88 protein-coding genes and 4 pseudogenes (1 of these 92 running past the window's edge) are annotated in these 102,767 nt (G+C 53.8%); 45 read left to right on the top strand and 47 right to left on the bottom strand.

The genetic code is table 11. The features are described from left to right. A partial coding sequence (locus FN082_RS03545) for a transposase (RefSeq protein WP_106376355.1) occupies positions 1-102 on the bottom strand: 102 nt, incomplete at its 3' end. A gap of 81 nt (positions 103-183) precedes the next feature. Between FN082_RS03545 and FN082_RS03540 the strand changes: the two are divergent. Together FN082_RS03540 and FN082_RS29930 are read left to right on the top strand one after the other, a co-directional pair. Then, a pseudogene (locus FN082_RS03540) lies at positions 184-390 on the top strand (DDE-type integrase/transposase/recombinase); the annotation flags it as partial. Beyond that, positions 364-507, top strand: a complete 144-nt coding sequence (locus FN082_RS29930) for a hypothetical protein (protein WP_180349576.1) — start codon at positions 364-366, stop codon at positions 505-507. The pseudogene FN082_RS03540 and the gene FN082_RS29930, both read left to right, overlap by 27 nt. A gap of 940 nt (positions 508-1,447) precedes the next feature. Here FN082_RS29930 and FN082_RS03535 read toward each other — a convergent pair. The 9 genes and pseudogenes from FN082_RS03535 to FN082_RS30105 all read right to left on the bottom strand — a co-directional run. After that, the gene (locus tag FN082_RS03535) at positions 1,448-2,215 is read right to left on the bottom strand and encodes a heme ABC transporter ATP-binding protein (RefSeq protein WP_142981151.1); all 768 of its coding nucleotides are present in this window, start codon (positions 2,213-2,215) and stop codon (positions 1,448-1,450) included. Then, entirely contained in the window at positions 2,212-3,204 is a 993-nt protein-coding gene (locus FN082_RS03530; RefSeq protein WP_208431198.1) for a FecCD family ABC transporter permease, read from the bottom strand. The genes FN082_RS03535 and FN082_RS03530 overlap by 4 nt, the downstream gene beginning before the upstream one ends. Positions 3,205-3,255: 51 nt before the next feature. Beyond that, positions 3,256-3,879, bottom strand: a complete 624-nt coding sequence (locus FN082_RS03525) for an SDR family oxidoreductase (protein WP_139538895.1) — start codon at positions 3,877-3,879, stop codon at positions 3,256-3,258. Then, positions 3,879-4,373 (bottom strand): heme utilization cystosolic carrier protein HutX, encoded by a 495-nt coding sequence (gene hutX / locus FN082_RS03520; protein WP_139538924.1) that lies wholly within the window; start codon positions 4,371-4,373, stop codon positions 3,879-3,881. Before hutX ends, FN082_RS03525 begins: the two co-directional genes overlap by 1 nt. A gap of 12 nt (positions 4,374-4,385) precedes the next feature. Then, positions 4,386-5,717, bottom strand: a complete 1,332-nt coding sequence (gene hutW / locus FN082_RS03515; protein ID WP_407929220.1) for a heme anaerobic degradation radical SAM methyltransferase ChuW/HutW — start codon at positions 5,715-5,717, stop codon at positions 4,386-4,388. 29 nt (positions 5,718-5,746) lie between these two features. Next, complete coding sequence (locus tag FN082_RS03510; protein WP_180349579.1) at positions 5,747-6,574, bottom strand: heme/hemin ABC transporter substrate-binding protein; 828 nt, start codon at positions 6,572-6,574, stop codon at positions 5,747-5,749. Further along, entirely contained in the window at positions 6,574-8,724 is a 2,151-nt protein-coding gene (locus FN082_RS03505; RefSeq protein WP_139538896.1) for a TonB-dependent receptor plug domain-containing protein, read from the bottom strand. Before FN082_RS03505 ends, FN082_RS03510 begins: the two co-directional genes overlap by 1 nt. 742 nt (positions 8,725-9,466) lie before the next feature. Further along, positions 9,467-9,994: pseudogene (locus FN082_RS03500) on the bottom strand (porin); the annotation flags it as partial. Then, positions 9,992-10,232, bottom strand: a pseudogene (locus tag FN082_RS30105) (transposase); the annotation flags it as partial. The pseudogenes FN082_RS30105 and FN082_RS03500, both read right to left, overlap by 3 nt. A gap of 328 nt (positions 10,233-10,560) precedes the next feature. Between FN082_RS30105 and FN082_RS03495 the strand changes: the two are divergent. The 3 genes and pseudogenes from FN082_RS03495 (at position 10,561) to FN082_RS03485 (ending at position 12,817) form a co-directional block, all read left to right on the top strand. After that, entirely contained in the window at positions 10,561-11,187 is a 627-nt protein-coding gene (locus tag FN082_RS03495; protein ID WP_142981150.1) for a YagU family protein, read from the top strand. A 915-nt stretch (positions 11,188-12,102) separates the two neighbouring features. Then, positions 12,103-12,464, top strand: a pseudogene (locus tag FN082_RS03490) (phage holin, lambda family). A gap of 41 nt (positions 12,465-12,505) precedes the next feature. Next, entirely contained in the window at positions 12,506-12,817 is a 312-nt protein-coding gene (locus tag FN082_RS03485) for an MFS transporter (protein WP_208436566.1), read from the top strand. Positions 12,818-12,940: 123 nt separating this feature from the next. On the opposite strand, the gene FN082_RS03480 is transcribed toward FN082_RS03485, so the two are convergent. Further along, positions 12,941-15,115, bottom strand: coding sequence for an extracellular solute-binding protein (locus FN082_RS03480; protein WP_180349580.1), 2,175 nt, complete (start codon positions 15,113-15,115; stop codon positions 12,941-12,943). A 333-nt stretch (positions 15,116-15,448) separates the two neighbouring features. Here FN082_RS03480 and FN082_RS03475 point away from each other — a divergent pair, with 333 nt between their 5' ends. From FN082_RS03475 to FN082_RS03465, 3 genes are read left to right on the top strand one after another with little or no spacing between them, the layout of a single operon-like run. Continuing rightward, a complete protein-coding gene (locus tag FN082_RS03475; RefSeq protein ID WP_139538899.1) occupies positions 15,449-16,273 on the top strand; it encodes an MBL fold metallo-hydrolase in 825 nt (274 codons plus the stop codon). 12 nt (positions 16,274-16,285) lie between these two features. After that, positions 16,286-17,521, top strand: a complete 1,236-nt coding sequence (locus tag FN082_RS03470; protein WP_139538900.1) for an MFS transporter — start codon at positions 16,286-16,288, stop codon at positions 17,519-17,521. 31 nt (positions 17,522-17,552) lie between these two features. Further along, positions 17,553-18,266 (top strand): MgtC/SapB family protein, encoded by a 714-nt coding sequence (locus FN082_RS03465; RefSeq protein WP_139538901.1) that lies wholly within the window; start codon positions 17,553-17,555, stop codon positions 18,264-18,266. Positions 18,267-18,605: 339 nt separating this feature from the next. Here the strand turns inward: FN082_RS03465 and FN082_RS03460 are convergent, their stop codons facing one another. Then, positions 18,606-18,926, bottom strand: coding sequence for a hypothetical protein (locus FN082_RS03460; RefSeq protein ID WP_139538902.1), 321 nt, complete (start codon positions 18,924-18,926; stop codon positions 18,606-18,608). Positions 18,927-19,457: 531 nt separating this feature from the next. Here FN082_RS03460 and FN082_RS03455 point away from each other — a divergent pair. Both FN082_RS03455 and FN082_RS03450 read left to right on the top strand, forming a co-directional pair. Next, complete coding sequence (locus tag FN082_RS03455) at positions 19,458-20,216, top strand: winged helix-turn-helix domain-containing protein (RefSeq protein ID WP_142981148.1); 759 nt, start codon at positions 19,458-19,460, stop codon at positions 20,214-20,216. After that, on the top strand, positions 20,209-20,700 hold the full coding sequence (locus tag FN082_RS03450) for a hypothetical protein (RefSeq protein WP_235891733.1): 492 nt from the start codon (positions 20,209-20,211) through the stop codon (positions 20,698-20,700). Before FN082_RS03455 ends, FN082_RS03450 begins: the two co-directional genes overlap by 8 nt. A gap of 67 nt (positions 20,701-20,767) precedes the next feature. On the opposite strand, the gene FN082_RS03445 is transcribed toward FN082_RS03450, so the two are convergent. After that, complete coding sequence (locus FN082_RS03445; RefSeq protein ID WP_142981147.1) at positions 20,768-22,744, bottom strand: glycosyl hydrolase family 28 protein; 1,977 nt, start codon at positions 22,742-22,744, stop codon at positions 20,768-20,770. Positions 22,745-22,919: 175 nt separating this feature from the next. Then, entirely contained in the window at positions 22,920-23,765 is an 846-nt protein-coding gene (locus FN082_RS03440) for an MBL fold metallo-hydrolase (protein ID WP_139538927.1), read from the bottom strand. 138 nt (positions 23,766-23,903) lie between these two features. On the opposite strand from FN082_RS03440, the gene FN082_RS03435 reads away from it, so the two are divergent. Further along, positions 23,904-24,779, top strand: coding sequence for a LysR substrate-binding domain-containing protein (locus FN082_RS03435; protein ID WP_139538906.1), 876 nt, complete (start codon positions 23,904-23,906; stop codon positions 24,777-24,779). 33 nt (positions 24,780-24,812) lie between these two features. Here FN082_RS03435 and FN082_RS03430 read toward each other — a convergent pair whose 3' ends face one another. The 3 genes from FN082_RS03430 to FN082_RS03420 all read right to left on the bottom strand — a co-directional run bounded on the left by FN082_RS03430 (position 24,813) and on the right by FN082_RS03420 (position 29,291). Beyond that, a complete protein-coding gene (locus FN082_RS03430; RefSeq protein ID WP_142981146.1) occupies positions 24,813-26,021 on the bottom strand; it encodes a YncE family protein in 1,209 nt (402 codons plus the stop codon). A 26-nt stretch (positions 26,022-26,047) separates the two neighbouring features. Beyond that, positions 26,048-28,159 carry a TonB-dependent receptor gene (locus FN082_RS03425; RefSeq protein WP_142981145.1) on the bottom strand — a complete coding sequence of 704 codons (2,112 nt, stop codon included), beginning with the start codon at positions 28,157-28,159 and terminating at the stop codon, positions 26,048-26,050. 265 nt (positions 28,160-28,424) lie between these two features. Further along, on the bottom strand, positions 28,425-29,291 hold the full coding sequence (locus FN082_RS03420; RefSeq protein WP_142981144.1) for a GNAT family N-acetyltransferase: 867 nt from the start codon (positions 29,289-29,291) through the stop codon (positions 28,425-28,427). Between the two features lie 366 nt (positions 29,292-29,657). Here FN082_RS03420 and cadC point away from each other — a divergent pair, with 366 nt between their 5' ends. From cadC to lysS, 5 genes are all read left to right on the top strand, one after another. After that, entirely contained in the window at positions 29,658-31,190 is a 1,533-nt protein-coding gene (gene cadC, locus FN082_RS03415) for a lysine decarboxylation/transport transcriptional activator CadC (protein WP_139538910.1), read from the top strand. A 365-nt stretch (positions 31,191-31,555) separates the two neighbouring features. Continuing rightward, positions 31,556-32,893 carry a cadaverine/lysine antiporter gene (gene cadB / locus FN082_RS03405; RefSeq protein ID WP_112215380.1) on the top strand — a complete coding sequence of 446 codons (1,338 nt, stop codon included), beginning with the start codon at positions 31,556-31,558 and terminating at the stop codon, positions 32,891-32,893. 81 nt (positions 32,894-32,974) lie between these two features. Beyond that, positions 32,975-35,122, top strand: coding sequence for a lysine decarboxylase CadA (cadA, locus tag FN082_RS03400; RefSeq protein ID WP_139538911.1), 2,148 nt, complete (start codon positions 32,975-32,977; stop codon positions 35,120-35,122). 60 nt (positions 35,123-35,182) lie between these two features. Beyond that, positions 35,183-36,658, top strand: coding sequence for a dipeptide permease DtpD (dtpD, locus tag FN082_RS03395; protein WP_142981143.1), 1,476 nt, complete (start codon positions 35,183-35,185; stop codon positions 36,656-36,658). A gap of 321 nt (positions 36,659-36,979) precedes the next feature. Next, on the top strand, positions 36,980-38,497 hold the full coding sequence (gene lysS, locus FN082_RS03390) for a lysine--tRNA ligase (RefSeq protein ID WP_142464022.1): 1,518 nt from the start codon (positions 36,980-36,982) through the stop codon (positions 38,495-38,497). Positions 38,498-38,608: 111 nt separating this feature from the next. On the opposite strand, the gene FN082_RS03385 is transcribed toward lysS, so the two are convergent. From FN082_RS03385 to FN082_RS03360, 6 genes are all read right to left on the bottom strand, one after another. Continuing rightward, a complete protein-coding gene (locus FN082_RS03385; protein ID WP_142981142.1) occupies positions 38,609-39,994 on the bottom strand; it encodes an amidohydrolase family protein in 1,386 nt (461 codons plus the stop codon). Between the two features lie 28 nt (positions 39,995-40,022). Beyond that, positions 40,023-40,973 (bottom strand): carbamate kinase family protein, encoded by a 951-nt coding sequence (locus FN082_RS03380; protein ID WP_142981141.1) that lies wholly within the window; start codon positions 40,971-40,973, stop codon positions 40,023-40,025. Positions 40,974-41,168: 195 nt separating this feature from the next. Further along, complete coding sequence (locus FN082_RS03375) at positions 41,169-42,584, bottom strand: YlbE family protein (RefSeq protein ID WP_142981140.1); 1,416 nt, start codon at positions 42,582-42,584, stop codon at positions 41,169-41,171. Beyond that, positions 42,584-44,131, bottom strand: coding sequence for an acyl-CoA synthetase FdrA (gene fdrA / locus FN082_RS03370; RefSeq protein ID WP_142981139.1), 1,548 nt, complete (start codon positions 44,129-44,131; stop codon positions 42,584-42,586). Before fdrA ends, FN082_RS03375 begins: the two co-directional genes overlap by 1 nt. Continuing rightward, positions 44,109-44,984: a DUF2877 domain-containing protein gene (locus FN082_RS03365; protein ID WP_142981138.1), complete on the bottom strand. Its 876-nt coding sequence runs from the start codon at positions 44,982-44,984 to the stop codon at positions 44,109-44,111. The genes fdrA and FN082_RS03365 overlap by 23 nt, the downstream gene beginning before the upstream one ends. Before the next feature lie 38 nt (positions 44,985-45,022). Continuing rightward, positions 45,023-45,628, bottom strand: coding sequence for an ankyrin repeat domain-containing protein (locus FN082_RS03360; protein ID WP_139538919.1), 606 nt, complete (start codon positions 45,626-45,628; stop codon positions 45,023-45,025). A gap of 257 nt (positions 45,629-45,885) precedes the next feature. Between FN082_RS03360 and FN082_RS03355 the strand changes: the two genes are divergently transcribed. The 4 genes from FN082_RS03355 to FN082_RS03340 all read left to right on the top strand — a co-directional run bounded on the left by FN082_RS03355 (position 45,886) and on the right by FN082_RS03340 (position 48,405). Continuing rightward, positions 45,886-46,380 carry a DUF1097 domain-containing protein gene (locus FN082_RS03355; protein ID WP_142981137.1) on the top strand — a complete coding sequence of 165 codons (495 nt, stop codon included), beginning with the start codon at positions 45,886-45,888 and terminating at the stop codon, positions 46,378-46,380. Between the two features lie 101 nt (positions 46,381-46,481). Next, positions 46,482-47,423, top strand: a complete 942-nt coding sequence (locus tag FN082_RS03350) for a LysR substrate-binding domain-containing protein (protein ID WP_110273165.1) — start codon at positions 46,482-46,484, stop codon at positions 47,421-47,423. A gap of 49 nt (positions 47,424-47,472) precedes the next feature. Beyond that, positions 47,473-47,904, top strand: coding sequence for a cell envelope integrity TolA C-terminal domain-containing protein (locus FN082_RS03345; protein ID WP_142981136.1), 432 nt, complete (start codon positions 47,473-47,475; stop codon positions 47,902-47,904). A gap of 87 nt (positions 47,905-47,991) precedes the next feature. Continuing rightward, positions 47,992-48,405, top strand: coding sequence for a DNA breaking-rejoining protein (locus tag FN082_RS03340; protein WP_139538922.1), 414 nt, complete (start codon positions 47,992-47,994; stop codon positions 48,403-48,405). A gap of 407 nt (positions 48,406-48,812) precedes the next feature. Here FN082_RS03340 and FN082_RS03335 read toward each other — a convergent pair whose 3' ends face one another. Then, positions 48,813-49,679: an extended-spectrum class A beta-lactamase OXY-3-3 gene (locus tag FN082_RS03335; RefSeq protein WP_142981135.1), complete on the bottom strand. Its 867-nt coding sequence runs from the start codon at positions 49,677-49,679 to the stop codon at positions 48,813-48,815. A 162-nt stretch (positions 49,680-49,841) separates the two neighbouring features. Between FN082_RS03335 and FN082_RS03330 the strand changes: the two genes are divergently transcribed. After that, positions 49,842-50,873, top strand: coding sequence for a Gfo/Idh/MocA family protein (locus tag FN082_RS03330; RefSeq protein WP_142981134.1), 1,032 nt, complete (start codon positions 49,842-49,844; stop codon positions 50,871-50,873). Positions 50,874-50,918: 45 nt separating this feature from the next. Here the strand turns inward: FN082_RS03330 and FN082_RS03325 are convergent, their stop codons facing one another. Further along, the gene (locus FN082_RS03325; protein WP_139538529.1) at positions 50,919-51,923 is read right to left on the bottom strand and encodes a Gfo/Idh/MocA family oxidoreductase; all 1,005 of its coding nucleotides are present in this window, start codon (positions 51,921-51,923) and stop codon (positions 50,919-50,921) included. A 101-nt stretch (positions 51,924-52,024) separates the two neighbouring features. On the opposite strand from FN082_RS03325, the gene FN082_RS03320 reads away from it, so the two are divergent. The 4 genes from FN082_RS03320 to FN082_RS03305 all read left to right on the top strand — a co-directional run bounded on the left by FN082_RS03320 (position 52,025) and on the right by FN082_RS03305 (position 56,804). Then, positions 52,025-53,044 (top strand): LacI family DNA-binding transcriptional regulator, encoded by a 1,020-nt coding sequence (locus FN082_RS03320; RefSeq protein WP_142981133.1) that lies wholly within the window; start codon positions 52,025-52,027, stop codon positions 53,042-53,044. A 283-nt stretch (positions 53,045-53,327) separates the two neighbouring features. After that, a complete protein-coding gene (locus tag FN082_RS03315; RefSeq protein WP_110273172.1) occupies positions 53,328-54,251 on the top strand; it encodes a sugar ABC transporter substrate-binding protein in 924 nt (307 codons plus the stop codon). A 26-nt stretch (positions 54,252-54,277) separates the two neighbouring features. After that, positions 54,278-55,762, top strand: a complete 1,485-nt coding sequence (locus tag FN082_RS03310; RefSeq protein WP_139538531.1) for a sugar ABC transporter ATP-binding protein — start codon at positions 54,278-54,280, stop codon at positions 55,760-55,762. A 19-nt stretch (positions 55,763-55,781) separates the two neighbouring features. Next, entirely contained in the window at positions 55,782-56,804 is a 1,023-nt protein-coding gene (locus tag FN082_RS03305; protein ID WP_180349565.1) for an ABC transporter permease, read from the top strand. A 46-nt stretch (positions 56,805-56,850) separates the two neighbouring features. Here the strand turns inward: FN082_RS03305 and FN082_RS03300 are convergent, their stop codons facing one another. From FN082_RS03300 to FN082_RS03270, 7 genes are read right to left on the bottom strand one after another with little or no spacing between them, the layout of a single operon-like run. After that, positions 56,851-58,092, bottom strand: coding sequence for a Zn-dependent hydrolase (locus FN082_RS03300; RefSeq protein ID WP_142981132.1), 1,242 nt, complete (start codon positions 58,090-58,092; stop codon positions 56,851-56,853). Then, entirely contained in the window at positions 58,089-58,571 is a 483-nt protein-coding gene (locus FN082_RS03295) for an L-2-amino-thiazoline-4-carboxylic acid hydrolase (RefSeq protein ID WP_139538534.1), read from the bottom strand. Before FN082_RS03295 ends, FN082_RS03300 begins: the two co-directional genes overlap by 4 nt. 17 nt (positions 58,572-58,588) lie before the next feature. Continuing rightward, positions 58,589-59,746: a branched-chain amino acid ABC transporter substrate-binding protein gene (locus FN082_RS03290; RefSeq protein ID WP_142981131.1), complete on the bottom strand. Its 1,158-nt coding sequence runs from the start codon at positions 59,744-59,746 to the stop codon at positions 58,589-58,591. A 27-nt stretch (positions 59,747-59,773) separates the two neighbouring features. Continuing rightward, positions 59,774-60,493 (bottom strand): ABC transporter ATP-binding protein, encoded by a 720-nt coding sequence (locus FN082_RS03285; protein ID WP_139538535.1) that lies wholly within the window; start codon positions 60,491-60,493, stop codon positions 59,774-59,776. Next, on the bottom strand, positions 60,486-61,253 hold the full coding sequence (locus FN082_RS03280; RefSeq protein WP_139538536.1) for an ABC transporter ATP-binding protein: 768 nt from the start codon (positions 61,251-61,253) through the stop codon (positions 60,486-60,488). Before FN082_RS03280 ends, FN082_RS03285 begins: the two co-directional genes overlap by 8 nt. Then, positions 61,250-62,356, bottom strand: coding sequence for a branched-chain amino acid ABC transporter permease (locus FN082_RS03275; protein WP_142981130.1), 1,107 nt, complete (start codon positions 62,354-62,356; stop codon positions 61,250-61,252). The genes FN082_RS03280 and FN082_RS03275 overlap by 4 nt, the downstream gene beginning before the upstream one ends. A 9-nt stretch (positions 62,357-62,365) precedes the next feature. Continuing rightward, positions 62,366-63,316, bottom strand: coding sequence for a branched-chain amino acid ABC transporter permease (locus FN082_RS03270; protein ID WP_139538538.1), 951 nt, complete (start codon positions 63,314-63,316; stop codon positions 62,366-62,368). Between the two features lie 171 nt (positions 63,317-63,487). On the opposite strand from FN082_RS03270, the gene FN082_RS03265 reads away from it, so the two are divergent. The 4 genes from FN082_RS03265 to licT all read left to right on the top strand — a co-directional run bounded on the left by FN082_RS03265 (position 63,488) and on the right by licT (position 68,766). Continuing rightward, positions 63,488-64,417, top strand: coding sequence for a LysR substrate-binding domain-containing protein (locus FN082_RS03265; RefSeq protein WP_112215354.1), 930 nt, complete (start codon positions 63,488-63,490; stop codon positions 64,415-64,417). 211 nt (positions 64,418-64,628) lie between these two features. Beyond that, positions 64,629-66,509, top strand: a complete 1,881-nt coding sequence (locus FN082_RS03260; RefSeq protein WP_142981129.1) for a beta-glucoside-specific PTS transporter subunit IIABC — start codon at positions 64,629-64,631, stop codon at positions 66,507-66,509. After that, positions 66,506-67,927, top strand: coding sequence for a glycoside hydrolase family 1 protein (locus FN082_RS03255; RefSeq protein ID WP_142981128.1), 1,422 nt, complete (start codon positions 66,506-66,508; stop codon positions 67,925-67,927). The genes FN082_RS03260 and FN082_RS03255 overlap by 4 nt, the downstream gene beginning before the upstream one ends. Then, entirely contained in the window at positions 67,927-68,766 is an 840-nt protein-coding gene (gene licT / locus FN082_RS03250; protein WP_139538541.1) for a BglG family transcription antiterminator LicT, read from the top strand. Before FN082_RS03255 ends, licT begins: the two co-directional genes overlap by 1 nt. A gap of 1 nt (position 68,767) precedes the next feature. Here licT and FN082_RS03245 read toward each other — a convergent pair whose 3' ends face one another. From FN082_RS03245 to FN082_RS03220, 6 genes are all read right to left on the bottom strand, one after another. Beyond that, positions 68,768-69,772 carry a LacI family DNA-binding transcriptional regulator gene (locus FN082_RS03245; RefSeq protein WP_142465587.1) on the bottom strand — a complete coding sequence of 335 codons (1,005 nt, stop codon included), beginning with the start codon at positions 69,770-69,772 and terminating at the stop codon, positions 68,768-68,770. A 29-nt stretch (positions 69,773-69,801) separates the two neighbouring features. Further along, on the bottom strand, positions 69,802-71,202 hold the full coding sequence (locus FN082_RS03240; protein WP_142981127.1) for a sucrose-6-phosphate hydrolase: 1,401 nt from the start codon (positions 71,200-71,202) through the stop codon (positions 69,802-69,804). Beyond that, positions 71,202-72,572 (bottom strand): sucrose-specific PTS transporter subunit IIBC, encoded by a 1,371-nt coding sequence (locus tag FN082_RS03235; protein WP_139538544.1) that lies wholly within the window; start codon positions 72,570-72,572, stop codon positions 71,202-71,204. The genes FN082_RS03240 and FN082_RS03235 overlap by 1 nt, the downstream gene beginning before the upstream one ends. A gap of 136 nt (positions 72,573-72,708) precedes the next feature. Next, complete coding sequence (locus tag FN082_RS03230) at positions 72,709-74,226, bottom strand: carbohydrate porin (protein ID WP_139538545.1); 1,518 nt, start codon at positions 74,224-74,226, stop codon at positions 72,709-72,711. Positions 74,227-74,391: 165 nt separating this feature from the next. Next, the gene (locus tag FN082_RS03225; RefSeq protein ID WP_142981126.1) at positions 74,392-75,315 is read right to left on the bottom strand and encodes an aminoimidazole riboside kinase; all 924 of its coding nucleotides are present in this window, start codon (positions 75,313-75,315) and stop codon (positions 74,392-74,394) included. A gap of 262 nt (positions 75,316-75,577) precedes the next feature. Further along, positions 75,578-75,919 (bottom strand): hypothetical protein, encoded by a 342-nt coding sequence (locus FN082_RS03220; protein WP_185931931.1) that lies wholly within the window; start codon positions 75,917-75,919, stop codon positions 75,578-75,580. Positions 75,920-76,142: 223 nt separating this feature from the next. Between FN082_RS03220 and FN082_RS03215 the strand changes: the two genes are divergently transcribed. The 3 genes from FN082_RS03215 (at position 76,143) to FN082_RS29925 (ending at position 78,237) form a co-directional block, all read left to right on the top strand. Further along, entirely contained in the window at positions 76,143-76,484 is a 342-nt protein-coding gene (locus tag FN082_RS03215) for a helix-turn-helix domain-containing protein (RefSeq protein WP_142464039.1), read from the top strand. Then, a complete protein-coding gene (locus tag FN082_RS03210) occupies positions 76,474-77,814 on the top strand; it encodes a type II toxin-antitoxin system HipA family toxin (protein WP_185932095.1) in 1,341 nt (446 codons plus the stop codon). Before FN082_RS03215 ends, FN082_RS03210 begins: the two co-directional genes overlap by 11 nt. 255 nt (positions 77,815-78,069) lie before the next feature. After that, positions 78,070-78,237 carry a hypothetical protein gene (locus tag FN082_RS29925; protein ID WP_185931933.1) on the top strand — a complete coding sequence of 56 codons (168 nt, stop codon included), beginning with the start codon at positions 78,070-78,072 and terminating at the stop codon, positions 78,235-78,237. Here the strand turns inward: FN082_RS29925 and FN082_RS03205 are convergent. Genes FN082_RS03205 through FN082_RS03195 form a run of 3 tightly spaced genes read right to left on the bottom strand, consistent with a single transcriptional unit; the run spans position 78,234 to position 81,229 of the window. Then, positions 78,234-79,025 carry an ABC transporter ATP-binding protein gene (locus tag FN082_RS03205; protein WP_139538549.1) on the bottom strand — a complete coding sequence of 264 codons (792 nt, stop codon included), beginning with the start codon at positions 79,023-79,025 and terminating at the stop codon, positions 78,234-78,236. The two genes, FN082_RS29925 and FN082_RS03205, sit on opposite strands and share 4 nt — an antisense overlap. After that, positions 79,022-80,050, bottom strand: a complete 1,029-nt coding sequence (locus tag FN082_RS03200) for a FecCD family ABC transporter permease (protein WP_180349566.1) — start codon at positions 80,048-80,050, stop codon at positions 79,022-79,024. The genes FN082_RS03205 and FN082_RS03200 overlap by 4 nt, the downstream gene beginning before the upstream one ends. 60 nt (positions 80,051-80,110) lie before the next feature. Then, a complete protein-coding gene (locus FN082_RS03195) occupies positions 80,111-81,229 on the bottom strand; it encodes an ABC transporter substrate-binding protein (RefSeq protein ID WP_139538551.1) in 1,119 nt (372 codons plus the stop codon). 272 nt (positions 81,230-81,501) lie between these two features. Here FN082_RS03195 and FN082_RS03190 point away from each other — a divergent pair, with 272 nt between their 5' ends. Both FN082_RS03190 and FN082_RS03185 read left to right on the top strand, forming a co-directional pair. Continuing rightward, positions 81,502-81,924 carry a hypothetical protein gene (locus FN082_RS03190; protein ID WP_142981124.1) on the top strand — a complete coding sequence of 141 codons (423 nt, stop codon included), beginning with the start codon at positions 81,502-81,504 and terminating at the stop codon, positions 81,922-81,924. A 145-nt stretch (positions 81,925-82,069) separates the two neighbouring features. Beyond that, positions 82,070-82,576 (top strand): RcnB family protein, encoded by a 507-nt coding sequence (locus tag FN082_RS03185; RefSeq protein WP_139538553.1) that lies wholly within the window; start codon positions 82,070-82,072, stop codon positions 82,574-82,576. A gap of 109 nt (positions 82,577-82,685) precedes the next feature. On the opposite strand, the gene FN082_RS03180 is transcribed toward FN082_RS03185, so the two are convergent. Then, positions 82,686-83,702, bottom strand: a complete 1,017-nt coding sequence (locus FN082_RS03180) for an ROK family protein (protein ID WP_139538554.1) — start codon at positions 83,700-83,702, stop codon at positions 82,686-82,688. A gap of 97 nt (positions 83,703-83,799) precedes the next feature. After that, positions 83,800-85,341, bottom strand: a complete 1,542-nt coding sequence (locus tag FN082_RS03175; RefSeq protein WP_139538555.1) for a DUF1593 domain-containing protein — start codon at positions 85,339-85,341, stop codon at positions 83,800-83,802. 408 nt (positions 85,342-85,749) lie between these two features. Between FN082_RS03175 and FN082_RS03170 the strand changes: the two genes are divergently transcribed. The 9 genes from FN082_RS03170 (at position 85,750) to FN082_RS03130 (ending at position 97,760) form a co-directional block, all read left to right on the top strand. Then, positions 85,750-86,928 (top strand): M20 aminoacylase family protein, encoded by a 1,179-nt coding sequence (locus tag FN082_RS03170; RefSeq protein ID WP_139538556.1) that lies wholly within the window; start codon positions 85,750-85,752, stop codon positions 86,926-86,928. A 19-nt stretch (positions 86,929-86,947) separates the two neighbouring features. Continuing rightward, positions 86,948-87,724, top strand: coding sequence for an ABC transporter substrate-binding protein (locus FN082_RS03165; protein ID WP_139538557.1), 777 nt, complete (start codon positions 86,948-86,950; stop codon positions 87,722-87,724). Between the two features lie 161 nt (positions 87,725-87,885). Beyond that, positions 87,886-88,839: an aldo/keto reductase gene (locus FN082_RS03160; protein ID WP_139538558.1), complete on the top strand. Its 954-nt coding sequence runs from the start codon at positions 87,886-87,888 to the stop codon at positions 88,837-88,839. 339 nt (positions 88,840-89,178) lie between these two features. Then, on the top strand, positions 89,179-90,261 hold the full coding sequence (locus tag FN082_RS03155) for a YncE family protein (RefSeq protein ID WP_139538559.1): 1,083 nt from the start codon (positions 89,179-89,181) through the stop codon (positions 90,259-90,261). Positions 90,262-90,307: 46 nt separating this feature from the next. Continuing rightward, positions 90,308-92,530 carry a TonB-dependent receptor gene (locus FN082_RS03150; protein ID WP_142981123.1) on the top strand — a complete coding sequence of 741 codons (2,223 nt, stop codon included), beginning with the start codon at positions 90,308-90,310 and terminating at the stop codon, positions 92,528-92,530. A gap of 140 nt (positions 92,531-92,670) precedes the next feature. Next, on the top strand, positions 92,671-94,047 hold the full coding sequence (gene pheP / locus FN082_RS03145) for a phenylalanine transporter (RefSeq protein WP_142981122.1): 1,377 nt from the start codon (positions 92,671-92,673) through the stop codon (positions 94,045-94,047). A 314-nt stretch (positions 94,048-94,361) separates the two neighbouring features. Beyond that, positions 94,362-95,567 carry an MFS transporter gene (locus FN082_RS03140; RefSeq protein WP_185932100.1) on the top strand — a complete coding sequence of 402 codons (1,206 nt, stop codon included), beginning with the start codon at positions 94,362-94,364 and terminating at the stop codon, positions 95,565-95,567. A 16-nt stretch (positions 95,568-95,583) separates the two neighbouring features. Beyond that, a complete protein-coding gene (locus FN082_RS03135; protein ID WP_139538563.1) occupies positions 95,584-96,606 on the top strand; it encodes a sugar phosphate isomerase/epimerase family protein in 1,023 nt (340 codons plus the stop codon). A gap of 2 nt (positions 96,607-96,608) precedes the next feature. Then, complete coding sequence (locus tag FN082_RS03130) at positions 96,609-97,760, top strand: Gfo/Idh/MocA family protein (protein ID WP_142464052.1); 1,152 nt, start codon at positions 96,609-96,611, stop codon at positions 97,758-97,760. Positions 97,761-97,799: 39 nt separating this feature from the next. Here the strand turns inward: FN082_RS03130 and FN082_RS03125 are convergent, their stop codons facing one another. Together FN082_RS03125 and FN082_RS03120 are read right to left on the bottom strand one after the other, a co-directional pair. Then, entirely contained in the window at positions 97,800-98,216 is a 417-nt protein-coding gene (locus tag FN082_RS03125; protein ID WP_139538565.1) for an Exc2 family lipoprotein, read from the bottom strand. A gap of 117 nt (positions 98,217-98,333) precedes the next feature. Further along, on the bottom strand, positions 98,334-99,083 hold the full coding sequence (locus FN082_RS03120) for an SDR family NAD(P)-dependent oxidoreductase (RefSeq protein ID WP_110273205.1): 750 nt from the start codon (positions 99,081-99,083) through the stop codon (positions 98,334-98,336). Between the two features lie 181 nt (positions 99,084-99,264). Between FN082_RS03120 and FN082_RS03115 the strand changes: the two genes are divergently transcribed. Both FN082_RS03115 and FN082_RS03110 read left to right on the top strand, forming a co-directional pair. After that, positions 99,265-100,170 carry a LysR family transcriptional regulator gene (locus tag FN082_RS03115; protein WP_139538566.1) on the top strand — a complete coding sequence of 302 codons (906 nt, stop codon included), beginning with the start codon at positions 99,265-99,267 and terminating at the stop codon, positions 100,168-100,170. A 70-nt stretch (positions 100,171-100,240) separates the two neighbouring features. Continuing rightward, complete coding sequence (locus tag FN082_RS03110; protein WP_139538567.1) at positions 100,241-101,221, top strand: LacI family DNA-binding transcriptional regulator; 981 nt, start codon at positions 100,241-100,243, stop codon at positions 101,219-101,221. Positions 101,222-101,223: 2 nt separating this feature from the next. Here FN082_RS03110 and FN082_RS03105 read toward each other — a convergent pair whose 3' ends face one another. Beyond that, positions 101,224-102,468 carry a mechanosensitive ion channel family protein gene (locus tag FN082_RS03105; RefSeq protein ID WP_139538568.1) on the bottom strand — a complete coding sequence of 415 codons (1,245 nt, stop codon included), beginning with the start codon at positions 102,466-102,468 and terminating at the stop codon, positions 101,224-101,226. Positions 102,469-102,545: 77 nt separating this feature from the next. Continuing rightward, positions 102,546-102,767: the 3' portion of an MFS transporter gene (locus tag FN082_RS03100; protein ID WP_142981121.1), read on the bottom strand. The gene runs 1,206 nt beyond the window's last position; the window shows 222 of its 1,428 coding nt (coding positions 1,207-1,428); its start codon lies beyond the right edge, outside the window — the gene reads right to left on this strand; its stop codon occupies positions 102,546-102,548.

Below are 102,767 nucleotides of genomic sequence, written 5' to 3'. Positions count from 1 at the left end.
CGAAATAGCGGCCTCACGGCACACATCCTTGACGGTACGTCCGGCTTCGACGGACTTCAGAACGGCGATGATCTGGTGTTCAGTGAATCGGATCTTACGCATAGCGATCTCCTCAGGGGACATTATCAGTATGTCGGAAGATCTCTAAAAGTGAATGGTTCGTTTTGCCGGGATACTTACAGGTCGACAGACTTTATGCATGTTGCGCTGGTCTGTGGCAGAAGCTTCCGGATCTTCAACGTGATGGATGAGTTTAACCGTAAAGCACTGGTGATCTAAATTGACTTGAAGATCCCGGCGCAGCGGGTTGTGAGAGAGCTGGACAGGATAGAGGTAAACCGAGGATATCCGCCGAAGATACGGATGGACAACGGGCCAGATATGGTTTCTTCTGACAGTGATTATGGCAAATGCAGACCTCGTGAAGCTCTGATTGAAACCAAAAAAGGTATCTCAACCTTCCGTTGGAAAATTAATAATGAACAATATAAATTTATTGAAAAATAAAATCGATACTAAGGTCATGAACTTTGTATTATTGTCCGTTGTCACTGGTGGTGTTTATTCCATTATGTGGCTATTTCTGAATCAGCCAAAATTAGCCGAGGAAATGAAAAGTGAGTTTGTCCTAAAGACTATCCACTATGGCTCGATATCGCTAGGGGATCTGGCTAGTTATTATCAGATATTAGTTTAGCAATAAGCAAGGACATGACTGTATTTGATTATCTCTCCACACAACTTTCTCTTGCATCGACAGTGATTATTATAAGTGTATTCAAATCGAAATCAGTGTTACAGGCTTATGCTTTAAATGAGTTTAAATTTGAATTGAAGATGAATCCATTCTACAAGTTTATCTTTAGTATCTATTATATCGTGTGTTGCATTAATGACATGTAATCACAATCGCAGTAATAAAATATTATTTACAGTAAACAGAATAATTGGTATCTCATCTTGATGAGACCTGTAATAATGCCAGAGCTCTTCGCTTTTTATAATGCAGATATCCTGGTTTTGACACCGAAAATACATATTAAGAAAGTTTGCGCTCGCGGTAGATGTATGGTTTTCGACGGTAAGTCCTGTGTCAGAGGTACGTTCGAGTAAATATAAAATATTGTCAGCCTTCCGCATTAACAAACGGATGGCTGATTGATTATATTCTATAGCCTAACTTTGTAATACTATAAAATATTTAGGATTTACAGGATTAAATACAATTAGAAACAGTATCGCAACGCAAATATTATCATCCCACAGATTTTCAATCATTAATTCATTGCTGTAATTACATAGGCCAGAGCAATAATATCAGTTCAATGCATAACCGCTAATTTGAGATAGCACTTCATCTTTGCCTGAGAAAAATTTACTGGTCTCTTTTACTTTTATTCGATTTTTAAATAGTTATGAACATTTGCAAACTTTGCCCCTTTAATATTCATTTTTCTAACAGAATAACAGGTGTTGAATCATGGGCGCTGGTGACAGTAATTTCAGTCTGGTAGAGACTTTTCAGTACGGGCTCAGTCAGTACTTCCTGCGGGGTTCCATTATGAATCACCAGACCTTTTTCCAGCAGGATGATTCGGTCGGCGTAGCGCGCGGCCAGGTTAAGGTCGTGCAGCACGCAACAGACGTTAAAGTGTCGTTCCTGTACCAGTTGGCGTAGCAGACGGAACAGATGCTGCTGATGGTGAATATCCAGCGCCGACGTCGGTTCGTCCAGAAACAGCCATTTTGGCGACGGTTCCGGATCCCACAACTGGACCAGCAACCGCGCCAGCTGCACCCGCTGCTGTTCGCCGCCGGAGAGGTGGCGATAGTCGCGTGATGCCAATTCGCTGCAGCCGCACAGCGTCATAATATGTTCAGTCTCATCGCGAGAGTTACGGGTACAATGCGGGTGGCGGCCCATGCGGATCACCTCTAAAACGGTGAATGGAAACGCCATATGAAAGTTCTGCCGCATTACCGCGCGTACCTTCGCTAGCTCCGCCGTCGGCCACCCGTTTAATGGCCTCCCAAACAGTGAGCAGTGACCACTGTCCGGTTGCAAATAGCCGGTAAGCTGGCGTAGTAAGGTTGACTTGCCCGCGCCGTTAGGCCCCAGAATCGCCACGATTTCACCGCCGGGCAGCGTCAGTGAGACGTTATTCGTCAGGCGACGCCCATTGAGGCTGTAGGTAAGGTTCCGGGCATCAATCATAGCGCTCTCCGTGTTCGCAGAATAAGCCATAAAAAGTACGGGCCGCCGATCAGGCTGGTCAACAGACCTACCGGCATTTCAGCAGGCTGTACCAGCGTGCGAGCCAGCGTGTCTGCAACCAACAGCAGGCAGGCACCTGCGAGGGTGGAACAGGGCAGCAGCCAGCGGTGGTCAGCGCCGATGCTCATACGGATCAGGTGGGGGACCACCAGGCCGATGAAACCAATAACGCCGCTCACCGAGACGGCGGCACCGACGAGCAGCGAGCTGAGCAACAGCAACTGCTGGCGCTTACGTTTAACGTTGATGCCGAGGTAGTGAGCCTCTTCATCACCCAGTTGCAAGAGATTTAGCGTGCTGGCGAGCCAGCCAGTGGCGATTATAGCCGGGAGGGCAAACGAGGCGGCAACAAGCAGCGTAGGCCACTGTGCTTGCCCCAGGCTGCCCATCATCCAGAGTGTCAATTGGCGCAGTTGCTGTTCATCGCCGACGTAGCTCAGTACGCCAATAGCCGCGCCACATAGAGCGTTGATAGCGATACCTGCCAGCAACAGTTGCATCATACCGCTGTGGCTTTGGCGCATGTTGATCAGAAAGATGACTGCGCAGACCACCAGGCTACCGGCGACGGCAAAGATCATCTGTTCATACAGCATCACAATTGCCGGTAAAGAAATTGGGAAGATAATTGCCACGCCGACCATCAGCGCCGAGCCGCTGCTGACACCGAGCAGGCCAGGATCGGCCATTGGGTTGCGGAATAACCCCTGCATAATGACCCCAGCCGTTGCCAGCGCGCCGCCCACCAGTACAGCCAGCAGCACGCGCGGCAGACGAATATTGAGCCAGATATCGCGATACTGCTCATCCAGCAAGGAGGCAAAGGTGATTTTTAGCGCCCCCTGGCTGGCCCCCACAAGTATGAGGGCCGCAAGCATCAGCAACAGGCCGATAAATACGCTGAAGGAAGAGTGTGAATCCCTGAACACGCGAATCTCCATAACATCGATGCGGTGCTGCCTGGCAGCGTCGCGACGAGATTAAACCGGTTTAAGGTCCGGTTGAACCAGACTGTAAGCCTGTTGGTTTAGTGCCGGGTCAGCGTCCAGAGCCTGAATATGCGCGGCCACGTCGGCACGCTGGACAAAACCGTGTACTTCCTGCTGCTGGAAGCGTTGCGCTTTGCCGGTAGCGTCTCCGTTCAGCAATCCGCCCGGGCGCAGAATGGCGTAGTCCAGCGTGCTGGTTTGCAGCCAGCTTTCCGCGAGGCTTTTTTCCCGAACGGCCTGACCAAAAGCCGCTTTGGCGCGATCCGAAAGGAACTGCCAACTCTCTCCGCAACCCAGCGATGAAACGAGGATCATGCGGCGAATGCCCGCTTTCTCCGCTTCATCAATCACCGTACGGTGCGCCTGATAGTCTTGCGCGCCGCCCATCGTGGAAATCACCGTCGCTGCCGGGCCTGCTGCCTGGCAGGCCTGTGCTACGCTCTCGGCATTGCAGGCATCGCCAATCACGACCTGAACGCCTTTTGCTTCCAGGCGAACGGCGGCTTCCGGGTTACGCACCAGCGCGATGACCGGGCGTTTTTCTGCCAGCGCTCGCTCGACCGTCAGCGCCCCAACGCCTTGACCACCCGCCCCGAAAATCAACCATGGGCTCATCAAGCTTTCCCTTTCAGCACGGTGGCCAGAGTGCGGAAGGCGTCAACCTGCTCGCTCAGCAGCTGACGGTGCTCGTCGCGACCAAGGAAGATTTTGAACATCGCGCTGCCCGCCGCGTTGAAGAACAGAATGGAGGCGGTATCCATGGCCATAAATTTGCGCTCAACGAGGGCAATATGGGTGCAGTTTTCGGCCTTAATATGGCCGGTCATGCCTTTTTTACCGCGCAGGTTGAAGTAGCCGTGCCGGTGGAAGCCTGACGGAAGCTCGCCGGTAAACTCCAGAATTACATCGGCGGAGTGAACCAGTGTGGTGACCTTGCCCCATTCACAAACAGTATCCCAGACAGTATCAAACTTGTCGCCGGTTACCAGGGTGTGGGACGGCACGTTTTTTACCACCTCCAGCAGGGTGGTATTGTACTGCCCGGCGATAGCTTCCAGAGTGCCGTCTGGCTCGGTTTTCAAAAAGTCCTGCAGAGAAAGGTTGCTCATCATTAACTCCAGCTATGGGGTTTCTACCGCAATGTGCGGTGCGTTAAGCTCCTGAATCAGTTCATCAAGAGACTGTAAAATATTGCTTGCCCAGAAGCGTCCTTCATTGGTCAGACGCAGGCAGGTTGAGTCATCTAGTGTCAGCCCGGCGCGGTGCCACTGTGCCAGCAGCGGGACAAGGCGAACGGCGTGCGGCGTGAGTGCTTCCAGCGGAACGCGCGCGGTTTCAACGCCGGACTGCAGCGTATGGCGCCACTGGAACCCGCGGTCAGCGGTGCGCATCATCATCATCAGCGGCTTTTTGCCTGCGGCGATTGATTCGTGCCAGCTGTTCAGGTTGCGGTCGACCATCCACGAATAGCCGTTCACCGAGCCACCCGCGCCGGAACCCAGCGCCAGGCAGTCTGCGCCTTGCTTGATCAGCAGGTTGTAGAGGTTGCGTTCGCGGGTGGTGCGCGCCCAGTGGCTGTTGCTGATACAGCGCCAGCCGGCCTGGTCCATAAAGTCGCAGCCCTGAAGATAGAGGTCACGGCGCTCGGCGGGTTGCGGCACGCTGGTGCGGCCGTTCTCAACTGCTTTACCGAGCGGTGTGTTGGGCAGCAGGTTGAGGGCGTAGAGGTCGACGCCGTCGAGGCCGATATCGCGGGCGATGGTCAGATCCTCCCCCCATAGTCTGGCATTCTGCCCCGGCAGGCCAAATAGCAGGTCGCATACCACCGCCGCACGGTCACGTCGCACCAGTCCTTCCATAAAGGCGATGGCGGTCGGGCCGTCGGAGGTGCGGGCCATCTTTTTACGAATTCTGCTGTTAAATGACTGAATACCTATAGAAAAACGGTTGGCTCCAGCGTCGAGACAAGCGTTGATGCGCGCGTCGTCGAAGTTCAGCACTCGCCCTTCAATGGTTATCTCACAGTCCGGCGCCAGCGGCAGCCTCTCGCGTAAAGCGGTGATAATCCGCGCTAGGTCGCGCGCTGAGAGTGCAGACGGTGTGCCGCCGCCAAAATAGACCGCGTGAATTGGTGCGGACTGATGCAGCACGCTGTCGGCTTCCATCTCAATCTCACGCAGCAGCGCATCGGTGTAGCGCGAGCAGTGATCTTCCTCGTAGCGGTTCTGGTAAAAACCGCAGAAGGTGCAGTGGGTCGCACAAAACGGAATATGCAGATACAGCAGGCGCTTACGCGACGGTGTTGTGTGGCTTAGCACCTCCAGCCAGGTCTGCTCCATTTGCTCTTTAGCAATCGGGATTGCACCGCGCCATGGCATAGTGGCCCGGCGGTCTTTGAAGGGTTGACTGCCCTCAAGCGCAAAGTGCGGGGTGAGATCCAGCTCGTATGTCATATTCAGCATAACGGATTTTTCAACGTCCTTTAGTTTGGCCAAAACTGGCTGTGCAGCGTTTCAACGGCGTCGGCAACGCGTGGACCCATCCCCAGGATTAGCGCCTGATCGAGAATAATGATCCGTTTGTTTTTCCACGCAGCGGTACGAGTGATCCCGGCAATTGTGCTCAGGCGGTTGATGTCGCCTTCAACCATCTGTGAGGTCACGATGATCACCTGCGGATTGGCGGCAATCAGCGCCTCAGCACTGTAGCTGCGATACTGTGGATGCTGCGCCACATTCTGGGCGCCAGCGAGCGTCATAATGGCGTCGGCTACGCTACCCTGACCCGCCACCTGCGGCGCGCTGCCGCCCGCGCTGAGGATAAACAGCGCTTTGACTGGTGCTGATTTGCTGACGCTGCTCTGCGCCACTTTTTCCAGACGCTGGCGGATATCGTTAATCAGCGCGTTACCTTGTTCTTCAACGCTCAGCGTTTTCGCCAGCGTGTGGATGTTGGCGTACATCTGCTCGACAGTTGCCGGGACGCGCGGCAGGGTGACGACATCGACTTTCTGCGACCGCAGTTGATCGAACACCAGCTGCGGACCGGCGTCCTGCCAGGTAATAAAGCGGTCCGGGCGCAGTGACAAAATGCTTTCGCTACTGAGCTGTTTCCAGTAACCAATATGTGGAAGCGCGGCGGTTTCCGGCGGGTAAGAGGTGGTTTCATCCACTCCAACCACGTGGTTACCTGCGCCTATCGCATAAATTAGTTCGGTGAGCGAACCGCCCGCCACCACAATGCGCCCGGCAGCCTGGGCGCTTAGCGCACAGGTAAGAGCCAGCAGTCCAATGGCTATTTTTTTAATCATCAGAAGTTCCACGCAAAGCCGATAGCCGCATTAAAGCCCGCCGCAGGAATAGATTCGTGCGCCGTGCGGTAGCGTTTATCGGCCAGGTTGTTGAGGGCCAGATTGACCTGATACTGGTCTTCAGTGCCGAATTCGGTGTTGACCGCGAGGTTCAGCGTCGCCCAGCCAGGCGTGCGGACTTCTTTGCTGCCAGTGTCATCTTTGGCGCTTGAAGCTGCGCGGATAAAGACATCGGAGGTCACATTAGCCTGACTCAGCATCAGCGTGTGTTTCACCCCGATGCGGCCGTTGACGCTGGGTTCGCCAGTATTGGTGGTTTTCAGCGTCTGGCCTTCGTACTGACGGTGGATCAGGTTGCCGCTAACGTAAGGTGAAACAACCCAGCCGTTATATTCCGCACTCAGCTCCATACCCCAGGTTTTGGCTTTGTTGATATTATCGTAGTAGTAATATCCGCCGCGTGAGGAGGTAGTGTTGCCGTTGCACAGTGCCTGGCCAGAGCAGGCGATGCTGGCAATATAGTCTTTTGCTTCCGAGTAATAGACCGCCCCGTCAACCAGCCACAGATTGTCGTTGTAACGTATACCCAGTTCGAAGTTGTTGGAGTGTTCAGCTTTCAAATTCGGGTTGCCGTAGGTGGTACCGCCACCCGCAGCCGTTTGCATAAACAGCTGGGAGAGCGTCGGGAAGACGTAACCCTGGGCAAAGGCGGCGCGCAGTTCAATGTTGTCAAAACCGGAGTAACGCAGGCTGGTTGAGGTGACCAGCTCGCTGTCGTTCGTCGACTGTTTCGGGATAGAGGTGTCGCTGCTGACGCCCGAAGCCGTGGATTGTCCGTCGCCGCGGGTTAGTTTTGAAGAAAGCCAGTACTGGCGAGCGCCCAGTGTCCATGTCCAGTTATCCGCAAAGCGCCAGTCATTTTGTGCAAACAGGGAGGTATTGCTCTGCTCGGACTCGTAGTAGGAGCGGGTCTGCGTTTCGGTATTGATGAATCCGGTGACAGATTTATTCGTCGTGTTGCCGTCCGAGGTTTGGGAGACGCGGTCGCGCTTGTACTGCGCGCCCAGAACCAGCTCGTTATTGGCCGGAAGAGAGAAATTGCTCTGTAGTGTGATGCCCTGAGTGTACTGCTTATCACGGGTCTGGGTCTGATTATGCACTGCTAATGCCTGAATCATCGGGCTTGGTATGGGCTGTGTTGTTTTCACCTCATTCTCAAACTGACGCTCAATAGTCTGCTGATAGGCATCAATATGGATTTTTTTCAGATAGTCACCGCCCACGTCCATATCGTAGAACAAGCCGACTTTTTCACGTTCCAGCTTCGGAATCTTCACGCTGAAGGCATCGTATTCGCCGTCTGGATCTTCAAAATAGGTCTGGGTGGAGAGCCTGTAGCGGTCAAGCGACAGGCCAAAATGCTGGTTATCGAGGTTATAACCCAGCCAAACAGCCTGGCTGTTGTTACGGTTGTGGGTATTCGGCAGACGACCGTCCGGTGTCTTGCGGTCGCCCTGATCGGAATAACTGCCGTTAATACGGTAATCAAACTGGCCGATACTGCCCCAGGCAGCGGCGGACTCTTCCCAACTGGCGGTTGAGGAGTTGTAGACCGCTTTCACCGTCCCGGCGACGGGCTTATCGCCGCCTTTTTTGGTGATAAAATTCACCACGCCGCCGATGGCCTGAGAGCCGTACAGTACAGAGTAAGGGCCTTTTACCACTTCGATGCGCTCCAGCGCTGATTCGTCAATCAGAAGGCCAACGCCGTAGTTGTCCCCGGCGCGCTGATAGGTGACCTCCTGACCATCGATCAGAATCAGCACGCGGGAAGAGGCTTCACCGCGAATACGGATCTGCTTACGTCCTGCCAGCGCATTATCAGTGACTTCAACACCCGGAATATCCTGCAGGTCATCAGCAATTGAGGTACTGGTGGAGTTTTGTAACGTCTGATGATCGATGACCTGAATGGTTGCCGGGCTTTCCCAGAGGCTGCTTTCCGAGCGGTTCGCCGTAACGACAAGGGTCTCTTCTTTGCTGGTTTTGTTTTGTGCGGTGGATACTGTGGCTGCTGAAACGGCACCTGCAATAAACAATGGCAGGGCAGAGAGTACTAATGCCCCTCGAGAAAGTGTTGTGATACGCATCATTGACCCTATGAATGAGTATGATAATAATAATTAGTATCAATTACACTTACATATGAAGGTATGAAACGTCCAGCCTTAAAGGTTTAAATAAAATGCATCTTTGATTTGAGTCAACTTATGACTTAGGGGCTGTATAAGTCAAACTTTTGAATCCTCACGGGTTTAACAGACTCCTCAGAGTCATTTAAAATGGCTCAAAGAGAAGCCCGCAGCGATATTTTTGATTACATCGAAATTTTTATAACAGTAAGCGTCGGCATGGCTTGAGTGATTAGATGCCACTGACGGAATATAATAATTAATATTATCAACAACTAAGAAATATCCATATTATCCGTGGCGATTCAAAGCGCTGGCTAGCTAACTGGCTAAAGGTCTTAAAAACGAAGCTGATCTTATCCAGTTGTGCATTATCTATATGGGGCGTAACAGCCTGGAAGGACTACAAAGCTGTCACCCGTAGCCTGAAGGTGTTTATCAGGCCTTGGCCAAGAGGCGGCGCTGATGGCGTAGGATGCATTCGTGGGAGCCTGGGGCGATAAGTACCGCCTGATGATAGTCGGTGTGCCTTGGTATTGTTCACCATGGTTTCAGCCGTCACAACGAGGAAGGATCGCGAATGAGGCTCCGACAGGCTGTAAGTTGGAATCTTTTCTCCGGCACCACTCCGCTCTGCGGGGCTTGTCTGAGCATATAAATATCCTCCCGTCTTTCTGACCCGGGAGGATATTCCGGAGTGCTAGAACTGATACGTCACACCAACAGCAACCACGTCATCGGTGCTGATACCTGCATAACGGGTGAATGCAGATTTATCAATCTGGTTGATTTTGTAATCGACCATCGCTGAGAAGTTTTTGTTGAAGTAGTAGGTCATGCCAACATCAAAATATTTCACCAGGTCCTGTTCGCCGTAGCCATGCTCCAGATCTTTACCTTTGGTCTGAACGTAACCCAGGGACGGACGCAGGCCAAAGTCAAACTGGTACTGAGCAACCGCCTCGACGTTTTTGGACGTGTTAGCAAAACCTTCACTGCCGATCGGTGTCATGTTTTGCGCAACGCTGTACATGACCGCCAGATAGATATCATTAGCGTCGTATTTTATCCCCGTCACCCATGCTTCTGCGTTGCTGCCATAACCCAGTGCCTGAGAATTCTGTAAGTCAGTACGATCAGATTTAGCGTATGCACCAACCAGGGTCACCGGACTGCTGTCGAAATTGTAAGACAGGGATGCCCCAAAACCGTCACCATTCTGTTTACGTTGCTGCTCTGCAGTAATGGAGGTTGCAGAAGGCGTAATCCCCTGACGCTCTCGCCTGAGCTGGCGCACCCAGCTCTCAAGCGTGGTAGAACCGACACTCATCGCCACTGGCTTGTCGATATGAGTAGCCCTTATCAACAATCAGCTGGGCACATTCCAGCCTGAACTCAGGGGTGAAAGTACGCTTAGTTTTCTTGTTCATTAAGTCACCTGTTTTATGTTGAGGTGAGAATATCACCTTTAATCAGGTGGCCAATTTTACTGTTCCACTACAGTGAGTTAAGGGCCGCAATGCATGCCAGGCGAGTTGTGAGGTAAGGGGATTTGGCCGGGGCTTTTTGTTTCTGCAATCCGGTCAGGGCTCTCGAGAAGAGACATGTTGTACGACACTTAAAAGTTCTCAGTGACGAGCATGCCCAAATTAATCAGTACTACTATTTGAAGGTTTAAGTAAGAAAAAAAATTTTGTGCAAGTAGAATGCAAACCGTGATCTCAATCAAAATGATACGCATCCAACTTAAGGAATATTAAGAAACTGTAAATTTTTCCTTTAAGTGGTGGTTTTATGGCGTTAAAAAACTTTTTTGTACAGACGGAACCTCGCAGGCGGCGTTATGGCGTTGCTTTGTTTGTTGGGCTAATTTCGGGTGTGGTTTCGGCATTTGTAAAATGGGGCGCTGAAGTCCCCCTTCCACCACGCAGTCCTGTCGACATGTTTACCAGCGCGTGTGGACCCGAGTCACTTATTCGTGCTGCTGACCAAATAGACTGCTCTAGGAACTTCCTTAACCCACCATACATTTTTTTACGCGATTGGCTGGGAGTAGCTGATCCTAATGCGGCTGTTTATACCTTTGCTGAGCATGCGTTTAACTGGGTTGGTGTGACACACATCATCTTCTCCATCGTTTTCGCCGTAGGATATTGTGTTGTTGCAGAAGTGTTTCCTAAGATTAAATTGTGGCAGGGGCTGCTGGCTGGTGCACTTGCACAGCTGTTTGTCCATATGATTTCATTCCCGCTTATGGGATTAACACCACCTCTTTTTGACCTGCCATGGTATGAAAACGTTTCAGAGATAGTTGGTCACTTAGTATGGTTCTGGTCTATTGAGATAATTCGCCGTGACCTCCGAAACAGGATAACGCATGAACCTGATGCTGAGGTTTCACTAAATTCAGGGTTTAGATAAACTGAGCAACAAGCATTAAAACCCGCTGACAGTGCGAGTTTTATACTTTTAAGACCGGGCATTTGCGTTCCCTTTCTATTCTAACCTTGAGCACGTCAATGTAAGACAAAAGCACCTTGGTGGGCTCAATAATTATATGTTGTTATTCGTTCTGCTTAGGTTGTGAGTGCATCTTGAAAAATCCTAACTCTGACACAGTTATTTTTATTTGGGCTAAAGTTATATGGGGCAAACAGAGACCAACTTCTTTCCTGATAAATCGGTAGCTCGAACTAACAGGATGATGATGCTTCTGTTTGAACCTGCCATGACACCTACCTGTTAGCCTGCTCAATCAGCAGGCTTTTTTTATACTAGTGACTGTCGTTACCCGGCGGCAGATGCATATTAATCTGAAAAAACTTGACATCCTGACATGAAAATCACATATAAAACAACATGATGTGGTTTTTTTATGAACAATGTAAAGTATCAGCATGGTGAATCCACCTGTGTGGAGCGGCGTCCAGCTAATAGAGCGAAAACCCTGTAAATGCAGCATGAGATATGTTTGCTGGGGCATGCATGCTCACCGGGAGGCACCGGCGCCATAACCAATACAAACAAAGAAACAGTAGTAGCAGACTCGCTTCGGCGGGTCTTTTTCATAAAAAAATGCCCACATGGTTTCATGCAGGCAAGGCAGTTATGTTTAGATCCGGTTCCGGTATATGTTTTTTTGTCCGGAAGTCGAAGATACCGACTCAGTTACATTTTGTAAATAACCTCCCAAATTAAAGGGCTATACATTTGCATGGCTTTTTTATTATCAGGTCCCGCGTGAATCATCTACGACGTGCTTTATTGATAAATCCAGCCCGGCGGGCTTAACCCCTTTTAAATACAACCCCATTCGTAATCACGGAGGTGAGGCCTATGAAAATGCCCTATAAACAAGATTTCATCGACGCTCTGCTGGCAGCTAAGGGTAGGGTATCGGTGTAATACTGGCTTTCATCATGGCGTTACGGGGCCGCTATAACGGTGGCACCATGGTCAAGACGTTGATAGACGCGGTTATATGCGCGATGATCGCGTGGTTCATCCATGCCCCTCTCGGCTTTATTGGTCTGAGCAGCAATCTCGCTTATATCGCCAGTGTGTTCATTGTCTTTATCGATAAGAACTCGATTGGCAACTTGATTAAGAAGTTCGCAGCCAGAAAAGCAGGGGTAAATGATGCAAATCAGCCTTTACTGTGCCACTACAAACGGAAATTCGCTATCTGCGTACGCTAACTCTGGTAAGCACGGTTTTATTCGGACTTACGGCTTTGATATTGGGTATAGCCGGTACCCATGCTACTGCGGTTTATGTTGCTGTGGGCGTCTGGGGATTGGCTTTCGGTGGCTCAGCAACCTTATTTCAGACCGCGCTGGCCAGGAGCGCTGGCGAGGCTGCGGATGTTGCGCAGTCGATGTTGGTGACGGTCTGGAATGTTGCTATTGCTAGCGGAGGTATTGTTGGCGGCGTGCTGCTGGGCCACATCGGCGTGGGCGCATTCTCTCCCGCACTGCTAGTGTTGCTGATCGTCACATTCCTGGCGGTCTGGTTTGCTAAAGAAAGCGGTTTTCCGGCTTCATCAAAATGAAATCTGATGTAACCGCGCTATCCTCACTATTCCAGGGCCTAATGCTCACGTAGGTAAAAGCGTGAGCATTACAGGCAGAATAAAATCTGTTAGTACAAATAAGAGGTGAACATTTTCATATTGCTAGCTGCCGGTTTCATTTTTTATCCGTGCATTAATGTATTCCACGGCCTGGGAGACATCCATAATGCCATTAATCGCGTTCGTTACGCCTTGTCCGATAATAATCTCTGCCTGTCGTAGGTTAAAGGGCACCCCTTTATTCCCCTGAGATTCCCTGATTCCTGACATTCCTTTTTCATTCAATAAATTAAACCACGGATAGACGTTGAGAACGTTTTGATCGTGGCTGATTCCGGACCAGGCGCTGTTCCCTCCTAACAGAACCAGATGGCGCGCAATTTCATCGGAATAGAGCCAGTGGAAGAACTGCTCAACCTGTTTTTTCTTTTTACTGTAGCGGGACATACCAATAGACCCCCCTCCCAGTTGTGGAATCTGTCCCGGAACCTGAGCATAGCCGATTGTAGGGGCAATGGCCGTATGCGCAACGTCATTGAACAAGTTGAGATACATAATCAGCATGGCAAGATTTCCGCGCTCAAACTGTTTAACAGCGTCACTCCACCATTCTCCGGGTAGGTTCACCGCGAAGGAAAGCTGTTGCAGGTACTGATCAAGAGCGATTGCGGCAAGTGAAGCATCCAGCTGCACGGGTTCACCTTCACGCACCAGACGTCCGCCGAGAGCGTAATAACGCAGCAGATATTCGGTGGCAATAAGCCCTGAACTACCCAGTGTTATTGCCGTTCCCATCGGACGCAGCCGGTTATCAGGTTGATGCAACTTACTGAAGAAAGCCGCTATTTCATCGAATTGTGCAAAGTTCTCAGGCAGCGTTAATTCTTTACCCGTTGTTTCATAAAACATCCGTTTTATCGTCGCATCCTCAAAGAGATCGCGTCGGTAAAACAGGAGCTGCATACTAGCATCAAAAGGAATTGCCCAAGCGGTCCCATTCACCAGGCCGAAGTGCTGCTGAATTTGCTCAGAGAAGTTATCCAGGAGTAGCGGAAGGGTAGGGGAAACAGACTCCAGAGGTAATAAAACTTTCTCTGCAAACCAGGGAAAACAAGCCATATCGATTCGTAGCAGATCGTAATAGGGATGCAGATGAAGGTGGGAGAGAATTTCAAATACTTCATCATAAGGATAAACCGCGAGATTTACCTTAATGCCAGTCTGGCGATAAAAGTGGGGTAATAGTTTCTTCAGCGCATCGGTTGAGGGACTAGGCAAAATCAACATATTCAGCGCTGCCTCGGCTTCAGGCGGCTGTACGAACTGGCCATTCAAAGAAAAACCGCAATTGGTCAGAATGCGATGCTTATCCTGGTTTTTGGGCTGACGAATGTGGGAAGCCATTGATGTCCCCAGGCGACCATAATCCATCTGGTAGCTTGTGACGCCCTCGAAAGCAGCAGGCAGATTATCACTCAATTGCAGTACTGGTGGACAGGACCGGGAACTACCAAACCAGGCTGCTTGCGTCAATGCACGCGTTTTATCACTATTCTGAACGATAAAAAGATCAGGTGGTGCCCCGCGGAAAAAATCAAATGCGACGGTGTTCGATTCACTGGCGAGTGCCGGTAAAATCGTGAGTTTAGTTTGCGGACTCAACGCTCGGCATGTTTCCTGTATCGCCTGAATAAAACATGTGCTGTGAGCGTATTCAAGCGGTTCGCAGAAAACGCCGATATGGCTCGGTTGCTGCATCAACGCCCTTTTTGCTATTTCTTCACCCGCAGTCGCGTAATCCAGACTGAAGTAATATTCAGCCCCAGCAGGTTGTCGATATGCAAAAAGAATATTCTCCGCAGGCAGTTTGAGCACTTCGTAATAGGGTTGGCTATTGCTCAGGCAACTGACGGTGACAATAGTCTGGTAAGACTTCGCCGTCAGCGTTTGCAGAATCTCCAGTTCCAGATTGGATAGGTCATTCGTCAGATAAAGATCCAATGGTTCGCTTAACGAAGGCTTACAGACCTGGTGTAAACCCCGATAAAGCTGATAGTACTGCTCCGTATTAATATCCGGCAAAATCAGCGCTATCCCTTGGCTTTTGCTGGCTCTCAGCGATTGCGCCTGTGCATTTAACTGATAGCCAACTTCCTTAGCTGCGCGTTGAACTGCTTCAATCTTTTCAACGCTCACATTTCCTCTGCCATTGAGAACATTAGAGACGGTTCCGTGCGAAACACCGGCAATTCTTGCTATGTCTTTGATAGTTGGCATTTTTACATCCTTTCTTTGATGCTTCGATGCTAGCACGGCGTTCATCCGGAAACTATCGTAGTTGATATTATTTGAACGTTACAAAATAAAATTGAGTCATTTTTACTCTAAAAATTCTCGATCTACTTAAGGCTAAATCACTTAATGATGTGGTTTAAATTACAACATAATGAAATTTTTAATAAAAATAATAAATCCTTGAAGAGGATCACTTCTGGGAGAAAAGATCGTTGTTTGCGTGAAAGAGTAGAATGATAATTGACACGTTCCAATTACGTTTTATTACATTATCGATTAAAAAAACAGCATTGCGTTTGTGATAAGAGGGAAATTATGAAGATCCATTTTCTGGGAACGGCAGCATCTGAAGGGATACCTAATCCTTTTTGCCGCTGTGAGCACTGTCAACACGCTCGCATACGTAAAGGAAAAGACTTACGTACACACTCATCAGCGATTATTGATGATGAACTGTTGATTGATGTCGCGCCTGAATTCAGCCAGCAACTGCTTCGTGAGGGTCTGGACGCAACGGAGATCCGGTCGCTACTGTTTACCCATACTCATCCCGATCATTTCAACGTCGGCGATCTTTTTAGCCGAATGGAAGGTTACGGATTTGAAATTACTCATCCGCTACATATCTTTGGGAATGATCGCGCCATTAACGGTGCGGCAGAGGTTTTGCCGGGTTACAGCGCTGAAAGATTTGCTTTTCATTGCCTGGTGCCCTTCGTGACGGTTGAAACCCGTGGATATCGTATTACCCCATTGCTGGCTAACCATGCCAAATGGGAGCTTTGTTATACTTGGTTTATCGAAAAAGAAGGTCAGTCAATTTTCTACGGCCATGACTCTGGCTGGTTTCCTGAGCTTACCTGGCAGTGGCTGGAAGGGAAAAAAATTGATTTGGCCGTTCTCGAATGTACCTACGGCTTTAATGGCGACAATCGTACAAATAACCATATGAGTCTGGAAACGGTCTTCGCCGCCAGAGACAGGCTTGCAGAGCTGGGCTGCCTTAATAAAAAAAGTAAACTCATCGTCTCACATATTTCACACAGCGGCGGCCTGCTACATGATGAGCTCGTGGCGGCGTGCGATAAAGAGAACATTCTTGTCGCCTGGGATGGGCTTAACCTGAGCATCAATCAATAAAGGATATGCAATATGGACCTTAATAAAACACCACGCCTGTTGATTATGATGTTCATACAGTACTTTATGCAGGGGGCATGGAATATGACCATGGGGCTGGTATTAAGCACCTATGGTATGGCGACCATAATTGGTTCATCCTATGCCTTACTTGGACTGGCGACCATTCTCTCACCTTTATTTATTGGCATGGTAGCCGACCGTTTTTTTTCATCTCAAAAAGTCATGGCGATCCTGCATTTAATTAATGCTGGCATTCTGTTGTTTGTTCCGCAGTTCATCGAAGCACAAAACACGGGCATGACGCTGACCATGATTTTTCTCGTTGGACTACTTTTTTATCCAACAACTGCGCTGGCAAATAGTATCAGTTTCAGCCATATTAACGGGGTAAAATACTTCCCGTTTATACGTGTTTTCGGCACATTTGGCTTTATGGTTATCGGCTTTATTATTGGTGAAATGGGCTTTTCCGGCAACACCATCACCTGGTATATTGCGTCAGCCTCCGGTGTCGTTCTTGGCCTATATTGCTTTACGTTACCGAATACTCCGCCAAGAGCTAAAGGGAGTGCCTTTACCCTTCGCGATCTCTTATGTCTGGATGCTCTGGCACTCTTCAAAGATCGTAGCTTTACGGTTCTGATGCTCAGTATTTTTGTACTGATGATCCCAAAAACTGCTTACTCCGCCTATATTCCCGTCTTTTTAAAAGCACTTGGTTTTGATAACGCTGCAACAATGATGCAGGTAGGCATTGCCTGTGAAGTCGTTTTCATGTTCCTCCTGTCGTTCTTCCTACTGAAAGCAGGCTTCAAAATCACTCTGATGCTTGGCGCTGTTTGCTGGATCATTCGTACGCTGTTGTTTGCCCATGCCTCTCTGGATGCCAACATGATGTTTGTGCTGATCGGTTTGATGTTACAGGGTTTCTGCTGGGACTTTTTCTTTACCGTGGGCGATATTTATGTTGACCGTAAAGCCGCGCCAGAGATTAAAGCGCAAGCCCAAAGTTTGCGATTTATCGTCTCCAACGGCGTGGGCCTACTGTTCGCCTCTACCGTATGCGGGCAGATCTTTAACAGTACCGTGACTGAACAAGGTCCTGAGGCTTTACCGCAATGGGAGACATTCTGGTTAGTTTCTGCCGGTGTTGCCGCGGTGGTGAGCGTCTTCTTCCTGATTTTCTTCCGGGATGATCTTTCAAAACGCAAAACAGATCTCTCCCTGAAAAAAGCAAATTCCTGAATTATTGAGGATGTCTCATTAAGGTAATTGCATGAATAATCTGGCCGCCATTATCAATGAACAAGGTTTTTTACCGTTAGTTACGATCGTCAAAATCAGCATTGCGTTTATTCTGGGTGGCATTATTGGCCTTGAAAGAGAATCGAAAGGGAAACCCGTCGGATTCAAAACTTGCGTCATTTTGTCCGTCGCCAGCTGCGTGTTAACTGTTGTTTCAATACAGTCAGCTGAATACTATGCAGAAATTTCGATGAATATTCGTAGCGATCCAATGCGTCTGGCGGCTCAGATTATCAGTGGCGTGGGTTTTCTGGGGGCGGGAGTGATTCTGCACCGACACGACGATGCTATTTCTGGCCTCACGACTGCGGCAATCGTCTGGGCATCTGCCGGGATGGGAATCGCCTGCGGTGCCGGTTTTTATTTTCACGCATTCTTTGCTACAGGGTTATTTTTATTGGCAATAAAATTGAGTCCATTTATCATTTTCTTACAAACTAAGAATCAATTTCCAGGTAAAGTGAAAGTTCGAGTCATTCTTGATGAACGCGATGCGCTTGAAAATTTGATAACACGCATTCATCAGCAAAAGAATATCATTGAAAACATTACCATCAGAGATATTAAAAAAGGGAAAATAGAGGTTAACTTAAAAGTTGTCATTCGTAAAAAGATGACCTTACCCGACTTGTACCACGATCTTACTCATGTTGAGCACGTTTGTGCAATTGCTCTTGAACATTGAGTTGGCTGAAGCGATAGGCGCTAGCCCCATACGCAGCTTATTGGCGTATGGGGAAGTACTGTAATGCCAAACGCGAAAATTTGACATTACGGTCGTGGTTATTCACGGATAGTGCAAGCTAGTTTAATTCTCTGATGATAATCTCCTCAAGCTTTTCAATACTTATCTTTCTTATTTGTTCGCATGAGAGGGGAGGTCTGACAATACGCAGATGCATTTTTTCATCTACGATTAATATTAATGGCCTCTCATGGTTACTACGGGTAATGTCTAAAATTGAACATATTCGCCACATTCGTATTAAACCTGTAGTTAAAAATAGAGATGTTATATTTCCGGTTAAATCATGCAGCCTTGCGCAAAATGATAACCGATATCATCCCCAGGATGAGGGGATGGATGGGTTCTAATATAATACCTACCCGCGACCTGATTGAGAATTACTCTGTCTTTCTTTTCCCATTTGTTATTATTCTGATTCAGAGTGAACAGGGTTGAACCATTAACTAAATGGCTCAATATCCATTGTCTGTTCCTGCAAATTCCAGGTTTAATGATGCCATCTAACTCATGGTGGATATAAAACTCTACGAGCAATAAATGACTGTCATTATACCTTGCGCCAGCAATAAGGAATTTGGCCCAACGATAGCTATGCATGATTTTCCTCTTAATTATTAATGTTACTTACTAAGTCAAATTCAACAGATTATCTGCATGAAGTGACTGAGTGTTCTTGTTTTAAAATATATAAAGAAGAGACCATTAATTCAATGCGGAATTTATTTATCAATAATTATAGATGTAAAAGGTTCAATAGATTAATTTTTAAATATTTATAATGTAATTTTAATTTGAAAAAGAATTTTTACGTGAAATTTAAATGTTTTTTATTAGATTTTAATCGCTGTAAAGTGTGATGGTTTGATACTTAATGTATGTTTTTGTTTTTAATTATTCTAAATCGTTTAAATGTGTAGGTTATTGTTTCTTATGTGCCCATAATTTTGAGGCTGCACACATAATTAAAATAAAGTGATTAACTGTATAACATTTAGTATGCTTTTATTGATACTATTGATTTACCAACACGATACATTACTTCAATCTTCCCGGGATGCGGCAGGGCTGAATATGCCATGGACTTCTCTTGCCGCAGCAACCGTGGTGTTCACAGGATGCAGAATCATTATGAAGTACTTAATCGAAAACAAAGTATTTTATAACTCTGGGTCGGGTAAACTCATTCATATCGATATTGGCGTAACGGAAAAACACCAGTTAACAAAAACGGCTAATCATATTCTGGCTATACTGATTGCATCTCATGGTGAGGTTGTGTCTCGGCAAAGCCTATTAGAGAGGGTGTGGGAGTCGCGGGGGCATGCAGCATCAAATTCCTCTTTAAATCAGTATATTAGCATTCTTAGAAAGAAGTTATCATCCTTAACGGGAATAGATAATGCTATTTTGACAATCCCCGGTGCTGGCTTCTCTCTCTCAGCAGAGATCAAAATAAAACGATGTGATGAAGTCGTTAAGGGAGTCTCCCCTCCAGGACGGTTTCGTCACCTGAAACTCGGTGGAGCTATGGCTCTTGTATGCAGCCTGATTTTTATTTTTGCCATAAAATATGAAGTTGCTGCAACATCGATCCTGGCGAAAGAATCAGATAACCTGACTCGTATTGGGCTGTGCCACATAAAATCTTACGTTCAGATTCCAGAGAGTATGCAGGGGAACATTATTAATGTTCTGACTATGCATCATCCAGGCCTGCTTGAGTATTGTCAGAGCAATCCGGCCAGGTTGATAATTTATGTCCAAAGAAGCGTACTTCATGGTCGGTCTGGAGAAATATTTTCCTCATTTTGCCCTATGGATAGCATAAGCAATAAAATCATCTACTGTAATAATGTCTATGCAAATAAATGGAGGCAACGTGATTAAGAATAAATTCTATCTATACTCTTTTTTTTTGTGCTGTGCAGTAATTGCTATTGTTTTTTATTTATTAGATTTCCTGAGCAGGAAAAATAAAATAAAAACATGTGAGGCAAGTATTTTTTATACTATTTCATCGTTGAACGATTCATATACCTTTGATGGTCGTGTTTTATTTGATATGAGTAATAACACTGGCTATATTGCGTTATCGGGAAAAATAGTCAATGGCGATGAATCTTATTATCTTTCGCAGGATATTACTTTTGATTATCTGGAGGTAGGCGAAGGGCGATACAAAATCCAGCCCGGGGAGCGACGTGATAATAAACATGGAGATGCTCCTGATAACCTTGTTATGCCAATCTACGATATAATGGGGCTATCAGGAAAATCGCCCATATTTATCTTTACCAAAAGTAGGGACTATATAGTCTGGGGAACACTTAATGCACCGGCTATGACCTGTGTCTTTACTATGGATAGATGAGCGGCGGATATTCGTTGTGTTTTGAATTACTGAAAATCCCCGACGACTCGCGCCGCCGGGAACGATATTACTTCGTTGCCCCTTCCAGAGTCACTTTGTCATTCTCCCCGCTGGTGATGGTCTGCTGATGGAGGCTATCGGCGAGCGTGACGTCATTTACCGCGAAGAATTCCCAGGCCTGCGGCGTGTTGGCGAACGTCACTTCATCAAACTGACTGTCGTGGAGGAAAGAGATACTGGTGGCTTTGGTATTGCGGAATTTGACGTTGGAAAAACGCAAATTCTGGTGATAAGCATCGCGAGAGTAAGTTAGCCCAAATGACTCCGCCATTTCGGCGATGGTCATCCCATCCACCAGAATGCTATTTTTCGCCGAAGTACCGTCAACGGTGACGTTCTGTACCTGAACATCGCGGAACTGAGCTGGCTCATCGGCTGGCGTCGTATCATTCACATCCGCGCTGTATTTAATCGTAAAAACAAACGGTTCTTTAGCGATATCCTGCATCGCGTTATTGCGGAACAGTACATCGCGCACGCCGCCGCCATAGTAGGGGCGACTCTTCATGCGCAGGCCGACATCGGTCATATACATGACGTTATCCTCGGCGCGAACTTTCTCGATCCATGCTCCGGTATGGCTGCCGGTCACCACGGCACCGTGGCCTTTGCGGAAATAGTTATTAAAGATCCAGGCCCCGCTTTGTGGTTTTTGATGGAAGGTTTCCGCCCCTTTACCAAACCCGGCGGCAAAGTTGACGCAATCATCTCCGGTGTCGAAAAAGTTATTGAAGACTAAAGCGTTTTGACTATTGCCGAACTCCACGCCGTCGGCATTATTGCCATCAAAAGTCTGATGGATCAGCCCGTTAAGGGTAATGTTTTCCGACTCAAGCGCCATCACGCCGTGGAAGGCGGGGTTACGAATGGTGAGTCCGGCAAGGTAGAGATTTTGCACGCCGCGCAGGGTCATCAGGCTGGAACGGCGATTTTTATAGGCGCTATTGCTTTCAACGCCTTCGCCGATGGCTTCCTCGGTCTGATTTTTTGCCAGAATGCCATCTGTGCTGACTTTTTTAGCATTGCTCGCGCGGTACTGCGGCAACTCGTTACCCAGTTCATCGGTAATCGTCGCCTCGCCGCCGTTTTTTACGCCCCGGGTCCAGCCGTTGCCGTCAATAGTGCCTTTACCGACAATGCGAATATTGCGAAACGTTCCGGCAGGGGATTCGCCTTTATCGTTGCTTTCCAGCACGTTAATTAATGATGGCGGGCGACGAGGCTGCGGATGATCGCTGTAGGGATAAAGGTAATAGCCTTTTTCCAGCGGATATTGAGCCGGATCTTCCGAACCGAGGAGCGTGGTTCCTGCGGCAATCTCCAGCGTCATGTCGCTATGCAGGAAGAGGGCACCGGTTTCGAATTCGCCGCCGGAAATCACCACTTTGCAGCCCTGCGGATATTGCGCGACGGTGCAGCTATCAATCGCCTGCTGCAACGCCTGGGTGTTTAGCGTCGTGCCATCGTCCTTTGCACCGAACGTTTTGGCCTCTATGATGTGCGGCGTTTTGCTGGTTCGCGCTTTAATTACGGCGCTATCCGGGGATTCTTTACCCTCGGCATAGACCGCGCGTACCGTAAATTCATATTCCGTATCCGGCTTCAGGCCGCCGACGGTATAAGTACGCAGGTCGATTGGCTGCTGCCAGCCGTCGCTGGCAACGCGCTGGTAAAAGTTATCAATATAGGGCTTTGCCGGGGAATAGTGGTTCTGATTGTCTCTTGCGCTACCCAGCCGCTCGCCGTCACGATAGATAACGTAGTCCACGACCTGCTCCGTCTCCGACTCCGGTTTTTCCCAGACCAGTACCAGGCTGTTTTCATCGGCAGAAAGTATCGGAACCATCACATTCTGCGGCGCGGAAGCGGGCGCATCCTGGTGGTTATCATTCGCGCCGCTGTTGTCATTACAGCCGCTTGCCACCCCGGCCAGAGCGAGGGTGAGTGCCAGCATATAGCGTGAAGGTTTGAAGCTATTGCGCATGGATTTTCCTTAATGTCATATTTTATGGAAAAACAAAACCAAACTTCATTAAAAATGAAATTGTATTTTATATTTTCACTGGAAAATAAACGCGAGTAAGGTCAATCTTTCGCCAGCCGAAAAAAATATTTCGTCAGTAAGAAAAAGTGAGTGGGGAAAGGTAAAAAATCCCCCATTATTGGGGGGCAGAGTATTCGATACGATATCCCCTCAAAGACGGCACGATGCGGGCAAATCCAGCGGGCCCCAGATGCATACCGGCAATCAGCAGGTTTTCTCTTGCGGCCTGAGCAAAGATCTTCTCTCGCGTCATTTGCGCTTGCGAAGGATCGCAATCAAAAGCAATAGCGACTGCGGGCTGTGCGGCCTGAATATGTGGAAAATGGACGATATCGCCCCAAATTAGCAGGCTTTGATGAGCCGAATCGATGCGAAATCCGCTGTGCCCGGGGGTATGGCCGGGTAGCCAGAGCGGACGAATACCCTCGACCATTTCACGATTATCCAGAAAACTGAGGTTGTGCGCCCAGGCGTCAAGCGTGCGGCGGGCGAGGGCGAAGTTACGCTGCCCCCGTTCATTGGCCCGTTTTAGCATATAGTCATCCTGCCAGTATTCGGCTTCCAGAGGGTGAAGATGCAGCCGGGCGTTGGGATAGACTGGCGCCCCGCTCGCATCCAGCAGGCCGCCGATATGATCCGGGTGCGCGTGGGTCAACAGCACGGTATCAATATCTTTCGTCGCGACGCCTGCGGCCTGCAGACTTTCCAGCAATACGCCGCCCGCATTATTCAGTCCTCCCGTACCTGCATCCACCAAAATGGTTCGCCCTCTCCCACGGATAAGATAACCATTAATGTCAATATTACCGGGGGCGGTTATGCCCGCGGAGCGCTGGATTTCCCCGGCGTCATGGCTATCTATACCGGACAGCAGCGCCAGGCTGGCGGCCATGCTGCCATCGCTAAGGGCTGTAACCAGAAAATCACCAATCTGACGGGAAATAAATGAGGGATTGTGCATAAATACCTTTTGCAGGATAAAGAAATCATTAGAGTGACGTTTGATCATGCTACGTTCTGTATTTAGCGGTCGGAAGCGATATTCTTTCACTGCTCAATGATATTTTGTCACTAAAACCGAAAAGCCGAGATTGCCAGAATGCGAAAGAAACTCCCCAGTAGCGCTTCTCTTCAGGCCTTTGAGGCTGCGGCCCGGCATGGCAATTTTGCCCGCGCGGCGCTCGAGCTGTCGCTCACCGAAGGGGCTATCAGTCGACAAATTGCCCGGCTGGAGTCTCTGTTGAACTGCCAGCTTTTTGAACGGACGGGAAGCCGGGTGCGGCTGAACCCGAACGGTGCGCGCTATGCGCACCATGTGCGCGAAACTCTGGGGCGGCTTGAACGAGATACCCAGTATCTGATTGGCGCAGCGAACGGCAGCCGAAGCCTGGAGATTGCCGCGCCGCCGACATTTGCCAGCCGCTGGCTGATCCCTCGTTTAGGGGACTTTCAGCAAAAAAATCCCGATATCACATTGAATATCGCGGTCAGAACCGATCCGTTTATCATCACCGGCAGCGGTTTCGATGCGGCGGTTCACTTTGAACACCCGGCGTGGGCCGGAATGCGTATGCAATTTCTGTTTGAGGAACGGCTGGTTCCGGTATGCCATCCCGCGTTACTGATGAGAGGGGATATCGCCAGCCTGCTGAATGAACTACCGCGCATTCATCGACGGCAGAACCCCGACGCCTGGCCTCGCTACGCTGAAGAGTGCGCTATCGCGCTGGATAATCCGGCGCAGGGTGTACGTTACGATCTGCATGAAATGGCGATTGCCGCCGCGCTGGCCGGACAGGGCGTTGCGCTGGTGCCGCATGCTTATATCGAAAAAGAGCTGGAAAACGGGTTACTGGTTGCTCCGTGGCCGATAGCCAGCAGTCTGAGGAAGCGCTTCTGTCTGGTGAAGCCGCTGGCAAACGGGATCAATGAAGCGGCGCTACAGGCGTTTGAACAGTGGCTGGTGGCGCAATGAAGGCCCGACAGAAAGCCGGGCCACAATCAAACATCAACGCAGCGGAATTCGCACTACGCTTTCTTCGGTATTGGCTTTTGCTGCCGCACCGTCGTTTTTCACGGTGACAAACAGCGCGTGCGCTTTGCTATCCAGCGCCAGGCTGTTTGGGTGTGGAAGCAGCGGAAGGGTTTGCAGATGAGCCAGCGTTTTACTCTCAAAGACGGAAAGCGAGCCCGCGCCTTTCTCCACTCGAATGCCGCCGCGATTGGTGACGTAAATCCTTTCGCTATCCTCATCCAGCAGCAGGGAAATCGGCACTTCTTTGGTCTCGATGCTGGCCAGAAGTTTGCCGTCCTGAGCATTCAGAGCGAACAGGCGATGCCCGCTGCTGCGGCGAGTGTAGGTTTCTTTCAGATGATAGTTGCGGTACTTGTCGCGATCGATCCCCTGGTCAACGCCCAGAATCCGATCGTTTTTGCGGTCATAAACCAGATTCAGCAGCTGATCGGCCTGGATCTCGTGCTTGCCAGCGATCTCCAGAGTATCGGCATTGACGGTCATCAACTGACCCTGCATGTTCGAGACGAACACACGGCGTCCTTTTTCATCAATTGCGATGCCGACGGCATAGAAACCGAATCCGGGAAGGGTTTTCTCCAGTTTGCCGGTGCGGGTATTCACCACGTAGAGCACGCTGTCCACGCCGTAACCGAGGCCGGGCAGGAACAGACGCCCGGTCTGGGCATCAAATCGCGCTTCGCGGACTTTATACAGATAGCCTTCGCTGATTTTGAAACGCTTAAGCTCGGCGAGCATAAAATCGAGGCGTTCGCCGCTCATGCCCGCTTTACGCCAGGCTGACTCGATATTGACCTGCTCCTGTAATTTGATCGACCCGAGGCTGCGGTTGGTGTCGGTATCAACAATCCCCACGCTGCCGTTGAAGCCTTCGGTCAAATAGAGACGATTATTCTCATCGTCAAGTGCGACGCCAAAACCTTTGACATCAATAGAAATGGTGGCCTGCGTTTCCAGAGTTTGCGGATTGAGGCGCAGAACGGTCGATTTTTTCTCATCCTTCCAGTCCGGCGAGCTGACAAACACGGCATTTTGTTTTGCGCTCCAGGCCAGCTCAACCACCGCTGGCGCGACGGCGGCGCGATGAATATCCTCCTGCTTGATAAGCGTCTCCTGCGCCTGAGCGAATGTCGCCGTTGCCATCAGCAAGGCGGTAAATAAACGAAAGTGGATCCCAGACATCCTGTTATCTCCAATTAAGGTGTTCGTTAAAAGCGTAATTCCACGGCGGCACCGACCAGGCGAGAGCGCTGCTGAATGGCGGTATAAACATCGTTGCCGCTGACCATCACCTTGCGGTCGGAATCAAACAGGTTTTGCGCGAACAACGTCGCCCGACCGTACATAAAGGTGTAAGCCAACTGCGCATTAGCTGACCAGTAGGAGCCAATGCGACCGCGTGAGTCGTTGTCGTAGGCGGAGTAGTAGGAGTCGGAGAAGGCGACGTTACCGCTCAGCTCCCAGCCGCTGGCAACCTGCCAGGCGGCGCCGACGTTGGCGGTATACGCAGGAGCGCGGGCCAGCTCGTGACCTTCAACACCGCTGCCGGGGAATTCGGCAATTTTGGTTTTCAGTAAACCGATATTGCCGGAAAGCTCCAGATCCCAACGCGGTGTCCAGGTGGCTCCCATCTCTGCGCCCCAGGTTTCAACCTTATCGGCATTACGGATTACCGTAGAATTAGCGGCAAGATAATAGGGGAGCTGCATATCCTTGTAGTCGTTATAAAAAAGGTTACCGGTGAGCACCACGTTGCCGTCATTGAGAGCATGGCGGGTATAAAGCTCATAGTTCCAGACGTATTCCGAGTCATAGGTGTAGCTGGTGATTGGCGCGCTCAGCGTGATCCCAGCGCCCCCTGCGTTATAGCCGCGCGCGACGCGTGCCCCCCAGGTCTGATTGGCCTCCGGTTTCCAGGCGACGTCCAGTTTCGGTAAAAAGACGTTGTAAGTTTCGTCAAAATCAATGCGCACGCTCTGGCTGCCACCGAGACGTTTGCGGTGCTCGCGCTCAAGGCGGGTGGAGGTCGTAATATCCACCTGCGGCGTGACCGCCCAGGTCAGCTCGCCGTAGGCTGAACTGGTGCGGGTATCGTCGGTGAAGGTGGAACCGCCAAAGATATAGACTGACTCATCCTGTGAGGCGTCGAAATAGCGTAATCCGGCAAAACCCCGCAGGCGGCTGTCGTTATTGCCGAAGTGCACGACGGGTTCGATGTGTACTTCAGAACCATCGATTTTGGCTTTTGGCAGGCCGTCGGCGACGTAGCGGTTAATGTGGAATCCAGTGTAAATAAAGCGGTTTTCCAGCCGCAGGCCGTCATCGCCTTCCCAGGCAAGATCCCAGATACCGCTATTGACGTTGCTTTTAAACACTGCCCGCCGCCAGTCGTAACGGGAGCTGGTCGGGTGTGGCATTGGGTTAAGACTTTCGTTTTGCGGAGCTCCGCTATCGGAGTGGTTGAAGGTGAGTTTGGTGGTGAGATTGCGCAGGCCTGCCGGGTTGAATAGCAGTTTCGCGCGAGCGCTGGTGGTTTGTACTTCGCTCGGATCGCCGACCGGATCGTAGGCTGGTAAATCGATATCGCTGCGCCGCCGCTGGCGATCAACGCTGGCGCGGAAGGCCAGCTGTTCTTCAATCAGCGGAGCGTTGACCATCGCGGCAAGCTGGGATGAGTGCTGATTACCCGCGCCGCCTTTGAAGGCGCTCTCCCAGCCAAAATCCGGGTCTTTTGAGGTCATCACGATGGCCCCGGCAATGGCGTTACGGCCTTGAATGTAGCTCTGTGGTCCGCGAAAAATTTCTACCCGTTCCATATCCCACAGTGACTGCGGACCGTAGGCCTGTTCGTTATAGGTCAGCGAGCGACCATCGAGAGAAAGCCCCAGGCGCGGACGGGTCCCACTGAGAAACGCTCCGGCTCCGGTGCTCGGCCCGGAACCATCCACCCCGCGTACGGTGGGCAGATCGTTACCGATACCGATATCGACGGTGTTGGCAGTCATGCGCATCAGGTCAGAGACGGTTTCAGCGCCTGGCATGCTGTCAATCCGTCGGCTATCGAACACCTCAACGCTGGAGCCGGTATCGAGTAGCGAACGAGCGGTTTTTTCGCCGGTAACGATCATCAGATCCTGATCCTGATAACTGCTATCCGTGCGCTTTTTCTCCTGCTCTTCGCTCTCTGCGGCGAGTACATTAAGCGGAAGCAGGCAGCACAGGCCAACTAAAAGGGCGGGAAACCCGGAAAAATTCGCTGACTCAATCGGTTCTGACCGGTCAGTTGAAGCGTGGTGTTGAGCGGCGGTATGCATGCTCATGCGTCATCTCTCCTTTATCCATAAGGTAAATTGATGACACTGCTCACGGCTAACTGACGGTGTACCGTTATTAGCGTGTTCTGGCTCTTTTTAAAGCGTTTTAATTAAAATCTAATGCCAGATGTAATTGTTTGTTTCTAATGATAACGATTTTCATTATCATATGCTAGTTGCGATATTTTGTAGCTGGCCGGAAGAAAGCTGCAGGCTGCAGAGGCTGAGAAGAGAAGCGCAGCAGCCATCGGGATACGGCTGCTGCTCAGATTCAGGCGTGGGATAACAGCGGGAACATCAGTTTATTTTCTTTGAAGATATTTTCTTTTTGTCCGTAGATAAACAAAATATCTTCCCCTTCGATTTTTTCATACTCGCCAACCCGGTTCTCTTTGGGGGTAAAGCCCAGTATGGCCTGATAAGTATTTTTATCGGCAAGTTCGTTAATAATGGCCGATAGCGAGCGGCTGCTATCGCAGAAAATATCAAAAAAGATCAGCGCCGGACCGTTTTGCATCGCAATCGCGATAGCCTGGTTTTTCTCGGAATAATAGATGAAGTGCTTCATAAAAGCGGAGCAGTAGAACATTAATAAACCGAAGTTGTCCTCTATCCGCAGTTGCGAAAATGGATTCGATTTTTGATAGTACTGTTGCAATAGCGCAACGTCTTGCGGCTGGTCCATATCCAGCTTGCGGAAGTCGCCAGCTGTGGGCATCACCGGCATAATATACTGATGTTCGTCGGTGCGCTCGAAGCCGAATTTTGGATAAAAATCAACGGTTGTCGGGTTAGCGAAGAGAAAGAATGCGTCGGCTTTATCCTGCCAGTCCGCCAGAATTTCATTAACAAGCTGTCCGGCCAGCCCCTTGTTTCGATGGTCGATATCGGTCATCACGGTGCCGATTTGAATATAGCGCCGGGGTTCACCCTGCCAGACCAGGTCGATAATATTGGCAGAGGCGTTAGCAATCACTTTATTGTTGCTCACCAGAGCGTAGGGAATATAGGCGTCGGTCCAGTAACCTTTGCGATACCACTCTTTAAAGGAGAGATCGAAGGTTTTAATCGCGAGGTCAATGAAGCTATTTCTTAAAACGTCATTGTGCACAATTTGCTTAACTAATTTCCAGGTCATCGTCGAATTCCTTTACGCTGCGGGTGAGGCGTTATTTTCCAGCCATCTGTTCGGCGGCCCGATCTCTGTCGAGCGACCTAAAAATAGCATATCTCCGCGGATGGGCGATGGTTGTCGCGCCTAATCCTTGCTCACGTCACAAATTCGAAGGAGATCAGGTTATAAATGGGTTTCTTTTGGGGGCATGAGGAAGTTCTGCACCATATCTCACATATGATTAATGACATCATTCGCAAATGAAATTTTGCCAGACACTAAAAACAAAGGGGAATATATCGCGTTCAAGGTCATGACCCCTATCATAAATAGGTAGGGGAAATGTGTTATCATCGCGCCTTTCCCTTTTTCGTCCTGGGGCTCTTGTTTATGCAACAACCTGTTGTTCGCGTTGGAGAATGGCTGGTTACTCCCTCTGTTAACCAAATTAGCCGCAAGGGGCGTCAGCTAACTCTCGAACCGCGCCTGATCGATCTTCTGGTTTTCTTTGCCCGCCATCCCGGAGAAGTACTCAGTCGGGATGAACTTATTGATAACGTCTGGACCCGCAATGTGGTCACCAGTCACGTTGTGACGCAAAGTATCTCCGAATTGCGCAAATCTTTGAAAGATGGCGACGATAGCAGCCTGGAATATATCGCTACCGTACCCAAACGCGGCTATAAGCTGACGGTACCGGTTATCTGGTGTACGGAGGAGGGGGAAGAACTGACGCCGGTTATTCCTGCAGAAACGTCGATGGCTGAACCTGGCACGCCGCCGGCCTCCCCGCAGCCCAATATGGCCGCGCCAGATATGGCGCCGCCCGCAAAACCTGAAAAACGTAAGCGGATTAGCACCTTTATCGTCTGGGGACTGTTCCTGCTGGCCCTCGGCAGCTGCGTGGCGCTGGTGGCGCTCTCGACTCTGGAGTCGCGCCCGCCGGTAACTAAGGCGCGGCTGCTGCTCAACCCGCGCGATGTTGATATTCACCTGCTCAGCGGCAGCACCTGCAATAACTGGTCGTCGCAGCACTCCTATGCCATCGGCTTAGGAAGCCTGATTACCACATCGCTGAACACCTTCTCCACCTTTATGGTGCACGACAAAACCAACTACAACATTAATGAGCCAAGCAGTTCTGGAAAAACGTTGACCATTGAGTTTGTTAACCAGCGCCACTACCGTGCTCAGCAGTGCTTTATGTCGGTTAAGATGGTCGATAACGCCGACGGCTCGACCATGATGGACAAGCGCTACTTCGTCACCAACGACAACCAGTTGTCGATTCAGAACGACCTGCTGAGCAGCCTGTCGGATGCGCTGAAGCAGCCATGGCCGGCGCGCATGCAGGAGATGTTAAAGCAGTATCAACCCTCGCAAAGTATGGCACTCACGCATTTCTATCAGGCGCATCAGCTATTAATGAATGGAGACGTTGACTCGCTGGGAAAAGCCAGCGCTCTGCTTGCTGATGTGAATAAACAGTCGCCGGACTTTACCTATGCCTGGGCGGAAAAGGCGCTGGTTGACGTATTACGCCATTCTCAGCAGCCGCTGGATGATAAACAGTTAGCCGATCTTTATAGCGAAATAACCCGAGTGGGTAATATGCCGGGGATTAAAGATATGGCAATATTTTATCAAATTAAAACGGTAGATATGCTGGGCAAAGGAAAAGTCGATGAAGCCTACAGTGCGATTAATAACGGCATTGATCTCGAAATGTCGTGGATGAACTATGTGCTGCTAGGTAAGGTCTACGAAATGAAAGGGCAGAACCGGGAAGCTGCCGATGCCTACCTGACGGCATTTAATTTACGTCCAGGGGAGAATACATTTTACTGGATTGAAAATGCCGTATTTCAGACCTCCGTAACCCGCGTTGTTCCCTATCTCGATAACTTCCTCGCTTCAGAATAAGTAAACCCTCATCATGGCCATGGTTTTGGCCATGATGAGGTTAATATTATGTTTCTCATGAGCCTCTCTGTTGTTATATGTCTATAGCAATTCCCAGCCTGTTTGCAACACAATTTCAACATGCGAGAGTTGTCTTAACTTACTGTATATATTCAATGTTTATCTTTTTTTGATGTCAACTTGTCATCCTGATATGTTGCGTGAAAAAGGTCAAAATGTCATTTGTCTGATGTTTGCAGTTATTTCACTTTATCTTTAGGACTTATCTCGTACTAATCCGTAATCTTATTGGCAGTTGGTCGGGTCAATAAAAGGTTCATCATCATGATCTGTACCTCCCAAATAAACTTAGGAGAAAAGCAAACATGAGTTCTGCCAAGAAGATCGGGCTATTTGCCTGTACCGGCGTCGTAGCCGGTAATATGATGGGGAGCGGTATTGCACTATTACCTGCGAACCTGGCGAGTATCGGTTCTATCGCCATCTGGGGTTGGGTAATATCTATTATTGGCGCGATGTCTCTGGCCTATGTTTATGCCCGACTAGCGACCAAAAATCCGCAGCAGGGTGGTCCAATCGCCTATGCCGGTGAAATATCTCCGGCGTTCGGTTTCCAGACCGGCGTCCTTTATTATCACGCAAACTGGATCGGTAATCTGGCTATCGGGATTACTGCCGTCTCTTATTTATCAACCTTCTTCCCAATTTTGAATAATCCGGTCCCGGCGGGTATTGCCTGTATTGCCATTGTATGGATATTTACCTTCGTAAATATGCTCGGCGGAACCTGGGTTAGCCGCCTGACCACAATTGGTCTGGTACTGGTGCTTATTCCGGTGGTAATGACGGCGGTTGTTGGCTGGCACTGGTTTGACGTTGCGACCTATCAGGCTAACTGGAACACTTCCGCGACGACTGATAGCCACGCGGTTATCAAAAGTATCCTGCTCTGCCTGTGGGCCTTCGTGGGTGTTGAATCTGCCGCAGTGAGTACCGGGATGGTGAAAAACCCGAAACGTACCGTGCCGCTGGCCACTATGCTGGGGACCGCGCTGGCAGGTATCGTTTATATCGCCGCGACTCAGGTTATTGCCGGTATGTACCCTGCCTCTGAAATGGCTGCCTCCGGCGCGCCGTTTGCGGTGAGTGCTTCCACTATGCTCGGTGGCTGGGCTGCTCCGGTCGTTTCCGCCTTTACCGCCTTTGCTTGTCTGACTTCGCTTGGTTCGTGGATGATGCTGGTCGGCCAGGCCGGTGTTCGCGCCGCTAACGATGGTAACTTCCCGAAAATCTACGGTGAGCTGGACAAAAACGGTAACCCGAAAAAAGGTCTGCTGCTGGCCGCAGTGAAAATGACTGTTCTGATGGTGCTGATCACCCTGATGAACTCAACCGGCGGTAAAGCTTCCGACCTGTTCGGCGAGCTGACCGGTATCGCGGTTCTGCTGACCATGCTGCCTTACTTCTACTCCTGCGTTGACCTGATTCGCTTCGAAGGCATCAACGTCCGCAACCTTGTCAGCCTGATTTGCTCCATCCTCGGCTGCGGGTTCTGCTTCATCGCCCTGATGGGGGCAAGCTCCTTCGAACTGGCCGGTACCTTCATCGTCAGCCTGATTATCCTGATGTTCTACGGTCGCAAAATGCACCAGCGTCAGAGTAACGACAGCTCCGCTGATAACAACACCGCCAGCGCGCATTAATCAGTAACCCTATTCCTGAGGCTCCTTCCATCACCTGTCACGACGTGGCGGGAGGGGCTTTCTTTATCTGGAGATTTGACTATGAACGTTATCGCAATCATGAATCACATGGGTGTTTACTTCAAAGAAGAGCCCATCCGTGAACTGCATCGCGCCCTCGAACGCCTGGACTTCCGTATTGTCTACCCGAACGACCGTGACGACTTATTAAAACTTATCGAAAACAATGCGCGTCTGTGCGGCGTTATCTTCGACTGGGATAAATACAATCTCGAACTGTGCGAAGACATCAGCAAAATGAACGAATATATGCCGCTGTATGCCTTTGCTAATACTTACTCAACGCTCGACGTAAGCCTCAACGATCTGCGGATGCAGGTGCGCTTCTTCGAATATGCGCTGGGCGCGGCTGAAGATATTGCTAACAAAATCAAACAGAATACTGACGAATATATCGACACCATTCTGCCGCCGCTGACCAAGGCGCTGTTCAAATATGTGCGTGAAGGCAAATACACCTTCTGTACCCCTGGCCACATGGGCGGTACTGCGTTCCAGAAAAGTCCGGTCGGCAGTATCTTCTACGATTTCTTTGGTTCCAATACCATGAAATCCGACATCTCGATTTCGGTTTCTGAACTCGGTTCTCTGCTGGATCACAGCGGTCCGCACAAAGAAGCGGAAGAGTATATTGCCCGCGTCTTCAACGCTGAACGTAGCTATATGGTGACCAACGGCACCTCTACCGCCAACAAAATTGTCGGTATGTATTCCGCACCTGCCGGTAGCACCGTGCTGATTGACCGTAACTGCCATAAATCGCTGACCCATCTGATGATGATGAGCGACATTACGCCCATCTATTTCCGCCCGACGCGTAACGCTTACGGCATTCTCGGCGGTATCCCGCAGAGCGAATTCCAGCATGCGACTATCGCCAAACGCGTGAAAGAAACTCCGAACGCCACCTGGCCGGTGCACGCGGTGATCACCAACTCCACCTACGATGGCCTGCTGTACAACACGGACTACATCAAGAAAACCCTGGATGTGAAATCCATCCACTTTGACTCTGCATGGGTGCCTTACACCAACTTCTCGCCGATTTATGAAGGCAAATGTGGGATGAGCGGCGGTCGCGTCGAAGGAAAAGTGATTTACGAAACCCAGTCCACGCACAAACTGCTGGCGGCGTTCTCCCAGGCTTCGATGATTCACGTTAAAGGTGACGTTAACGAAGAAACCTTTAACGAAGCCTACATGATGCACACCACCACCTCTCCGCACTATGGCGTGGTGGCTTCTACCGAAACCGCGGCGGCGATGATGAAAGGCAACGCCGGTAAGCGCCTGATTGACGGTTCTATTGAACGTTCTATCAAGTTCCGTAAAGAGATCAAACGTCTGAAAGGCGAGTCCGAAGGGTGGTTCTTCGACGTCTGGCAGCCGGAACATATCGATGGTGCTGAATGCTGGCCGCTGCGCTCCGACAGCGCCTGGCACGGTTTCAAAAACATCGACAACGAACACATGTACCTCGACCCGATCAAAGTCACCTTACTGACTCCGGGGATGAAGAAAGACGGCACCATGGATGAGTTCGGGATCCCCGCCAGCATCGTGGCGAAATATCTCGACGAACATGGCATCGTGGTGGAAAAAACCGGCCCGTACAACCTGCTGTTCCTGTTCAGTATCGGTATCGACAAAACCAAAGCGCTGAGCCTGCTGCGCGCGCTGACCGACTTCAAACGCGCGTTCGACCTGAACCTGCGGGTGAAAAACATGCTGCCGTCGCTGTACCGTGAAGATCCTGAATTCTACGAAAACATGCGTGTTCAGGAACTGGCGCAGAACATTCACAAACTGGTTGAGCATCACAACCTACCAGACCTGATGTTCCGCGCGTTCGAAGTGCTGCCAACCATGGTGATCACGCCATACGCTGCGTTCCAGAAAGAGCTGCACGGTCAGACTGAAGAGGTTTATCTCGAAGAGATGGTCGGTCGCGTTAATGCCAACATGATCCTGCCGTATCCTCCGGGAGTTCCGCTGGTGATGCCGGGTGAGATGATCACCGAAGAGAGCCGTCCGGTACTGGAGTTCCTGCAGATGCTGTGCGAAATCGGTGCTCACTATCCGGGCTTCGAAACCGATATCCACGGCGCCTATCGCCAGGCGGATGGTCGTTACACCGTTAAAGTGCTGAAAGAAGAAAACAACAAATAATCGATGCACAACAGGGAAGTGGCTTGCCACTTCCCTTTTTTCACGCTGCAAGGAGAACACATGAAAACACCCTCACAGCCGCGCGCGATTTACTACATCGTAGCGATCCAAATCTGGGAATATTTCAGCTTTTACGGCATGCGTGCCTTACTCATCCTCTATCTCACCCATCAACTTGGTTTTGATGACAGCCACGCCATCAGCCTGTTCAGCGCTTACGCTTCTCTGGTGTACGTCACTCCTATTCTCGGCGGCTGGCTTGCCGACCGCCTGCTCGGCAACCGCACGGCGGTGATTGTCGGCGCGCTGTTAATGACGCTTGGCCATGTGGTGCTGGGCGTCGAATCCGATTCCACCTGGAGCCTGTATCTCGCGCTGGCGATCATTATCTGCGGCTACGGTCTGTTCAAATCCAATATTAGCTGTCTGCTGGGCGAGCTCTACGCCGTTGACGACCCGCGTCGCGACGGTGGTTTTTCGCTGTTGTACGCCGCCGGTAACGTCGGCTCCATCGCCGCGCCTATCGCCTGCGGACTGGCAGCACAGTGGTACGGCTGGCATGTCGGCTTTGCGCTGGCGGGGATCGGCATGTTTGTCGGCCTGATGATTTTCTTAAGCGGTAGCCGCTACTTTCGCAATACGCGCGCCGTCGATAAACAGGCGCTGCGGACGGTGAAGTTTGTGCTGCCGACCTGGGGCTGGCTGGTGGTGATGCTCTGCGTTGCGCCGGTATTTTTTACGCTGCTACTGGAGAATAACTGGTCCGGCTATCTGCTGGCGATTGTCTGCGTGTTCGCCGCCCAAATGGTGGCGCGCATTATGGTCAAATCCCCCGAACACCGCCGCGCGCTGTGGCAAATCGTTCTGCTAATGCTGGCCGGTACGCTGTTCTGGGTACTGGCGCAGCAGGGCGGTAGCTCAATAAGCCTGTTTATCGACCACTTTGTTAATCGCCGCTTGCTGAATATTGAAGTGCCGACCGCGCTGTTCCAGTCGGTGAATGCCGTGGCGGTGATGGCGGCGGGCGTCGTGCTGGCGTGGCTAATGCGCCCCGAAGGCAGCACCCGTTCGGCGCTGCGCGTCTGGCTGAAGTTTGCCTTCGGTCTGGTGCTGATGGGCTGCGGTTTTATGCTGCTGGCGCTTAATGCGCGTCACGGTGCGACACAGGGTCAGGCGTCGATGGGCATGATGGTGACCGGTCTGGCGCTGATGGGCTTTGCCGAGCTGTTTATCGATCCGGTGGCGATGGCGCAAATCACCCGTCTCAATATGCCCGGCGTGACCGGCGTGCTGACCGGGATTTATATGCTGGCGACCGGCGCGGTGGCTAACTGGCTGGCGGGCGTGGTGGCGCAGCAGACCACCGAGTCGCAAATCAGCGATACGGCGATTGTCGCGTATCAGCATTTCTTTGCGCAAATGGGCGAGTGGACGCTGGGCTGCGTGGCGGCGATTGTCATTATCGCTTTTGCCGCTGCCTGTAGCGTGGGCAAACGCCGCGCGACTGCCGGTGAAGTTCCCGGAGGCGGCGCGTAGCGCCTGTCCGGGCTACAAGAATGGCCCGAGGGTTTTGTAGCCCGGACAGGTGCGCAGCACCGCCTCCGGGGTCCATACCCAACAGCGGAGCGAAAGCCGCTCCTTGCACCGTTCACTAATCAGGAGGAGGATATTCTGGCGAGCGCGGAAGCCGAAGACAAAAAACTGTTACTTAAGCAATGGCTGAGTGAAATCAGCCGGAAGTGAAACCAGGCTCCTTAAGATTGTTCTCCGGTGCTGCCACCCGAGACAGGCCGCACCGTGTAGTGACCTGGTTCAATTATCGAAGCAAGTTTGCAAGCAGGGTTATGAGGAACCAACATGTCTGAACAACAAGCACAAGGTGCCGATGAGGCAATTGACCTTAATAATGAACTGAAAACCCGTCGTGAAAAACTGGCCGCGCTGCGCGAGCAGGGCGTGGCGTTCCCGAACGATTTTCGTCGCGACCATACCTCTGACCAGCTCCATGCTGAATTCGATGGTAAGGACAACGACGAACTCACCTCTCTGAACGTCGACGTCTCCGTTGCTGGCCGTATGATGACCCGCCGTATCATGGGGAAAGCCTCCTTCGTCACCTTACAGGACGTTGGCGGTCGCATTCAGCTATACGTTTCCCGCGACGACCTGCCGGAAGGCGTCTACAACGAGCAGTTTAAAAAATGGGACCTCGGCGACATCATCGCCGCCCGCGGTAAGCTGTTTAAAACCCAGACCGGTGAACTCTCTATCCACTGCACCGAGCTGCGCCTGCTGACCAAAGCGCTGCGCCCGCTGCCGGACAAATTCCACGGCTTACAGGATCAGGAAGCGCGCTATCGTCAGCGTTATCTCGATCTGATCTCCAACGAAGAGTCGCGCCACACCTTTAAGGTGCGCTCGCAGATCCTCGCGACTATGCGTCAATTTATGGTTGCGCGCGGCTTTATGGAAGTGGAAACCCCGATGATGCAGGTGATCCCCGGCGGCGCTTCGGCACGTCCGTTTATCACCCATCATAATGCCCTCGATCTGGATATGTACCTGCGCATCGCGCCGGAGCTGTATCTAAAACGACTGGTGGTTGGCGGCTTCGAACGGGTTTTCGAGATCAACCGTAACTTCCGTAACGAAGGTATTTCCGTGCGCCACAATCCAGAGTTCACGATGATGGAACTCTATATGGCGTATGCAGATTACAAAGATCTGATCGAACTGACCGAATCGCTGTTCCGTACTCTGGCGCAAACCGTACTGGGTAAAACTGAAGTGCCGTACGGCGACCAGGTGTTCGACTTCGGCAAGCCGTTTGAAAAACTGACCATGCGCGAAGCGATTAAGAAACACCGTCCTGAAACCGAGATGGCGGATTTGGATAACTTCGACGCGGCGAAAGCGCTGGCGGAATCCATCGGCATTCATGTCGAGAAAAGCTGGGGACTGGGGCGTATCGTCACCGAGATCTTCGACGAAGTGGCAGAAGCGCACCTGATCCAGCCGACCTTTATCACCGAGTATCCGGCAGAAGTTTCGCCGCTGGCGCGCCGCAACGATGTGAACCCGGAAATCACCGATCGCTTCGAGTTCTTTATCGGCGGGCGTGAAATCGGCAACGGTTTTAGCGAGCTGAACGATGCCGAAGACCAGGCGCAGCGTTTCCTCGATCAGGTCAACGCCAAAGCGGCGGGGGATGACGAAGCGATGTTCTACGACGAAGACTACGTCACCGCGCTGGAATATGGCCTGCCACCGACCGCCGGTCTGGGGATTGGTATCGACCGTATGGTGATGCTGTTTACCAACAGCCACACTATCCGCGATGTGATCCTGTTCCCGGCCATGCGTCCGCAGAAATAACCGCGGTTCGTTCATTTGCCGGGCGGCGGCTGACGCCTTGCCCGGCCTGGCAAACCTGAAGCCATCCGTAGGCCCGGTAAGGCGTTAGCCGCCACCGGGCGATTCTACTTTTTACCCCACGTTACCCCACACCATATTGCCTTTATGGAAGGTCGCGGTACGCGGCGAAATTCGCGCCACCGCCTCGGCGGAACAGGAAGCGTCAACCAGCACGAAGCTGGCTTCATCTTGCGCCTTAGGCCAGACGCGCTCGCCCTTATCGTTGAGCGGCAGCACGTTGCCGGTGGCGATGGCCAGCGAACGCGACAGCGTCTGCTCATTGGGGCGAATATAGAGCTGGGCGTAAAGGTTAGCTTTTTCCAGCATGTCGCCGAGGCCATAGGGCGACCAGTGATCGATAACGCTATCGGTACCGGTCATCACAAAGACGCCTTTATCACGCAGCTGTTTGAGCGGCATATGCAGCGTGCCGATGGGCACGGTGGAGGCAATGGTGATTTGCTGCGCCGCCATACGCGAGGCGATTTCATCTACCTGCTGCTCATTCATCATCGCCAGCGCGAAGGCGTGGCTGATGGTTAGCTTGCCCTTTAGTTCCGGCGTTTTCTCGACGGTTTCCACCATATAATTCACCGCCTCTATGCCCGCCGGGCTGGTCTCGTGCAGGTGAATATCGACGCCTTTATCGTAATCGAGCGCAATCTGGAACATGGTATCGAGCGATTTCTCCATCGCGCCGTCGACGCTGGTCGGATCCAGCCCACCAACATAGTGCGCGCCGGCCTGCATCGCTTCACGCACCAGTGGTTCAGATTTCGACAGCAGCAGCCCGTGCTGTGGAAAGGCGACGATCTCGCACGTAAAACCCGCCTGACGTCGCGCCAGCACCGCCTGAAGATTTTCGAGATTTTTCAGCCCGGATACCGGTTCAATATTGCAGTGGCTGCGGGCGATGGTGGAGCCTTTAGACTGGATCAGGTCGATCAGTTTTTCGGCATGGGCTTGCGTGTAAGGCTGTAGCTCGGGCAGTAGCTTCTGCTCCAGCTTGATCATATCCTGAATCGTGGTGCCCGCCGGGCGGTTCAGCGATCGCCACGGGCCACCGTAAAAGGTTTTATCCAGGTGAATATGCATATCGCGCATCGCCGGCAGCATCAGCTTGCCACCCGCGTCATAGTGTGGAAGGGCGGCATCGGGGTGGCTTTTATTGCTTAGCAGCGCCGCTATTTTGCCGTCGCGAATCTCCAGAGTTTGCCGTTCGGTACGGGTGTGCACCGCAACCCCGTTCTCATACTCAAAGCCGCTTTCCAGCAGGACGTTGTCGAGATAGTAGTGGTTGTTGACGATGCGATTGATGCTTTTATTTTCGCAGGTGCTCGCCGGAGTCTGGCTGTTCGCGGCATAGGCGGCCGGAACCGCCCCACCGAACAGAGCGGCAGCGGTGACCATTTTACCGCTCTGGCTGAGAAACTCCCGGCGGCTATTGTCTCTATTCATCTCTCTTCCTTTTGTTTTAGAGCCTATCTTAGTCATGCACGATATGGGTTCCGGTTTCCCCGCGCAGCGCGGCGGCCAGGCGTTCCGGTGTAGTAATGATGACCCGTTTGCCGCCGTGTTGCAGGAACGCGAGGCTGGCGACGATTTTTGGCAGCATACTGCCCGCCGGGAAATGGCCTTCCTGCATATAGCGGGTCATTTCGCTGACGGTGGTTGTGCCCAGCGCCTGCTGATTGGGTTGACCAAAATGGATACAGACTTTTTCAACGCCGGTGGTGATAACCAGAATATCGGCGCGGATCTCGCGGGCCAGCAGGGCGGTGGAGAGATCTTTGTCGATCACCGCATCGACGCTCTGATAATCCCCCTGCTCACCGCGCACCACCGGAATACCTCCGCCGCCTGCGCCAATCACGATAAAACCTTGCTGAGTCAGGGTTTTAATAGCAGCGGCCTCGACGATGCGTTGCGGCTCAGGAGAAGCCACGACCCGACGGTAACCGCGTCCTGAGTCTTCGACAAATCGCCAGTCTGGATGGGCATGCAGAAGCTCATCACGCTGGTTTTCATTAAAGAACGCGCCGATGGGTTTGGCCGGATGGGCAAAACCAGGATCGTTTTTATCCACCTCCACCTGCGTCACCACCGTCACCGCTTTTTGTTCGCCGCGTTCGGCGAGACGGTTGTTCAGCGCTTGTTGAATAAGATAGCCGATCCCGCCCTGAGTATCGGCGACGCAGTTGGCCAGCGGAGTGAGCGGCAGACCCTCGCGCTCATGGGCGATTTCGGCGCGGCGTAAATCCAGCCCCACCTGCGGTCCGTTGCCATGGGTGAGCACCACGTTGTAATCGGACGCCAGCATCTCCAGCACCGTATTGGCGACCGCTTTCACCGCCTGCGCCTGATGTTCAATCGACTGGCTGGCGTTGTCTTTGATTATGCTGTTGCCACCAATGGCAACGACCACAAGTTCTTTCATGGTGTAGGTATCCAGTGCAGAAAGTGATGTGATTATTGTTGTTATCCGCCCAGCAAAAATGTTGGCACGGGCTGCTCCCTCTCCCTTTTAAAGGGAGAGGGTTGGGGTGAGGGTTGGTGCGCTGAACTGCAACCTGGGCCTCCGTGCCCGTTGTCCCCTCACCCTGGCCCTCTCCCCATAGGGGAGAGGGAACGGTCAGGCGCAGTAGCGTTCGCACCAGCTTAAAATCGCCTTCTCGAAGCAGGCGAACGGCGGGTGCACGATCCCGGCGCCAATCATGCCGATGCCCGCATCTTTATGCGCAATAGCGGTGTTGATCACCGGCAGAATGCCGCTGCTGCCGACGCGGGTGATGTCAATAGCCGTCGGCACGCCCATAAAACCGAGCAGTGGGATGGTGACGTTCGGGTTCTCGCCCAGCGTGATTTCGCGCATCTGGCGGGAGAAATCGATAGCCTCTTCCACCGTACCGCCTACCAGCGCCACAATTGCCGGGGCTGTCGCCATCGCAAAACCGCCGATGCCGTAGGTTTCGGTAATCGCGCTATCGCCAATATCAAGGCCCGAGTCTTCCGGCTTATATCCGGCAAACATTGGGCCAATCACCTGCTGCGCCGGGCCGGTAAACCATTGCCCCGGCAGGCCGCTGACCCGCAGGCCGAACTCGACGCCGTTGCGCGCCATGGTGGTAACCACGGTGCTGTATTCGATGCCGTGCGCTGCGTCCATCGCCGCTTTACACATCGCCATCCACGTCGGGCCGGAGAAGTAGTCGCTGCTGGCGACAAACTCGAACACTTCACGCTGCTGCTCAACGGAATAACCGGCCTGAATAATCCCTGGCGTCAGCGCCTGAATCAGCAGCGTGGTACCCGCGTTGTTGCGGTTATGACACTCGTCGCCCATATGCAGTGCCTGCGCCAGCATTAAGCGCAGGTCGATTTCGCCGATGATTTTCATCGCATCGCGCAGCATCGGGCCCTGTACATCACGCATCCAGTTCAGACGGTCGATCACGCTCTGGTCGTTGGCCCCCATGCGCAGGATCTTCGCCATCTGCTCACTCATGTTGGTATAAGCGATGTTGCCGTAGGTTTTGTTCTCGACGATATGCATAAACATCGAAGCGGAGGTCACACCCGCCATCGACCCCACGCAGTCATGTTCGTGGCACGGCGAGAAGGTGATGTCGCCGGAAGCCGCCAGCACCGCCGCTTCGTCGATATCCTTCGCCAGCCCTTCAAACACCAGCGCCCCGGTGACCGCGCCTTTCATTGCGCCGCACATGTTTTCCCACTTCACCGGCGGACCGGCGTGGAGAATCGTTTTCGGCGTCATGCCAGGAACGACGTTAATCGCCTGATCAAAGCCAATCAGCACCGGGTGGGACTGAATAATACGCTCCAGAGCCTGCTGGTTGGCGGCGGCGATTTTCTCCGCCAGCGGCGAGTCGGCGATGCTATCCAGTGCGTTAACAATCTGCATATTGCCCTGGCCCGGAGGCGTCCAGTCGAGCTGGGTGACATTGACATGCTGCTTTTTCAGATCGTCGCTAAACATGGCGATACCGACGTTAATCACGTTCAACGGTTGGTTAAATAACTGGCTCATCAGGCGTTCTCCCCTTTGCAGATAAATTCACGCGCCAGCAATCCGGTATTGGTGCTGCTGCTGGCCAGAATGACGCCCGCGTCGCTTAACATCTGGCGCTGTTTTTCCAGCGATGGCGTATCAAGATCGGTCCCCAGCACGTAGCCGAGGATCGCAAGCTCTCGCCCTTCGGCGGCGGCGATCGCTTTCGCCTCTTTGATTGCATCTAGCACCACGCCAACCGGATCCTCGTGCGAGCCAAAACCGAGCACGAAGTCCATCACGATGACGCCGACTTCAGGATCGCGCGCTTCCTGGAGCAGACGGCTGATGCGGTTGGTCGGGTCGATCATCGGATGCGGCTTGCCGTTGGTGAAGTCGTCATCACCGAAATCGAGGAAGGTGTGTTTGACGCTGCGGTTAATGTCAGCCAGACGGAAGGCTGGGTCGGGCTGAATGTTGCTGTAAACGTCAGCGTGTTTTTCCATCACCGCAAACATCGTTTCATCGCACAGGGTGCCGCCGCAGAACAGGCCGCGAATATATTTTTGCTGTGGCGTGAGCTGCGAACGAACCTTGGCAATCAGCTTCTCGTTCAGCGGGTGCAGGTCTAAAGATTCTTTTTTCACGCCGCTCAGAAGAACCGCTTTCAGCGCCGCTTCTTTGGTCCCGAGCGCAAACTGTAGCCCTTGTTCATCCGCCGGAGGCTCAGCGCGACCGAGGAAGCAGGCGACCACCGGTTTACGGCAGCTTCGTGCGCGTTCCAGTACTTTACGTGCCACCGCAGGGGCAGGCGGTTTAGAGACCAGCGCGATGATTTCAGTTTGCGGATCGTTTTCCAGCATGGCGATGGCGTCGAGCATCATCAGCCCGCCAATTTTATCGCTCAGGTCGCGTCCGCCGGTGCCGATCAGCTGTGAGATGCCGCCGCCGAAGTCGTGAATGCGCACGCTCAGTTCCTGGCTGCCGGTGCCGGATGCGCCAATAATGCCGATATTACCGCGCCGCACCGCGTTGCCAAAGCACAGCGCCGCGCCGTTAATGATGGCGGTGCCACAGTCCGGGCCCATCATCAGTAACCCTTTTTCATGCGCCAGCTGCTTAAGCGCCAGCTCATCTTCAATCGACACGTTGTCGGAGAACAGCATCACGTTGAGGTCATTTTGCAGCGCCTGACGCGCTTCGCGGGCGGCGAACAGACCATTGACCGAAATCACCGCCAGGTTGCTCTCGGGTATATGCTTTTTGGCGCTGGCAAGGGTGGCGTAGCGCGCTTCGTGCGAGCCACTGTCGGCCTTTTTAGTGAACAATTCTTCAATAGCCGCCAGCGTCTGCTCGTTATCAGCACCGTCTTTGCCGTTGATAACAATCATCAGATCGCCGTTTTTCGCCTCATCAAGCTCTGTCGTCAGCAGCCCGAGATTCTTCAGTACGCCCTTGTTCATCTCGGTCGCCATCGCCACAAACGCCTGCTCGACGCCGTCGAGTTGGTTAGCGCGTGTCGATATCGACATCAGCGACACAGAATCAAAATACGTGTTCTTTTTAATAACTATTTTGACTGACATAATTCCCTCCGTAGGTTTGGCTCAGCGCGCAGGCGTCCGCTATGCCATACAGCATGTCGCAGCCGGAACTTGAGCCAATATTTTTAATCTCGGCAATGGTCTGAATAGAAAAATGGTCCACCTGATTAATTATCTGGTTAATCAAGGTGGCAATACTTTCGCGATAACGCTGATGTAAAGCAGCTTCTAACGTTATTGCACTCAGCTGCGTAGTATTATTTTTGGCACTTTGTAGTGCAGTTAAAAATGCTTCCCGGTATTTTTCTGCCGGGTGGCCGGTAATAAATAAAATAATGCTTAGCCCTACCAGGTAATCATCCGCTGACGGCGTCAGGCCAATTCCCAACCCAATCATCTGGCTAACCGCCTGAGTGATGTTTTGTTTTTGCGTAATGGCGTTAAGTAATCTTTTTCGTCGTAGTTGCAATTCCCTGGCGAGCTCCCGATAAAAAGGATTGTCGCCACGATAGAGAAATAACGTTTCATCCTCATGGAGTTGCAGGTGAATAAACTCTTGCCAGCGTGACCAGGGAATAGCTCCAAATCGCGCGGTATTCAGCGTCATTTTCGGCGTCTGCCAGCGAAAGCAGGTACCGGTATTTATCCAGATATTCTTGCCAACGCCGATGCCCGAATCACCAAATTCGACCGTTTCACCTGGCCGGAACAGGGTGTTTAAGTGTGTGAGCGCTAACCTACAGCTATTGGGAGCGTTATCGTAGCCTTCGCCAAGCAGCGTCAGGAGTTGCTGCTCTGTCGGGAGCCAGATATTGACCGCCCGGGAAAAGACCTGTTCAATCCGTCCGCTACCGCGCGCACAGAGAAAACCCTCATCCGCAGTTAGCGCTTGCACACATCGTGGTGTGATGGTGTCGATAGCGCTGCTCCTGTTTATGCTCCCGCAGAAATTAGCAACTGGGCAATCTCTTCAAACCCTTTCTCCCGAGCCAGTTCCAGCGGTGTTTTACCATATTTATCGGTCATATGCGGGCTGGCGTCGTGCTCCAGCAGCAGCTTAACGATGGCCTGCTGCGTCGGACCGCCGTCATTGAGAACGATCGCTTCCAGCAGCGGCGTCCAGCCAACGAAGTTGGTGTGGTTGACGTTAATATCGGTCTCGGCCAGCAGTATTTTAACGATCTCAATATGGCCTTTTTCGCAGGCAGGCGTCAGGCCCACGCCGCCAAACCGGGTTAAACAGTTCAGATCCGGCTTTGCGGGGAGTATTAATTGCAGCAATTTAATATCGTTATTCAGGCAACTGAGTAAAAAAGGATTGAGGCAGGTCCTGTCCTGCTGATTAATATCGACTCCAGCGGAAATTAACACAGAGACGCAGTCATAATGTTGATTAAGACTTGCCAGCGTAATGGCCGTTTGTCCCTGGCGATTGCTGGCATTAATATCGACACCTTGTGTTAGACAGGTTTTTAATTGATGTAAATTACCCAGTTCAGCAGCCAGTAGATATTCATTCAGCAGATTTGGTGTACTCATTATCATTCCCCTGATTTTTGTGGCTGTTTATTGATGGTTTGAGAATAGCAACGAAATTATGAGAAAAGAACCCGCTTAAATTTTATTCGCCATAATCAGGTTGATTGTTGAATATTATTTAATAATCGATGCAGACTGTGCGTTGGTGCAACGTTTGTTTCTTTCCCTCTTTGTCCCTTAACTCAATCGGGTTTTGTTTCGATATAGTTTCCTCGCTGAAATACTTCATCAGGCCATTTTACTAAGAGGAGAAAGATATGAACGGACTCACTGCTACGGGGATTACGGTTGGCATCTGCGCTGGCGTCTGGCAGCTGATTTCCTCACACGTTGGGCTGCAACACGGTTGGGAATTACTCGGAACCATTGGCTTTGTCGCCTTTTGCAGTTTTTACGCGGCGGGCGGCGGTAAAGAAGGCTGGGTAAAAAGCCTCTTCGTTAACTATTCCGGGGCCATCTGGGCGTATCTCGCCGCGCTGGCCGCGGGGGCGATTGCTTCAGCCACGGGAATTTCGGGCTTCTGGGCCAGCGTAATTACCACAGTGCCGTTTTCGGCGGTTATCGTCTGGCAGGGACGGTTTGCCCTGACTTCTTTTATTCCCGGCGGTTTCTTAGGCATGACGTTATTTTTCGCCACCGGACTGAACTGGACGGTGACGTTGTTGGGGTTCCTGGCGGGTAACTGCGTGGGCTTTATTTCCGAGTATAGCGGGCGAAAACTCAGCGAGGCGACGTCGAAGGAGAACGTGTAATAAGCCGAGAGTTTTTAAAAGATATTCAAAAATGGTTGCCCTGGCATCAGTACTGCCAATACATTCCTCAACTGTATGGGTAAATAAAGCAGGAGCAGCACATGAATTCCATTTTTACTGAAGAGAACCTGCTGGCGTTTACCACGGCGGCACGTTTTGGCAGCTTTAGTAAAGCCGCGGATGAGTTGGGGCTGACCACCTCAGCCATCAGCTATACCATCAAACGGATGGAGGCGGGGCTGGACGTGGTGCTTTTTACCCGCAATACCCGCAGCATTGAGTTGACCGAATCCGGCTTTTATCTTTTTCGCAAAGCCACTGACCTGTTGAATGATTTTCACGCTATCAAGCGCAGCATCGATACCATCTCTCAGGGAATTGAAGCGCGGGTGCGCATCTGTATTAATCAGTTGCTCTATACGCCGCGCCACACGGCACGGCTGCTGCAGGTGTTGAAAAAGCAGTTTCCTACCTGCCAGATAACCGTGACCACCGAGGTCTATAACGGCGTCTGGGACTCGATGATTAATAATCAGGCGAATATCGCTATCGGCGCGCCGGATACTTTGCTCGACGGCGGCGGTATTGATTACACCGAGATCGGTGCGATCCGCTGGGTGTTTGCTATTGCTCCGGATCATCCGTTGGCGTTTATGCCGGAGCCGATTTCCGAAAGCCAGCTGCGCCTTTACCCCAATATCATGGTTGAGGATACCGCCAGCACCATTAATAAAAAGGTGGGCTGGCTGCTGCACGGTCAGGAGGCGATCCTGGTACCGGACTTTAATACCAAATGCCAGTGCCAGATCCTCGGTGAAGGGATCGGATTTCTGCCGGATTATATGGCGCATGAAGCGATGGAGAAGAAATTGCTGGTGACCCGCCAGATCCACAACCCGCGACAGGACTCGGGAATGCTGCTGGCAACCCAGCACGCCGCAACCGGCCAGGTGACGCAATGGATCAAAAAAGGGTTTCGTCCGGGAGGGATATTAACGACGATTTATCAGGATTTACTCCATCGTCAGGAGACGCGAGAATAGTGTTTCGTCGCCGATGATTGAAGCGGCCTCTTTTGTGTAAGGATACATCATGAAAAAAGTAACATATCTACTCGCTCTGGTGACTGGCGTATGGCTGCTTTCCGGCTGTCAGGGGACGCAGACAAAGAGTCCCTCTCAAACGCAGCTTATTCAGGAGATGAATCAGCGCGCTGCGCAGTCGGATACCCTGACTCTTCCGCCTGATGATGCAAATAGCGAAAATCTAAGTGGTTATCTTTTTGCCTTGCAACAGGCTATTAGGGAGCACATCCCTGATTGGGAAAAATATCGCGGTGACGTCTGTACTTTGCGTATGTCTTTAAACCGTCAAGCACAGCTGACAGGTTTGAAGGTAGAAGGCGAGCGTTCAGAGTTTTGTGCGGTGATGTACGATGCTGTATTACGTACGAAGTTTCCACCATTTCCGAGTGAACGGGCATATCAAAATTTAAAAAATGCCGCTCTGGATTTTAAACCGTAAAAACGGTGGACAATATTTCGAAGCAGCTTACTCCTGACACCTTATGTGCTATAACAGCGCGCATAAAAAACATAAGGTGTTAATTAAATGAAAAATTTAAAGTTAATTGTTGGTGGCATGATCTGTGTTAGTTGTTTATTAACGTCAGTATCATTAATAGCGAGTGATAAAATAAACAGCAATACCGTGCATTTTGATAAAGGCAGCAGCGGCACGATAATCAAAAGTACCGTTATCGGCGGCGATGTTAATGACTATACGCTGGTGGCAAAAGCAGGCCAGACTATGCACGTCAGCATGACGAGCCAATGGCCTCATCCTTATTTTAACGTTATCGCTCCAGACAATAATGCGATTTATAACGGTTCACTGAGCGGTGATACTTTTGAGCAACGTCTTACTACCGGTGGTAAATATACCGTGCGGGTTTATCAGATGGGCGGTGCACGCGATGAAGGTAAAACCAGCGCCTATGCGCTGACGTTTAAAATCACGGATTAATATTTCAACTCGCAGGGCTGGAGTGAGGGTGTTATTCCCGGAGGCGGCGCGTGACGCGCCTGTCCAGGCTACCGGACCGCAGATGGTGGTGAACCCGTAGCCGGGAAGCCGCAGTGCCACCAGGGAAGTCAGACACCGAAATAAATCGCGGGTACGGCCTGCTCCCTCTCCCTTTTGAGGGAGAGGGCTGGGGTGAGGGTATTATCCCCGGAGGCGGCGCGTGACGCGCCTTTCCGGGCTACCTGACCGCAGATGGTGGTGAACCCGTAGCCGGGAAGCCGCAGTGCCACCAGGGAAGTCAGACACCGAAATAAATCGCGGGTACGGCCTGCTCCCTCTCCCTTTTGAGGGAGAGGGCTGGGGTGAGGGTGTTATCCCCGGAGGCGGCGTGTGATGCGGCTGTCCGGCTACAGCCCTTCGGTCACGATTTTTGCCGCTGCGGCTAGCACATCTTTGCGGCTTTTCGCATCCTGCAGCGGTTGGGTGAAATAAGTGACTAATACCAGCGGAGCATGATTTTCCGGCCAGATAACGGCGATATCATTGGTGGTGCCGTAATCACCAGCTCCGGTTTTATCTCCCACGACCCAGCTTGCAGGCAGCCCCGCACGAATACTCTGCCCGCCGGTGGTGTTGCCTTTCAACCATGTCACTAACTGTGCGCGCTGTTGTTCACCCAGCGCATTACCCAGCGTCAGCTTGTGCAGGCTTTCGGCCATCGCCAGCGGCGTGGTGGTATCGCGTTCGTCACCCGGGATCGCGGTGTTTAGTGCAGGCTCCGTACGATCGAGACGAAAAGTGACATCGCCGATACTGCGGGCGAAGGCGGTCACTTTTTCCGGTCCGCCAAGATAACCAATCATCTTATTCATCGCGGTATTGTCGCTATATTGCAGCGCGGCGGCGCTTAATTCCGCCAACGTCATTCCGCTCTGCAGATGTTTTTCAGTCACCGGGCTCCAGACCACCAGATCCGATGCTTTAATCTCCAGCCTTTTATTCACCACATCTTTATTGCTTTCGCTCTGTTTTAACACCGCGGCGGCAGCCATCACTTTACCGGTACTGCACATAGCAAAACGCTCGTCACCGCGATATAGAATTTGAGAATTATCTGTGGTGTCAATCAGCGCGACGCCCAGTCGCCCGCCGGTACTTTTTTCCAAATCGGCCAGCTTCTGCTGAATAGCATTGGCCCATAATGAACTGCTACAGAGCAATAAAGGCAGGGCGGCGGCAATCAGGGCGCTTTTACGCCACGAAGTTTTCATCATCTCAGGCTCCTTGATAGTGATTAGCTGCCCGGACTATCCGCGACTCCCTCTATTTTGACAAGGCATTTATTAATGATGGAATTCCATCATTAATCCGTTACTCCTCCACCTCTGCGCCTGCTTATAGTGTCCCGCGTATGCCTATAAAAATAAGGAGCCGCTATGTTCCCGTCACAATTACCGAAACCGCGCCATCACGCTGCGCAATCTGTCCCTGTTCTGCGCTGGGGGATTATTGGTCCTGGCTGGATTGCTGAACGCTTTGTTAAATCATTAAAAGAGCAGAGCCGTCAGCGGGTTGTCGCCGTGGCCTCGCGCACGCAACAAAAGGCCGACAGTTTTGCTGCACAGTGGGGGATCCCCCAGGCTTATGCTCAGGTGGATGAGATGCTGGCGCGTCCGGATATTGATGCGGTTTATATTGCCACACCGCACAACCATCATTTCCCCGACGGGCTGCGGGTACTGCAAGCGGGTAAACATGTGCTGATTGAAAAGCCTTTTGCGCTGAACCGGCGGGAAGGAGCGGCGCTGAAAGCGGAGGCCACGAAGCAGAGAGTGCTGGCGATGGAGGCGATGTGGTGTGATTACGCGCCGAAATATGACGTGATTCGTCAGCTACTGGACGACGGCGTGCTGGGCGATCTGCATACGCTGCTCGCCGATCACGGGGAGTTCTTTACGCCGGATCATCGTATTTTTAACGCCGACCTCGCCGGCGGCCCGATGATGGATCTTGGTAGCTATCTGACCTCGTTTAGCGTCATGGTTGGCGGCGTGCCGCAGGATATTATCGCCCGCGGGCGTCCAGCCCAGAAAGGCGTCAACGGGCAAATCTCGATGCTTTTTAACTGGGAAGAGGGCTTGCAAGGGCTGCTGAACACCACGCTATTCAGCAATACGCCGGGCGGCGCGGTGGTGGCCGGGCGCGATGCGACCCTGACCCTTGATGGGCAGTTTTACGCGCCGGGGAATTTTACCCTCGCCGCCAGCCAGGGCGGCAATGTGTTGCGCTGGGAGGAGCCGCGTAATCGCTATGACCAGCTATTTTATCAGGCCGAGCATTTTGCCTGGTGCGTCGGGCAGGGACTCACGGACTCGCCGATCCGCCCGTTGGCCAGGGTGCTGGAAAACCTGAGCGTAATGGATGAAGTGCGGCGGCAGATTGGCGTGGTATTTAACGAAGAGCGCTAGTGGCGCGGTGCCTGCCCCGCATACCGTCAGGTATACGGGGCTTTTTTACGACAGCTCGACGCTAACAAATTGCTCCTGTTGCAGCGAGAGCACGGCGGCCTCGGCGATAGCCTGCGCCTGCAGGCCGTCCAGCAGCCCCGGCAGGTCCGGTACGTTTTCCCCGCGCAGCGAGCGGACAAAGGCATCCAGATGCTGATACCAGGAATCCTGGATACGGCTGAACCAGTCCGGATACAAACCAGGCTGAATGCAGCGATCTCCTTGCCACAGCGTCACGCCGCGTGATGTCTGACTGCCGGACTCTACCACGCCACCCGCTCCGAGCAGGCTAATGCGTTCATCGTAGCCGTGGCCGGTACGCCGGGTATTGTCCAACTGCGCCAGCCCGCCGCCGCGCATTCTCAGCAGCAGAATGGAGGTGTCAACATCATCGAACCCGGCGATTTCCGGCAGCGCCAGCGCGCCTCCCATGGCGGCGACGGTTGTCACTTCATCGCCGGTAAGAAAACGCAGCAGGTCAAAAAAGTGAATCGCCTGATCGCGCATCTGGCCGCCGGAGCTGCGCAGATACTCCAGCGGCGGCATAACCGATGCCCGGCACACCATCTGTACCAGCTCGATTTTGCCGATAACGCCGGCCTCAACCTGGCGGCGCAGCTGCTGATGGCTGGCGTCAAAGCGGCGGTTAAACCCCACGGTTACCGGCACTTTGAGCGGCAGCACTTTCTCGACAACCTCACGTGCGCGAGCCAGCGAAAGATCGATGGGTTTTTCGCAGTAAATGGCTTTCCCGGCGCGCGCCGCGGCCTCCAGCAGCTCCGCATGTGATGGGGTTGAGCTGGCGATCAGCACCGCATCAATCGCATCGCTATTGATGGCGTCAGCGACGGTGACCGCTCGCGCGCCGTAACGGGAGGCCAGCGCTTTCGCCCGCTCGGGATCGGCATCAGCCACCATAGCCAGAACGGTATGTTCATGGCGAGCAAGGCTGGCGGCGTGAACCTGGCCGATAAAGCCGCTGCCTAACAGTGCAAAACGAATGTGGGTCATTTTTTTCTCCAGAAAGAGGGATTTATCGTTGTCAAAGTAATCCGTTTGCTACACTGACCGACACGGGCGTTTTGATGGATTTCCATCATGGTGGGGGAGCGATGAAAAACATTTCGCTGGAGGAACTGGCTAAACGGATTGGCGTTGGGGTAGCGACCGTTGACCGAGTGCTGAACGAACGCGGTGGCGTGTCGCCTGAAACCACTAATCGGGTACTACAGGCCGCGCGGGAAGCCGGGCTGAAGCGGATTTTGCCGGAAGAACGCCGCCTTCCCTGGCAAATTGAAGTGTTTCTTAGCAGTAACGACTCGCGCTTTTTCTCCCGCTTGACGCAGGATTTCGCCGATGTGGCGGATAGCCTTGGCTATCGCCGACTCACGTTACACCGCACGCTGGTAGCGGAATCTGAACCGGAAAAACTGGCGAAAAGCATTAGTCGCAGCAGTAAAAAGCGCCATGCGATCATTGTCTTTGGCAATGAGCATCCGCTGGTTTACGAGGCGCTGCGTCAGTGTCATGAGGCGAACGTGCCGGTGATCACGCTGGTCACCGATCTCCCCGATGCGCAGAGGCTCTGTCACGTGGGGATCGATCAGCATCAGGCGGGGCGCACGGCGGGCATGATGATGGGACTGATGGCTCATCGGTCCGGCGAAGTGCTGATGCTCAGCGGGCGGCAGGACTTCAGCGCCCATCGCTCGCGTATTCAGGGGTTTCGCGAGGTCATCAGCCAGCGGTTTCCTCATCTACAACTGGGTGAGGTACTGGCGGGGGAGGATAACCGGCAGCAAATCGACCGCTTGCTGGAAGCGTCTTTGAACCGTAATCGCGATGTCGTCGGCATCTACAATACTGGCCTTGGCAATACGCAGGTGGCGCAGGCGCTGGCCCGCCATCGTCGCTACGGCGAATGCTGCTGGATTACCCATGAACGATACAGCACCACCCGTGAACAGCTGGCGCAGGGGGGAATGGCGCTGACGCTCGATCAAAACCCTCGCCAGCACGCCCGCCTGGCGGTGGAGCTGGCCCTGCATCACCTGGAAACCGGCTATCAACCGCATCTCTTTAGCGATGGAAAGGTCGAATTTATCCTTTATAGCGTTGAAAACGTCGACTGAATGTTCGCGCCTGGCGTTTCAAATATCCCCTAAGTCTTCGAGTGATTCAGCCGTTTTTAGACGGCTATCAACATTCACTCCTCCCATCCTAAACCGTCGCCTGCCTCTCATTTTTTGCGCATTTATGCGTCAATGTTAGATGTGTGTCAAAATTCCGTTAACGCATGGTTTTAAAATTTTCATTTCAGTTATTTACTTATAAAAATTTCATATGGGTTGTTAATGAAATTATTTTTTCATTTTACCTTACCTAACCGATGTACCTGTAAATAAAGGATCAACTATGAATATCAAGAAAACGGTTGTTGCCTCTTTGATAGCCTGCATGCTGCCAGCGGTCGTGATGGCGAAAGATATTTCGGTCGGTGTTTCCATGGCGCTATTCGATGACAACTTCCTGACGATTCTGCGCACCGCCATGCAAAAAGAGATGCAAAAAGATGGCGTTAAGTCGCAGGTCGAAGATGCCAAAGGCGACGTCTCGCAGCAGCTACAGCAGGTGCAGAACTTTATTGGCCAGGGCGTCGATGTGATTATCGTCAACCCGGTCGACACCAACGCGGTGAAGCCGATTATGGACCAGGCCACCAAAGCGGGGATTCCGCTGGTCTTTGTGAACCGCCGCCCGCAGGCGCAGCTGACTGACAAAATGGCCTACGTCGGTTCCGATTCCGTGCTGGCGGGGCGCTTACAGATGGAAGCGTTAGCCAAGGCGATGAACGGTAAAGGCAACGTCGCCATTCTGCTCGGCGACCTGGCGAATGAATCGACCCGCGACCGCACCAAAGGCGTCGAAGAGGTGGTAGCCAAGTACCCGGATATCAAAATTGTGCAAAAACAGACCGCCAAATTTATGCGTAACGACGCCGTTGACGTGGTCAGCAACTGGATGACCAGCGGCGATGACATTCAGGCTATCGCTTCTAATAACGATGAAATGGCCATCGGCGCGCTGCAGGCGCTGGGTAAAAACCCGAACCACATTCTTATCGCTGGGGTGGACGGCACGCCTGATGCGCTGCAAATGCTCAAAAACGGCAAGATGATCGCCACCATTTTCCAGGACGCGAAAGGGCAGGGCGAAGGTGCAGTCGACGCCGCGGTGAAGCTGGCGAACGGCGAGAAAGTGGAAAAGATCATCGACGTTCCTTACCAACTGATCACCAAAGACAACATGGCTGAGTTTGTGAACCGCAACCAGAAATAATTGCTCAGTGGTTTGGAGGTGGACGTATGAACGCTTTTGCACTTGAAGCCGAAGGTATCAGCAAATTCTTCCCTGGCGTGAAGGCGCTCGACAATGTCTCATTACGCGTGCGCCCGGGGACGGTGCACGCGCTAATGGGCGAAAACGGCGCCGGGAAATCGACGTTAATGAAATGCCTTATCGGGATCTACCGCCCCGATAAAGGCGCGATCCGCGTCAAAGGAGAGCCGGTCCAGTTTCAGGATACAATGGACGCGCTGCGCTCCGGGATCTCGATGATCCACCAGGAGCTTAATCTGGTGCCGCATATGACGGTGGCGGAAAATATCTGGCTGGGCCGTGAGCCGATGAAATATGGCTTTGTCGATCATCGCCAGCTTACCCGCCAGACTCAGGAACTGCTGAATAAACTGAATATCCGTTTATCCGCTGACCGGCTGGTGGGGGAGTTAAGTATCGCCGCCCAGCAGATGGTGGAAATTGCCAAAGCGGTTTCCTGGAACGCGGATATTGTGATTATGGATGAGCCGACCTCGGCATTAACCGAGAGCGAAGTGGCGCACCTGTTTACCATTATTCGCGATTTGCGCCAGCAGGGAAAAGCCATTATTTACATCAGTCATAAGATGGACGAGATATTCGCGATTACCGATGAAATCAGCGTATTTCGCGATGGCACTTGGGTTGGCAGTCAACATACCACCGAGTTTACCCGCCAGTCGCTGATTACTCAGATGGTTGGCCGGGAGCTAACCCAGCTCTTTCCCAAGTTTAATAACACCATTGGCGAAGAGGTGCTGACGGTGCGCAACTTGACGCGTAAAGGGGTTTTTCACGATATCAACTTTAGCGTGCGGCGCGGCGAAATCCTCGGCGTGGCTGGGCTGGTGGGGGCCGGGCGCAGCGAAGTGATGGAGAGCCTGTTCGGCATGGAGCAAGCCGATAGCGGTGAAGTACTGATCGACGGTATGCCGGTCAATATCGATTCGCCGTCAACGGCCATCGAAAAAGGCATGGCGCTGCTCACCGAAGACCGCAAAAAGTCCGGTCTGTTTCTGGTGTTATCGGTACTGGAGAATATGAGCATCGTCAAAATGCCAGAATATATCGGTAAAACCGGCTTTGTTCAGCATCTCAAAATGGCCGAAGACTGCATGGAGCAGATCCGCCGTCTGAATATTAAAACTCCAACCATGGATCAGATTATTAATAACCTCAGCGGCGGTAATCAGCAAAAAGTGCTGATTGCCCGCTGGCTTTTAGCCCAACCGAAAATACTGATTCTCGATGAGCCAACACGCGGAATCGACGTCGGGGCGAAAGCGGAAATTTATCATCTGATTAGCGAACTGGCGAACCGCGGCGTTGCGGTGATTATGGTCTCTTCTGAATTACCTGAAATTCTCGGCATGAGCGACCGGGTGATGGTGATGCATGAAGGGCGTATTACCGGCATCCTCGATAAAGAAGACGCCGACCAGGAAACCATTTTGTCGTTGGCATCCCATTGAGGCACAGAGAATGAGCAATATGAAAATAACGGCGACCCCGGTCAATGATAAGCCCTCTTTCTTTGGGCAATTACGCCACCGGCTGCCGAAAGATACCGGGATATTTATCGTCATGTTGGTGATTGCCCTGACTTTTGAAATTGCCGGTTGGTACGTGCGCGACCAGTCCTTTTTAATGAACACCAACCGACTGATATTAATTGTTCTGCAAGTGGCGATTATCGGCATTATCGCGGTGGGGGTGACGCAGGTCATCATCACCACCGGGATTGACCTCTCCTCCGGTTCGGTGATCGCGCTCGCCGCCGTGGTGGCGGCAAGCCTCGCACAAACTTCCGACAGCCTGACGCCGATGTTCCCGTCGCTGGTCAATATGCCTGCGGTCATTCCGATTGGTGCCGGGATTGGCGTCGGCCTGCTGTGCGGTTTAACCAACGGATTTCTCGTCACCCGCACCGGTATTCCGCCGTTTATCGCCACGTTGGGGATGATGGTGTCGGCGCGCGGTCTTGCGCAGTATTACACCCAGGGCAACCCGATTAGCTTCTTATCCGACAGCTTTACCGCTATCGGCCAGGGGGCGATGCCGGTGATTATTTTCTTCGTCGTCGCCGCAGTGTTCCATATTGCCCTGAAACATACCCGCTATGGCAAATACGTGTACGCCATCGGCGGCAATATGACGTCGGCGAAGGTCTCCGGTATTAACGTGAATAAATATCTGGTGATCGTCTATACCATCGCCGGGGCGCTCTCCGGCCTCGCGGGCGTGGTGCTGGCGGCGCGCGTCAGCAGCGGGCAGTCGAGCATGGGAATGTCCTATGAGCTGGATGCGATTGCCGCAGCGGTCATTGGCGGCAGCAGCCTGATGGGCGGGGTGGGGCGCATTACCGGGACCTTAATCGGCGCGATGATCCTCGGCCTGATTAAAAGCGGGTTTACCTTTGTCGGCGTCGACGCCTACGTGCAGGATATTATTAAAGGCATCATTATCGTCGCGGCGGTAACCATCGATATGCGGCGTAACCGCAAGAAGCATTAACTCAAAGATAGCCCGCAGCGTGAATGGCTGCGGGCGGGTTGCTCGTTTACGCGCTACCCGGCTCCTGCTCATCGGCAGCAAGGCGCAAACTGTTGAGCAGCACGTTGGCCCCTTTCTCCGCCCACGCGGGCAGAATATTCTCCGCCTCGTTATGGCTAATCCCTTTCTCGCAGGGGATGAAAATCATGCTGGCGGGCGCGACCTTACTGATATAGCAGGTATCGTGACCGGCACCAGAAACCATGGTCCTGGCGCTGTAGCCCAATGCCTCTGCCGCTCGCTGGCTGCGCGCCAGGCACCCGGCGTCAAAGGCAATCGGCGCGTAATCGAAAATACGCTCGACGTTTGTCGCCACGCCGCGCTCTGCCAGCACGCCAGCTGCGCCATGCAGAGCTTGCTCCATCGCTTCCAGCGCTGCGGTTTGCGGATGACGAAACTCGACGCTGCACATCACGCGGCCCGGCACCACGTTACGTGATCCCGGGATCACCTGCGCCATGCCAATCGTCGCCCGGCCGTCGGGGTTGTGCGCGATGCCGATTTGCTCAACCGCCAGCGCCAGCTCGGCGAAAGCAGTCAGCGCATCGCGGCGGCTGCCCATCGGCGTGGTTCCGGCGTGGGCGGAAAAGCCCTCCAGCGTGACGTTGAACCAGCGCTGACCCATTGCCGCATGGACGAGGCCGATATCAATGCCTTCTTCTTCCAGAATCGGCCCCTGTTCGATATGCACTTCGTAGCAGGCGTGCAGCGGGAAGGCGGCAGTCGGGCTTTCGCCGCGATAGCCGATAGCCTCCAGCGCCTCGCCGACGCTGATGCCGTCGCGATCTTCGCGGGTGAGGGCAAAATCTTCGCTAAACTGTCCTGCCCAGACCCCGGATGCCAGCATCGCCGGGGCAAAGCGCGCCCCTTCTTCGTTGGTCCAGTTCACCAGCACGATATCGCGTTCGGTCTCAACGCCGAGATCGTTTAGCGTGCGCAGCGCCTCCAGTCCGGCCAGCACGCCGTAAATCCCGTCATAGCGGCCGCCGAGCGGCTGAGAGTCAACGTGCGAACCGGTCAGCACCGGAGCAAGCTGCGAATTTTTACCGGCGCGGCGGATAAACATATTGCCCATGCTATCGACTTCGCAGGGAAAACCGGCTTCCTGCGCCCACTGGCGCAGCAGGTCGCGCGCCTGGCGGTCCTCGTCGCTCAGCGTCAGCCGGGTTACGCCGCCCGCCGGCGTCGCGCCGATAAGGGCCATCTCGTTGAGTGTCGACCACAGACGTTCGCCGTTGACGGTTATCATGGCTGGTCCTTTTTCACGCGATAGCGGAAGTCGCAGCACTTTCCACCCTGCATAATGGTGGTGGTGCGGGTCAGCTCCACGTCCGGGGCGTAGCCGACGATAAACTTGTCGTCGCGGGCGCAGGAGAGCAGGTGGCCAATTTCGCCTAGCCCCATTTCGTGGTACATCTCGGCGTAGCGGCAGCGGTTGACGTTGTAGTTATACTGCTGGTCGTCGGCGTCCAGCACCTTGACCTCCAGGGCGTTATCTTTCTCCCACAGATACTGCAGGGCGACAAAGCTCTGGATATCCGCGCCGTTCGGCTCCTGGCTGGCAAACGCTTTTCCCGCCTCAATGGCGGCGTTTTCAATCGCTTCGCCGATAACGGCCTGGGCGCGAGCTTTACCTATCTCGCGCACCAGGATGTCGTAAATCGGCTTGATTATTTCTGCTTCAATTTTGCGGCGGGCGAGAATGCCCAGCTCATTATTATCACTCATCACATTGCCTCACTGCGTTACTTCGTTTGTGCGCCGCCGAGTACGGTTTGCGGCTGCCATTTTCCGTCGACGACTTTGTAGACGGTAAAGGTTGGCGATTTCAGGTTGCCCTCTTTATCAAAGGCGATTTGTCCGGTGACCCCGGAATAGCTAATGGCGCGCAGTGCGGGCAGATAGTCGGCCGGGTCGACGGAGTCGGCTTTTTCCATCGCCGCCACCAGCACGCGGGTGGCGTCATAGGCGAACGGCGCATGCAGCTCGATATGGGTGTGATAGCGCGACTGATAGGCCTGCTCGAAGGCTTTCCCGCCTGGCATCTGTTCGACCGGCAGCCCCGGCTCCAGCGCCACCACGCCGTCGCCCTCTTTCTGCGCCAACTGGAGGAAGGTCTGGCTAACGAAGCCGCCCGCGCCCATCAGGGTGGCGTTCATGCCCAGCTGTTTAATGCGGCGCGCCAGCGGAGCGGCCTGACTATCGACGCCGCCGAAGAAAATCAGGTCGGCGTTTTTGCTGCGGATCGCGGTCAGCACCGCGCTGAAATCGACGGTTTTGTCATCGACGTACTGGCGGTCAACGATTTTGATTCCCTGCGCTTCCAGCGACTTAATAAACTCATCCGCCAGCCCCTGGCCGAAGGCGGTACGGTCATCGATAACCGCAATACGTTTGGCCTTCAGGGTTTGCACTGCGTACTGACCGGCAAACTGGCCGCCGTCATCATCGTGGCCCATCACGCGAAAACTGGTATCGAAGCCCTGTTTGGTATAGGCGTGCCCGGTGGCGACCGGCGCAACCTGGGCGATACCCGCATCGTGGTAAACCCGCGCGGCAGGAATGCTGGTGCCGGTATTCCAGTGACCGACCACGCCCGCGACGCCGCTATCGACCAGACGCTGGGCGACGGCGACGGCGGTGCGTGGGTCCGACTGATCGTCTTCCGATTGCAGCTTGAAGGTTACCGCCTTGCCGCCGATGGTCGGATGCTGCTTGTTGATGTCGTCAATCGCCAGTTGCGCACCGTTCTCCAGATCCTTGCCGATACGTGCGGAAGGGCCGGTCAGCGGGCCTGCCAGGCCGATAATGACGGTTTCGCTGGCCGCAGACCACGCGGCGGATGAGGCAAAACCACTGAGCAGAATAGCGGCGCTGAGCGCACTGATTTTTACTGTTTTCATTGTTTTTCCCTGATGCTGGTTGGTGTGTTAAACGGGCATTTCGCCCAAATAAATTTGTGCAATACGGTCATCGTTCAGCAGCGTCTGCGACGGACCGCGCTCGACGATGCTGCCGCTGTCCATCACCCAGGCGCTGTCGGTGGCCTCAAGAGCCAGGCGTGCGTTCTGCTCAATCAGCAGCAGCGCGACGCCGCGCTGGCGCAGGGTGGCGATGACGCGAAAAATGTTTTCGACCATTAGCGGCGCCAGGCCCATCGAGGGTTCGTCGAGGATCAGCAGACGCGGCTGGCTGAGCAGGGCGCGGTTGAGCGCCAGCAGCTGCTGTTCGCCGCCGGAGAGCAGCCCCGCCAGCTGATGCTGACGTTCGCCAAGACGCGGAAAGTTTTCGAAAATGGCGCGCATCTCCTGTTTAACCGCCGCCGCGTCGCGACGTAGCCACGCGCCCATTTGCAGGTTTTCCAGCACCGTCATGCGCGCGAAGATGCCGCGACCTTCCGGCACCATCACCAGCCCTTCACGTAACAGGGATTCGGCCCGACGTTTGCGGATCGGCTTACCGTTAAACAGAATGTCGCCGCGAAAGGGTTCCAGCCCGGTAATGGCGCGGACGGTGGAGCTTTTGCCCGCCCCGTTGGCGCCAATCAGCGTGGTCTGCTCACCCTCTCTCACGCTGAAAGAGACGTCGCGCACCGCCTGGATGCCGCCGTAATGAACACTCAACTGGCTAACGGTTAATAAATCAGACATGGACATTGCCTCCCAGCCAGGCGGCGATCACCGCCGGGTCGCGGCGTACGGTATCCGGCGTGCCGCTGGTTAACGTTTTGCCGTAATCCAGCACCATTAAGCGATCGCAGATCCCCATCACCAGCTTGACGTCGTGCTCAATCATCAGCAGCGTTTTGCCGTCATCGCGAATGCGCAGCAGCAGTTCGCCAAGGGCCATTTTCTCGGCGGCGTTCATCCCGGCAGCCGGTTCATCCAGCGCCAACAGGCGCGGGTCGGTAGCCAGCGCGCGGGCAATCTCCAGACGCCGCTGGTGGCCGTAGGCGAGGTCGCAGGCGCGATAGTGGGCGAACTGCGCGATGCCGGTATAGTCCAGCCAGTGCCATGCCAGCTCGCGGGTCTGCGCCTCTTCAGCACGGGCGCGTTTATGGCGGGAGAGCGCGGCCCACAGACCGTTGCGGGTGCGCACGTGGCGGCCCACCATCACGTTTTCCAGCACCGACATTTCGTTAAACAACCGCACGTTCTGGAAGGTGCGGGCGATGCCTGCGGCGGTGACTTTCTCAATATTCTTCGGAAAATAGGCTTCCCCGCCGATAGCGAATTCGCCGCTGTCCGCCGGATAAAGCCCCGTTATCAGGTTAAAACAGGTGGTTTTTCCCGCGCCGTTGGGGCCGATCAAGCCGTAGATTTCACCCTCGTTGATGGTGAGCGACACGTTGTCGACTGCCGTCAGGCCGCCGAAGCGTTTCGTCATATGGCGCACGCTTAGCAGGCTCATGCTTTTGCTCCTTTATGACGTGCGGGCCAGATGCCCTGAGGACGCAGTAGCATCACCCCAACCAGCGCCAGGCCGTAAAACAGCTGGCGCAATATTTCCGGGTCAATCAGTACTTCGCCAAACAGCGTCTGCTGTACTGGCGCGGCCTGGCTACGCAGCAGCTCCGGCAGCGCGGTCAGCAGCACCGCGCCGAGGATCACCCCGGGGATATGCCCCATCCCGCCCAGTACCACCATCGCCAGCACCGCAATCGACTCCTGAAGCGTGAAGGATTCTGGCGAAACGAAGCCCTGAAACGCGCCGAACAGCGCGCCCGCCACGCCGCCAAAAGAAGCACCGATAGCGAAAGCCAGCAGCTTGTAGTTACGCAGATTGATCCCCATCGCCCGGGCGACGTCTTCATCCTCGCGGATGGCGTGCCAGGCGCGACCAATGCGCGAATGCTGTAGCCGCAGGCAGACAAAAATAATCGCCACGATGACCAGCATCAGCAGGTAGTACCACAGCCACAATGCCGGGACTTTAAAACCGAACCAGTGATAGACGCCGCTAAACTTGAGGCCGAACAGATTCAGCGAATCAACCCCGGAGATGCCTTTTGCGCCGTTGGTGATGTTGACCGGGCGGTCGAGGTTGCGCATCAGGATGCGGATAATTTCGCCGAAGCCAAGAGTGACAATCGCCAGGTAGTCGCCGCGCAGCTTCAGCGTCGGCGCGCCCAGCACGATACCGCAGCCCGCAGCCACCAGCGCGGCAAGCGGAATAATCACCAGCCACGAGGTGTGCAGGCCGTCCGGAAACCAGCTATTTAACATCGGGAACACATCCAGCAGGTGCGGCGAGGCCAGCAGCGCCGCCAGATAAGCGCCGACGGCATAGAAGGCGATAAACCCCATATCCAGCAGGCCGGTGTAGCCGACCACGATATTCAGGCCCAGCGCCAGCATGATATAGAGCAGGGCGAAGTCGATAACCCGTACCCAGTAGTTGCCGCCAAGCTGGCTGGCGACCATCGGCGCGACCAGCAGCGCGCAGACGAACAGGGTCATCCCGGACCAGAAGCGGCGGGAGACGATGGGCGTGTCGAGTTGTGCTGTTGTCATTGTTATCTCCTAGGCCCGATGCGCGACGCGTTCGCCGAGTAAACCGGCAGGGCGGAAAACCAGCACCAGAATCAGCACCATAAAGGCGAAGATATCCTGATAGTTGCTGCCGAAAACGCCGTTGGTCAGGTCGCCGAGATAGCCCGCGCCGAGGGATTCGATAAGCCCCAGCAGCAGGCCGCCGATCATCGCGCCGCGAATATTACCGATGCCGCCGAGCACCGCGGCGGTAAAGGCTTTAATGCCGGGCAGAAACCCCATTGAGAAGCTGGCATTGCCGTAGTTGCTGGCCATCATCACGCCGGCCAGCGCGGCGAATACGCCGCCAATGGCGAAAGTGAGGGCGATAATGGCGTTGGGGTTTACGCCCATCAGCGTGGCAATACGTGGGTTTTCCGCCACAGCGCGCATGCCGCGTCCTAAGCGGGTGTACTCCACCAGCAGCCACAGGCCGAGCATGACCGCCAGGGCCAGCGCGACGGTGACCATGCCGGTGACGGTCACGATCGCCGGAGGATGCGCTTCGCTGCCGTGGGTCACGGCGATCGGGTCCATCGGCAGGATCTGCGGAAACATCAGCGGATTGCGCGACCAGACGATCATCGCCACGGTTTGCAGCAGAACTGAAACGCCGATCCCGGAGATCAACGGCGCCAGGCGCGGCGCGTTGCGCAGGCGACGGTAGGCAAAACGCTCGACCGCCATCGCCAGCAGGGCGCACACCGCCATGGCCAGCAGCAGCGCTAGCCCCAGCTGCGCCAGCGGCGGCAGGCCGGGAAAGTGGGCATTAAGCGCGTTCATCCCGGAGAGCGTGGTCAGCGCGCCGACCATCAGAATATCGCCGTGGGCAAAGTTAATAATGCGCAGGATGCCGTACACCATGGTGTAGCCCAGCGCAATCAGGGCGTAAATGCTGCCGAGCATGACCCCGTTGATAATTTGTTGTATGAGTGTGTCCAACTGATTCTTCCGACAAGATGCTCAAATAACAGCTACCATCCAACAAATGAATTAAATTGTAAAATACGCATATATTCTTTCTTATTATAAAAGTGTGGTTAACTATCTTTATGATTTTAAATATAATTAAAGAATGTGCCGGATCGGGAAATGCGCTAAGAAAATCAACATATGAAAAAAACAGAACAATCGGAAGGGCCGGTTAGCTGGTCGGAGAGCACTTTAGCCAACGATCCGCCGCTGCGGGCGGTGCGCGCCTTTGAGGCGATTGCGCGGCTGGGCAGCGTGACCCTGGCGGCGCAGGAGCTGGCGATTTCACCCTCGGCGGTAAGCCATCAGCTGAAGGTACTGGAAGGTTATTTGCAGATCCCGCTCACCGAACGCCAGGGGCGGCGGCTGACCCTCAGCCAGCAGGGGCGGGAGTATTATCGCTCGATCCGCGCGGCGTTTAACGTGCTGCGCCAGGCCACTGAGCATCTGGTCGATCAGGTGCAAACCCAGCAGGTGACGATCAGCCTGATCCCGCTGTTTGGCATGGGCTGGTTTATTCCCCGCCTGCCGTCGTTCGTGCATGCCAATCCGAACACTGAAATCAACGTGGTTTACGCCAACCACCGTAACTACCTTAGCGACGCCTCCGATATGTCGATCCGCTTTGGCAACGGCCACTGGGTGGGTTATCAGAGCGAAAAGCTGATCTCCGGCAGAATGGTGCCGGTATGCAGCCAGGCCTTTTTGCGCCTGCACGGGCATATTGATACCCCGGAGCAGCTATTGCAGATGCCTCTGCTGCACGACGAGGAGCGCACGACCTGGAACCAGTGGTTTGTGCAGCAGGGGGTAAAGCGTCCACCGCGCTCGACGGGGCCATTATTTGAGGATGGCCTGCTGACTCTGGCGGGCGTACAGGCTGGACTGGGCTGCGCTCTGATGCGCGAGCCGCTGATCGCCCCCTATCTGAAGAGCGGCGAGCTGGTGAAAATCTTCGATTCGGCGATAGATGATGGCCGGGATTACTACCTCTGCGTACGTCAGGATAGCGATATGACGCCAAACGCTAAGCTATTGCAGAGCTGGCTGCGTCAGCAGGCTCTTGGTTGATATTTACTTAAGAATTTACTCAATCGAGATCACATTTTTACCCGCTGGTGATTGAAATACAGCAAAGCCGCTTAGATAATCCGCCGAAATAACCCATTTTTATGATGGCGTGCTACTGCGAAAGCAGGCAAGACCAAAATAGAAATGCTCTCCCGCCAAGGGGAGCGTCTCTGTTTTGGTCTTTTTTTTTGCCCCAACACCAGGGAACACTATGAACTATAACGAAACAGCAGACAAAATCCTCCACGCGGTGGGCGGTGCGGAGAATATCCGAATGCTCACCCATTGTGCGACCCGCTTGCGTATGGAGTTCAACGACCGCGCAAAGGTTAACGATGCGCAGATTGGCACTATCCCCGGCGTGATAAGCGTGGTGGAGAAGGGCGGCCAGTTCCAGATTGTGATCGGCAATGAGGTGCAGCAGGTTTATCGCCTGCTTAATAAGGCGCTGCCGGAGAAGAAAAGTCCGGCAGGCGGCGACAAAAACGCCAAACCGACCGGCATTTTCGCACGCATTATCAGCGTTATTTCGACCACCTTCACCCCGGTGATCCCGGCGATTACCGGCGCGGGGATGATCAAGGCGCTGCTGGCCATTCTTAAGCTAACGGGCGTGATTAGCGAAACCAGTTCGACCTATCAGTTGCTCAACATTATTGCCGATGCCGCGTTCTTCTTCCTGCCGGTACTGCTGGCCTACGGGGCGTCGCTGAAGTTTGAATGTAACCCAATTCTGGCGATGACCCTTGCGGGCGTGCTGCTGCACCCGGGCATCGGCCAGATGATGGCTGCCGGTAAAGCGGTCGATTTTGCCGGCATCAACGTTCTGCTTTCCGATTACGCCGGATCGGTGCTGCCGATTATTCTGACGGTGTGGCTGATGTCGTGGGTTGAGCGCTTCGCTGAGAAGGTCTCACCCTCGATTATCAAATTCTTCGTTAAGCCGATGCTGATTCTGTTGATCACCGCGCCGCTGGCGCTGGTGGTTGTCGGCCCGGCGGGCATTTTGCTTAACGACCTGGTCGCCGCAGGTGCGGGCGCTATCGACCGCCACGCCAGCTGGTTGATCCCGATGCTGATGGGCACCCTGCAACCCTTCCTGATTATTACCGGCACCGCCTGGGCGATGACGCCAATCGCCACCGGACAGCTGAGTAAAAGCGGTTACGAGATGATTAACGGACCGGGGATGCTGGCGTCAAACGTGGCGATGGGCGCGGCAACGCTGTGCGTGGCGCTGAAAACCAAAAATAGCAACCTGCGCCAGCTGGCTTCGTCATCGGGCTTTACCGCGCTGCTGGGGATCACCGAACCGGCGCTGTACGGGGTGCTGCTTAAGTTTCGCCGCGTGCTGATTGCCGCGATGATCGGCGGCGGATGCGCCGGGGTTTATGCCGGGGTGAGCGGGCTGGTGCGCTACGCGTTTGTCTCTCCAGGCCTCGCGGCGCTGCCGGCGTTTATCGGCGAAAACCCGATGAACATCGTCCATGCGCTGGTGACCTGCGCGATTTCTATCGTGGTGACCTTTACCCTGACCTGGTTTATTGCTTTTAAAGATACGCCTGAGGATCAAGAAGAGGTCAGCGAAGCGCCGCAGCCTGTGGTTAGCCCAAAAATGGAGGGTGAGATTGACGTGCTCAGCCCGCTGCGCGGCCAGGTGGTAGCGTTGAGTGAAGTGAATGATGATGTCTTTTCCGGCGGTCTGCTGGGTGAGGGCCTGGCGATTCGTCCACAGGAAGGGGTACTGCGCGCGCCGTTTAGCGGCACGGTGATGATGTTCCTGCCATCGTGTCACGCGGTGGGTCTGCAAAGCGAAAGCGGGCTTGAGCTGCTTATCCATATTGGTATCGACACGGTTAATCTTAACGGCCAGCACTTTAGCTCATCGCTGAAAGTGGGCGATAAGGTGGAAGCCGGGCAAGAGCTGATCCGCTTTGATATTCCCGCTATCGAACAAGCCGGGTATGACCTGATTACTCCGGTGATTGTGGTCAACGGTGACGAGCAGCACTCACTGCGCCTGACCGCCGCCGCGCAGGTCGATTACGGCGAACAGCTGATGGTGCAATCCACTAAGGAGGCGCAGGCATGATTTATCAAAACAAAGCGCAGTTCCCGGACGGTTTTTTGTGGGGGGCGTCCACCTCAGCCTATCAGGTCGAGGGTGCGTGGAATGAAGACGGTAAAGGACCGTCTGTGGTCGATATGCTCAGCCACCCGCCGGGAACGGCGGACTTTCGTATCGCTAGCGACCACTATCATCGCGTAGAAGAGGACGTCGCGCTGATGGCGCAAATGGGGCTGAAGGCCTATCGCTTTTCGCTGGCCTGGTCGCGGGTGATCCCGGACGGCGACGGCGCCGTGAATCCAGCCGGGCTGGCCTTTTATCATCGCCTGATTGATGCCCTGACGCGCCACGGCATTACGCCGATTGTCACCCTTTACCATTTCGACCTGCCGTGGGCGCTGGAGCTAAAAGGCGGCTGGCTCAACCGCAAAACCGGGGAGGCGTTCGTGCGCTATGCCCGTCTGCTGTTCAGCGAGTTTGCCGATAAAGTCCCGCTGTGGCTGACGATTAACGAGCAGAACACCATGATCTTGCACCCCGGCGCGATTGGCGTGCCTGCGGATCGTGAGCTGCCGGACAAGAAAGCGCTGTATCAGCAGAATCACCATATGATGCTGGCCCAGGCGCAGATCTTCGCCCTGTGCCACCGCGAGTTTCCCGGGCTGCGCATCGGTCCGGCGATAAACACCACTTCGATGTACGCCGAAAGCTGCAAACCGGAAGATGCCATCGCCGCGCATAACTGGGAAACGCTGCGCTGCTGGAGCTTTTTGGATGTGGCGGTACATGGCCGCTACAACGCCCTGGCGTGGGCGTATTTAGAGGATCGCGGCCTCGCGCCGGAAATGCAGCCGGAAGATGCGTTGATTTTGCAGCAGGGGCGGCCGGATTTTATCGCCATTAACTACTACTCCACCGCGACGATTGCCGCCAGTCGGGGCGACGGCGCGGACGTTGCGCCGCGTGCGGGCGATCAGCAAATTATGCTGGGCGAAGAGGGGGTTTATCGGCCAGCGGAAAATCCGTGGGTGGGTAAAACGCCTTACGGCTGGGTGGTCGACCCGGTGGGGCTACGCCTGACGCTGCGCAAAGTGTGCGAGCGCTACGGCCTGCCGATTCTGATCAGCGAAAACGGCATGGGCGCGCCGGATAAGCTGGAGCATGACGGGACGGTGAATGATGATTATCGTATCGCGTTCTTACAGGCGCATATTGAACAAATGCGCCTGGCGATTGCAGACGGCGTCGAGCTGATGGGCTACTGCCCGTGGGCGGCGATTGACGTGGTCAGCACGCATCAGGGCTACGCCAAGCGCTACGGTTTTATCTACGTCGATCGCGGCGAGGACGACCTGAAGAGTCTGCAAAGGATCCGCAAACGCAGCTTCTGGTGGTATAAGGATGTCATTACGCAAAACGGTAACCACGACGAGTCTCTGTGATGATTGTTCAGAAGGTGCTCAATAATAGCCTGGTGCTCTCCATGGATGATGATAACAGGGAGGTTATCGTTATGGGGAAAGGTATTGGCTTCAACAGCCGACCCGGGGATGAGATTGACCCGCAGATGATAGAGAAGCTGTTTGTGACCCAGACGCTCGGCGCGCACAGCGGTTATCTTGAAGCGCTCTCCGCCATTCCGGATGAGGTCATCGAAATGGCGGCGATGATTATTTCCCGCGCCAATATGCAGCTTGCCAGTAAGGTTCGCGAGCAGATTTTCTTTACCCTCGCTGACCACCTGACGTTTGCTATTGAACGCAGTCGCAAAGGGATCGCCATTCAAAACCGCCTGCTGCCGGAAGTCAGGCGCTTTTATCCGCAGCAGTTCCGCGTCGCCAGCGAAGCGGTGACGATTATTCGCCAGCAGTACGGGATTGAGCTGCCGGAAGAGGAAGCCGGGAATATCGCATTTCATCTGGTGAACGGCCAGAGCGAGGGCGACGACGTGGCGCAGACCATGCAGTCGGTGAAAATGCTGAAGGATATTTTTAATCTTGTGCAGTACCACTTTAAGCAGCAGATAGACACCGAATCGATTAACTACTCGCGCTTTCTGGTCCATATGCAGTTCTTCCTCCAGCGTTTGCAAGAGGGGGAGCTGGACGGCGCGCGGGACAGTTTTCTGCTGGTACAGGTGATTAAGGAGTATCCGGAAGCCTACCGCTGCGCGCTTCTGATCCGCGATTACGTCAAAGCCCAGCTCGATATCACCCTCGGCGGCAACGAACTGCTATGGCTCACCGTGCACCTGGTGCGAATCAGCGGGCTGGATGCGTGAATCAACGATGACGAAACTGCAGCGTTGCGGGCAGGTAGCGCTGTAGCGGCTCTGGCGTGTTGCCGTCAATCAGCTGGCTTATCAGGTCGTAGCAGTGCCAGGCCAGCTGGCGGTTGTCCTGCTGCACGGTATCAATACGCAGCGACAGCGAATCGTAGAGATAGTGATCGTCGAAGCTCGCCAGATGAATATCGGAATCCAGCAAATGGTGCTGGCTCATATAGCGCAGTACCCCTTCCAGTAGCCCGCAGGCGGCGGTAAACAGCGCCTTTGGCGGCCGACCGAGACGCGCGCAGAGGGCGGCGAACATCTCATAGCCGGAGCTGGGATGGTAGTTGCCGTTGATCACCCATTCCGGACGCAGTTCGATACCCGCCTGGGCCAGGCCCTGAGTGAATCCCGCCAGACGGTCGCGTGATGGCGACAGGCGAGGCTGACCGCCTAAAAACCAGAACTCATCGCTATGCGAAGGCGCGATACGGGAAATCAGCTCTGCCGTCGGGGTAATTGAATCGGTCATCACCAGCGGCAGCGCGCTTTCATTAGGACGGCGGTCAAACAGCACCACCGGCAGCTGCTCGCTGAGCTTCAGATAATCGGCATCATTATGCATGCAGGAGGCGACGATCAGCCCGTCGACCTGACGGGCGATCATATTGTTCACTACCACGCTCTCCTGGCCGGGGTTTTCGTCGGTACAGGAGATAAGCAACTGAACGCCCGCCTCGCGGCACAGCATCTCCAGCTCGTGGGAAAAGACCGCAAAGCCGTGGTTGGTTATCTCCGGCACCACCAGCCCGATGGTGTGGCTGCGGTTATCACGCAGCGAGCGGGCGTGAATGCTCGGCTGATAGTGCTGCTCGCGGGCAATTGCCTGCACGCGCTCTCGGGTTTCCTGCGCCACGCGCAACTCCTTGCCACGCCCGTTCAGCACCAGGCTGGCGGTCGCTTTGGAAACACCCGCCAGTTCGGCGATATCTTTAATGGTTACGCGTTTGGTTTTCATTACGACGCAATGAGTCTGAAAGAAAACGCTTATTCTATCATGCATGTCCGCAGCGACCAGTAACAGAATGCGCCCGGTTTGCTGCCCGTGAAAATCAGCTGCGCCGGATAAACCGGGAAGTAGCGGCTGCTCATGACGCCTTCGCCGTCGTTGATGAAGATTTCCACGCTCGACTGGTCGATAAAAATCCGCAGCGAGCGGACCTCGCCGCGCCAGTAGCGATAGTGCGTTTCGTCGCTGGCGAGGCTGCGTCGCGCCAGGAGGATCCCGCTGGCATCGCGCTCAAGCGTCAACGCGCCGCCGAAATCGATGCGTAACGCGTCGTCGCTTGCGGTTTCGAGGCTGATTTCCATCGGCGCCAGCGGCAGAGGGCTGTCCTGCCAGCCGTGCGCTTCGCCGCGCAGGGCGGTGAGTTCGCGCAGCGGGCGCTGATAGAGCTTGCCGTCGACAAACTCCAGTTCGCGCAGGCAGGTCATCTGATGGATCCAGCCGTTAGCCAGCGTCGGCTGGCGCATCTCTTCGCCGTCCGGCACGCCCATCCAGCCGACCAGCAGACGGCGTCCATCGCTGGTCTGCATGGTTTGCGGCGCGTAAAATTCGAATCCGGCGTCCAGCTCGTGCAGTTCGCCGTGTTTGAAATCAGCGCGGTCGTAGTCGAAATCGCCGCTCATCCACACTGCCGGGTAGGTGTTAAGAAAGCGCGTTTCCTCGCGGGGGATGCCCTGCGGGCAGCAAATCAGAATATGCTGGTCGCCGAGCGGGAACAGGTCCGGGCACTCCCACATATAGCCCGCGTCGTCCAGACCATTGATGCCGTAACCGGCAATTTCGCCCTCGCTCGTCCACTCACGGAGATTTGCGGAGCTGAACAGCAGCACCTTGCCGCGCTTTTGCCGATCCTGCGCGCCCAGCACCATGTACCAGCGGCCTTCATGCTGCCAGACTTTCGGGTCGCGCACGTGGCCGGTGTAGTCCTCCGGTAGCGGTAATACCGGGCCGAGCTTAGTAAACGTGCCGTCGGCGTTTTCCGTCGCCAGGCACTGCCAGGCGGTTCGGCTACCATCATCAAATTTGACGTTGCCGGTGTAGCACAGGGTGAGGGTTCCGTGGTTATCTACCGCGCTGCCGGAGTAGCAGCCGTTGCGGTCATACTCTTCGTCCGGCATCAGGGCGATCGGCTCATGCTGCCAGTGCAGCAGATCGGCAGAACTCCAGTGCGCCCAGCACTTGAATTTATGATCGCAGGCGAGCGGGTTCCACTGATAGAACAGGTGATAGCGTCCGGCAAATTCAACAAAGCCGTTGGGGTCGTTCATCAGCCCGGTCACCGGCGCATGGTGCCAGTGGGGATAGTGGCTGTCGGCCAGCGCGCGCGGCTGGCCCTGCATAACCGCCTGCAAAATCGCAGGCAGGCGTGATGGAAGTGACATTATTCAGCGTCCGTTTTGTATTTCAGTACCAGGGAGACGACGAAGGCAACGCCAAAGGCGATAACCATCCCGATAATATAGTTCAGCAGCGAGCTGGCCTGCACGATAGCCATGCCGGGGATTGCCGTCAGGCCTACCGCGGTCATATAGACGTGCACCGACACCACCCACGCGCCGCCCGCTGCGCCGCCGATCAGGGCTGCGATAAACGGTTTTACAAAGCGTAAGTTAATACCAAAAATCGCCGCTTCGGTGATGCCCAGCATGGCAGAAAACGCCGAGGGCAGGGTGATGGCTTTGATTTTTGCATCTTTAGTTTTAAACCACACCGCCAGACAGGCTCCGCCCTGGGCAACGTTGGCCATCGCCCAAATCGGCAGCAGGAAGTTGACGCCGATGGACGGGTTGCCCAGCAGTCCGGCTTCTATGGCATGGAAGCTGTGATGAATACCGGTAATGACGATAACCGAGTAGAGGCCGCCAAACAGCAGTCCGGCCAGCCAACCGGCGTGAGTAATCAGGGTGCTGAGGACAAACGAAATGCCATCGCCGAGCGCGCGACCGGCCGGGCCGATAATCAGCAGGGCGATAAAGCCGGAAATAATCACCGTCAGGAACGGCGTGAGGATCAGATCCAGCGCGTCGGGGATCACGCGACGCAACTGTTTCTCAACGATGCTCATAAACCACACCGCCAGCAGCACCGGGAACACCGTGCCCTGGTAGCCGATCATGGCAATCTCAAGGCCGAAGAAGTTCATGGTGTGGAAACCTGCCGCCACGCCCCAGGCGTTGGTCAGCGCCGGGTGGGTCAGGATGCCGCCAAGCGTCGCGCCGAGATAGGGGTTACCGCCGAATTCGCGGGCGGCGGTGAAGCCAATCAGGATCGGCAGAATGATAAACGCCGCCGAGCTGCACATATCCAGCATGATGTAGATGGCGTTGCCCGGGTCGACCCAGCCGTAAGTTTTGACCATCCCCAACAGGCCCATCAACAGGCCGGAGGCGACGATAGCCGGGATGATCGGCACAAAGATGTTTGATAGCAGACGGGCGATACGCTGGAAAGGATTCAGCTTTTTCGCCGCGATGTCGGCGGCTTCCGATTTGCTGGATTCACCAATCCCTGCCGCCTGAATAAAGGCCGCGTAGACTTTATTTACCACCCCGGTGCCAAAGATAATTTGCATCTGTCCGGCATTACGGAAACAGCCCTTAACCCCTTCAATTTTGCCGATGGCTTGCTGATCGGCCAGTGAATCATCGACCAGCACCAGGCGCAGGCGCGTGGCGCAGTGCGCGGCGCTGGCGATATTTTCCTTGCCTCCCAGAAGCGGAAGCAGCGAGCGGGAAATCTGTTCAAAATCCATAGTACCCTCTGAATGCGTATTGATTTTCGAGCTGTCGTCCCGTGTTCACGGGGGCGCAGTCTCTGTATCGTTATTGTGTCCGGGGCGACGAAACGCGTTTGCCGCCCCAGGTGTTGTTGTTGTCAGGCGTTAACCATCAGAACCAGGTTTCCATCTGGATACCGAAATTCCACTCGCCGCCCGCGTTGAAACCGCTGCTGCCGAAGGCGTCGTCGCTGGCGTAGTTATCCAGCTTTTTGCTCCAGTCCATCCAGGTCGCGAACAGGCGCAGCTCGGGACGGTTGAAGAAATCGCCGATGCTGCCCGCTTTAAACGTCGGGGCGAAGGTGAGTTTATAGAAACTGCCGTTCACCGCGTTGCGATCTTTGTAACCTTCTGGATGCAGATCCATATACTGGTAGCTGCCTTCGTAAGTGAGGGCGAAGTTCTGGGTGATCTCCTGGATCAGGCGCATGTTAAAAGTGACCCACTCGTAGCTATCGCCTTTGACATAGCGATCTTTGCTGCTTTGCGCCAGCACCGCCGGGGCGATGTGCCAGCGTTCGCTAAGCGGCGTGGTGCCATAGCTGGCGAAGCGCCAGGTATTGGCGTCTGAGAGTAGCGCGCCATCCGAGCCGATACCTTTGACTTCTGCGCCCAGACCGTGACCGTAGAGCAGGGCGGTTTTGCTGCTGCCTTCACGTAGGCCGTAGAAGCTGTCGTTATGCAGGCCAACCAGCGCGTGGACGCCATTGTTAGCGGCGTCAGTCTGGATGGTATCGCCGTTGGCATCTTTACGGTCGTCGTTATCTTTCGCCCGTAGGCCGCTGACCATCACCTGCACCGGGCCGATAAAGTGGTTCATGCTCAGAATGTAGTTCTGCACATTGTTATCGATGTCTTCCAGATCGCCGAAGTTACGCCCGTAAAGGGAGAAGTTGCTGCGAATGCTGTCATTCCACTTCACGTCGTAGATACCGCCGCCGGTCCCGGCGAGGAATACCACGTCGGAATCGAGCCAGTGGATATCAAAATTATCGCGGTCAAAGCGTTTACCGGCCCATAGCGTGGAGCCTTTAAACGGACCTTCAAAGCTCGGCAGGCTGCCGAGTTCGGCAAACGCCTGGCGGATATTCAGATCGCTGGAATCGGCCGACCAGTCGTTATAGGTTTTTTGTCCGTCAGCCAGCATCGCCTTGAAGCGCGTGGTGGCACCGTTATCCAGCGTCTGTTTATGTTCGAGATTCAGTTCGACGTAGGTGTCGGCTTCGTTGCCCAAACGACCGATGGCACCACCGGTTTCCCCGGCTGGCGTCAGGTAGGGGCCGCTTTTGCTGCTGGATGCCGCATCGTTCATCAACAGGCCGGAGCGGGCGTAGCCATGGAATTCAAAGCCGCTTTTCTCATCGGCTTTCTTCTCCAGTTTGGCGGTACGCTGAGCCACTTCCTGGGTGGTGTCCTGGGTTTTTTGCTGCTGCGTAGTGAGTTGCTGAACTTTTTTCTCTGCCGACTCGGCGCGATTTTCTGCCGTTTGCGCCCTGTTTTCCGCTTCCTGCAGGCGTTTTTCCATTGCGATCAAGCGGGCTTCGATACTGCTGAGGTCCGTTTGCGCATGAGCTGAGGCGGCGCCGGTTAGCAAAGCGATAAGAACCGCGAGTGTGCTTTTTCTATACATGCTGGTGCATCCCAAAAGTAAAATTGAAAAAAGGAGTATTTTTGCTAAACCGGTTTAGTCGCTATGTTAAGCATGACCTTTAACATTTTGAAAAGAATTTTGCTAAACCGGTTTAATAAATGTGATGGGTGCAACAAAGTGGGCCGCGCACAGCGGCCTTAAGGATCAAAACTGGCGATTAAGATCGTGCTGATAAGGCAAAGCGGTCATCGCGCCTTTTGCCGTGGTGGCTAATGCGCCGCAGGTTTGCGCCAGGGTGAGAGTCGGCTCCAGCGCGTTAATATCCGTCGGCATCCCGTTGGCAGCAAGGCTGGCAAGCAGGCCAGCGACAAAGGCGTCGCCCGCGCCGGTGGTATCCACGCTGACAACCGGCTTAGCGCTGAAATGGGTAAACTGCTGCTGGAATGCGGCAAGTACGCCCGCTTTACCCTGGGTCACCAGCAGTAATTCAGGCTGATAGCGTTCGGTGACGTTGGCGATTCCCTGAGCTATATCATTACTACCACTGATGAATACCAGCTCTTCTTCGGACAGTTTCACCACGTTGGCCAGACACAGGGCGCGATCGAGGCAGGCGTGCAGCAGGTCCTGATCCTGCCAGAGGTCCGGACGGATATTCGGGTCAAAGCTCACCCGGCCGCCGGCAAGTTTGATCTTCTCCATCGCCGCGAAGGTGGTGCTGCGGCTGGGTTCGGCGCTAAGGGCAATAGAGCAGACGTGCAGCCACTGGTTAGCGGCAAACGCCGGTAGGTCTTCTTCTTCCAGGAACAGATCTGCGCTGGGACGCACCATAAAGGTAAAGGTTCGCTCGCCCTCGTCGTCAAGGTCGACCACCACGGTTGAGGTGCGGTGCTGGCCGTCGAGGTGCATATGACTGACATCGACCTGTTCCTGTTGCAGGGTATGGCGCATAAAGCGGCCAAACGGATCGTCGCCGACGCGCCCGATAAATCCACTGTTGCCGCCAAGGCGAGCAACACCTACTGCCACGTTAGCTGGCGCGCCGCCGGGACACTGCAGCAGGCGGCCCTCGCTTTCCGGCAGCAGGTCTACTACCGCGTCGCCCAGAACCCAAACTTTTGCATTCATGCTGAAAATTCTCCATAGCTAAACTTAATTAAACCGGTTTAGCACATTAAAGCATAGGGACAGAATGAGGGGAATGTCACATGTGGAAAAGTGCGAACCAGGGCATGAAAACGAGATCGCGCTCGCAGAAGAGTGACGATCCGGGAGGTCTGGCGTTTTCTCAGTGATGTTGCGCTGGTCGGGCTATATGACCCCCGGATGCTTTCCCGGCTTGTGCTGCGCTTCGCTGGACTACGGGGTTTCAGCCGTCAGGGGTAATTTTTCAAAACTCTGACGCAGAATTACCCTGAAAGTCCCGCTGTACCTGCTGCAATAACCCTGTGATTTCTGCCGTTAAAAACACGAAAAACTTCTCTTTATGCAGTGTACGCTCTTGTACGTCCTGCGGGATAAAACGCGCCATTTCGTTACGGAAGGCATCGCCCTTAATGATATCCGGCAGGCGCTCCAGCATGGTAGCCAGCTTTTGCGGGTAATCGTCGATGAAATAATCCGCCACTTTATTGCGTACCTCAATTGAAAAAGTTATCGGAAATACGCTCTCTTTGAATTCAATAGTCCACGGTAGGCTGCCAGCCTTAAAAAGCGGGTGAACAAAGGGCATATGGACACTCTTAGTTACATGGGGTTACTCAGAGAACTGACATGCCGGTAAGAGATGTGGATACCATTCATGCACCTTAAAACATGCAATTTTCAGTTTACGCCTGTTTTAAGGTGCAAAAATAATGTTATCTGAACGGCTATCAGATTTTTTTAGGTTGAATTTTGCTCAGGTGCACCTACTATGTAGCATAGTAATGTTAATGATTGTTTTAAGGTGCAAAGTGAAGCGATCGCAACAAGAATTACTCTCTTCAGAACAACATCTCCAGCTAGTTACGTTGGGGCGAACGCTGGCGCGTAGTCGAGTTGCCCGCAAAATGCTTCAGTCAGAAGTTGCCATACGTGCAAATCTGAGTCGTAACACGGTGAGCCGCATTGAAAATGGCGATGCAGGTGTTGCAATAGGCCAAATCCTGCGTTATCTCAGCGTTATCCGCCCTGGCGCGACGTTGGCGGACGTGCTGACTAAAAAAGATAACGTGGTTGATGCTCAGGAAATCGCGAGTCGCCCTCGCCGTGCAAGGCCACTCAGTAACAAGGAACTGGAAGAGTATGATTTCTGAACAGACGTTAATGGTGCATGCGTTTTTACCGGGAGCAACTCAGCCTGTTCCTGCCGGTAAATTGCAGTTACAGGAAGAAGGTATTGAGCTTCGGGCATCGCGTTTTGTCTATGGCCTGAAGTACCTGAAACGCAATGGGGCAATTGAAATCGATCCCGTCGGGCTGGGGATGCTACAAGGGCAGCAGGTGGCCGGACAGGCGTTGTTTGCGCAAGAGTCAGCGCTGTTTGGCGGGATCCGTGATGCCGCGCCTGATGCATGGGGTCGCCGCGTCATTGAAGCCAAAAAGCGGGTTCCGGCGAACGCATTACCGGAGTCAGTGTATCTTCTTGAAGCTGGGCCAAACCGGACCGGGGCATTAGATATCACTCCCGATAGTGAACCGGCCAGAGAGTTAGCGGCTTCGACGAATATCAAATCACTCGGATATCTGTTAGATGCTGCCGAGAGGATCGAGAATGGTTTACCTTTGCCCGCGAATCTGCACGGTATATTTGATGCGGGATCCAGCATGGGAGGAATGCGCCCAAAAGCGACCGTGGTGATTGAGGATGGTAGCCACTGGCTGGCGAAGTTCTCTTCCCGTAGCGACCGGGGTTTTTGTTACCCGGCAATTGAACATGCAACCTTAAGACTAGCGCATGCAGCAGGGCTCCATGTTCCTGAGACGCGCCTCGAAGAGATCGGCACGGGACGCTTCGCGATGCTGATTAAGCGTTTTGACCGTGTGGGGGCAGGAGATACCACCGGGCGACGCCATTTTGTGTCTGCACTGACCCTAATGAACATCCATGAGATGGCATCGATAGAAAGCAGCTATGCTGAACTGGCAGATGCCATGCGCCGCCATCTTGCTGCGGCCAGCCTCGCTGATGATTTGAAAGAACTTTACCGCCGTATGGTCTTCAATATTTTGGTCAACAATGATGATGACCATTTACGCAACCATGGCTTTGTCCTGATGGAGTTACCAGAGCAAACGCCTGTCAGAGGGGCGCAAGAGCCTCAATGCGCCGTCAATCTCGCATGGCGTATTAGCCCCTTATACGATGTCGTTCCTCGTCCCGTTCATTCCCACCATCGTCGTCTGCACCTTGGCGTAGGTGCGTTGGGTAAAGAAGCCACGCTGATTAATGCACTTTCGTGGTGTGAGCGTTTTGGTTTAAACCGGGTAGATGCCATTGCGGAAATTGACAGTATCTGGCGCGTAGTCAGGGAATGGCGTAATCATTTTGAGGAGCACGGCGTGGCAGGAAATGACATTGATGCGGTCAGCTCCGCATTTTTGCATGCGCGTTATCTGGGAGGGGATGAGGCAGGGATCTGCTGAAATATCCTTTCACTCCAGAAATGCATAACAACATAGAGTTTGATTATTTTGTGATATGTCGCCTTTCAATCGACACATCACAAAAAATATAAACCTCTGATTACGACAGACAGGCAAACTCAAATCTATTCGGTCAGTTTAAGCGGAACGTGTAACATAGGCGCAAAGCTAAACAAAAAAATCGTCGTTCATCGCTCTCAGGCAGTAGCCGCTGCATGGCCCGGAGCGCAACAAAATGATAAAACAGGGAATACGATGAAATTTACCGAAGATACCCGCGTTAAAATCCCCGTCCTGCTGCATTTGATAAGGCTGGGTTACAGCTACCTGTCGCTCAAAACACAAACGTGGAACAAAGAAACCAACATACCGGTGCAGCCCTCTGCAAACACCGGGTCGCGGCAACAGCAAACAGCGACCTAAACGCCTGCCACCAGCCCATCGATAATCACCTGCATCACTCCCTGAGAACAAGGCTCGATACGCCCGCGCACGCCGTAAACGGCGGCCAGAGTCTGCGGAGTAATGACCTCGGCTGGCGCACCATCCCCAAGTAGCTGCCCCTCCTTCAGCATTAACACATGATCCGCGTGGCGCAAGGCGATATTGATATCGTGGACCACCACCAAAGTGATGATATTGCGCTTTTGCGTCTCTTTGCGTACCAGATCCATCACGTGGAATTGGTAGTTTAAATCCAGCGCGCTAAGCGGCTCGTCCAGCAGCAGCAGGGAAGGCTGACGAATAAGCGATTGCGCCAGGCCGACAAGCTGCTTCTGGCCGCCAGAAAGCTGATCGAGGTAGCTCAGCGCCAGATGCTCAATACCTAGCTGGCGCAGCAGCGACATCACCTGCGACTGGTTTTCCGGATTGTGCAATCCTCCGGCGGCGCGCTGGGCGACGATAATCGACTCCAGTACGTGCAAATGCACGCCTGCGGGCAGCGTTTGGGGCAGATAGACCACTTTTTCCGCGCGGCGGGCAAAGGGGAGCGCCAGCAGGTTCTCGCCATCAAGCGACAGTTCGCCGCTGCTCGGCCCCAGCCCGGCCATCGCCCGCATCAGCGTGGATTTCCCGCTGCCGTTGGGGCCGAGCAGCGCGGTAATTTTGCCGCGCGGTAGCTGCGGTACGGTCAGGTCGTGAATCACCTGACGTTTGGGATAGCCGGCGCTGAAATGGGATAGCGCCAGCCCGGATAACAGATGGCTCATACGTGCCCCCGGTGGCGCAAAATGATGCTCAGGAAGAAAGGGACTCCCACCAGGGAGGTAACAATACCGACCGGAATAATCGCGCCGGGGATGAGATTCTTTGAGGCAACCGAGGCCAGCGACAGCACCAGCGCACCGATAAGCGCGCTGGCCGGGAGATAAAAACGGTGATCTTCCCCGAAAATCAGCCTGGCGATATGCGGAGCCACAAGGCCGATAAAGCCGATTGGGCCAACAAATGCTACCGAAATTGCCGACAGAATGCTGATGCGCAGCAGCGTCGTCAGGCGCAGTCGGCGCACGTTGATACCAAAGCTGATCGCCCTGTCTTCACCGAGGCGCAGTGCGGTCAGCTTCCACGAACTGAGCATTGATAGCGGCATCACCACTGCCAGCACGGCCAGCAAAATCCCCACTTTTTGCCAGGAGGCACGGTCAATACTGCCCATGGTCCAGAATACCAGCCCCTGGAGAGTATCTTCGTTGGCGACAAACTGCAGCATCGACACCAGCGCATTAAAGGTAAATACCAGCGCGATACCAAACAGAATGACTCCGGAGGTGGCGACCTGCGTCCAGCGCGTAATTCCGTCCAGCAGCAGCGCCGCCAGCAGAGCAAAGATAAAGGCGTTGGCCGAGATAAACCACTGGCCAGGAATGCCGGGAATACCGATTCCCAACACAATCGCCAGCGCTGCGCCAAATGCTGCCGCCGACGAGACGCCGAGGGTAAACGGGCTGGCCAGCGGGTTATTCAGGATAGTCTGCATCTCCGCTCCGGCCAGGCCGAGGGCCAGACCGACGACGATCGCCATCAGCGCATAGGGCATGCGGATATCCCAGACAATCGCCCGCGTCCCGGCATTGGCGCTGGCCGGGTCGGTAAGCGTTTGCCACAGCGTATGCAGCGACAGGCCCGATGGTCCCATCACGAAGTCAAACAGTAGCGAGGCAAAAATCAGTATTACCAGCAATAGCATCATGATAACGCGGCGGTGAACAATATTGCGGTAGTTTGCCATCACGCCGTGGCTATCGACGCTGAGCGCGCCGATACCAGGTTCAGTGGTTGAACTCATGGGTTATTACTCGCCTTGTTGCCAGGAAAAAACGAACGGCAGGTCTGGCAGCGTGGTGAAATGACGGACGATGTAGTGCCAGCTATCATCGGGGTTGAGGCTACTGAAGGTCTGCGGATAGATGTCCTTCGCCAGATACTCCATGCCGACAATATTCCACGGATGGTTGTAGAAGTGGTGGTAGATGCCATAAGCGCGCTTTGCTTTGATAGCCGGGATCTCGCTGACGCCGGTACGCGACAGCAGTACCTGAGCCTGATTATTGACTTCCTGCGCGTCGACCTCCAGACCCAGCGGCAGCACCTGGCTGTTCCCGCGTTTAGAGCCGGTCATAATGTAGGCGTCAGGTTTCATGCTGATCACTTTTTCCAGCGACACGAAGCCGGAAGCGCCCGGCAGCAGTTGTGATCCAATATTGTTCGCGCCGACGGCTTCCACCAGGCCGCCCCAACCGCTGTGCCCGTGAGTAAAGCAGCAGGCATCGCTATTACCCGCCAGCGCTTCAACGAACACGTTGGCTTTCGGCGTGATGGTCGCGGTTTTCTGGCGAATGGCGTCCTGTTGCTGGCGATAGTAGTCGGTATAGGCTTTGGCGTTATCTTCGCGGTTGAGGACTTTGCCTAACAGGTCAATGCTTGGCGCGGTGTCTTTGCCGGGGTTGATTTCATAATCGACGAACAGAACCGGAATATTCAGCGCGCTGAGTTTATTGATGATACCGCTTTCTTCCAGCGCCGGTTTAGCGCGAAGCTGGGCAATCATCAGGTCTGGCTGGCGGGAAATCACGCTTTCAAGGTCAACATTACCTTTATCGCTGAAGCCCATATCGAGGATCTCGGCCGACTGCGGCCATTTCTCTTTCAGCATTTTCCAGGTGTTGATGTCCTGCTTTTTTGCAAGGTTGTTCCAGGCAACCAGCCGTTTGAAGGGGTTATCGCGGTCGAGCAGGGCCATCGCCATAATATCGCGGCCATCCTGCAAAATGATGCGCTGCGGCTCATGCTGGAGCGTAATGCTGCGGCCATCAAGGTCGGTGACGGTGAGCGGATATTGGGTGGCGTAGCTAAAAAATGGGGTGGAGAGCAGTGCAGTAAGGATGAGTGAACTTACTGATTTTCTTGCCATAATATGAGTTCCGTTTGCTAATTTATAAATATAATGATTCTGAGAATTATTCGCGTGTAAACATAAACGGCAAGTATATCAGCAGCAAATTACATAAAATGTAACAAACTTGTTGGAATTTATTCGAGCTGCCGGAACCGACCTTTGACAGGGCAAAAGAGGACGAAAAAGTCTGAAATTAGTTTTAAGAACAATCCCTAAAGCCAAACGGCAAAATCTTGTGCCATGCTAAATACGACTCGTAACATTAAGTTCGTTAGAGAGAGGACATTATGAAAAAAGCAATGATTGCGTTATCTGCGATTCTGGTAGCAGCTCCTGTTTTTGCTGCAACAACACACGCAACTGATGATACCGTCGCGGCAGCCCATGAAGGAGCAAACACCGCGAAGGAAAAACTGCACGAGGCTCAGCACCAGGGTGAAGAGCAGCAGCTCAAAGCCAAACACGCGGCGGAAGGGAAAAGCGACACCGTAGGTAGTGAAGTCAGCGAAGGCGCGCAGAAAACCTGGAATAAAACCAAAGAAGGCACCGAGAAAGGCTGGAACGCAACCAAAGAAGGCACCGAGAAAGGCTGGAACGCAACCAAAGAAGGCACTGAAAAAGGCTGGAATAAGACCAAAGAGGTCAGTAAAGAAGGTTGGGATAAAACCAAGCAAGGCGCTGAAGAGTTAAAAAATAAAGTTACTGAATAATCACTGACAATTCTTTAAAAAGGGTCGCGAAAGCGGCCTTTTTTTATGTGCGATTTATACCGTGTCGGAATAATCCTGGTTATATTATCACTCACTATTCCTCCACATTTTCCCGGTAAAAAGGAAATATATCAGGAGGTATACTATGAAAAAGATTCTTTCACTGGCGATTATTTTATCTTGTGCTTTTACATCCGTTTCATGGGCTGATGGCCCTGGCGGTAACAATCGCGGTCAGCAGCAGGTCTGGCAGAACGATTCCGGCCGCGGCGGCCCGGATGGTAACCGACAGCAGGGACCGGGCAATGGGCCGCAGGCTAACAATCATCAGGGTAACGGTGATAGCCGCGGTCCGGATCGCGGTGACCAGGGACGTGGTGGTCCAGATAGTCGTGATTCGCATGATAACCGTCATCAGGAACGCCATGAACAGGACCATTTTGCGTGGAATGGGCATGACTTCCGTCGAGGTCAACCGGCCCCGGAGCATTTCCGCGGCAATGATTATCGGGTGAACGACTGGCACGATCGGGGATTACCGTCACCGCCGCGTGGGCAGCACTGGTCGTATATTGATGGCAACTATGTGCTGATTGCCGCTGCGACCGGGATTATTACGTCAATCCTGATTAACGGCGCGCTGAATCACTAACGTTGATCTTATCCCCGGAGGCGGTGCTGCGCACCTGTCCGGGCTACCGGTTCCGCATCGTTTAAGGGACGGTAGCCCGGTCAGCGCAGCGCCACCGGGGGAAACCGTGTTATGCCAGCAGCCCGGTGATACTGTCCGAACTGAGCTGTACTAATCCCTTCCAGCCATAATTGTGTCCGGTTTTATAATGGCGGATGCGTATTTCACGAATATGCGAATTGGTATTTTCATCAAGCATTTTCTGTGCGAGCGGCAAAATATCCTCACCGTAATCTTCGAATAACTCACCGGTCGCGATAACTCGCTTAATATTATGAATCGGTGCGGTACAGCAAATCGCAAAATAGAGCGCTTGCGCGGTGGTCATTACGCCAGCGGATATATTATTCGCCTCGACGTTAAACGCCGGTTCCAGCCCTCCGGGCCAGGGGAGATGCACAATTTCCGGGTAGAAGCCGTTTTCGCCCAACCCCGGTTCGCCGTGGGTACAGTAGCCATAGCCGAGGCTGCCAAATCCGGGCATAAACGCCACATAAGACTGACCGGGCGAGCTTTTCGCCAGCAGGTAGTTAGTGCAGTGGGCAATATTATAGATGCGGGTTGGCAGGTTTAATTTTTGCTCAAGCAGGGCAGTGAGATGAATATTATGTTCCTGAAATAGCGGGCAATAGCGCACAATTCCGGTGAAATGTTCTATCCCGCCCTGTAGCGCGATACTGGCTACGCAGAGCGAGCTTCGCGGCAGTTTGGCCTGCTCGCATAGCCGCGCGATACCATCGGCAATAAAGTCTACCAACTGGTCTGGGGTCATTGTCTCCGGCAGGGAAAGATGCAGATCCGCTAACGGCGGGAGCAGGGTATTGTAATCATTGAGCGTGCCCTGAAAGCTGCCTTTACGCAGCATGATATTGGCGCTCCAGGCTTTCGCGCTTTTCACTGCTAACAGCTGCTGCGGGCGACCAAAAGTCGGATCTTTGACTTCCCGCTCCTCAATCAATTGTTCATCGAGCAGGCGTGCCGTCAGCTTGGTGATATAGGCTTTGGTGACGCCAAGGCGTTTGGTCATCTCCGCCCGGGATTCCGCTTCGCTATGCAATATATTGAGGATCTGCTGTTTGTAATCCACGCCGTCTCGCCTCTGCCCGCAGGGTTGCTTTAGTGTTCATCATACCATTGCGCTGCATTCCGTTCATCGGGCGGCAATGCGTGCCGCCCCGGATGGATTATTTGACCGAAACAATAATCCGTCGATAAGAGGTGAGAGACGGTTTGCCGTTATCGGTTACCGCCAGAATGATATGTTCCGTGCCGTTTCGCAGCGCTTTAACTTCAACCGTTGGTTTACCGTTATCGCTCAGTTCGAGGATTGCGGGGGCCTGCAAATTATCCTCGCCGCGACGACCTTGCACATCGTTTACCGCCACCGGCTGAGAGCTGGCGGAACCGGCCTCCGGGTAGCGGAACCAGCTATAGCTGAGCTGATTGCCATCGGGATCTTTACTCCCCGCGGCGCTTAGTGTGAGCACGTCGCCCGCTTTAGCATCCAGATACACCACCTGTTGTCCCTGCTGACCGTTTACCACCACTTGTGGATTATGGTTAGCGGAGGCGTAATCTTTCACTCCCCACGCCATGCGGGCGGCAAAATCGTGCTGGAATGCTTCACGCCAGCGCCAGATGGTGGCCTGATTTGAGGTATAGCGCTTGCCGTCGACGCCGGTAACCGTATCGGCGGCGTTGGGGTTGCCGGGATAGAAATCGCCGCCGCTGCTCCAGATGGCGCGCGTTTCATGCTGCGGCTGGCGCACGATATAGCGCCCACCCCAGCCGCCCCAGCCCGGATTCTGCTCGCTATTCAGGCCGTTGCGGATCAGGCCGAGAAACGCCGGGGTATCGCCTTCCATAATAAACAGGTATTGCAGGTAGCCTTTGCCCATCGGTCCGATGTTGCGGATATTTTCATCCAGCCAGTGTTGGGACACGGTGGTGAAATCTGCCCCCGGCGCGTTGCGATAGTACTGATCGCCGCTGATGCCGGTCCAGGTGGCGCGGGCATAATCTTCGCCGTTCTGGCTTGAGGGGTCGACGATGTAAGTGATGGCCGGATAGTGCTCGCGCACCCAAAAACCAGCGTCGTCCTGATCGGAAATCGAGTAGACCACCAGGTTGCGCGTTAGCGTCTGAACGGTGCTGGCAGGATGTTTTTGTGACAGGTCTTTTAGCGCTTGCGCCAGAGTATTCGCGCCGCCCCACAGATTGATAAACAGCGGGTGGTTAGCGTCGGTGCTTTTTTCAATGGCCTTGACCAGCAGGTCGGAACCGGCGGTATTTTTCCCTTCACCGGCCGCTGCCATGCCGTAGCTGGCAAGCCCTGGCGCGACGACGGCTTTAAGCTGGTCTTCCGTCGGGAACCCGGCGGCGTGCTTAAGCAGGTTAGGCTGTACTTCGCCGTAATGACCGAGTACCAGATCGATCATATCGGTATGCACTTTCTCCCGCTGCCAGGTGGAGGTTGTCGCCACCAGCCCTTCGACACTCATTTCGTTGGCATAGAGCAAAAAACGGGTTAACGACATCTGATCGTCAGGCTCGTTGCCGATGTCGGTCAGCACGAAGACGCGCGGTTTTTCCTGATACGGCAGAACCTTACCGGCCATTTCACTGATGGCGGTCGCGGCGTTTACTGCCAGCGGGGCTGATAACGCCAGCAGCCCGGCCATCGCCAGCCAGACTCCCTGGGCAATTCTATTGTGGGGTTGTTTCATCTTCACACCTCGATATTCGTTGGTGACTAAGCAAGTGAACTCAACATAGTTAACTATGGAAACAAAGTAAAAAGAAAAGCAAAATTGTGTGACCGTGATAACGATTTTTTCCAGACAGGAGATGAACTTATGAAAGAATAAAATATTGGAATTTAGGTGTTTTATCGATTCTTTATCTGCATTATTCCATTTTGTTTATTATTATTGATCTTATAAAGCAATAATAACCAGATGATTAGAAATAGTCTGTTTTGCTCTGAGATATTAAAAAAAGAAATTTCGTAGGTAAATCAATATGAATAAATGAGATGCCACCTGCCTCTGTAATAAGAAATGCTGCTTGCATTAAACCTCTACCAAGTTAAGTTATTAAAACTGAGCATCTATTTTTATATCCCGGAGACCGGCATGACCGATTTTGTTATTCCTGAAATTAAAGCCACTGAAGACGAGATGATTGCGATCCGTCATTATTTACATGCCAATCCGGAATTAAGCCTCGAAGAGTTTAATACCAGCGAGCTGGTGGCCGGGAAACTGACCGAGTGGGGCTATACGGTAACCCGTGAGCTGGCAAAAACCGGCCTGGTGGGGACGTTGCGTAAGGGCGACTCTCCACGCACCATTGGCCTGCGCGCCGATATGGACGCGCTGCCGATTTTTGAAGCGACCGATCTCCCCTGGGCCAGCACCGTTGCCGGAAAAATGCACGCCTGCGGCCACGACGGCCACACCACGATTCTGCTGGCAGCGGCGAAATATATCGCCTCTCCGGCCTGCCAGTTTAACGGCACGGTACACCTGATATTCCAGCCTGCGGAAGAAGCGATTGGCGGCGCGGATTTAATGATTAAAGACGGGCTGTTTGAGCGTTTCCCCTGCGAGCGCATCTTCGGTCTGCACAATATGCCGGGCCTGCCGGTAGGGAAGCTCGGCTTCTATGCCGGCAATTTTATGGCCTCGGCGGATACGGTCAAAATCACCATTACCGGCTACGGCGGCCACGGCGCTCACCCTGAGCGTACCGTCGACCCGATCGTGACCGGCGCGGCGCTGGTGATGAGTCTACAAAGTATTGTGGCGCGTAACGTGCCGCCGGGCGAAACCGCAGTGGTCAGCGTGGGGACTTTCCAGGCCGGTATCGCTTCTAACGTAATTCCCGAAAACGTGGTGATGGAACTGAGCGTGCGGGCGATGAAACCGGAAATCCGCGATCTGCTAATCAAACGTATCAAGGAGCTCACCGAGTATACCGCCAAAAGCTACGGCGCCAGCAGCGAGGTCGAGGTTTTTGACTCCTATCCGGTACTGACCAACAGCGTTGAGGAGACCGAGTTTGCCAAAGCGCTGGCGCTGGAGGTGTTTGGCGAGGAGGGCGTGCTGGAGTCTATTTCGCCGATGAACGCCAGCGAAGATTTCGCCTTTATGCTCCGGCAGCGTCCCGGCTGCTACTTCCTGCTGGGCAATGGCGAAAAAGGCGGGAAGGGCAGCTGCATGGTGCATAACCCCGGCTACGACTTTAATGATGATATTATTTCCACCGGCGCGACGCTGTTCGCCCGGTTAGTTGAAACACACTGCCGTTGATCTCTGGAGTCCGTAAATAATGAAAAAATCTCTTCTGCTGTGGGTCGCGCTGATGGCCTCAACTTCAGCCCTGGCCGCAGAAAATAAGGAAATTCGCTTTGGCGTCGACCCGACTTTCGCGCCGTTTGAATGGAAAGATCCGCAGGGTAAGCTGGCGGGTTTTGATATTGACCTCGGGAACGCGATTTGCGAGCAGCTCCAGGCGAAGTGCGTGTGGGTGGAAAGCAACTTCGACGGCATTATTCCGGCGCTGAAGGCGCGCAAGTTCGATGCGATCCTTTCCGGAATGTATATGACCGAGAAGCGTAAAGAGCAGATTGGCTTTAGCGATAAGCTGTATAACGGCCCGGTGTTCCTCGTGGCGCGTAAAAACACGCTGGCCGGCAATACCGTCGAGCAGTTGAAGGGCAAAACCATCGGCGTAGAGCAGGGGTCGGCGCAGGAGACTTACGTCAACCAGCACTGGCGCACGGCGGGAATCAATATCGTCGCCTATCAGGGAGCGGATCGCGTGGTACAGGATCTGGAGTCAGGGCGTATTGATGGCGCGGTGCTTTCCGGGATGATGGCCGACTACAGCTTCCTGCAGCAGCCGCAGGGCAAAGATTTCGCCTTCGTGGGCGGGCATCTGCAGGATGACAAGCTGTTCGGCGCCGGCGCGGCGATTGGTCTGCGCAAAGAGGATGACGCCCTGCGTCAGGAAATTAACGGCGCGATCGCCAAAATCCTCGCCGACGGCACCTATAAAAAGCTAGCAGGGAAATATTTTAGCTTTGATGTCTATTCCGGGACATAATGTTGTTATGCATTCAGCGGGCACGGAAAGCCCGCTTCAAGCTTCCTTTTCTTACTATCATTTCTGACCTTTGGCATTTCCTGAAAGGACACAGAATATAAGCGTTACCCTATATAATTCGCGTTGCGTGAAGTATGACGGGTAAATAAGGAGTGAACGGCATGATGACACGTCCCTTGGGCAAAACCGGATTTTCCATCGCCCCGTTGGTGTTTGGTGGCAACGTTTTTGGTTGGACCATCGATGAAAAAACCAGTTTTGCCATTCTTGATGCGTTTGTAGACCACGGCTTTGATGCTATCGACACGGCGGATGTTTACTCCCGCTGGGCGGACGGTAACCAGGGCGGCGAGTCCGAAACCATTATTGGCCGCTGGCTACAGGCGCGGCCAGGCATGCGCGATAAGGTGAAAATTTTCACTAAAGTCGGTTCCGATTTAGGCCTTCCCGGCCATAAAGGACTGAAAAAAGCCTGGATCCAGCAGGCGGTAGAAGATTCGCTGCGCCGCCTGAACACCGATTATATCGACCTCTACTTTTCCCACTGGCCGGACCCGGAAACCCCGATTGCCGAAACCCTCGACGCGTTCCACGCCTTACAGCAGGCGGGAAAAATCAGCGCGATGGGGGCGTCTAATCTTGACGCACAGCAGCTTTCGAGCGCGCTGGAAGTGTCGCGCAAAAGCGGTCTGCCGGCCTGGCAGGTGCTGCAGCCGGAATACAATCTTTATCATCGTTCGGCCTTTGAAGGCGCGCTCTGCGACCTGTGCATCAGCCGCGATATCGGCGTGGTGACCTACTACAGCCTAGCGTCCGGCTTCCTGACCGGTAAATACCGTCAGCAGTCCGATCTGGCGCAAAGCCAGCGCGGCGGCGGCATCGGTAAATACCTCAATCCGCGCGGGCTGCGTATCATCGATACTCTGGTTGAGGTGGCGGAACAACAGAATGCTAAACCTGCCGAAGTCGCGCTGGCCTGGCTAATGAGTCGTGAAGGCGTAACGGCCCCTATTGCCAGCGCCACCAGTATCGCTCAGGTGGAGAGCTTTGCTCGTGCTGCTGCGCTGAACTTGAGCCGCGAACAGCTGGCGCGTCTGGATACCGCCAGCGCATAGTTTCCTGTGCCGGAGCCTGTTGAGTTCCGGCGCTTTTCCCTCAGCGTTTTGTCTTGCATTTTTTCTCTTCTTCAGCGAATACCACTACTCCGAATACCTTTCACCGAAAAATGAAACGTTTTTCCATTCGCTAAAAGCCATCCTTGATTACATTAAGATAATGAGTATAGTTCTCATTCTTCTTTTTGTTTGCAGGCTTTCAGGGAACTACCTGCCTCAGTGACTGCTCACAGGGAAACTTCGAAGGCGTAGGGTGGGGCTCGCTAACGCAAGACCGAAAAAGAGAACATCGGCGGCGGAGTCACCATCGGATCATTGATTTTGTTCAGGATTGATCTTATGAAATACACTCTTCCGGCGTTGGCGCTGGCTATCTCTGCTGTCTTAAGCGGCTGCGCCGCGACTCATACCTCTCCCGTTTCTCAACCTGTTGCCGAACAAAAAGCGGAAAATGCCGTACAACCGCTGAAACGCGAGCTGGCGGAAGGCTTGTATGAAATGGCGCTCAGCCCGAAAGGTGATGCGCTGTATGTTGCCAGCGCTGAAGGCTTTAAAGATGTGCAGGGCGGCGCGGTGTACAAGCTGGATCCGGCAACCCTGAAAACTATCGGCATGACCCACACCGATCTGAAAAACTTTGCCGTACAGCTCAGCCCTGACGGCAGTACGCTGTTTGTCACCAACTCGCTGGACGGCGGCATTAGCGCTATCGACACGGCCAACGGCAAAGTCCAAAAACGCCTGCTGTTTAGCGAACGCAATAAAGAAGGTTTCCCGTACGGTGCGCGTCAAATCCTGCTGCTCAATAACACCCTTTACGTTGGCGCAGTCGCCGATCCGGCGCAAATCTGGGTCGTTGATGCCGATACCCTGAAGCTGAAAGCGCGGATCAAAAACACCGGTAAATGGATGACCGGCCTGCACTATTCCGCACAAACCGAACGGCTGTACGCGGCAAACGGCAGCGGTGAAATCCTGGTGATTAACCCGCGCAATAACCGTATCGAACACCGCTGGAAGCCGCTGGGCGATAAACCGGCGCTGCTGCTGAACATTGCTGAAGATAGCGCCACCGGTCGTCTGTTCGTCACTGATAACTCCAAAGCTAAAACCACCCTGGTACTCGATATTCACAGCGGCAAGGTGATTAAGCAACTGGACGTGGGCGACTCGCTGGCGGTGCAGTTCAATCCTGAGCGCAACGAGATTTATATCTCCCAGCGCGAATCCGGCAAGGTTATCAGCCTCGATGGCACCAGCTACGCGCTGAAAAAGTCGTGGGATATTCCGGCTAACCCTAACAGTCTGCTGGTTTCCGCCGACGGACAAACGCTGTTTGTCACCGTTAAACAGCCGTTCAACAAAGATCATTCGACGAAAGGGCCGGACAGCGTTGTCCGCATTGACCTGGCCGCGAAATAAGAAATTTGGGCCCGAAGGCGGGCCCTTTGTTTGACTTTCCTCACCTATGGGACAAATTATGCTTACCTCTCACTATTCGGCTTTCCCGCTACGGAAAACGCTGCTGGCGTTGACCATTGGCGCTATTACCCATTCAGCCACGGCGGCGGAAAACGACGCTGAACGCAAAAAAACAGAAGAAACCATGGTCGTCCGGGCGACTTCCGACAGCGATTTTAAATCCGGCGGCGATCTGGTGGTGCCCGCCTATCTGGACGGTCAGGTAGCGAACGGCGGCCGTCTGGGGATGCTCGGTGAACAAAACGCGATGGACGTTCCGTTTAGCATCATCGGCTATACCTCGAAGCTGATTCAGGACCAGCAGGCGAAAACCATTACCGACGTGGTGAGCAACGATGCCGGAGTCCAGCCGGTGCAGGGCTACGGTAACTATGCCGAGACCTATCGTATTCGCGGCCTCAAATTCGACGGCGATGATATGACCCTGAGCGGCCTGTCCGGCGTGGTGCCGCGTCAGGTGATGGATACCGCCATGCTTGAGCGGGTTGAGATTTTTAAAGGCGCGAACGCCCTGCTCAACGGTGCCGCCAGCTCCGGCGTCGGCGGGATGATTAACCTGGAGCCGAAGCGTGCGGAAGATACCCCGACCGCCAACGTTGGCGTGGACTATACCTCTGATTCTCAGGTCGGCGGTTCGCTGGATTTAGGCCGTCGCTTTGGTGACGATAACCAGTTCGGCGCGCGGGTGAACCTGGTACATCGTGAAGGCGAGGCGGCGGTCGAGAATGACAAGCGCAGAACCACTCTGGCTGCTATTGGTCTCGACTACCGCGGCGAGCGCTTGCGCAGCTCTTTTGATTTTGGCTATCAGAAGAAAACGTTCCACGGCGGCCCGATGGGGATCAACATCAAGGGCGTCGATTTTATTCCGCGTCTGCCGGGCAATACCCATAACTACACGCAAAAATGGGCTTACAGCGATATCGAAAATGAGTTCGGTATGCTGAGAATGGAATACGACATTGTCGATAAATGGACTGCCTATGCGTCGCTGGGCGCTCAGCATGCCCATGAAATTGGCCTGTATAGCGCTTCGAAGCTTATCGATCGAGAAGGCAACGCCACGGCGGGTCGTCTGGATACCAACCGCTATATTGATACCGCCAGCGGTATGGCCGGGATACGCGGCGAGTTCGCTACCGGTTTTGTCTCGCACAAAGTGAACGTCGGCTATTCGGCGAAAACTCAAAACGACCAAACTGCGTGGCGGATGTCTAATTCTGCGGATAACCCACTGGTGAATATTTACAATACCCAGCAGGTACCGCCGCCACCGAGTTCTTCTTCCGGTGGTAAAGGTGGCGACTATTACGATCCGCTGACCAGCGGCCGTACCCGTACGCAGGGCTGGCTGCTGAGCGATACCCTGGGCGTGCTGGACGATACGCTGCTGTTTACCGCTGGCGCGCGCCATCAAAAAGTGGTGGTGCGTAACTACGATAAAACTACCGGATTACAAACCGACGACAAATTTGATGACAGTCGCTGGATGCCAACTTACGGGCTGGTCTACAAACCGTGGGACGTGATTTCTTTATATGCTAACCATACTGAGGCTCTGCAGCCCGGAGGCCGGGCGCCAAATTCGGCCGAAAACTATGGGGCAACCGTTGGGATTATTCACTCCAAACAAAACGAAGTGGGGGTGAAGGCGGATTTTGGCCGTATTGGCGGCTCGCTGGCGCTGTTTGAAATTAAAATGCCGTCAGCGGTCCTTGATAGCCAGGGCTATTATGGCCTTAACGGCGAGCAGCGTAACCGCGGCGTTGAATTTAACATCTTCGGTGAACCTTTATATGGCCTGCGTCTTAACGCCAGCGCCACCTGGCTGGATGCCGAGCTGTCGAAAACTGAGAAGGGCCTGAATGACGGTAAGGAAGCGATTGGCGTGCCGGGGTTCTACGCGGTGCTAGGCGCAGAGTATGATATCAAGCCCATCGACGGTCTGACCGCCACCGCGCGCCTCAACCATTCCGGTTCGCAGTATGCCGATCAGGCGAACACCAAGAAGATTGATAGCTACACCACCCTGGATCTCGGCGTGCGCTATCGCCTGGCGCTTAACGAGAATCAGAACCAGATGACGGTACGGGCGGGGGTGGATAACGTGACGGATGAGAACTACTGGTCCGGTGCTGATGACAGTGGAACCTATTTGTTCCGCGGTGAGCCGCGGACGTTCAAGGTTTCGGTCGGCTACGAGTTCTAAGCAAAACGCTGGGGCGGGCAGGGCAGCTCGCCCCTTGTGATAAATCAATGAACGTATGAAGCCAGGGCATCTGCGGCTTGAAGTATGACGGGTATAAGTGTTACAAGGTGCCCCTTCATATAAACACACAGGGGATCGACGTGAAAGACGCGTCAACGTCGTCGGATGCCGTAGAGGAAAGCGGCCCGACGCTTCACCGCGGTTTACAGAACCGACATATCCAACTTATCGCCCTTGGCGGCGCCATCGGTACCGGCCTGTTTCTCGGCATTGGACCAGCGATTCAAATGGCGGGACCGGCCGTACTGCTCGGCTACGCCGTCGCCGGGATCGTTGCCTTTCTGATTATGCGCCAGCTTGGCGAAATGGTCGTTGAAGAACCGGTTTCTGGCTCCTTTGCCCACTTTGCTTATAAATACTGGGGTCCATTTGCAGGTTTTCTTTCCGGCTGGAACTACTGGGTGATGTTCGTGCTGGTGGGGATGGCAGAGCTGACCGCCGCCGGGATCTACATGCAGTACTGGCTACCGGACGTGCCGACGTGGATTTGGGCCGCCGCTTTCTTCATTATTATCAACGCAGTCAACCTCGTTAACGTTCGCCTGTACGGCGAAGCGGAGTTCTGGTTTGCGCTGATTAAAGTGCTGGCGATTATCGGCATGATTGGCTTTGGCCTGTGGATGCTGTTCGGCGGACACGGCGGCAGCAAAGCGGGGATCGATAACCTGTGGAAACACGGCGGTTTCTTCGCCACCGGCTGGCACGGGCTGATTATGTCGCTGGCGGTGATCATGTTCTCCTTCGGCGGTCTGGAGCTTATTGGCATCACCGCCGCCGAAGCGCACAATCCAGAGAAGAGCATTCCGAAAGCGGTTAACCAGGTGGTGTACCGTATTTTGCTGTTTTATATCGGTTCGTTGGTGGTTCTGCTGGCCCTTTATCCGTGGGTGGAAATCAAATCCGACAGTAGTCCGTTCGTGATGATTTTCCATAATCTCGACAGTAACCTAGTGGCTTCTGCGCTGAACTTCGTCATTCTGGTGGCTTCGCTGTCGGTCTATAACAGCGGCGTTTACTCCAACAGCCGGATGCTGTTCGGCCTGTCGGTACAGGGCAATGCGCCGAAGTTTCTTGCTCGCGTCAGCAAGCGCGGCGTACCGGTCAACTCCCTGCTGCTGTCCGGTATTATTACTTCGCTGGTGGTGCTGCTTAACTACCTGCTGCCGCAGAAAGCCCTCGGCCTGCTGATGGCGCTGGTGGTGGCGACGCTGCTGCTGAACTGGATTATGATCTGCCTGGCGCACCTGAAATTCCGCGCTGCCCAGCGGCGCAAGGGGCGTGAGTCGAAGTTTAAAGCCCTGCTGTCGCCTGCCAGCAACTATTTTTGCATCGCCTTTCTGGGGCTGATCCTGGTGCTGATGTGCACGATCGACGGTATGCGTCTGTCGGCGATTCTGCTGCCAGTGTGGATCCTGTTCCTGTTTGTGGCCTTTAAAACCCTGCGCCGCCCGGCGTAGTGCGTGACAGCCCCGCCGTCCGGCGGGGCTATACCCGTCATACTTCAATTTGCATGTGCGTTGGCTTTCCTCGCTCACCCCAGTCACTTACTTCAGTAAGCTCCTGGGGATTCCCTGCGTTGCCGCCTTCCTGCAACTCGAATTATTTAGGGTATACATTGCCTTTTATTGTGATCTTCTTCGCGCTTAGCGCATTTTCCCCGCGATCTTCTTTTTGTAATCGATTACTTTTATTTTGAATCTATTTTGTAATCGATTACTTTATTGGGGCGGTCAACATGGTAACTACAACCGAAGGTCGTGAAAGTGTCCGCGTGACGCACCGTTTTCTGGTGCCGCGGCTGTCGTTAATGATGTTTATGCAGTTCTTTATTTGGGGGAGCTGGTCGGTGACGCTGGGCCTGGTGATGACCCGCTATGAGATGTCATTGCTGATTGGCGATGCGTTCTCCGCCGGGCCGATTGCGTCGATTCTCTCGCCGTTTGTGCTGGGAATGCTGGTTGATCGCTTCTTTGCTTCGCAGAAGGTAATGGCGGTTATGCATCTGGCCGGGGCGGTGATTCTGTGGTTTGTGCCGCAGGCGCTGGTAGCGCAAAACGGTGCGCTGCTGATTGGCCTGCTGTTCGGCTACACCCTGTGCTATATGCCAACGCTGGCGCTGACTAATAATATTGCGTTCCACAGCCTGGCGAACGTCGACAAGACTTTTCCGGTGGTCCGCGTTTTTGGCACCATCGGCTGGATTATCGCTGGTATCTGCATCGGTGTGACCGGTATTTCCGATACCACCGGGATTTTCACCCTGGCGGCGCTGTGTTCAGTGGTACTGGCGATTTATAGCCTGACGCTGCCGCACACGCCGGCCCCGGCGAAAGGGACCCCGGTGCAATTTCGCGATCTGCTGTGCGCCGATGCTTTCGCGCTGCTGAAAACGCGCCACTTCCTGATTTTCTCCCTTTGCGCCACGCTGATCTCTATTCCGCTGGGCACCTACTACGCCTACACCGCGTCTTATCTGGCCGACGCTGGCGTCGTGGACGTCAGCACCGCGATGTCCTTCGGTCAGATGTCAGAAATCTTCTTCATGCTGGTGATCCCGCTGCTGTTCCGCCGCCTGGGCGTTAAGTACATGCTGCTGATCGGCATGGTAGCGTGGTTTGTGCGCTATGCCTTCTTTGCGCTGGGCGTTAGCGAAGAGGGGCGGTTCCTGCTCTATCTGGGCATCCTGCTGCACGGTGTGTGCTACGACTTTTTCTTCGTGGTCGGCTTTATCTATACCGACCGCGTGGCGGGCGAGAAGGTTAAAGGTCAGGCGCAGAGCATGATTGTGATGTTCACCTACGGCATCGGCATGCTGCTCGGGTCGCAGATCTCCGGCGCGCTGTATAACCATCTGGTCGCAGGCCAGACCGTGCCGCAGGCGTGGGTCACTTTCTGGTGGATCCCGGCGGTGGCCGCTGCGGTTATCGCACTGATTTTCCTTTTCTCTTTCCAGTACAACGAGAAAGAGCAGCATTAATTTTTCAGGAGGTGGTATGAAAACGATCAAGGGACCGGGCATTTTTCTGGCGCAGTTTATCGGCGCGCAGGCACCGTTTAATACACTGGAGGGTGTAGCGCAATGGGCTGCTGATTTAGGCTATAAGGCATTACAGATCCCCTGTAACCATCCGGCGATTTTCGACGTCGAACGTGCGGCGGTGAGCCAGACCTATTGCGATGAGGTGAACGGCAAACTGGCGGAACAGGGGCTGGCGATCAGCGAGCTTTCAACACACCTCGAAGGGCAACTGGTGGCCGTGCATCCGGCTTATGACGAGGCCTTTGACGCTTTTGCTCCCGCCGCGCTGCGCGGTAACCCGCGGGCGCGCCAGCAGTGGGCGGTGGAGAAAGTACGTCAGGCAGCGGCGGCTTCCGCGCGTTTGGGGCTAAAAGCACATGCCACCTTTTCCGGAGCGCTGGCGTGGCCTTATTTTTATCCGTGGCCGCCGCATAACCAGCCGCTGCTGGATGAAGCTTTTGACGAACTGGCCCGGCGCTGGCGGCCTCTGCTTGATGTATTTGACGAGCAGGGCGTGGATTTATGCTACGAAATTCATCCCGGCGAAGACCTGCATGATGGCGTGACCTTTGAGCGTTTCCTGCAACGCCTTGATAACCATCCGCGCTGCAATATGCTCTACGACCCCAGCCACCTGCACCTCCAGCAGATGGACTATCTGGCGTACATCGATATCTATCACTCACGAATAAAAGCGTTTCACGTCAAAGACGCGGAATTCCGCCGCAGTGGGCGCAGTGGGGTCTATGGCGGCTATCAGAACTGGCAGCAGCGGGCAGGGCGTTTTCGTTCGCTGGGCGACGGGCAGATCGATTTCAAAACGATTTTCAGCAAGCTTACCGAATACGATTTTGACGGCTGGGCGGTGCTGGAGTGGGAATGCTGCCTGAAGGACGCAGAGGTTGGTGCGCGCGAAGGCAGCGAGTTTATTCGCCGCCATATCATCCCGGTTTCCGGGCGGGCGTTTGATGATTTTGCTGTGGGCGGGGAGGATTGAGGATGATTCAGGTTGGCATTATTGGCTCCGGGTTTATTGGCCCGGCGCATCTGGAAGCGCTACGCAGAGTGGGCGATATTGAGGTGGTCGCGCTGTGCGACGGTAGCCTGGTGCTGGCCCAGCAAAAAGCGCGACAGCTTAACGTGGCTAACGCCTACGATAGCGTGGAGGCAATGCTGGCGCATCCGGGTCTACAGGTGGTGCATAACTGCACGCCGAACCACCTGCACGCACAGATTAATCGGCAGATTTTGGCCGCCGGGCTGCACGTCTTTTCTGAAAAGCCGCTATGCATGACGCCGGAAGAGGCGCGTGAGCTGGTGGCGCTGGCGGAAAATGCCGGGGTGATCCACGGGGTTAGCTTTGTCTATCGCCAGTTTGCCATGGTGCAGCAGGCGGCGGCGATGATGCGCAATGGCGATGTCGGGAGGCTGTTTGGCGTACACGGCAGCTATCTCCAGGACTGGATGCTGCTGGAAACCGACTACAACTGGCGGGTCGATTCGGCGCAGGGCGGCGCATCGCGGGCGGTGGCGGATATCGGCTCCCACTGGTGCGATACGGTACAGTTTATGACTGGACGGCGCATCGTAGAGGTGATGGCGGATCTGTCTATCGTCTGGTCGACGCGCAAAGCGCCCGTTGCCGGGGATGCCACTTTTAGCCAGCATAGTGATGATGTGCGTTATGAAGAACGTCCCGTCGATACTGAAGATATGGGGTCGGTACTGTTCCGTTTTGATGATGGCAGCAAAGGCTGCTTCACCGTCTCGCAGGTGAGCGCCGGGAGAAAAAATGGTCTGACGGTAGAGATCAACGGCAGTCAATGCTCTCTGGCCTGGGATCAGGAAGTGCCACAGCGTCTATGGATGGGGCATCGCCAGCGGCCAAACCAACTGCTGAGCGACGACCCGAACCTGATGCTGGGTGAGGTCGCCGCCAGCGCTCATTTTCCCGGTGGGCATATCGAAGGTTGGCCCGATGCCTTTAAAAATATGATGCTGAGCTTTTATCAGGCGGTTCGCGCCGGAAAAATGCCGGAAGAGCGGTCGCGGCGCTTTGCGTCGTTTTATGAGGGCGCGGACGTGATGTACATCGTTGATGCGATAGTGAAAAGCCATCAGCAGCAGCGCTGGGTTAAAGTGGCAAGGTAACGGGAGAGACTGCGGTGCGCATTTCGCGCACCGGCTGAATTATTTCACGCCAAGATAACCATCGAGATACGCTCCGGCCAGCTCGTTACCGAACAGCACGGCGTCTTTATCCTCCATTGCGTTGTCCCACTTATCGTTAGCGTTGCCGTTGAAAGAGTGTTGCGTCTTTGTGCCTTGCGCTGCCTGCTGCTTGATGGAATCAGCGGTGCGGCGGGCATCGTTTTCGCTCATGCCTGACGCCTTATCTTTCTGGCCCTGGGCATATATCTCGGTAAAGTTTGGCAGATTTAAACGGTAATTTTCCTGACGGTTAGTGGCGAAATTACCGCCGACAAAATCGGTGCGGTGTGAGACAAAATAGTAAGCGTGGCGCTCCGGCGAAGATTTTGAGGAGGTGCAGCCGGAGAGAGCGGCCAGAGAACAGCTGAATGCGATAATCGCTATTTTTAGTTTCATTGATGACATCATCCCTAATTATTTAGAATATGCACTCTGGATAATTTGAGTACAGGAAAAACAGCACGGTAGCACCCGAAGACCCATTTATCCAGGGGTCTTCAGGTATCGTATTTTTTAGATCTGCGCCAGCCCGCCATCAACGTAGATTTCAGATGCGTTAATAAAGCTTGCGTCGTCAGAAGCCAGGAAAGCGACAGTTTTCCCTACTTCCTCCGGCTCGCCAATGCGCCCCAGCGGTACGTCGGCGGCCAGCATATCAAAGAGTCCCTGGCGCTGCTCTTGCGCGACAAGCCCCCCCAGACCCGGTGTACGCACTGGCCCCGGACTGACCACATTAACGCGGATACCGCGATCCTTCAGGTCCAGCGCCCATGAACGGGCCAGATTACGCACGGCGGCCTTACTGGCGCTGTATACGCTGAAATTCGCAGTTCCTTTGACCGCCGCCGTAGAGCCGGTAAGGATGACGGAAGCACCCTGCGTCAATAGCGGCAAGGCCTTCTGAACGGTAAACAACACGCCGCGCACGTTGGTGCCGAAAATACGATCGAAGTGCTCTTCTGTTATGGCGCCCAGCGGCATCATGTCGCCGCCGCCCGCATTGGCAAAAAGCACGTCCAGTCGTCCCGATTCGCTGGCAATGGTCGAAAACACGCCATCCAGGTCGCTTAAAATGGAGGCATCGGCACGGATCCCTCTGGCTGCGGGACCGATTAACGCCACCGCAGCGTCAAGCTCCTCCTGGCGGCGGCCGGTGATGTACACCGTCGCCCCCTGATTTGCCAGTTCCTGTGCTGACGCAAGGCCGATACCCGAGCTGCCGCCGGTGACTAACGCGATTTTTGCCGAAAGTTTTTTACTCATGATGCACTTCCTTAACTAAAGTATGAATATGCCAATTGAGTCATCGACTTACAGTGATAACCTGGCGGCTAAGTACGGTTGTCACTGTACCGTCAGCCACGGGTGCAAAAAACGTAGTAATGTGAAAAACACTCTTCACACCTATGAATAATCGCCGACTGCTATCAGGAAAAAGCGAATAATGGATCGGTTTTCAGCCCTCAAAGTCTTTACGCGCGTTGTCGAAGCCAACAGCTTTACCCGGGCCGCAGACTCGTTGAATATGCCCAATGCCACCCTCAGTAAAGCGATTCAACAGCTTGAATCTCATCTTGGCGTTTGCTTGCTGCAACGTACAACCCGACGCATTACCGTTACGCCGGAAGGGCGCGAGTACTATGAAAAAGCGGTGCGTATTCTTAAAGACCTGGACGAGATTGACGCCTCATTTAGAGCTTCTCGCAATAAGCCAAAGGGCCATCTGCGCGTCTCGGTAGGAGGATCAACCGCCCGCGATGTTCTGATCCCTCTGCTGGCTGGCTTTATGGCGACCTATCCGGATATCCGCATTGATCTGGCGGTAGCTGACAGCCCCATGGACCTTATCAGCGGCAACATCGATTGTGCGATAAGAGGAGGGCCGCTGGATGACTCGACGCTTATTGCCCGAAAAATCGGTGAAGCGACGATAATTACCTGCGCCACGCCGGGTTACCTCAAGCTCTACGGTATTCCCGCTTATCCTGATGAATTGAAGAACGGACACCGGCTTGTCAGCTATTTGTCTCCCGCCAGCGGAAGAGCCTTTCCATTTCGCTTTGAGGACAATGGCATTACCCAGGAGATCAAAACGGAATATCACCTGGGTATAAATGAGAGCAATGCCCATATTGCGGCAGCGGAGGCTGGGCTGGGTATTGTGCAGACCTTCTCCTACTCTTTGAGAAATGAGCTGGCGAACGGAACACTGGTGGAAATACTCAGCAAATGGCGTCCGGCCTCTTATCCATTTCACATTGTTTATGCGCAGAATCGACACGTTACGTCCCGGCTACGCGTATTTGTCGAATGGCTTGTGGAGACGTTTCCGGCGGCGGTAAAAGGGTAATTGACCACAGGAACCAGAGAATTATGATAGCCTGCGAAATATAACGTCTATTGCAGGAAATGCAGTCTCTATGTCAATTCAGAAAATCGCTCGCCTGGCGGGTGTCTCGGTGGCGACGGTATCGCGGGTGCTGAATAACAGTGATACCGTTAAAGCGAAGAATCGCGAGCGTGTGTTGCAGGCGATTAAAGAGAGTAACTATCAGCCTAATCTGCTGGCCCGTCAGCTGCGAACGGCTCGTAGCTACATGATTCTGGTGATGGTCTCTAATATTGCGAATCCCTTTTGCGCTGAAGTGGTCAAGGGGATTGAAGAAGAAGCGGAAAAGCACGGCTACCGGATCCTGCTGTGTAACTCCGGGTCGGACCTGGCGCGTTCTACCTCTGGCCTGCAACTGCTTTCCGGAAAAATGGTTGACGGCATTATCACCATGAACGCGCTCTCCAGCCTGCCGGAGCTCACCACCATGATTGGCGATGCGCCGTGGGTCCAGTGCGCGGAATATGCCGACAACGGCAGCATCTCCTGCGTCGGTATTAACGATGTTGATGCGGCGCAGGGGGCAGTTTCCCGGCTGGTCGACAGTGGGCGTCGACGAATTGCCCTCATCAACCACGATCTCAGCTATCGTTACGCGCGCCTGCGCGAGCGCGGCTACAAAAGCGTGCTGCACGTACGCGAACTGGCGTATCAACAGGTCACCTACGCCAGCGACCTTAGCGCCGCAGCCGGTACCCGGGCGATGGAAATGTTGCTGGTGCAGAAAGAGAAACCGGATGCGGTATTTGCCGTTTCTGACTCGCTGGCGGCAGGTGCGCTGCGGGCCATTGCGCAGGCCGGACTGCGGGTGCCGGAAGATATTGCGCTGATTGGTTTTGATGGCACCGAACTGGCGGAAGTGGTCTCGCCGCAGCTGACAACCGTAGAACAGCCTTCGCGCGAGATTGGCCGTACCGCCGTGACGCTACTGATGAAGAGAATCGACAATCCTGACGCTGCCGTTGAGCGGGTGATGATGGACTGGCGCGTGATATCCCGCGCCAGCACCTGAGCTTAGTCGGATACCGCGCCCGCCAGCGAGCGAATATCGTTGCCGGTGGGGGACTGGTGAATGCGCAGGCCGAACTCATCAACCACTGCGAACACGTGGTCGAAAATATCCGCCTGGATGCTTTCATATTCTGCCCACACCACGGTATTGGTGAAGCAGTAAATCTCAATCGGCAGGCCGCTGGCGTCCGGGGCCAGCTGGCGTACCATCAGCGTCATATCTTTGCGAATGCGTGAGTGATTGCGTAAATACTCCTGCAAATAGGCGCGGAAGGTGCCGATATTGGTCATCTTGCGCTGGTTCAGCACCGATTGGTCGGTCGCATTTTGCTGATTCCAGGCGCTAATTTCCTGATGACGGGAATCCATATACGGCTTCAGCAGTTTGGCCTGAATTAAGCGCTGCTGCTCTTGTTCATCGAGAAAATGAATGCTGGTGGTATCGATATTCAGGCTGCGCTTTATGCGTCGACCGCCGGATGCGGACATGCCGCTCCAGTTTTTAAACGAGTCGGACACCAGCGACCAGGTCGGAATGGTGGTAATGGTATTATCCCAGTTGCGCACCTTCACCGTGGTCAGGCCGATGTCGATCACCGCACCGTCAGCGCCGTATTTCGGCATTTCCAGCCAGTCGCCGAGCTTGAGCATATCGTTGGCGGAGAGCTGAATGCCGGCCACCAGGCCGAGAATCGGGTCTTTGAATACCAGCATTAATACCGCGGCCATCGCGCCGAGGCCGCTAATCAGAATCGCCGGAGATTGGCCTATCAATAATGAAATAACCAGAATGCCGACGATAATCGCGCAAACCAGCTTTATCCCCTGGAATATCCCCTTAAGCGGAAGCTGAGAGGCGGTGGCGAATTTCTGCGATAAATTGAACACCACGTCCAGCAGTGAGAAGAAGGACAGCATCGCGTATATCATCACCCACAGCTGCGCGCAGGTGGTGAGTATTTCCGCAGCCTCGCTGCCTTTTTGCAGCCATAAAACCGCCTGGACGTTGACGATAATCCCTTGCAGGGTAAAGGCCAGACGATGAAACAGTTTGTTCTGCGTGATGATTTGCAGCCACAAATGGCTACTGGCCTGCGCCCGTTTTTCGAAGGTACGCAGCACCACTTTGTGCAGAATAAGGTGAACGACAACTGCCGTCAGAAGAATAATGCCGAAGATAATAATGAGTGAGGTGGTGGGGGTTATTTCGATGCCTAATGCGGCGATTTGCGATATTAATTCCTGCATAACGTCTCCTTTACATCCAGCGGTTATGATGACCGCTGGATGACTATTATGCAAATCGCAGGTTACGCAGATGTGAATTATGAAGCCGCTACCGCCGGATGCACGTTCAGATGATGGCGCAGGCATAGCCCGATAACACCCAATATCAACATCATTACCACCTCAACCGCCAGAAAATCGATTAACGCCTGCGGATAGTCGCCGCCGCTGCGGTGGGCGAGGGTTAAAAATAGCGAACCAAGAATCGCCGGGCCAAGTCCCAGCGTCGCTTGTTGCAGGGTGCTGAGAATCGCACTCCC

This window comes from Klebsiella spallanzanii, assembly GCF_902158555.1.
Lineage (GTDB): Bacteria > Pseudomonadota > Gammaproteobacteria > Enterobacterales > Enterobacteriaceae > Klebsiella > Klebsiella spallanzanii.
This window is presented reverse-complemented; position numbering and strand designations above follow the sequence as displayed.

Excerpts from the sequence above, each read along its gene's own strand:
- FN082_RS29930 (WP_180349576.1), top strand. The coding sequence starts at position 364 with ATGGACAACGGGCCAGATATGGTTTCTTCTGACAGTGATTATGGCAAA.
- FN082_RS03535 (WP_142981151.1), bottom strand. The coding sequence starts at position 2,215 with ATGATTGATGCCCGGAACCTTACCTACAGCCTCAATGGGCGTCGCCTG.
- FN082_RS03525 (WP_139538895.1), bottom strand. The coding sequence starts at position 3,879 with ATGAGCCCATGGTTGATTTTCGGGGCGGGTGGTCAAGGCGTTGGGGCG.
- hutX (WP_139538924.1), bottom strand. The coding sequence starts at position 4,373 with ATGAGCAACCTTTCTCTGCAGGACTTTTTGAAAACCGAGCCAGACGGC.
- hutW (WP_407929220.1), bottom strand. The coding sequence starts at position 5,717 with ATGACATACGAGCTGGATCTCACCCCGCACTTTGCGCTTGAGGGCAGT.
- FN082_RS03510 (WP_180349579.1), bottom strand. The coding sequence starts at position 6,574 with ATGATTAAAAAAATAGCCATTGGACTGCTGGCTCTTACCTGTGCGCTA.
- FN082_RS03505 (WP_139538896.1), bottom strand. The coding sequence starts at position 8,724 with ATGCGTATCACAACACTTTCTCGAGGGGCATTAGTACTCTCTGCCCTG.
- FN082_RS03495 (WP_142981150.1), top strand. The coding sequence starts at position 10,561 with ATGGCGTTAAAAAACTTTTTTGTACAGACGGAACCTCGCAGGCGGCGT.
- FN082_RS03480 (WP_180349580.1), bottom strand. The coding sequence starts at position 15,115 with ATGCCAACTATCAAAGACATAGCAAGAATTGCCGGTGTTTCGCACGGA.
- FN082_RS03475 (WP_139538899.1), top strand. The coding sequence starts at position 15,449 with ATGAAGATCCATTTTCTGGGAACGGCAGCATCTGAAGGGATACCTAAT.
- FN082_RS03470 (WP_139538900.1), top strand. The coding sequence starts at position 16,286 with ATGGACCTTAATAAAACACCACGCCTGTTGATTATGATGTTCATACAG.
- FN082_RS03465 (WP_139538901.1), top strand. The coding sequence starts at position 17,553 with ATGAATAATCTGGCCGCCATTATCAATGAACAAGGTTTTTTACCGTTA.
- FN082_RS03460 (WP_139538902.1), bottom strand. The coding sequence starts at position 18,926 with ATGCATAGCTATCGTTGGGCCAAATTCCTTATTGCTGGCGCAAGGTAT.
- FN082_RS03455 (WP_142981148.1), top strand. The coding sequence starts at position 19,458 with ATGAAGTACTTAATCGAAAACAAAGTATTTTATAACTCTGGGTCGGGT.
- FN082_RS03445 (WP_142981147.1), bottom strand. The coding sequence starts at position 22,744 with ATGCGCAATAGCTTCAAACCTTCACGCTATATGCTGGCACTCACCCTC.
- FN082_RS03440 (WP_139538927.1), bottom strand. The coding sequence starts at position 23,765 with ATGCACAATCCCTCATTTATTTCCCGTCAGATTGGTGATTTTCTGGTT.
- FN082_RS03435 (WP_139538906.1), top strand. The coding sequence starts at position 23,904 with ATGCGAAAGAAACTCCCCAGTAGCGCTTCTCTTCAGGCCTTTGAGGCT.
- FN082_RS03430 (WP_142981146.1), bottom strand. The coding sequence starts at position 26,021 with ATGTCTGGGATCCACTTTCGTTTATTTACCGCCTTGCTGATGGCAACG.
- FN082_RS03425 (WP_142981145.1), bottom strand. The coding sequence starts at position 28,159 with ATGAGCATGCATACCGCCGCTCAACACCACGCTTCAACTGACCGGTCA.
- FN082_RS03420 (WP_142981144.1), bottom strand. The coding sequence starts at position 29,291 with ATGACCTGGAAATTAGTTAAGCAAATTGTGCACAATGACGTTTTAAGA.
- cadC (WP_139538910.1), top strand. The coding sequence starts at position 29,658 with ATGCAACAACCTGTTGTTCGCGTTGGAGAATGGCTGGTTACTCCCTCT.
- cadB (WP_112215380.1), top strand. The coding sequence starts at position 31,556 with ATGAGTTCTGCCAAGAAGATCGGGCTATTTGCCTGTACCGGCGTCGTA.
- cadA (WP_139538911.1), top strand. The coding sequence starts at position 32,975 with ATGAACGTTATCGCAATCATGAATCACATGGGTGTTTACTTCAAAGAA.
- dtpD (WP_142981143.1), top strand. The coding sequence starts at position 35,183 with ATGAAAACACCCTCACAGCCGCGCGCGATTTACTACATCGTAGCGATC.
- lysS (WP_142464022.1), top strand. The coding sequence starts at position 36,980 with ATGTCTGAACAACAAGCACAAGGTGCCGATGAGGCAATTGACCTTAAT.
- FN082_RS03385 (WP_142981142.1), bottom strand. The coding sequence starts at position 39,994 with ATGAATAGAGACAATAGCCGCCGGGAGTTTCTCAGCCAGAGCGGTAAA.
- FN082_RS03380 (WP_142981141.1), bottom strand. The coding sequence starts at position 40,973 with ATGAAAGAACTTGTGGTCGTTGCCATTGGTGGCAACAGCATAATCAAA.
- FN082_RS03375 (WP_142981140.1), bottom strand. The coding sequence starts at position 42,584 with ATGAGCCAGTTATTTAACCAACCGTTGAACGTGATTAACGTCGGTATC.
- fdrA (WP_142981139.1), bottom strand. The coding sequence starts at position 44,131 with ATGTCAGTCAAAATAGTTATTAAAAAGAACACGTATTTTGATTCTGTG.
- FN082_RS03360 (WP_139538919.1), bottom strand. The coding sequence starts at position 45,628 with ATGAGTACACCAAATCTGCTGAATGAATATCTACTGGCTGCTGAACTG.
- FN082_RS03355 (WP_142981137.1), top strand. The coding sequence starts at position 45,886 with ATGAACGGACTCACTGCTACGGGGATTACGGTTGGCATCTGCGCTGGC.
- FN082_RS03350 (WP_110273165.1), top strand. The coding sequence starts at position 46,482 with ATGAATTCCATTTTTACTGAAGAGAACCTGCTGGCGTTTACCACGGCG.
- FN082_RS03345 (WP_142981136.1), top strand. The coding sequence starts at position 47,473 with ATGAAAAAAGTAACATATCTACTCGCTCTGGTGACTGGCGTATGGCTG.
- FN082_RS03340 (WP_139538922.1), top strand. The coding sequence starts at position 47,992 with ATGAAAAATTTAAAGTTAATTGTTGGTGGCATGATCTGTGTTAGTTGT.
- FN082_RS03335 (WP_142981135.1), bottom strand. The coding sequence starts at position 49,679 with ATGATGAAAACTTCGTGGCGTAAAAGCGCCCTGATTGCCGCCGCCCTG.
- FN082_RS03330 (WP_142981134.1), top strand. The coding sequence starts at position 49,842 with ATGTTCCCGTCACAATTACCGAAACCGCGCCATCACGCTGCGCAATCT.
- FN082_RS03325 (WP_139538529.1), bottom strand. The coding sequence starts at position 51,923 with ATGACCCACATTCGTTTTGCACTGTTAGGCAGCGGCTTTATCGGCCAG.
- FN082_RS03320 (WP_142981133.1), top strand. The coding sequence starts at position 52,025 with ATGAAAAACATTTCGCTGGAGGAACTGGCTAAACGGATTGGCGTTGGG.
- FN082_RS03315 (WP_110273172.1), top strand. The coding sequence starts at position 53,328 with ATGAATATCAAGAAAACGGTTGTTGCCTCTTTGATAGCCTGCATGCTG.
- FN082_RS03310 (WP_139538531.1), top strand. The coding sequence starts at position 54,278 with ATGAACGCTTTTGCACTTGAAGCCGAAGGTATCAGCAAATTCTTCCCT.
- FN082_RS03305 (WP_180349565.1), top strand. The coding sequence starts at position 55,782 with ATGAAAATAACGGCGACCCCGGTCAATGATAAGCCCTCTTTCTTTGGG.
- FN082_RS03300 (WP_142981132.1), bottom strand. The coding sequence starts at position 58,092 with ATGATAACCGTCAACGGCGAACGTCTGTGGTCGACACTCAACGAGATG.
- FN082_RS03295 (WP_139538534.1), bottom strand. The coding sequence starts at position 58,571 with ATGAGTGATAATAATGAGCTGGGCATTCTCGCCCGCCGCAAAATTGAA.
- FN082_RS03290 (WP_142981131.1), bottom strand. The coding sequence starts at position 59,746 with ATGAAAACAGTAAAAATCAGTGCGCTCAGCGCCGCTATTCTGCTCAGT.
- FN082_RS03285 (WP_139538535.1), bottom strand. The coding sequence starts at position 60,493 with ATGTCTGATTTATTAACCGTTAGCCAGTTGAGTGTTCATTACGGCGGC.
- FN082_RS03280 (WP_139538536.1), bottom strand. The coding sequence starts at position 61,253 with ATGAGCCTGCTAAGCGTGCGCCATATGACGAAACGCTTCGGCGGCCTG.
- FN082_RS03275 (WP_142981130.1), bottom strand. The coding sequence starts at position 62,356 with ATGACAACAGCACAACTCGACACGCCCATCGTCTCCCGCCGCTTCTGG.
- FN082_RS03265 (WP_112215354.1), top strand. The coding sequence starts at position 63,488 with ATGAAAAAAACAGAACAATCGGAAGGGCCGGTTAGCTGGTCGGAGAGC.
- FN082_RS03260 (WP_142981129.1), top strand. The coding sequence starts at position 64,629 with ATGAACTATAACGAAACAGCAGACAAAATCCTCCACGCGGTGGGCGGT.
- FN082_RS03255 (WP_142981128.1), top strand. The coding sequence starts at position 66,506 with ATGATTTATCAAAACAAAGCGCAGTTCCCGGACGGTTTTTTGTGGGGG.
- licT (WP_139538541.1), top strand. The coding sequence starts at position 67,927 with ATGATTGTTCAGAAGGTGCTCAATAATAGCCTGGTGCTCTCCATGGAT.
- FN082_RS03245 (WP_142465587.1), bottom strand. The coding sequence starts at position 69,772 with ATGAAAACCAAACGCGTAACCATTAAAGATATCGCCGAACTGGCGGGT.
- FN082_RS03240 (WP_142981127.1), bottom strand. The coding sequence starts at position 71,202 with ATGTCACTTCCATCACGCCTGCCTGCGATTTTGCAGGCGGTTATGCAG.
- FN082_RS03235 (WP_139538544.1), bottom strand. The coding sequence starts at position 72,572 with ATGGATTTTGAACAGATTTCCCGCTCGCTGCTTCCGCTTCTGGGAGGC.
- FN082_RS03230 (WP_139538545.1), bottom strand. The coding sequence starts at position 74,226 with ATGTATAGAAAAAGCACACTCGCGGTTCTTATCGCTTTGCTAACCGGC.
- FN082_RS03225 (WP_142981126.1), bottom strand. The coding sequence starts at position 75,315 with ATGAATGCAAAAGTTTGGGTTCTGGGCGACGCGGTAGTAGACCTGCTG.
- FN082_RS03220 (WP_185931931.1), bottom strand. The coding sequence starts at position 75,919 with ATGCCCTTTGTTCACCCGCTTTTTAAGGCTGGCAGCCTACCGTGGACT.
- FN082_RS03210 (WP_185932095.1), top strand. The coding sequence starts at position 76,474 with ATGATTTCTGAACAGACGTTAATGGTGCATGCGTTTTTACCGGGAGCA.
- FN082_RS29925 (WP_185931933.1), top strand. The coding sequence starts at position 78,070 with ATGAAATTTACCGAAGATACCCGCGTTAAAATCCCCGTCCTGCTGCAT.
- FN082_RS03205 (WP_139538549.1), bottom strand. The coding sequence starts at position 79,025 with ATGAGCCATCTGTTATCCGGGCTGGCGCTATCCCATTTCAGCGCCGGC.
- FN082_RS03195 (WP_139538551.1), bottom strand. The coding sequence starts at position 81,229 with ATGGCAAGAAAATCAGTAAGTTCACTCATCCTTACTGCACTGCTCTCC.
- FN082_RS03190 (WP_142981124.1), top strand. The coding sequence starts at position 81,502 with ATGAAAAAAGCAATGATTGCGTTATCTGCGATTCTGGTAGCAGCTCCT.
- FN082_RS03185 (WP_139538553.1), top strand. The coding sequence starts at position 82,070 with ATGAAAAAGATTCTTTCACTGGCGATTATTTTATCTTGTGCTTTTACA.
- FN082_RS03175 (WP_139538555.1), bottom strand. The coding sequence starts at position 85,341 with ATGAAACAACCCCACAATAGAATTGCCCAGGGAGTCTGGCTGGCGATG.
- FN082_RS03170 (WP_139538556.1), top strand. The coding sequence starts at position 85,750 with ATGACCGATTTTGTTATTCCTGAAATTAAAGCCACTGAAGACGAGATG.
- FN082_RS03165 (WP_139538557.1), top strand. The coding sequence starts at position 86,948 with ATGAAAAAATCTCTTCTGCTGTGGGTCGCGCTGATGGCCTCAACTTCA.
- FN082_RS03160 (WP_139538558.1), top strand. The coding sequence starts at position 87,886 with ATGATGACACGTCCCTTGGGCAAAACCGGATTTTCCATCGCCCCGTTG.
- FN082_RS03155 (WP_139538559.1), top strand. The coding sequence starts at position 89,179 with ATGAAATACACTCTTCCGGCGTTGGCGCTGGCTATCTCTGCTGTCTTA.
- FN082_RS03150 (WP_142981123.1), top strand. The coding sequence starts at position 90,308 with ATGGGACAAATTATGCTTACCTCTCACTATTCGGCTTTCCCGCTACGG.
- FN082_RS03135 (WP_139538563.1), top strand. The coding sequence starts at position 95,584 with ATGAAAACGATCAAGGGACCGGGCATTTTTCTGGCGCAGTTTATCGGC.
- FN082_RS03130 (WP_142464052.1), top strand. The coding sequence starts at position 96,609 with ATGATTCAGGTTGGCATTATTGGCTCCGGGTTTATTGGCCCGGCGCAT.
- FN082_RS03125 (WP_139538565.1), bottom strand. The coding sequence starts at position 98,216 with ATGAAACTAAAAATAGCGATTATCGCATTCAGCTGTTCTCTGGCCGCT.
- FN082_RS03120 (WP_110273205.1), bottom strand. The coding sequence starts at position 99,083 with ATGAGTAAAAAACTTTCGGCAAAAATCGCGTTAGTCACCGGCGGCAGC.
- FN082_RS03115 (WP_139538566.1), top strand. The coding sequence starts at position 99,265 with ATGGATCGGTTTTCAGCCCTCAAAGTCTTTACGCGCGTTGTCGAAGCC.
- FN082_RS03110 (WP_139538567.1), top strand. The coding sequence starts at position 100,241 with ATGTCAATTCAGAAAATCGCTCGCCTGGCGGGTGTCTCGGTGGCGACG.
- FN082_RS03105 (WP_139538568.1), bottom strand. The coding sequence starts at position 102,468 with ATGCAGGAATTAATATCGCAAATCGCCGCATTAGGCATCGAAATAACC.